Genomic DNA, 115343 nt, shown 5'->3' with positions numbered 1-115343 from the left:
GTCGATACCAACGGCAACGTCATCTTTTACCTCGCCCAAGTACAGAACGCCGCCAACACCGGCAATGCCGGCGCAGACGCGGCGTTAACGGTCGCCGACGTGACCGCGGCGCTTGCCGCGATTTCCGCCAACAGCCGATAGGGAGACCCCCGATGCGTTGGATATTCGTGCTCGCTGTGTTGACGCTGACTTTTACGGACGCGCCGCCGGCGATGGCGCAGGTTCCCGTCCTCGACAGCGCGAACCTCGCCAAAGCGCAGCAGATCGCGACCAGCACCCAGCAGATCCTCACCGCGGATCAACAGATCCTCCAGTTCACGCAAAAGACATTGCAAGCCGTCACCGGCGATCGCTCATCGCAGGCGCAGGGGACGCTGGCCCAGATGGCGCTCGGCGGCGGCTTCTCGATGGCGCAAGCACCGTCCCTCGGGTCGGTGATTTCGGGCGGGGCCTTGTCGTTCGCGGGCATGGGGTCGGCGTCTCAGAACATCGTCTCGACCCTCATTAACGGACTGCAGTTGGTGCAGACCATTACCGGCCTCGTCAGCGGTCAGACCCATCCCGCCGATACGGCCTACAAGAACTCCGTCAATGTTGCGGCAACGCTGTCCGGACTGATCAACTCGACACAGAGCGCCGTACAGCAGCGATCGTCAGCGTTCACGCAAGGCGGGCAACAAATCGGCAAGGCGCAAGACCTCAAAGGCAGCGTCGATCAGAACACCCAGGTGCAAATCCAGACCGGGCAAACCATCAACGAGCTCAACGGCGTCGTCAACAACGCCGCGGCCGCCGCCAATCAAGCAAACCTCGATCGCATTGCCGCGGAATCGTCCGCCGCCCGCGCGATGAAATTCACACAGCAGTAATCAATCTCTGATGGGGGCGGTATGTCCGTGCGTGCTTTGGTCCTTGTTGTCATTGTCGCCCTCATTGTCGGCGTCGCGGTCGGCCACTACGCACTTCCGCGAGGCGACGCACCTGCGATCAGAGGCGAGGCCGGAGCCGGCGTCGGACAAGATGACCCCGCTAAAGCCGCTTCGCGCGCCATGACATTCACGCAACCGAAGGCGCCGGCCCCGTGAAGATCATCGTGACATTCGCCGCACTCGCACTGATCGGCACCGCGCTCGCCGGCTGTGCGTACAAGCCTTTGAAGGCGCCATGCTCCCCCGACGACGGCGGGACCCCGCTCGCCTACTCGAACGTCACGCCGCCGGCCGTCCCGGAGGCTTTCCAGCGCCTCGACCGCTGCGGTCCGATGCGGCCGATCTGAGAGGGGCGATGGGAAACACCTTCAGTATTACGACGTTGCTGCAATCTGTCGACCAACTCGGTCAGAACTATGTCTCCACCGCCTACCAGGCGCTGGCGAGCGCGGCGACCTCGGGTGGCGGAACCGGCGTCGCCGGCTTGCTCCTGACGCTCTACGTGATTTTTTGGGGTGTCGGCATATGGCAGGGCACCGCGACAGGTGGCCCCGCCGACCATGCATTTCGCCTGTTTCGCGCGATGCTGATTTACACCATGGCCACGAAGTGGGGCGACTTCCAGACGCTCGCGTATAATTTCCTCAACGACGGTCCCTCCGCCATCGGCAACGCCCTGCTCAGCGCGGTCACCACTGCCAATAACACCGGAACGTCCGCAAATCTGAACTCCGTCAACGGCGTGCAGTCGGCGCTTCAGAATATGTGGAACACGACCAACAGCGCCACGGAGGCGTTTCTCCAAAACGCCGGCATCACCAATTGGGGGCCCTACATCTTTGCCGCCGTGTTTTACGTCGTGATGGCAGTGCTGATCGGCTTTGCAATCTTCCTCATCGTGCTGTCGAAGATGTTCATGTGGTTGCTGCTGGCATTGGCGCCGCTGTTCATCATTCTGCTGCTGTTCGGCGTGACGACGCGATTTTTCAGCGGCTGGCTCAGCGCACTCGTGCAATATTTTCTCGTCCAGGTGCTGGTCTATGCGTTTCTGGCCTTCTACGTCTCGCTGATCCAGCAGACGATCGATACGCTCAACGGCGTTGCCAATTCGAAGTCCGCGACCTGGGCCACCATCGGACCGGTGGTGCTGCTCGCGATCATCGGCATCCTGCTGCTCAGCCAGATCAACAATATGGCTGCGGCGATTGCCGGCGGCGTCCCGATCTTCGCGCCGCGCATCGGTGCGGTCCTCGCAACTGCAACCGGCTATCGCCTCGGCGCGGCCGCAAACCGAGCCCGCCTTGCCTTCCGCAATCCGCTCAATCCGGCCTCGATGTCGCGCCGCGAGGAGCTGGCGTCGCGCCAACGCGCGCGTGTCGGTCTCCGTGCCGCCTCATGGGCGCAATCGGCGGAATTCCGTCGCCTCGCCGAACAGTTGCGTAACCCGGGCGTGCCGCCGGCGTCGAGTGGCGGAGGGCGGCCATGACGGAAACCGTGACATCAGAGCCCGCGCGCGTCGATCCGCGCTACTATGCCGACGGCGCGACATGGGAGCGCGACATCGCGCGGCGGAATCGCAACTCCCGCGCGCTGGCCTGGATCGTCGCGACCGTGATGAGCGTGGTCGCAGTCGGGGCGCTCGGAACACTCGCCCTGCTCGTCCCGCTCAAGACCTACGAGCCTTATATGGTCGTTGTCGACAAGACGACCGGCTTCGTCGAGGTGAAGCGCCCGATGGCCGAAGGCCCGTTGACCCAGGACGAAGCGGTGACGACGTTCAACGTCGTCCGTTACATCAAGGCGCGGGAAACTTATGACCCCAAGGCGTTGAAGGACAACTTCGACCTCGCCCAGCTGCTGGCGACGGGAGACGCAGCGCGTGAGCTCACGGAAATCTACTCGCCCGCCAATCCGAACAATCCCGTCAAGGTCTACGGCACCAACACTGTTGTCGCGGTCACAATCAAATCCGTGACCTTCCCGAACAATCGAACCGCGCTGGCGCGGTTTTCGACCGAGGAGAAATCATCGACCAACGTCATTACGCGCAACTGGGTCTCGCTCGTGCGGTTCCGCTATACCTCCGCGCCGATGCGCAATGAGTGGCGCTTCGACAATCCGCTCGGCTTCCAGGTGCTGGAATATCGCCGCGATCAGGAAACGGCGCCGTCGCCCGGAACTGTGGGTGCGCAACAATGAAAACGCGTTGTATCGTCCTCGGTTTGAGCTTCTGCATTATGGCGAGCGCCGCGCATGCGGAAGCGCTGCCGCGTCCTGGCCGCACCGATTCCCGAGTCCGGGACGTCGTCTATAACAGGGACAACGTCACCGCGATCGACGCGAGTTACGGCACGTCGACGATGATCGAGCTGCAGCCGGACGAAAAAATCGAAACCTTAGCGCTCGGCGACTCGATTGCCTGGAAGGTCGAGCCGAACCGCAAGGGCGACATCATCTTTGTCAAGCCGGTCGACAAGAACGCGATCTCGAACCTCAACGTCGTCACCGATAAGCGTATCTATTCGTTCTTGCTGCGCTCGAACACGCGGCCGCCGTCCGGTCAGATCTACGCAGTGCGTTTCCGATTCCCCGACGACGAAGCGAGCGCGAAGCTTTTGGCCGAGGCGAAGGAGCGCGCCGCCAACCCCAATCTCAAGGACCTCAACATCGCGAACGCCAACAGCGACTATGGCTACAAGGGCTCCTCGGTGAACAAGCCGGTCGCGGTCTTCGACGACGGGACCAAGACCTGGTTCCGGTTCGAGGGCGAGACGCCGGCGATCTATATCGTCGACGCGGACCGCAACGAGAGCCTGGTCAATTTCCGGACCGAGGGCCCCTACATCATCGTCGACAAGGTCTCGCCGCAGTGGACGCTTCGCAATGGCCAGGAATCGACGTGCATCTTCAACCGCCGCCTCACCAACGTGCATGAACCGAACGGGCTGGAGCCCTATCAGCCGCAACGGGTGGGCGCGACGACGACCGTGGGAGGCTGATCATGCCCACGCCTGACGACTATCGCTCGTTCGAACTGGAAGCTGCGGCGGCAACCTCCGTCGCGCGCGGTCGAACCGCGCTCGGCAGTTTTTTGAAATTCGGGGTGCCGATCGGCGCGCTTCTTGTTGCTGCCTGGATGATCTATGGAACGGTCGCGCGGCGTTCGCCCACCCTAACGACGCCGGACAAAGAGGAGTTCAGGACGACGCAGTTTCCAGCGCCGTCGCTTTCGACCCCTCGCGTGCAAACCAACCAGGGTACCATCGTCATTCCGCAGGCCCCGGCCGAACCCGCCCCACCACCTCCCCCGGTCGCACCACCGCTTGCGTTGCCGGCGCCCCCTCCGCCGGAGCCGCCGCTGGCGGGTGCGCTGCCGAACGACGACGAAGCGCGCCGTCTCGCGGAGCTCGAACGGCAGCGGCAGGAGGAGGAGCGACGAAAATGGGAGCGCCTTCGGGCTCCGCAGGTCATTGCCGACAACGCCGCAGCGGCGGCAAACACTGCAAACCCAGACGATGGCAGCAAGGCCGCCGCAGGTCCGGAGGACGATCCCAATCGTCGCTTCCTGTCGTCGGTTTCCGCGGCCGGCGTCGAGGTTTCCCGAGCGATCAAGAACAACCGCATTGACGCGCTGGTGGCGCAGGGGACGATGATTCGTGGTGTGTTGGAGACGGCCGTCCAGAGCGATCTGCCAGGCATGGTGCGCGCCGTTGTCACCGAGAATGTCTGGTCGTTCGACGGTCGGCGCGTTCTCATTCCTGCTGGAAGCCGCCTTGTCGGCGAGTACAAGTCGGGGATCGCACAAGGTCAGACGCGCGTCTTCGTGGTGTGGACCCGCATGCTGCGCTCCGATGGCGTCTCGGTGCAGCTCGGATCGAACGGCACCGACGATCTGGGCCGCGCCGGCAATGCCGGCTTCGTCGACAATCATTATCTGGAGCGCTTCGGTTCGGCGATCATGCTGTCGGTCGTCGGCGGCGCAGCGCAGTTCTTGAGTGCTTATGGCCAGAACACCAACACGATCGGCAATGGCTCCATCATCATGACGACGGATCCGGTGACAGGAATCGTGACGCAGACGCAAACGGGGGTGAACCAAAATCAGTTGAGCCTGCAGGCTCGGGAGATCGCGGCGCAAAACGTGTCGCAGACGCTGACCAACATCGCGCAGCAGGCGCTCAGAAACTCAATCAATATCCCACCCACGATCTACCTCGACCAAGGAACGCGGATCATCGTCTTCGTTCGGCGCGATCTCGATTTTTCGGCGCTCTATCCGGATCCGGTCAAGGAAGCCTTGAGGGAGCTGAAGCGTGAACGTGCTGGCGCGAAGTCTGACGGTCTTCATTGACCGCGCACTCGATCCGATCCGCACCTGGCTCGATGACGACCATGTCGTCGAGATTTGCGTCAACGGTCCGGCCGAGGTCTGGGTCGAGCGCTTCGGGCAGGCCGCAATGGAGCGGCACGAGGTGCCGAGCCTAACGGAGCACGCCATCCGGCATCTTGCCGAGCGTGTCGCCGGACATTCGGGCCAGAGCGTCAACGAGGAGCATCCGTTGCTCTCCGCGGCGCTGCCGACCGGAGAGCGCTTTCAGGGCGTGATGCCGCCGGCGACGACGGCGGGAGGCGCGTTCGCCATCCGCAAGCAGGTCATCAAGGAAATGCGGCTCGACGATTACCGCAAGCTCGGTTCATTCGAGAAGGTGACGACGGCGGGGGAGGGCGCGTTGTCGGAAACCGACCGACAGCTCTGCGAGCATCTCGACGCCGGCCGCATCGAGGAGTTCATCCGGCTCGCCGTGGTCAGCCGCTACTCGATCTTGCTCTCGGGCGGGACGAGCTCCGGAAAAACAACGTTCCTCAATGCCATCCTCAAGGAGGTGCCGATTGAGGAGCGCATCATCACCATCGAGGATACCCGGGAAGTTAACCCGATCCAGAAAAACTACTTGCCGCTCGTCGCCTCCAAAGGCGATCAAGGGGAGGCCCGCATCACCGTTGAAACGCTGCTGCAGGCTTCGATGCGGTTACGGCCCGACCGCATCTTTCTCGGCGAAATCCGTGGCGCCGAGGCCTACTCATTCTTGCGCGCCATCAATACCGGGCATCCGGGCAGCATCACGACCGTGCACGCCGACAGCCCTGCCGGCGCCTTCGAGCAACTCGCCTTGATGGTGATGCAGGCCGGGCTCGGCCTGCGCCGCGACGAGATTGTCAGCTACATAAGGTCGGTACTGCCGATCGTCATTCAGCAGACAAAGGTCGGTGGATGGCGCGGCACATCGGCGGTGCATTTCTCGCGCATGGCAGAATGGCGGGAACAGCGGACCACTGGGAAAGGCCGTCATGGCGCGCGTCGTCGCCTATAGGATCGGCGTCGCGATCCTGCTGCTGCTCGCCTTCTGGCTGCTGTGGAGCATGGCCTATGAGATTGTCGTTGCCCTGCGCTGGGCGCCGGGCCGCTTCCCGAGTGAGGGCACCACCCGCTGGGCGCTGTTCCGGATGCAGAACGCCGATCGCTCCGCCGACTTCTTTGTGATCGCCTGGCGTCATTTCTACAACCGACTCCTGTTCCCAGGCACCCAACTCGAGGCACTGATCCGCGCCGGCTATGCGGCGGCCACTGTTGGCGCGATCGGACTCGCGGGGGCGCTGTTCGCGGTCATCAATCGCCGCCAGATGCCGTATGGCGCCGCCCGCTTCGGCACGCTGATGGAGGCGGCCAAGCAGGGCCTGACCGCCAAGCGCGGGATCGTGCTGGGAACGCTGAGCGGCGCCACGCTCCGCTCGGACGAGCCCGCACATATCCTGGTCGTCGGACCATCACGCTCCGGCAAGGGCACCGGCTTCGTCCTCCCGAATGGCTATCTTTGGCAGGGTTCGGCCGTGTTCTTCGATCCGAAGCGCGAAAACTTCGAAGCGCTTGCGGAACATCGCGCCGCGATGGGCAACAAGGTTTTTATGTTCTCGCCGGGATCCAACGACACGCATCGATACAATCCGCTCGATTTCGTACGGCGCGACGAGCGCATGGCGACCGACTGCCTGGTCGTCGCCTCCTTTGTGATTCCTGAAAAAGCCGACGACACCTGGGCCGGAGCCGGCCGTCTTCTGCTCTCGGCGTTAATCGGCTACGTGCTGGCTTCACCGTTGATCGCGGGCGCACAGCACATGCGCACGGTGGCCCGGATGACGACGACCGGCAAGGATATCTCCTCGGTGCTGCGTGCGATCGTGAAGACTGAACGACAGCACTTGCCGGCATGGGTGGTCGACAGCTTCAACCAGTACATCGCGTTGGAGCCCGAGACCCGCAACAGCGCCGTGTTCAACGTCAATATGGCGATGTCGCTGTGGAACAACGGCCTCATCTCGGCCGCGACCGAGACATCCGATTTCGACATTCGCGAGCTACGGCGCCGTCCGATGACGATTTTCATCGGCTGTACCATCGCCGAACTGTCGATCTTCCGGCCGCTAATCCGCATCCTGTTTCAGCAGATCCACGATCTGATGATGGTGAAGATTCCGGGTGACGACGAGCCGCATCAGGTGCTGCTCATGCTCGACGAATTCTACCATGTCGGCCGAATGGACTCTTTGATCTCGAAGATCACGATCAGCGCGGGATATGGCTTCCGGATGGCGATCGTGATGCAGGACATTGCGCAGCTCGACGAACTCTACGGCAGGAACACGCGCATCACCACGGTCTCGGGCTCGCAGATCAAGCTGTTCATCCAGATCAACGATCTCGAAACCTCGGACTTTGTGTCCGAGATGCTCGGCGAAACGACACAAGTCTATAAAACGCCGATCCAGCGTCCAGGACAGGGCATTTTCGCGCCGCGCGTCTGGGCACCTCACTATACACCGCGCCCGCTGCGCAGCCCGCTCGAACTCCGCGAGATGTCGGCCCGGCTGTCAATCCTGATGGTCAAGAACTCCCGCTCGTTCGAATTGACCAAAATCCGGCACTACTTAGATAAACCCTATCGCGCGTATTACGAACGGGCAAAGGGCTCTTCGCCGGCGCTGCCCAAACTGCGCACCTGGCAAGATGAGGCGCTGCGCGGGGCAATCAATCCGGCGCCTGACACGCCCCAAGAACCGGCCACGACCGCAAGCCCGTCGACAGCGCCACCGCCACCCACATCGGCGCCGGCTCGCAAGGTGACCACATCCCGTCGAAGCGCGAAAAGCACAACAACCAAAGCGAAGACCTCCGAACCGCTGCGAGAATTTGCCCCTCTCACTCTCTCTTCGCCGCGTCCAACACCGCCAACCCCGCCGCGCAAGGCGCTGTCGCTCGGCGCAACGCCTCCCGTTCCTCCGGGAGAAAGCTGCGACGTGCGGGACATTCTCGCATCTGCCGCTGCAGGACAGGACGAACATTTCACCGCAATGGTGAGTGTGTTGCGTTCAACACCAGACACGAAGGTCCAGCAAAGTATCGAGATGCTTAGGTCTTTACACCAAATCTTTGGCGACGACGAACAGTGACGCCGATAGGCGTACGCCCGTGCAACCCAGCGCGCACCTTTCGCCTTCACTGTTAAAACTGAGATTAGCGCTGGGCCGATAACCGGCCGCGCTATTCCAGCGGCGCTTACGACTAACCGATACGTCCATTGTGGATGCATGGTACAGCGCGAAAAAGTGCGGGTGTGTGTTCACCTTCACGTCAAACATACAAGCTGGCGCAAAACGATCAGTGCGTATGATCATGACGGTGATGCAGATCGGGATAGTGCGGATGCCGATGCACCAGCGGCGCGTGGCGATGCCAGTGGGTGTGCGGCTCGCCCGGCGGTGCATCCGGCCCGTGCTCGTGCTGATGATGTTCATCATGGTTGTGCCGATGCTCATGCTCCAGCACGTCATGGGTATGCTCGTGCTCGTGCCGCTCGGACAGATGCAGCCATAGCCCGAGCCCCATCAGGCATCCGGCGATCAGGAGCTTCACCGACAGCGGCTCGCCCAGCATAAATACGGCCAGGATAGCGCCTACGAAGGGTGCGAGAGAGAAATAGGCTCCCGTTCGCGCCGTCCCGAGGTGGCGCAAAGCGAGAACGAACAGGGCAAGGCTCACGCCATAGCCCAGAAATCCGACCACGCCGGCGGCCAGTAGAACACCAGCGGAAGGAAGAGCGGCGCCGTTGGCGATCGCGATGAAGAGATTGATCGCGCCGGCGGCCAGCCCCTTGAGCATGGCGACCTGCACCGGATCGGCCGACGAAAGCTTGCGCGTCAAGTTGTTATCGATCCCCCAGCACAGGCAGGCACCGGCGATGAGCAGGGTGCCCCATTGAAAGGATGCCTGTCCTTGCCAGGAGAGAAGGACTGCGCCGGCCAAGATCGCGAAGGCGCCGACGAGAAGTCGCCGGTCCACGTTTTCACGAAATACCACCCAGGCGATGCCCATGGTCGCGAGGCCTTCGAGGTTGAGAAGGAGCGACGTTGTCGCGGCGTCGGTGCGGGCCAGGCCAAACATCAGGAACAGGGGGCCGAGGATGCCGCCCGTTAGCACGACCAGGGCAAGCCAAGGAATGTCCGCGCGCCGGAGCGGCGCCTCGATTGTGGGGAGCCGCAACGCAGCCCGTGAGACATGGATCACCGCCAGCCCCAGCCCTGCGCCGAGATAGAGCAACCCCGCCATTGTCCATGGATCGACGGAGCCCAGAAGAAGCTTGGCGAAAGGTGTGCTTGCGCCGAACAGGAGGGCGGACAGGAGAGCGAGCAATATGCCAGTGCGCATCATTAGGTTCTCGGTGACATGGACGCGGCAGCTATCGGGTTGCTCGGATGTTTGCCACGCGCCCTCATCACAATGGCGACCACGGCCCCGGAATCAAATGTCAGCGCGGCGATCGAGATGATCGCCCACGACAATCCGAAACGGTCGGCGATCAGACCAGCGGAAAGCGCCCCGATCGCATAGCCGAGACTCCCGCCAAAACCGATAGACGCTGAGCGCGGGCGCTCATGGTCGTTCAACGATTTCGGTGACGATCAAGATAGCAGCGCGAGCCTACGTACGCATCCGGCAAGTATTTAAACAAGTGTTATGGAGAATTGATATACTATGTAGCAGAAATCTATGATGAAAATGAATTCGCATAATATATCTTATGGAATGTTTTGTTCGAGGGGGCACGGCGAGTCCGGCTCAGCCTTATCTCGAATGTCGCGCTCTTGTCGACGAGGTCGCTGGTGCCAATTTGGCGGACTGTTCGCAGACAAACCAAGAAGAGCCATTCGGCTGGATCAATCGTTGTTGCGATCATAATAGCTTTTCATCAGCCGATAGTGACCTCCGGTAGAAACGTATTCCTGGTGCAGGCAAATGTCTCCTCTGCAAAATATTGCCTGCCCGTCACAGTGCAGATGCTCGAAGTGCAGCTTCATCAAGCGCGAATTGTCGAAATAGGTTGCGAAGTAGTGTCCGGCGCGGAGTGGATCTCGGCACATGCGGACGACAGCATTCCGAACCTCGGGCGGCAGATGTTCGATATGCTCTGGATTCCAGGGATCGTCGTGACCAACCTGACTAGCGCGAGCAACCGCGCGCGGTTGATTGCAAAATAAAAGCAGGACAATCCCAACCGCGGTCGCCGAAAAATGCTTGTCAAAAGACCACATGCCGGCACCCTTCATGAGGAAGATCTGCCCGATGCGAACGCAAAGACTCCCAGAAATACGAACGACCGTCAGTCGCAAAGAAATTGCTCGAACTTGGGTGCGGCGCAGCGGACCTGTGTAAGGCGCTTTATTGCCGAGGCAGCAGCTTGGCTTCCGCAACCGCCGCGCCGTAGACGGGCTCCGCCGGTCCGCAGCCTAACGTCACCTCTCGCAAGGCGTCCCGTGCTTGCTGGGTCTGACCCTTGTGCAGAGCCAACTCGCCCATAAAAAAAATCGCTTCGCATTCGCGTTTGGACTTCTCGCGGTCTGTGCCCCGTTGGGCAGCCGCTTTGACCTCGTCCGCAGCAAGCAGCCCAAGATACATATCGAGCATTGCGCCCGGCCAGGCTTCGCCTTTCGCAGCCTTTACGTTCGCCTCAAATTCCTCGCGATCGGATTCTCCTCGATGGACCCGAGCAATGTGCAACCAAATGACAGGATAGGGATTCGACGGACGCAGCCGCACGGCGGTCTTGAAGTCCTCGATGCCATCGTCGACTGCTCCAGAGAACAGGTGCGCCCGCCCTCTCCCCAAGTATGTGGCCGCATTGCCTGGATCTACCGTCAACGCTCGATCGAAATCGCTCAAAGCTTCAGCATATTTTTCGATCGCCAGATTCACACTCGCGCGATTTGACAAAGCGGCAACGTCCCGCGGATTCAGCCTGATCGCGGTGTCGAGGTCTGCGAGAGCACTCTTGATGTCTCGACGGAAGAAATACAGGACCGCCCTGTTGACGTAGGCGTCTTCGTAGGTCGGCTGCAACGCGATCGCCTTGTCGTAGTCTGCGATGGCGCGCTCTTCATCCTGCTTCAGAACGTAGGTGCGAGCACGATTGTAATAGGCAGGAGCGTAGTCGGAACGCAAGCGGATCGCTAGACCATAGTTTTCGATGGCACGATCCAAATCTCCCAGTTTTTCGTAAACATTCCCAAGGTTGTTGAAAACGAGAGGATCGCCGGGATTTAATTTACTGGCCGTCAGAAAGTCCTGCAGGGCGCGCTGGTATTCGCGCTCATCGCCCCAGATGATCCCTCGATAGAGGTAGGCGCTGGGAAATTCCGGAAGCAGCGCGATGGCCGCATCGAAGTCTGACAGGGCGCGGTCGCGACGACCGAGTGCTTCGTTAGAAACGCCTCGACTGTAAAGGAGAAGGCCGCGTTGTTTGTCCGAGAACAAGCCGCGCTGAAGCGCTTCGTCAAACAAGCGTATCGCCAGCGTGAAATCGCCGCGATCTTTCGCAACGAAGCCGGCCTGTGCGAGATCGAGAGGGTCACGTTGAGCGAAGCTCGGGGAGATGAGGCACATCGCCAAGGCCGTCGCCGTGGTCAGGCCAAAAGCGACCGTTCTGACGAATTTCCTCGAAAAGCCAACCATCGACCCTACCTCAGTGAGGGGGCACCACCGTCGCAACCGCTTTTCGTGGTGGCCGGCGCGAACATTCGTAACCGCCGTAGACGCGTGCAACAGTTTCAGCCAGCGAGGAAGCCCTCTCATTGTCAAATCTCAGAATGCAACAGTATTACAACCCGGCTCGACGACAACCGGATTCGACAGAATTGTTGGTACTGGCCGAGCCCTTACCTGATATCGGCCGGGCCACGGCAACCATGTGTTTGATGATCGCGGAAGCGACCCCTACCGCAGCCACCAACGAGATCGCGTGCGGACGCATCGGGCAATCTGACGGTTGGGTGTGGAGGTGCAGCACCAGCCATCATGACCTTCGGAAACGCCGGTTTGGTCTGAAAGGACCCGATGGCCTGGCAAGTTGACCAAGTTGCGGCCGTGAACGCCATTACCAACATTGCGAAGCGGATGCGACACATTGGAGCCTCCGCAAGCAAACCAACGAATGGATTCATACTCCAAAGCAGACCGCTACGAAATTCAAATTAGCGCACAGGGGCTAAAACAGGCGAGCGAATGCGATCGGTTGATCGCAAGTTAAAGGCAGGATAATCCCAGCCGTGATCGCTGGAAAGCACTAGTGAGAAGCCACAAGCCTGTTCCCCCTGTGTGGGAAGTACCTGTCTGCCCAACCAATAGACCCACCAGAAATACCGACGATTTCGGTGAGGGAGCTGTCCGCCCCCGTGTGTGGCGCAACAATTTCACCGACTTCTTGAGCAGTTGGCGCTTGATCTACAAGGCCTATTGCGAACAACTCGCAGGAATGTCTAGGAATGAATGTCACATTTCTTTGGTCTAAGTTTCGTTCGGGTTGCAGGGCGCGGCATGAAGAGGATTTGCAAGATAGGGGGTGGGATCGGTGTAGCGCTTGCAACATACTCCTGCGCGATAGCGGCTGATCTGCCAGCGAACCCTCCGGTTAAGGCGCCCGTGCCGTACCTTGCGCTCTACGACTGGAATGGCTGGTACGCCGGCGTCCACGTAGGTGCGATCAGAGGCCTTTCAAACTGGTCCGCGATTCCACCAGGCGCTGGCGCTCCGGGTCTGAGCGGATCGTTCGACCTTCCCTTCAACTTCGACTTCATCGGCGGGACCGGCAACTACGTGGCCGGGCTTCAGGGCGGTTACAACCATGTCTTTCCGTCTCGCGCGATGCTGGGATTCGAATCCGATATCTCCTTTCCGAACTCGGACGTGCAGGTACCCTTTTCCGTGCGCGGCAGTCAGACGGTCTCCTCGCCCTTGACCGGCCAGGTGACCTACGGCGAGGCGGTCATTCACTACGGAAGCGCGCGTGCCCGCGCCGGCTATGCGTTCGATCATTTCCTTCTCTATGGAACGGGCGGGTTGGCCTGGAGCTACGATCAGGTGACGCGAACCCAGGTCGACGGCGTTTCCGTTGGCGGCGCTGCGACGCCGGGAACGGTGGACACCAGGCTGTTGTGGCGGTTGGGATGGGCGGCGGGAGCCGGTATCGAAATTCCACTCGCGGCAAACTGGACGGCAAAAGCCGAGTATTTGGCAACCGGATTTGGCCACAAGGGCATGAGGTTCACGGGTGCGTCGGAAGCGTTCAATTCCGACCTCACCATGCAAAGTATCCGGCTCGGCCTCAACTACAGGATCGGCGACGCGAGCCACATCCCGGATTTCCTCACCAAGGGGCCATCCGCGCTGGAGACGGACCGCTTCGCGCTCCACGCCCAAGCTACCTACGTCAGTCAATACGCTCCGCCGTTTCGGGCTCCCTATAGCGGTCGCAACAGTCTCGACCCCAACACCGGACGCGAGACCTTCGACACGACCTTGTATGCGGGCGTCCGGCTCTGGGACGGCGCCGAGGCGTGGGTCAATCCGGAGGTCGATCAGGGTTTTGGATTGAGCGCGTCGGTCGGCGCCGCGGGATTTCCAAGCGGGGAGGCCTACAAGGTCGGCGCGAGCTATCCGTATACACGCCTGCACCGGGCGTTCCTGCGCCAGACCATCGACCTCGGTGGAGAGATTCAGAAAGTCGACGCCGGGCTGAACCAGTTTTCGGGATCGCAAACCTCGGATCGACTAGTGCTCACGGTGGGAAAATTCAGTGTCGGCGATATTTTCGACACCAACAAATACGCTCATGATCCCCGGTCCGATTTCATGAACTGGGCCATCATCGACACCGGAACCTTTGACTACGCGGCCGACGCCTGGGCTTACACCGTCGGCGCGGCTGCGGAATGGTACCAAGGTCCCTGGACCTTCCGCGGCGGCCTGTTCGATCTGTCCATCGCGCCGAATGCCACCCACCTCGATCCACAGTTCGGACAGTTCCAATGGGTCGGCGAGATCGAGCGGCGATATGCCATTTGGGATCAACCCGGGAAAATCGCGATCAGCGGATTTCTGACGCGCGGCCGGATGGGAGGTTTCCAGGACGCCATCCAACTCGCCGCGCTAAACGGAGGCCCTGCCGACATCACCGCTGTGCGCCGCTACCAAAGCCGCGGCGGCATCAGCATGAATCTGGAGCAGCAACTCATCCCTAATGTTGGCTTCTTCGCCCGTGCTGGCATCGCAGATGGCAATAAAGAACCCTATGAATTCACAGACGTCGACCGGACCGTTGCAGCCGGCCTCTCGATTTCTGGAAAACAATGGGGGCGCGATAACGACACCGTCGGTATTGCTGGCGCCGTCAACGGCATCACCAATGTGCACCAGGCGTTTCTCAATGCCGGCGGGTTGGGAATTCTGGTCGGCGACGGGATGCTGTCTCGTCCCGGTAATGAGAAGATCGTCGAGACCTACTATAGCTTTCCGGTGTTAGCTGCGAAGGTCACGCTGGACTATCAGCTCATCGTGAACCCGGCCTACAACCGCGACCGTGGACCCGTCTCGGTGCTCGGTTTCCGCGTGCATTCGCAATACTAAGGCGTTGCTCACATCACGCTATCTGGCGCCAGCGCATGAAGATGAATTTCGCGCCAAGCTACCGCGGCTTGGACAAGCTCGAAGCCTCCGCCATCTCAACGTGATAATTCCCCGCGGCGCAGCTTCGTCAGGGCCTCTTTACAACCCGCTGCGTCGCCTTGCTCATCCAAGGTGCGGGCACGATTCAATAACGCGCGGTCGTACCGCTCGTCGGCAGCGGCCTGCTCTTTCCCTCGGACGACCGAGCCCGACGTCGGCTGGCGATGCAACGTGGCGTCGCGCGACTGATGTGCGGTACCGCCCTCCTGGTTCGCGGCTAACGCGTTCATTGCAGCTTCCAGCTGTGCAATCTCCTTGGCGCAGGGTCCAGCGAGGGCCGCATGGCATGAGAAGATTGATGCGCCGATCGCAACAAGAATTGGGGCGCTGAGGTGAGGCCGAATGAGGAATATTCCCGACAATCGTCTTGCTCCGGCAGAAGAAACCCAAGGATACCATGATCATAGCTTATGATCACCAATTTTCGAAAGCGCAATCGCCACGCCGCAACCTTCCGGGAAATCGGGGACGCGCACCAGGAAAGCACATCGCCGCTATTCTAAGCGCCGTCACGTTTACGACGCTGCGATACGCGCCGTTGAAGGAGACTGTCCGGGAAAATAGGACTTAAGGTCCTGGATTGTGCGCACCAATATTGCCGAATATGGAATTCAAGCCCGAGCAACCCAGGGTCGTATATGGAACAAGTGGAGAGGCTTACGTTGAGGGCTTAGCTGCGCGTCCGTGTATGTAGTTTTGCTCTTTCCGAGAGGTTTGATCATGTCAAAATCCGGCCTATGGCAGCGAGCGTACCGAACCGAACGACCGGATTGCTTGGCGCGGGTTGGGTTTTCGCCGTCGCGTTAGCGGGGTCGGCATCGCCGCTCCCTTTTTTGTGACATCACCTGCAGCTTTGCCCGACCAAAATGTCAAAGCCATTTCATCTGGTGTGCGACTATCGTGGCCGCTGCTATCGATCTGGCGATATGTTCGCCGCTACTACAGCTATGGTTACAATCCCTACTACGCGTACGGCTATGGTCCCGGCTACTACGGATATGGGCCCGGCATAGCGTTCGGTTTCGGCGGCGGCCATCATTTCAACCACGGCTTTGGCGGTCATGGCTTTGGCGGTCATCACTGATGGACTGGTAGGACCGTCGGGACCTATAGGCATGGCCCTCGAAATCATGCGGTAAGCTAGGGTCAGGACTCATTGATCAGAGCCAGAAGATAACAGTGGCTGCGATGCAGATGGCGGACATGAAGGTGTGTGCGCATCGGTCGTAACGGGTGTGGATGCGCCGCCAGTCCTTGAGCCTGCCGAACATGTTCTCGATCTTGTGCCGCTGACGATAGAGTTTGCGGTCATGTTCGATCGGGTTTTTGCGGTTCGACTTCGATGGGATGCAGGCCATGATCCCTCGTTCGGCGAGAGCTCGGCGAAACCAGTCGGCATCGTAGCCCTTGTCGGCAAGCAACTGGCTAGCGGGCGGCAACGCATCGAGCATCAACGCCGCCCCCTTGTAGTCGCTCATCTGGCCTTCGCTGAGCAGCATGACGACGGGGCGCCCCTGACCGTCGCAGACGGCATGCAGCTTTGAGTTCAGGCCGCCTTTCGTGCGCCCGATACGTCGGGGAACAGGCCCTTTTTTAAAAGGCTGGCAGCCGTGCGATGCGCCTTCAGATGCGTCGCATCGATCATCAGGCGAGATGGCTTACCAGCCTTGCGCGCCAGTTCGGCAAAGATCTTGTTGAACACGCCGAGACGGCTCCAGCGCACGAACCGGTTATAGATCGTCTTGTGCGGACCATAGCCGGGTGGCGCATCGCGCCAGCGCAAACCATTTCGGATGACGAAGACGATGCCGCTGATCACCCGCCGGTCATCAACCCGCGCAATCCCGTGCGACAATGGAAAATACGGTTCGATCCGGCGCATCTGCGCCTCCGATAGCAGCAAAAGATCAGTCATGGCGATGCCTCCCAGCATCACCATTGAATCAATCCGCCAACCATCGCGCAACAAATTTAATGGGTCCTGAGCCTAGTCGTCCGTGACGAATCTCCCAAGCTATTAAGCGGGAGTCTTTTTTGGAGGGGCGTAAGGTTTGAGATTGCAAGCCTATTGGGTTTGAAGGCCAGAAAGCTTGCAGTTTCATTTCGCGATTCCGTCGAATCGCGGATCGTGATTCCATGATCGCATCGGAGGGCACGATGCGAACGGCGGGACAGCGGACAGGCCGATCTTCTGCGCTCGCGGCTGGACGCGATCATCGACACGGTCATCCGCCGAAAAGGTGAGGCATCGGTGGCGACAGCAAAACTTCTCGGACTGTCGACCAATCATACAAAGAGCTTGCAACACGGTGACACTAGTGGTGTCCGTGATGTCCCCCATGACCTCCAAAGTGATGACCACCGAAATGATGCCCTCCGAAGTGATGGCCGAAATAGAACGGCGTATAAACAGGGTAGGAGTACAGGGCATAGGGATAAGGGCGGCTCGGGTAGCCCCGATAGCGGCGATGGGCATGGTGTCGGTGGCGGTATCGGCGCGAATGAACCTGCTGGACTAAGTCTTCTCCGATGAACACGCTTCCGACCTTGGATTGAGGAGCGATAGGCAGCGCATTTGCCGAATTGGCGTAGAAAAGCCACGCTGAGACCACGCTCGCACCGATGATGAGAAGTTTCCGCATTTGCACCTCCTGGCAGGTAATTCAATAGGCACCCTCGGGACGATGTCTCCGTGCCCGCTATGTCCCGCGAACACTGGCTACCAAACTGAGCTGTCTCTAATAAGAGAACGGCGTTCTCTCCGCCCGGTTCCCCTCCGTTCTCGGTTCATTGGAAACACTCAGTCGCCTAGACGGGACAGGTTAAAAGACAACTCGCAACTGAAATCATCTCAGCTATACAATCGGCGCTCAATGGCGGCCTCTTCTGTATGGTCCGCTTAGCATCGAGAGCAACTTTGGCAGCAAAACGATAGCGAGCGCACCAAGCATCCAAAACACAACAGCAGCAGGTTTTAGAATGATCCGCAGCAGAGAGACCCCCTGATCGACGATGCCGGTGGACTTCAAGGTGCCGATCGCCGGGCCAGCCTCCTTACCCATCCCCAATGTGCTCCCGGCATTTTTGCCGGCGTCCAGCACAGCGCCGCCGCTGGTGGCGAGCCACGACAAGGTCATGTCGACTACGACATATCCAACGTAAACAACGCCCCCAGATAAGAACGCCGGCGAGGATCAGGCCCCAGGGATCGCCACGCGCCCGCCGCGCGAGGGACCTTCCATAGTGCGAAATCGAGAATCCGGGCATCTGTCGGCTGGTCCTCGCCGCTGATGTCTGCTCACACCTACCCTCTCTCAAATGCGCCCAAGCGCGCATCCGGAATCAAAACCGCTGCTCACCTTCGGCCTTGCGCAGATCTTCGTTTTCGATCTGGATCGTCGCATGCGCAAGGCCAAAGCCGCTCTTCAGCGCCTCCTGAGCCGCCGCCAGCGTTACTGGCGCGGAAGCCATGTCGGTCACGACAAGATGGCCGCTCATCGCATCAACGCCGGAGGTGATCGTCCAGACGTGGAGATCGCGCACAGCGGCCACGCCGGGAATGTCGAGCAGCCGCTTCTCAAGCAGGGCCATGTCGATTTCCGGCGGCGTACCCTCCATCAGAATATGGATAGCCTGCTTGAGCAGAATCCAGGTGCGCGGGACTATGAACAGTCCAATGCCGGCGCCGATGATCGGATCGACCAGTTGCCAGCCGGTCAGAACGACGACGGCCGCAGCCACAATGACGCCGAGCGAACCGAGCATGTCCGCCAGCACCTCGAAATAGGCTCCCTTGACATTGAGGCTTTCCGACGAGCCGGCAGAGAGCAGCTTCATGCTAATCAGGTTGACGATGAGACCGACGACAGCGACGGCCAGCATCGGACCGCCGATGATCTCAGGAGGGTTCAAGAACCGCTGATAGGCCTCGTAGAGGATGTAAACCGTCAGAAGGAGGAGGACCACCGCATTGGTGAGCGCCGAGAGTACTTCCATCCGAACATAGCCGAAGGTGTTCTGGGGAGTCCGCGGCCGCTCCGCGAATCGGATGGCGATCAAAGCCAGCGCCAGACCGCCGGCATCGGTGAGCATATGCGCGGCGTCCGCAAGCAGTGCGAGGCTGCCGGTCCATAAGCCGCCTACGACCTCGACTGCCATGAATGTGGTCGTGAGAGTCAGCGCAATATAGAGTCTCTTCTTGTGTCGGCCGGCCGCGGTCGTCGTAGACATCAAATCGCTCGCCGAGATCCCTGCGGTCATATTGTCCTCCTGCGGCTGGAATTCAGTCGCGTCACATCATAGCACCACACACGACGCTCGCCGGTACAGGCCCCGCGAGCGTCTCATGATACGATCGGTCTTGGGCGCCCGCCAGCTTCGGTAACGCTGTCCACCCGCCTCACGTATCCAAATGTAGTGTTCTCGCGGCCACCGAAAGTGTTCAACGCAACCCAACTATCGATCGGAGTCGGCGGGAAGATAGAAATCACTTTTCCGCAGGATTTGTTGCAGCGACCGCCGTACTGCACGACGGACAAAACCTGGAGTTCGACGCGACCTGCGCGTTGCACTTAGCGCACGCCGCCTCGGCCGATCCGAAACGCTGGCCGCAATTGGCACAAAAGCGGCTGTCCGGCCAATCGCTGGCAGGGACCAGCGTAAATAGACCCCTGCGTCGGCACCACCATTCCGACGGTCCTTGGGGAATAGAGGAGACGACAATGAGATTTGCGGCGCTGAACTGGATAGAAATGGGCTCCCACTTGGTCGACTTAACAATTGCTTACCTTTTAGCGCTCCCAATCTGAACCTCCTCCGAATTGATGGACACCTGTAGTAGGCTCGGAGAGCCAAGAGGTGTCAGATGGAAACACGTCAACGTCGATCATTTACGGACGACTATAAGCGGCAAGCGGTCGATCTGGTGGCTTCGAGCGTCCGCTCGGTCGGGTCGGTGGCCAAGGAGCTTGGGCTGCGCGATTCTGTATTGCGCCGGTGGGTGGAACAACGTGGGGCCGGGCGGGAGCCGACGGCGGCGTCGCGGCGCCCGACAACGCAGGCGGCGCTGCCGTCGGCGGATCAAGCTGCGGAGATTTCGCGTTTGCAGCGGGAGAACGAGCGATTGCGCATGGAGCGCGACATTTTAAAAAAGTCGATCGCGATCTTTGCTGGAGTTCGGACATGAGATTTCGCTTCATCGAAGATCGCCGCGCCGACTACCCGGTGACGATCATGTGCAGCGTACTCGGTGTCTCGCCGGCCGGCTATTATGCCTGGCGCTCGCGCCCGGAGAGCCGGCGATCCGCCGCCAATCGTGACCTCCTGGACGACATCGAGCGGGTCCATCGCGACAACCACGGACGCTATGGCAGCCCGCGTATCCATGTCGAGCTGAAGGCTCAGGGCCGCGGGCAAGCCGCGGTCGGATCGAGCGCTTGATGCGCCGTCATGGCATTCGCGCCATCATGGCGCGGCCACGGCGGGTGCGTACCACCGACAGCCGGCACGACCTCCCGATCGCCCCGAACCTGCTTGGTCGGAACTTCATCGCCGCCGCGCCGAACCGGATCTGGCTCGCCGATATCACCTACATCGAGACCGATCAGGGATGGCTCTATTTGGCCACCGTCATGGACCTGTACAGCCGCAGGATCGTCGGCTGGGCGATGCGCGATCATCTGCGCGCCGAACTGCCGTTGGCGGCATTGACGATGGCAATCTCGGCGCAGCGGCCTGGCGCCAGTCTGATCCATCATTCCGATCGAGGCGTCCAATATGCCTCTGCGGACTACCGCAAGGTTGTGCAGTCCGCCGGCTTCCAGGCCTCGATGAGCCGCAAGGCCGATTGCTACGACAATGCTCCGATGGAGAGCTTCTTCCACACGCTCAAAACCGAACTCGTCCATCACCGTCAATATGCGACAAGAAAACAAGCCAAACGCGATATTTTTGCCTACATCGAAGGATACTACAACCGAACCCGTCGCCACTCCGCCATCGGCTATATCAGCCCGATCGAGATGGAGCTAAAAGCAGCTTAACCCTGTCCATTTTCTTGGGGGAAGATCAATCGGGTGGGACCGCGAAGGCCAGGAGCGCAGTGCTGGCCTGCGGACGTTTCCGCTTGTTGCGATTGCCGCCTGCGGATTCGTGTTGGTCGCCATCCGGGTTCTGGGAGAGACCTCAATCGGGCAAGCCCGCATTATCGAAGGACTGCTCACCGGCGTCGGATTCATCGGCGGAGGGGCCATTCTCAAGCGTGGGGACTATGCTTCCGGCACAGCGACTGCAGCAAGCTTGTGGGCAACAGGAGCGCTTGGGGGAGCGGTTGGCTATGGCCTTTATGATATTGCCGTGATCCTGAGCGTTGTGACCTTCGCGACCCTCCGCTCTCTGGCACCTCTAAAAAGCATGATCCAATCCTCCACGCCGAACAAAGGCAGCCGCTAAATTCAGACGTTCGCGTCGAGATCAAAAAACGTCGCTGGGATTAAGATATTCAGGACCCTGCGTGTTTGGAGCTGTCCTGCTTGTGATACAGGTCTGTCCGATCGGCAAGGAAGTACAACAGAATTGTCGCGAACTTGCATACGGCATCGAGAAAGAGCGCTCCCGCAGAAGAGAGAGCCCCGCCGAAGCGGGGTTCTGCGCTACTTAACGCTGATGGTCGCGGCGCGGCGCGTGCCTGCGGGGCGCACTATATCGAGGTGCATAATGGCGGCCGCGCGGAACGTAGGATCTGGGCGGAGTGTAGAACCTTGGGCGGTAATGGCGAGATCGGTACCGGTGATACTGAGCCTGCTCGACGAATGGAGCGGCATCTGCGGGCACTACAGCTGTACCGGTCATCAGCGGTGCGGCGGATGCCTTGCCACCAAGATAAACCGCCGCTCCGACCGTCAAAACAGCCACGGTAAGAATCCTCAGTCTCCAAACCTTCATCAACACCCTCTCCTTTCAATGTAAAATGCCAAGTTTTCCTCGGCATAAGGCGTATATAAGGGACAAAAAGTTCTTATTTGTGTCCTGGAGTGATTCGGCCCGATTTGCGAAATTGTCCCACCTCATGCGTCAGTCTTCGCCGGCAAGTTTGCGAAGTTCGTCCGGCGATTCAGACTTGAACACGACCTTCGTCAAGGTTTCATAGGCATTTGACGCTGCAATCAGCCGGCTCATCTCGTCCGCCTCTCTCACGTTCGACGTTTCGAGAACACCGATCGCCAGACGGCCCGCTCCGGATGGAACCTCAAGTGGAGAATGTGCTGCCGAGAACAGACCACCGCCTTCCGGCTTCACCTCTCTGCGATCCGCGAACCGAACCAGTCGCAGGCCAGCGATTCGGCCCTGCCGCGTCGAGATTGAGCCATCGCCAGCAATTGTAACGGGTCCGTCGCGCGGTTGAACCACCAGATGTCCAATTGACGTCAAGACGGGCTTGCCGTCTATCGTCGCAAGCTTTCCGTCCGCGTTGAGCGTGAAGGCTCCGGAGCGAGTATAGCGCGGGCCGCCCGGCGTATCGACGACGAAGAATGCATCATCATCAGTCAAAGCAACGTCGAGTGGATTCCCAGTGGTCCGCATGCCGCCCACACTGAAATCCGTGAAGTGGCTGGTCGATACCAAAGATCTCTTTGCCATTGCAGGGCTATCAGCTTCTTCTGCCTCAGTCAGATATTCCTTGAATTGAACGCGACCCGCCTTGAATGCCGGCGTCGTCAGGTTAGCAACGTTATTCGCGACTGAGTCGACGTGGCGGCGCAGCGCTATCAGCGCGGCTAATCCGATGATCTCCTTGTCGCTCATCGCAACCTTCGATCCAAGACTGAATCAATCTCAATTGTAATGGCTTCACTCCTGAAACAGGACCGGGGGTTTTCAGCCATTGAAAGCACGGATTTGCGCGCATCTGCCAAAGCTCGCCAAGGTAGAGCGATGCAGTCCCGATGAGACAGCAACGACGATGGCTCGCCAAAGCCAATGGGACAAAATGGCGCACCTTATCTCCGGGCTTTCGAGACGAGCATCCCATCGGCGCCGACTGCGCATCAGCACGAACGAGATTGAGCCAGGCGAGGAAGGTTGCACCGCCGACGATTCACCGGCTGTTTGCACCGGTAACAATTCAGCGCGCGACCAGGGCCGGCTTAATACGCGGCAATGTCCCGAGCGCTTGATTTCCGTCCATCCATCGCTCAATAGTTCAAATGTAGTAAAGCATAAGCCGTCACTGCGGAGCGGCGCAAACGAGGGCTCGGATGCATCGTGACCGGATCGCCACGCGCGGGCCAAGGAATGGCACCGCATCGTGGCTCACTGTATCGCTGCCAATTCTCGCCATGTTCATATGCCGCATTTCCGACCCCCGGCGGGTGTTCTTCGCGTTCGCGCGTGCAAGCCTCATTGTCCTTTGTATGGCGACGGTCGCGTCGGCGCAGACCGCGCCGGCGCAAACGATCTGGCGGTTACTCGACTATATCGCCGTCGATTATCCAGAGGCGGTCGAAAACGGCGAGATCGTCAACCAGAGCGAATACGACGAGATGAAGGAATTCTCGGGCACGGCGAGCAAGTTGATCGGAGAGCTTCCGACCTCCTCTGCGAAGACGGGGCTGCTGCGACAGGCGGAAGCGCTTGAGGGAGCCATCGCAACCAAGGCCTCGCCACAAGCCATTGCGGCCGCTGCGCGCGAGCTCGCCACGGATCTCATCAAGGCCTATCCTGTTCCACTGTCCCCAAGCATCGCGCCGGATAGCGGCCGGGGCAAAGCGCTCTACGCCCAGCACTGCGCGAGCTGTCATGGCGCAACCGGTCGCGGCGACGGACTGCAAGCCGTCGGGCTTGATCCACCCCCGATTGCCTTCACCGATGAAAAGCGCGCGCGCAATCGCAGTGTGTTTGCGCTCTATCAGGTGATCGAACAGGGACTTGAAGGTACCAGCATGGCGAGCTTTGCCGACCTCCCTTCGCAGGATCGCTGGGCACTCGCTTTCTATGCCGGCTCGCTCGCCTATCCCGACACCGAAGTCTCGAACGGGAAGACGCTGTGGGACAGCGACGCATATCTGCGCAAGCGCTTCGATCTCGAAAAACTCGTGGCTACCATGCCCGCAACCCTCGCCGCCGAGTTGGGTGAGGACAAGGCGCGGCAGGTCATGGCCTATCTACGACGGCATCCGGACGCAGCCGCTACACAGCCGGCCCCTGGAACTCTTACGCTGGCACGCAGCCGACTGAAAGAAGTCATCACAGTCTATGAGCGCGGTGAACGCAAGACAGCAACCGATCTCGCCCTCTCGGCTTACCTCGATGGATTCGAGCCGGCTGAACCAATACTGGCGGCACGCGACAACGCACTGATGGTCCGTATTGAACGCGCCATGTCTGATCTGCGCGCCGCCATCGCCAAAGGTGATCCGGTGGAAGCCGTCCAAAGTCGCGTAGCTACGCTCGACAGGTTGTTCGCGGAGGCGGAGACGATACTGGCACCGAATGAAGCCTCTGGAACGTCCGGCTTCATTGCGGCCTTCACGATTCTCGCACGCGAGGGACTCGAGGCGATTCTGATCGTCACTGCCATCATGTCCTTCCTCGTCAAGGCCGGTCGTCGTGACGTGCTGCCATATCTCCACGGCGGGTGGATTGCTGCGCTCATCGTCGGAGCAGGCACGTGGGCGGCGTCGACGTGGCTCATTACGATCAGCGGCGCCGGTCGCGAATTGACCGAAGGGGTCGGTGGGGTGTTCGCGGCTGCGGTGTTGCTTTGGGTCGGAATCTGGATGCACGGCAAGAGTCATGCCGATGCCTGGCAACGCTACATCCGCGATCGGTTGGGGCGCGCCCTCAGCCGGCGCTCGGCGTGGTTACTGTTCGCCCTGGCTTTCATTGTCGTCTATCGCGAGGTGTTCGAGACAATCCTCTTCTACGCAGCGATCTGGAGCCAGGGAAACAGCGGCGCGATCGTCTCGGGTGCATTTGCGGCATGCGTGGTGCTCGCGCTCATCGCCTTCGCCATGTTGCGCTACAGCCGTACGTTGCCGATCGGCAAGTTCTTCGCATACAGCTCGGCGCTGCTCGCGGTGCTTGCGATCGTGTTGATGGGCAAGGGAAGCGCGGCACTTCAGGAAGCGGGCTATCTGCCGGCCACACCTTCGCCTGGCCTGCCGCGGAGCGAATTGCTTGGAATCTATCCGACTTATGAAACCATCGGCGCTCAGCTCGTCATGGTTGCCTTGCTGGTGTTGGGCTTCCTGTGGAATCGCCGCGCCGCCGCATGACGGCGAGGGCTCTGCGCGATTGGCTCGAGAGCGGCCAGATCGCAATCTATTTCGGGGCAGGATTGATCGCGCTTATGCTGTTTGTCACCTTCCTCCAAGTATCGCTGGCCGAGCTCGGGCAGGCCTTTGCACGGCTGCGCTTTCTCGCGGCGCTGCTGGCGGTTAATTTCATCGCGGTGCCCCTGCTCGTCGCGGTCCTGATCCCGTTCGCGCCGGACGATGCATTGATCCGACTCGGCGTGTTGCTCGTCCTGTTATGCCCGTGCATCGATTATGTGGTCACGTTCGCTCATCTCGGACGCGCCGACGCCAGGTTGCTCCTCGCATCCACTCCGGCGCTGCTGATCGTCCAAATGCTACTTTTGCCGCTCTATCTGCATGTCTTTCTCGGCGCGGACGCATTGCGACTTGTTCAAGCAGGACCGTTCCTTCATGCCTTCCTGTGGCTTATCATCATCCTGCTCGCGTTTGCCATCATGGTCCAGTTTCGGACAAAGCGCTCAGTCATCGGACAGCGTGTTTCCGCCATGCTCGGCCTGCTGCCAATTCCAACGACAGCACTGGTCCTGTTCATTGTCATCGCTGCGGTGTTTCGCAGCTCGGTCCCGCGGCCAACGATGCGCTGCGTGTGACACCGGTTTACGTGGCGTTTGCCGTGGTCGCTCCGCTGCTCGGGTGGGCTGTATCGAGAGCCACTCGCTTGAACGCGGAAGAGGGCCGCACGCTGGCGTTCAGCGCCGCGACCCGCAATTCCCTTGTCGTTCTGCCACTCGCACTTGCGGTCCCAGGCGCGGCCCCGATCCTGCCCGCGATCATCGTCGCCCAAACACTGATCGAACTGATCGCGGAATTGATCTTCATTCGTATCATCCCGGGGCTGGGAGCAAAACTACCCGATCGACGCAATCGGTAGCCGATCTTTGCTCAAATATAACGGCTCGAAGACCGATCGTGACGGAGGTCTTCTGGTTGTTTAAGGACGCTCTGTAGCAACCTCCTCACGGCAGATAAAGTAAGACCGGCAAAATCTGCATTTGCTGCAACGTGTCTATTAAATCCCACGCCGGAAGGGCTAATAACATTAAAGCTGCGTCACAGAAGGTTCTTAGGACCCGCTTGGGAATAACGTCCACCGTTACAGCATCCCGCCACAATGAGAAACGGGGCCGAAGACGGGGCACTCGGGCAGCATATTCCGTAAAGGCAGGGCCGAACTGATCTAGAAGCGCCCTCTCCTCAAGACAAATCAAATGCCGGAATATCAACGCGGAAACTAATGCTATGATGCTCGTCAGGATAAAACTTCCTGTACCGAGACAAATCCCAACCACTCCAAAGAGAGAAAATACATAGAGCGGATTCCGAACGATCGAGTAAGGTCCGCATTGCACCAACTCTTTCAGCTTCCTACCACCTATGTAGAGCGCACACCATGTGCGGCCCACAATCGCCACCACGATAAGAAAAGCGCCGACCCCCTCGATAAATTCATGATAACTGGATGCAGGACTTATCTTGGCCTGAACGAAAGGTACAGAGACGAGAAGCACTATGCTGACCCCCCCACAGCATCTGCATGCGCTGGTGCTGATTTCGCCCAAGGCTAGAATTTTCAGCAGATACTCTGGTGAAGCATAGCTTCATTACCGTCTCCGAACTTCCCTTGTTAGCAATTGATGGTTCCGCTTCATGCCTTCGCGGAAGAGTCGTCAAGGTTCATCATTCACCTTATATAACCAGCGTTTATCTGCGCGCTTATACGTGCAGAATTCTCTATCAGCTCGTGAGGATCAAAGCGTTTGAGCTATAGACGACCAAGACAGAAGATTTCATTCAGCGCCACGGCTAAGATGTACATCAATAACATAAATGCACGAAGAACCATTGAGATAATCGTCCAGTGCCGGCGTGCTCTATCCTCTGCTGTCGCGATAGGCGAGCAGGCGCAGCGCGTTGAAAACGACCACGAGCGTCGAGCCTTCATGCATCGCGACCGCCGGGCCGATGCCAAGGCCGAAGACCGTCGCCGGCACCAGGAGCGCGACCACGCCGAGGCTGATGAACACATTTTGCAGGATGACGCCGCGCGTGTGACGGCTGAGGCCCACCGCGAATGGCAGATGGCTCAAATCGTCGGCCATCAGCGCAACGTCCGCCGTCTCCAGGGCGACATCGGAGCCGGCAGCGCCCATCGCGATGCCGACCGTCGCACTCGCCATCGCCGGCGCATCATTGACGCCATCGCCGACCATCGCGACCTTCTGTTCTGCGCGCAGCTTCTTGATCGCCTCGACCTTGTCTTCGGGCATCAGGTCACCCCACGCCTCGTCGAGGCCAACATCCTTGGCGATGGCCTCGGCGACTTTCTGATGATCCCCCGAGATCATGATCATCCGCTTGATGCCGAGCGCATGCAATTTGGCAAGCGCATCGCGCGCGGCGGCACGGGGCGTATCCATCAGCCCGATCGCGCCGAGTTCCTTGTCGCCCTGTCGAACGACCATCGTAGTCCGGCCGCCGTCGCGCAATTTCGCGATTGCTGCAGTAGACTCCTCGCCCAGCGGAGCGATGCCGTCGACACCGAACATCTCAGCCTTGCCGATCCAGACCGGCCTGCCGTCAAGCGTGGCGGTGACGCCGCGCCCAATAAGATTCTTGAGATTCTGTGCCTCTGCGACCGCCGTGCCGCCGAGACGCTCGCGGCCGTCACGCGCAATCGCCGCTGCGAGCGGATGGTCGCTAAGCTGCTCGACCGCAACCGCGACCCTGAGTAACTCCTCCTCCGAAACGCCCTCGGCCGGAACGACATCGGTGATGCGTGGGCGCCCCTCGGTCAGCGTGCCTGTCTTGTCGAAGGCGATGGCGCTCAGTGAACCAAGATTCTCAAGCGGTGCCCCACCCTTTACCAAGACCCCGCCGCGCGCCGCGCGCGCCACGCCCGAGAGCACCGCGCTCGGCGTGGCGATCGCCAGCGCGCAGGGGCTGGCCGCAACTAGCACCGCCATGGCGCGATAGAAGCTGGCTCTGAACGGCTCGTCGATCACCGCCCAAGCGAACAGCAGGACGAATGCAAGCGTCAGCACCGCAGGCACAAAATAGCGTTCGAATTTATCCGTGAATCGCTGGGTCGGCGATTTCTGTGTCTCGGCCTCGCTGACCATCTGCACGACCTTGGCCAGCGCGGTCTCAGTGGAAAGACGCGTCACTTCTACTTCGATCGCGCCGGCACCATTGATGGTTCCGGCGAAAACGCGCGAGGACGCGTCCACAGAATTGGGCTTGGCGCGCGCCATGGCGATGTCCTCGACCGGGTGCTTGTCGACCGGGATGCTCTCGCCGGTGACAGGCGCCTGGTTGACGCTCGTCTCGCCCTTGATCAGAAACCCGTCCGCCGGAAGCCGCTCGTTGGGACGCACAATGACCACATCGGCCACCACAAGTTCCTCAACCGGCACCTCGCGGGACTGCTCGTTGCGGCGCACGGTGGCCGTCCGCGGGGCGAGCTCGGCAAGCGCCTCAATGGCCTGCTTGGCTCGTCCCATCGCGTAATGCTCCAGCGCATGACCGAGGCTGAACAGGAAAAGCAGCAACGCCCCTTCCGCAAAGGCGCCCAGCGCCGCTGCGCCCGCCGCCGCGACCAGCATCAGCGTATCAATCTCGAATTTCCCAAGGCGCAGATTATCGATCGCCTCGCGCAACGTGTAGAAGCCGCCAAAGAAATAGGCGGCGATGTAGCAAGAGAGCGGCAACCAGCCGGGAGCCGTCGGCGCGAGCTTTTCGACTCCGAACCCGACCGCAAGGAGGGCGCCACATGCCAAAGCGAAGATCAACTCGGTGTTCGGCCCGAACAGGCCGCCATGGGTGTGAGCGTGGCCCCCGTCCTTCCGCACGTGAGCGTGGCCGTGTTCGTCGTGGTCATGACCGGCATGAGCATCGGCGACTTGATGTTTGTGAACGTGATCGGACTTGGCAGCTGGCCGGCCGACAGGCTCCGTTACTGTGAGGCCCATCCCGGCGAGCGTGTCACGGATAGCCTCTTCCGAGCCGCGCTCGACCCGATCAAACTCGACACGCAACAGTCCTGTTGCGCTGGCTTGTGCCTCCCGCACGCCCGGCAGCGCACGCACGCGATCCGCCACGGTGCGCGCCCGTCGTTGGTGAGAGATTCCCTCCACCTGCCAGAGGACGTGACCAAAACGTTCCGTGATCCTGGCTCCGGCGCTCGTTACGAACTGGCGGATTCGAGAAAGCGACATGATGTCTGGATCATAATGGACGCACAACTGCGCGGATTCAGCGGACACCGCGGCGACGTGGACGTCCTCGATGCCTTCGCGGTTGCGAACCTCTGATATTAATCTCGCCACGCAAGCATCATCGGCGTCAGGAACGCCCTGCAGCAGGAGTGGAATATCCAAGCGAAGCTTTTCGGTCATCGGTTCGGCCCTTCCATCTTAAAGCGCTCCGCAATAGAGGCCATCGTGCGCACGCACTTCGTTTCATCCGTCATAAGCATCCTTTCCACTCGCAGTACTTGCCGAACTGGCTTTCGGGGAGAAAGGCGGAAAGGTGGTAACGTCCATGCTAAGAGGGTTTCGCGGCTCCTTCTTTCGACCACCGCCGAAAATAGGCCACCATCACCATCAGAGCAATTCCAAGGATGCTGATCAGGAACTGAAAGGCGAAGGTATCCGATATCAGATGAACAAGAAAATAGGCAACGAAAGCGAGAAAAACACCCGTGCAAAATACTTCCAGCGACTGCTGCCCACAAACCATCACCGGTCGCAGGATCGGCCATTTCAAGGCCTTCGCGTCCTTCGATATGAGGCGCGCAACGATGACCGCCAGCGCAAGGAAATGCGCGATCCGATAAGGAGCCAAATTTGTCTTGTCATTCGGGGAAAATATCAACACCACCGCTTCCGGCAACGCCTCAGCATAGCCTTTTTGCAGAATGACAGTCACAATCGCCGAAAATACAAGAAACGCAACAGCAAGAGAGGTAATGACGCCCGAGCGGAGATTTCGCTCCAGGACGTCCCGATCAGTGATGGATGCCCATGCTCCGATCACGAAGAGAAGCTGCCATGCGAATGGATTGAAATACCATCCTCCTGATGGATAGGCTGGTAGGTTCCAGCCCAACTGCCTTGCAATAACGTACAACATCACAGAAGCCGCTAAGGTGCAGTTTGGTGATTTCACGAGCAACCACAGAACGGGCGGAAGCGGAGCCATCAAGGCGATATAAAGCGGCAGCACATCGAGGTTTAAGGGGCTGTACTGGAGAAGCAGGCCATGCTTCAGAAATTCGACGGGATCCGCAATAAGTCGCCGGATGTTGAACTCATCGAGAAGATGAGCATGGCCATAGCGCTGAACCACATATCCGATCGTCACTACGTAGAACACCAATAGAAGAATGTATGCGACATAGATCTTCCACACACTTCCGTAGATGCCGACGGTTGCAGCGAGGAAGTTCTTCTTTTGCATAACCTTCGTGTAGACAAACGCAACGGTGAATCCTGAAACGAACACAAAAAGCTCAGCTGCGTCGCTGAATCCATAGTTACGAACGGTAATCCAAGCGACGACGTTGTTCGGAACGTGATCCAAAAAGATCGCCCAATTGGCGAGCCCGCGGAACAAATCAAGCCGGAGATCGCGTCGAGGATTTTTGGGATCTGTTTCGTAGCTCATAATGTCTGGCAGGAGCATCACCGTTATGATGCCCCTGCCTCCAATTCAATCAATGCTTGAACTTGGCCTGTCCGGATTTGCCATCGGCCGCCTTTAGCGTAACACTGACCGTCGCACCCTTGGCGATCTCGTTTTTCGCTTCGGCCTTCAATGCATTATCGGTCGCGACGAGCGAGACGGCCTCCCGCGCACCTCCTGTCGTCAAAAGGACAGAACCCGAAAAGCCCTTTGTGGGGATCGGTTTGTTGGTTTCGTCAAAGACATTGAAGGTCAAGGTTCGACCGGACGTCACCATCTCGACATGCACACCCGCAACATCCTCCATCGGCCCGCCGTTAGGTCCTTTCTGATGCACGTGCTGGCCCATGGCAGGGCTGGCCAGAAGCAGCATCGAAGTAATAAGCAGCGTCGTCCTTGTCTTCATCGGTGAACTCCGTTGGTGTTGTGAACAGGTATAGCCCCGTCGGCAATCGGAGACGATTCCCGACGGAACAGGATGTAGAGTGCTGGCAAAACAAGGAGCGTCAGAATGGTCGACGACACAATGCCTCCAATGACCACCGTGGCCAGCGGTCGTTGAACCTCGGCGCCCGCTCCAGTGGCAAGGGCCATGGGAACGAAGCCGAGCGATGCGACAAGCGCGGTCATCAGTACCGGCCTTAGTCGGGTCAGCGCTCCCTGCCGGACGGCTTCAGCGATCGGCTTGCCTTCCTGGCGCAGACGTTCGATGAAGGTGATAATTACCAGACCGTTTAGAACCGCTACGCCCGAAAGTGCGATGAAGCCGATACCGGCACTGATCGACAATGGAATGCCGCGCAGAAGGAGTGCGAAGATGCCTCCCGTCAGCGCCAACGGAACGCCGCTGAAAACCAGCATCGCGTCCGCTGCCGATCCAAGACTGATAAACAGTAGCAGGAATATCAACAGCAGGGCAATTGGAACGACTATCATCAGACGCTGGGTCGCCGACACCAGTTGTTCGAACTGGCCACCCCAGCCGATCCAATAGCCGGCCGGAACCTTTACCTTCTGTCCGATCTGTTCCTGTGCGTCCGCGACGAAGGAGCCGAGATCCCTGCCGCGTACGTTGGCGGACACGACAATCCGCCGCTTCCCATCCTCACGGCTGATCTGGTTGGGTCCGGGGGCCACTGAAATCTCCGCGAGCTCCGACAATGGCGCATAGCGAATCTGGGCCAGCGGAGAATTTCCCAGCACCGCTGGTGTGACCTTCACTTGAGTTTCGACAGGCGGCAAAGGAATGGGAAGCGCACGGATGGCGTCAATATCGGATCTAACGTTATCAGGAAGCCTTACGACCAGGTCGAAGCGCCTATCTCCTTCGAAGACGAGACCGGCGCTCTTGCCACCAACAGCAATTTCGACCAGGCTCTGTACATCCGCGACACTGATGCCAAATCGGGATAATGCCTGACGAGCTAGCTTGACGGTTAAAACCGGCAGGCCTGCAACTTGCTCCGTTTTCACGTCAGCCGCGCCTTGCACATTCTGAAGAACCGCCTGCACCTGACTTGCAACCTGGGCCAGAATGTCCAGATCGTCGCCGAAGATCTTGACGCCGACATCGCTACGAACGCCGGAAATCAACTCGTTGAAGCGAAGCTGAATGGGTTGCGAGATTTCGTAGCTGCTTCCGGCGATCTCCTCGGCGGCAACTTCAATCTCCTTGACGACCTCTGACTTCGGCTTCTTCGGATTCGGCCACTCACTGCGCGGCTTCAGCATCACGTAGCCATCCGAAATCGATGGCGGCATGGGATCTGTCGCGACTTCGGCGGTCCCTGTCCGTGCGAATACCTCCTTCACCTCCGGAAGCTTCAGGAGCCGCCTCTCCAACGCCTGTTGCATTTCCAGCGACTGAGTGAGGCTGGTGCCTGGAATTCGCAAGGCCTGGATCGCAACGTCGCCCTCATCCAGGCTCGGAATGAATTCTCCGCCCATCCGCGATCCGACAACGCCGCTGCCGATGACAAGAACGGCAGCGGCGATCGCCAGGATGGCGCGGAAGCGGATCGCTAGATTTAGCATCGGTTCGTAGGCGCGGCGCGCCGCGCGCATAAACCAGTTTTCTTTCTCGGAGACCTTGCCGGTGACCAATAGCGCCACTGCGGCGGGAACGAAGGTCACCGACAACAGGCTGGCGCCCAGCAGCGCAAACAATACCGTCAACGCCATCGGCGTGAACATCTTGCCTTCGACACCGGTCAGTGTGAGAACCGGCAGATAGACGACGGCGATGATGAGCGTTCCGAACAGGCTCGGCTTGATGACTTCGCGCGCACCCTTGATGATGGTGTCGAACCGCTCGTCGCGGGTCAGCAATCGGCCCCGCCGCTGCTGTTCATGCGCCAGCAGACGCAGACAGTTCTCGACGATGATGACAGCGCCATCGATGATGATGCCGAAGTCGATGGCCCCAAGGCTCATCAGATTGGCGCTGACCTTGTTCTCGAACATGCCGGTGATGGTGAAGAGCATGGACAGCGGAATGACCAGTGCTGTCGCAAATGCCGCTTTCAGATTTCCGAGAATTAGAAAGAGCACCACGATCACCAGCAGAGCGCCTTCCACCAAATTCTTTTCAACGGTGGCAATAGTGGCATCGATCAGATGCGTGCGATCGTAGATCGCGCGAATCGACACCCCCTCCGGCAGCGAACGCTCGATCTGCTTCAGTTTTTCCGCGACGCGTTGCGCGACGGTACGGCCGTTCTCATCAATCAGCAGCATTGTCGTCCCGAGAACGACCTCCCTGCCATCGTGAGTGGCAGCACCTGTCCGCAAGTCCGTGCCCTCGCGAACGTCGGCAACGTCCGCTATCCTCACTGGAACACCATTCCGGGACCCGATGACGATCTGGCCGATCTCCTCGAGATTCACGACCTGACCTGGCGTGCGAACCAGGTATTGTTCGCCATTCTTCTCTATATAGCCTGCGCCGACATTCGCATTGTTCGCAGCCAGCGACGTCATTACGTCCCGGAAGCTGAGGCGGTATGCCATCAACTTGCCCGGGTCTGGCATGACATGAAACTGTTTCTCAAATCCGCCGATGGTGTTGACTTCATTCACACCGGGGACGTTGCGGAGTTGAGGCTTGATGATCCAGTCCTGAATGGTTCGCAGATCGCTCGGGGTGTAGGGCTTACCGCTTGCACCTTCGGCGTTGCCCTTCGCTTCAACGGTGTACATGTAGATCTCGCCAAGGCCAGTCGAAACCGGCCCCATGACCGTTTCGATTCCGGCGGGTAGCGCATCCTTGACCTGCTGCACTCGTTCGTTAACGAGCTGGCGTGCAAAGTAGATATCTGTGCCATCCTTGAACACCACCGTCACCTGACTGAGGCCATAGCGGGAGAGCGAGCGTGTATTCAGAAGATTGGGAAGGCCTCCCATCGCCGTCTCGATCGGAAACGTGATCCTCTGTTCTACCTCGAGCGGCGAGTAGCCCGGCGCGTTGGTATTGATCTGCACCTGAACATTTGTGATATCGGGCACCGCATCGATCGGAAGACGCGTGAAATTCCAAGCGCCGAGAGCAGCCATCAACAACGCGCCGACCATCACCAGCCAGCGCTGCCGGACCGAGAAGGAAAGAATCGCATCAATCATTGTTCAAACCCGACATTGTGCTCGATTGAGAACATTGCTGTGGCGCACCTGAGATCATGCGGGAGCGCATATTCGACAATTCAGTTCCAGACTTAGTGCTCATGGGTTGCCGAGCCCTTCGCAAGTTCGGCCTTCACCACAAAGCTGTTGCGTGCTGCATACTTGTCGCCGCCGAGAATACCGAAGACGATCTCGACGTTATCCGGGTCACGACCTCCCACTTCGACATCGCGAATTTCAAACTTGTCTCCGGTTCGGACAAAGACGACATTCCGATTCTCTATAGTCTGGACTGCCGCGGCCCTGACGGCGACCGGAACCTGCCTTGCCGTCAGGATCAGACGAGCGGAAACGAACAGCCCGGTGCGCAAACGTAACCCCTCGTTCTGAACCACCGCGCGCGCCAGTGCGGTCTGCGTATCGCTGGTGCCGACAGGCGAGATATAGGAGATGCTACTCTCGATCGGCTTTCCGCCATCGCCGACATCGATCAGAAGACGGTCGCCGACCCGAACACGCGGCAGGTCGCGGCGATAGACCGATAGATCGACCCAGACCGTGGATATGTCTGCAACGATGAAAGCCGGCTTCTGCTCCGTCGCATACTCGCCGAGTGAAATCTGACGATTGATCACGGTTCCCGAGATGGGGGCCCGCAGTTCGTACACCGTCAGGCTCTGATTGCTTTCGATCTTCGCGAGCAAATCGCCTTTCTCGACAGTATCGCCGATACGCTTCTTGATTTCGCGCACCACTCCGGGAAACCGCGGTGTGACCTGAACCAGTGTTTCCTGGTTCGGCTGAAAAATGCCATTGAGCGTTATCGCATCATGCAAGGTTTCTTGTTGAGCTGATAGGATTTCGATACCCGACGCCGCCACTTTGGCATCGCTCATCTCAACGGCGCCTTCGTCCTCATGTCCGGCTTCGCCATGACCTTTATCACTCGGCGACGTTCCCAGCGCAGCCTTGTCGCTGGAGGTAGCAGTTCTGCTTGGTACATTGGCGTACACACCAATTCCCATGGCAACGACAATTGCGGCGATAATTAACATCAAGCGGCTTTTCATCGTGTCCTTCCTCGCGCCAGTGCGAATGGATTGCCGACGAGTCCCTCAATGGTGGCGACGGCGACATGGAAATTCTGTTGCGCTTCCTGTTCACGCAATCGCGCCTGGGCGAGACTGTTCTGTGCATTCAGCACTTCAAGAAGGCTATAGCGCCCCTGTCCGTAGCCTTCGGAAATCGCGGCCGCGGCAGCGCTCGACTTCGGTATGCCGATCGAACGAAGAATCGAAAGCTCTCGTAGCGAGCCTTGCAGAGAGTCGTAGGCGCGCCCCGCGACAACAATCAGCGTGTTGCGATTGGCTTTCCGTTGTGCCTGGGTTTTGGCGAGACTCTCCTGCGCCGACAGGATATTGCCTTGGTTCTGATCGAACACCGGAATGGGAACGGACAGCGAGAAGCGCACCGCGCTATCGCCAGTTTCGTTATAGCGACGCCAGCCCACCGATGCCGTCACGTCGGGGTAAGGCTTGAGACGCGCCAGCAACAGTTCCGCATGTCGCTGCGCGTAGATCGCCTTCCAACGAACCAGCTGCGGGTTCGCATCGATGGCGGCAACTACGGACTGAAATCCCGGCGGCTTTCCAACGGCCTCGAGGCTACCAGCTACGGCCCTGAACTTTGGTGAGGGATCCCCTATCAAGACCGCCAGCTCACGACGCGCGCTGGCCAGGGCGGACTTGACGCGTTCCCGATCCGCCTTGACCAAAGCCGATGCCGCTTCCGCGCGCCCGGTCTCCGCCACCGACGACGCACCCGCCTCGACACGGCGCTGGAGCAACGGAGTAATCTTGTTGATCGCGTCGACCTGCTGATCAAGAATTTGGATTCGCCGCTGCAGCCCGAGCACATTCACGAAGGCGATAGCGGTTTCCGATAAGACCTCAAGCCGCACTGACCGGCGCTCGATTGTGGCGGCATCCAGCCCCGCCTGACCGGCCGCGATGCGCGCATCGCGCTTGCCCCAGAGTTCGAACATCTGGCTGATCTGAAGAGTCGATTCGGCAGACCGCGTACCGCGATAGGCGCCCGACCCAAACGAATTGTCTTGCTCATAGGAAATCTGAGGGTTGAGCAGCGCGCCCGACTGGACGCGCTGCCCCCGCGCGATGCCAATGTCGCGCTCCGCTGCTGTTAACCGCGGGCTTGCAGCGAGCGCGCGCTGCAACGCCGCTCCCATTGTGAGGGTTTGCGAATAAGCTGCGCTTGCCAGCGGACCACCCACGAGCAGCACAATCGCGCACGCGAACCGCGTGGCGCACTTGAATGACATGACAAAGACCTGACAAACGACGGATTCTGGGCGCAGCACGCCCGGTGGCTACGTTCAGGCCTGGAACTTCGGTGGAGGGAGATTGATGACGCTCAGCTGTCCGAGGCGATCCGCGTCGTGATGGAACGCGATCTGGACCGAGGTATCGACGGTCGAAGCCGCGGTCACCAGCGCGGGCATTGAAACCGAGAAACAACCATGGCAAGGGTGATCAGCCACAACGCCCTTATCGGAATGGCTGACATCGGATCGACCGGCATCAGTATCGGAATTACTGACTGCCTTCTCGTCCAGCGCCACCGCTACCGCTGACGATGGTTGCACAATGTTGAAATGGCCATGCAGCGCGCCAACGAAAAGATGCGTCATTACCACCAGCATAGCCACGGCCCTGCGCGAAACGCGCAAAAAGCTCCGATGGAATAAGCGGTGTACCAATGTCACTTCTCATCTCGATCAATTGATTAGATTAGTCAACCATATGTAGATAGCTCATGTCGATGCGACATAGTAGTACGCTCTTTATTGGGGGTAGTGACGTGATGCGTCAGATTTGCTTACCCGCTCTTCGTTGTTTGGAGCCAGCAAACGCTCTCGAGGATCGGTCGTGATCACGACCAGTGCGAATTTTCACGCATTCTGTCTCCTTAGAGCCCAACGTTATTGCACCCTCCCCACTTCGTTGCGGAAGCCGCATGGGAAGGTGGCGACAAGCCAGATATTTCTTTCGTCTTCCATGACCGCCGGGCGGTGGTCAGGGCATTCCCGAATGAAGACTCGTCAAAGCAGCATATTGAACGAAATCAGAGACATTGGCATTGTCAGTACTGACCTGTCCTCTCCTGTTTGCCCTCGTTTATAAGTAGAGACTGCGCTAACATTTCGAGGATTATGACGAACACTAAGGACGACGAGCCCGAACTATGGCAATGCGGCCGCCTATCACGGAAGCGGTGGTCATCCGACGTACACCGGTAAATCCTGCCTGTCTGATCAACTCTAACCAAGTGCCATCGAGGTGGCGCCTCGCCGTTTCAGGGCCTAACATGTGAGCCGTGCCCCGAAGCACGTGCATTTCCTGTGGCCGCAAAGGTTGATCGAAATCAGCGAGATACAACATACCGCCATGCCGCAATACTCGCCTCACCTCTCTGAGGAAAGCTAGTTTTTCGTTCTGAGACAAAGGATGCAACGCGAGTGAGCAGATCGCTTTGTCGAACGATGAAGCACGGCAGTCGATACAGTACTGATCCCCCTGCAAGAATTCTAGATTGCTCGGGCTTTTGAGTTTGGTCTCCTTTGATCCTACCCGCAGCAGGGAGAAAAAGCTTACTGTGGGATATGCACGTGCAAGTTTTGCATACGCTCTGCACCCTTGGACACTTACCTCCAGGATGCGTTCACCCGAGGCTGGCGAGGCCTCTTGAAGGAGCGGCTCCCACCAATCGCCCATACGAATCATCAGTCGGTATGCGCTTTGGAATACGAGCCTATACAAATGCCCAAACATGGAGCGGGCGAAAGATGAGCGGCTATTTGTAGGCATGTCAAACCGCTCTCATATGCGGGTCGTTTCCGCTGATTGTGCACCCTGGGGAGAGTTTCTTGGAATAAGGTAGTTCCATCTCTGTAGCCGTACGATCATTATACAGTGGGTCTGGGTCGCAGTCGCGCGTACAGAACATCGAGACGCACCGGCGACTTCCAGCCTTTTTCTTCCTCAGGCGAGTTTAACGTCCATAGTCCGTTTTACCCAGAGCTGCGTGGACCGACGGCGTCCTGTCACGCACAGCCGGAGATCGTCAAGTGTCCCATAGACAATCCTACTTGCCTCGCTGCTTTGCTTTGAAAACCTAGGAAGACAAAGCGTCCGTCGGCATCATCTCAAACCTCCAAGCTTGGATCAGGGTGAGCACTGTGTCCAATAGCTTCACGCAGCTTCGCCTCAAGTTCATCCAGCAGAAAGAAGCTCACGTCATCGACGGAGCCGTGCCCCTTCGCGAAGGGCTGTTCGAGCAAGCGAACCAGGTACAGCGCATAGACGAACATATAGGTGATGAAGCCGAACATGATCGCTGACGCTGGATCGCCCTCGGTTTTGAGGAACAGCAGCATTGCTACGATCGACAGCACCAGGGTCTGGACGAGTACGTGCACGGACGGAACGAATTCGACGCGCTGAATGTGGTAGATGCGCAACATAGCGCGCCGAACGACATCCTGCGTGGTGCGCAGCCGTACCACGAAATTAGCAGCCATCCCCATTCCTTCGAGGCGACCGAAGATCGGTGTCAATTTTGCGATCTCGTCCAACACCGGCGGGATATCCTTGTGATCTTTGGCATGATCCAGACCGCGACGCAGTCGGTCGATGATCCCGATGAGAATTCCGCGGCATTCGATGAGATTGAAATTCGGGTTTTGAGCGGCGAACGACTCGAGGTCGCCATCGATGGCCTCAATTGCGGTGCGGATATCGGCCGGAATCCGCTCGGCTTCCTTGTAGTCGGCGAGGATGCTCGAAAGCAGAAAACCGATGATGAAGATGGCGCCGCCGATGCCGCTGGTCAGCAATCGGTTCAGCTCGAGAATTTCAAAACCGTAGTAGTGGATCGCCGTCTTAATGCATCCAAGCAGTAGCACCACAACGCCGACGGTAAAGAACAGTCGGAACTTCTTCCGGAAGCTGATATCCGCCCGGTCGAAGTGAAGATGATTTATGATCGATACTGCCATCTGTTCGTCATTCTTTCCCTGTTATCAGAGCGAAACGCCCGCCGCTCCATCGGTATCGGCCCCGAAGGGTGCCCCCCGTCACTTCCAAGCCGATGGTGTCGTCATCGTCGACCATTTTCAAATCGCGCGCATGGGTACTGAAGACGAGCCGATGACCTGCCCGTGATTGAAGGTATACCTCGTGCAGACACAGATCCCCCTGGCAGATCGTGGTCCTGTTTTGGCAGGCGAAATCCTCGAAATGAAGCGAGATGAAATGCTGGCCTTTCGTTCCGATGGTGACCGAGAAGTAGTGGGCCGCGGCCGCCTTGTTCCCGCAGGCCCTGGCGCGTACCGACAGCTTTCGTCGAATCTCCGGCGGAAGCGCTTCGATGTGCTCGGCCGCCAGCGGATTCTCCGAAGCAAATCCGCCTCGCGCATAAGCCGCCGAGGTCGCGGACAGCGACCCAGCCAGCAACAGCGCGCTCATCGTCGGCATCAATCCGGGCATCACCGTGCCTTTCCCCCAAATGCCTCGCTCACGCGCGGACGCTCGAACCGGACTCCGAGGCGGCGCTCGGACTTCCAGATAACGCGGCATGGCCAGGATAATTGGTCCGTTGGCACCACCAGGAGAAACCGCTCCGGAATGCCGAGCGGACTTTCAACTTCCAAAAGGGCCCCGGTCGCGCTGATGTTGCGGACCATGCAGGAGATCGCGGCGCCTCCGAAGGAAATGCTGCCCGCCTTCAGAACCCGCGTGCGGCGCGCTTCCCTTTTTTCCTCCACGGCGTGCCTCCGTCAGTCGGCTTTTTTCTCGACCTGCTCGCCATGCGCGACGATGTCGCCGTCCCTAGAGAGGATGCCTTGAAGGGCAACCCGCCAGTCGGTCTTTCGCGGATACTGATCGACACCCATAATGATCTCCTTCATTGTCCCGTTCTTCCGTCAGGCCTTCGCCTGCGTGAGCAGGCGAAGCGCGTTTATGGTGACGAGGACGGTCGCACCGGTGTCGGCGAGAATCGCCGGCCACAATCCGGTCAGCCCGACGATCGTGGTGACCAGAAAGACGGCCTTGAGTCCCAGCGCGATCGCGATATTCTGCCGGATGTTGGCCATGGTCCGCTTCGACAGGTCGACCATCGCGGCGACGTCCGCGACGCGGCCGTGCAACACAGCGGCGTCTGCGGTTTCCAGCGCCACGTCGGTACCTCCTCCCATCGCGATGCCGATGTCGGCCGCCGCCAACGCCGGCGCATCGTTGATGCCGTCGCCGATCTTGGCGACCGAGCCACCGCCTTTCCGCAACTCACCGACGATCCGCTGCTTATCCTGCGGCAGCAATTCCGCTCTGACCTCGATTCCCAAGTCTTGACCGATCGCGTGCGCGGTGCGGCGGTTGTCACCGGTCAGCATCAGCGTCCGGATTCCCGTGTCCGTCAGACGCTTAAGCCCTGCCTTTGCGTCGGGACGGGGCTCGTCGCGCATCGCGATTGCGCCCGCGAGTTCATTTCCGATCGAGAGCAGCGAGACGGTCTTGCCTTCGTCATTGAGCGCCGCGATCCGCGCGGTCTGCTCGGAGGTCGGAGGCGACAATTCCGCGACGGCCGCAGGCGACCCAAGAAAGACGCTTTGCCCGTCGACCGTCGCCTGGACGCCCTTGCCTCCGATCGCCTTCGAATCTGTGACTGGCGGCAGCGAGATCTCCTGATCGGAAGCTTTGGCCAGAATCGCGGTCGCAAGCGGGTGGCTTGAGCCGGATTCTAACGCGGCGGCGAGGCGCAGGACATCCGCCTCGCTGCGCGCGAAGCCGATAACGTTCGTGACCTGAGGTTTCCCCGCCGTCAACGTTCCGGTCTTGTCGAAGCACGCCACCGTGATCTTGCCGACCTGTTCCAGGACGGCGCCGCCCTTCATGAGAAGACCCCGGCGCGCCCCGGCGGCCAGGCTGGCGGCGATCGCAGCGGGCGTCGAGATGACCAGCGCGCAAGGACAACCAATCAACAGGATGGCCAGACCCTTGTAGATCCAACCGCTCCAATCCCCGTCGAACGACAGAGGAGGAACGATGGCAACCAAGGCGGCAACCGCCACCACGCCCGGCGTGTAGAAGCGTGAGAAGCGGTCGATGAAGCGTTCCGTCGGCGCTTTCGACTCCTGCGCCTCCTCGACCAGGCGAATGACCCGCGCAATGGTGTTGTCAGCCGCGGCGGCGGTCACTCGCACCCGCAACAGGCTATCGCCATTTACGGTGCCGGCGAACACGAGTGCGTCCGGCCCTTTTCGGAGCGGCGTACTTTCCCCCGTCACCGGGGCCTCATCGATCGCGCTTTCGCCGGACAGAATGACGCCATCCGCCGGAATGCGGTCGCCCGGCCTGACCTGGATCGTCGTTCCCACCTCAAGACTGTCAGCCTGCACCTCCCGGACCTGCCCGCCGTCTTCGAGGCGCGCGGTCGTCGGAACGAGCTTGGTGAGGTCCCGGATGCTGGCGCGGGCGCGGCTGGCTGCGACGCCTTCCAAGAGTTCGCCGATCAGGAACAGGAATACGACGGTCGCCGCCTCTTCCGTCGCCCCGATGATAACCGCCCCCACGGCGGCGATCGACATCAACATTTCGATCGAGAACGGCGTTCCGGAGCGTGCGGCAGAGAGTGCGCGTCGCGCAATCGGAACGAGACCCACCAGCATCGCCAGCAGAAACGCCCAACGCTCGGTGACGGGGACAACTTTGCCGATCGCAAACGCGACGACTAATGCAATGCCGGACGCCAAGGTGAGCAAGCCCTTTTGGGTCCGCCACCAAGATCCGTCGACCGAGGCGTGACTGTGAGCGTGCGGATCGTCTTGCCGCGGCGAGACACCCTGATCGTCGTCATGGAGACCGTTGCGGGCCGTCTCCACGCGATAGCCGAGATCTGAAATGCTATTGCGGAGCTTGTCGTCATCGACGCGGTCATTGTCGCGACTGACGGTCACCGTGCCTCCGGTGACGGAGACGGCGACCTCGGTAACACCCGGTACCCGTCGCAGAGCAGTTTCGATCTTGGTGGCGCACGACGCGCAATCCATTCCCTCCACGCGGAAGCGGACTTTCGCAGCCCGTGCGGTGACGTTCATGTCAAATCCCTCCGGGATTGAATCCAACGTCGGATTCACGTCTTGCCCTCCAACCGAAGCCGTTTGTAAAGCGCTTCGACGGCGTCGGAGAAATCCGGCGCCGTATTGCGTGCACAATGATCTTCCAGAAAATGCAATTGGCTGATGAGGTCGAACGTTTTCGGAGCAAGGTCCAGGCCTTGATCGACCCCGGGTGGCCTGCTCAGGATGATGCCGCTCATGAACCCTTGCGCCCACGCCAGATAGTCTCGACGGAGCGCAGGATTGGACTTGATGTCGTCGTTGAATTGCTGGCACGAGGTCGCACCGAGACCGACGATTCTCGCCTTCGGGGCTTCCGCACCCGATGCCTTGATCGCGAGAAGGACGATCGAGGACAGCGTCATGGCGAAGAGCATGATACCAACGCCTGCTCCGGGGACGACGCGTGCATAGGTCTGGCTTGCAGGTGCGCGGTCGCTTTGCATTGCTTGCCGTTCTCTCGACATCCCTCACTCCCGCAACAAATCCGCATCTCACTTTTTGAACGTCGCCTGCCCGGATTTGCCTGCGTCCAGCATGAGACCGCCGTTGGGACCTTTTTCGTACTCTTCGGCCCAAGCAGGGACGGCGGACAACAAGGCGGCGATCATCAACAATGCGCATTTCATAGCGCTTCTCCGTTCGCGGCGTTCGCCGCGTGCGATTGCGCAGCAGCTCCGTTCTCCATGTCCTCGCGCCGGAACAGGACATAGAGGGCCGGCAGCACAAGCAGCGTCAAGATCGTTGACGAAATGATGCCGCCGATGACCACCGTCGCCAGCGGCCGCTGGACTTCCGCTCCGGCTCCGGTCGCGATCGCCATCGGGACGAAGCCAAGCGACGCGACAAGCGCAGTCATCAGCACTGGACGCAACCGGGTGAGCGCACCCTCGCGCACGGCATCGATCAATCGTTGACCTTCCTGGCGCAGCCGCTCGATGAAGGTGATGATCACCAACCCGTTGAGCACCGCAACGCCGGACAGTGCGATGAAACCGATCCCGGCGCTGATCGATAGCGGAATGCCGCGCAACAATAACGCAATAATGCCGCCGGTGAGGGCCAGCGGCACCCCGCTGAAGACTAGCAATGCATCCGCCATCGAGCCCAGGCTCATGAACAGCAGCAGGAAGATCAGCAAGAGGGCGATCGGCACCACGATGGTCAGCCGCTGCGTCGCCGAGACCAGCTGTTCGAACTGGCCGCCCCATCCAATCCAGTAGCCGGCCGGCAGCTTGACCTTGGCCTCGATCTGCTGCTCCGCGTCGGCCACGAACGAGCCGAGATCACGCCCGCGAACGTTGGCGGTGACCACGATGCGGCGTTTCCCTTGTTCGCGGCTGATCTGGTTCGGTCCGGGCGCCGCATCGATTTGCGCGAGTTCGGAGAGCGGCACGTAGCGGATCTGGGCGAGCGCAGAGTTGTTCCATACCGCGGGCGTCGCCTTGGTTTGATTGTCGAGCGGTGGCAACGGCACCGGGAGCGCCTTGATCGCCTCGATATCTAAGCGCAGATGTTCCGGGAGCCGGACCACGATGTCGAACCGGCGGTCGCCCTCGAAGACCTGGCCTGACTTCTTGCCGCCGACCGCAATCTCGACGAGGTTCTGGACGTCGCCGACGCTGATGCCGTAGCGCGACAACGCCTGGCGGTTGAGCTTGACCGTCAGCACCGGCAACCCGGACGCCTGCTCGGTCTTGACGTCAGCGGCGCCCTGAACGTTTTGCAACACGGCCTGCACCTTGGCGGCGGATTGGACGAGCAGATCGAGATCGTCTCCGAAAATCTTGACGCCGACATCGCTGCGGACGCCGGAAATCAGCTCATTGAACCGCATCTCGATCGGTTGCGAAATCTCGTAGACGTTCCCGGGGATCTCCTCGGCGGCTTCCTGGATCTCGGCGACAACCGCCGCCTTCGTTTTTTCCGGGTCGGGCCATTCCTTCCGCGGCTTTAGCATGACGTAGCCGTCCGAGGTGGAAGGCGGCATCAGATCGGTCGCGACTTCTGCAGTTCCGGTTCGCGCAAAGGCTTCTTTGACCTCCGGAATCTTGAGCAGCCGCTTCTCAAGCATCGCCTGCATTTCGAGCGATTGGGTCAGGCTCGTTCCCGGAATCCGGATGGCCTGCAGCGCGACATCGCCCTCGTCGAGGCTCGGGATGAACTCAAAGCCCATGCGCGTGGTCGCGAGGCCGCAGACCACGACGAACAACGCGGCAATCGCCGCCACGCCGACGCGATTGCGGATCGACGCGCTCAGGAGCGGCGTATAGATATGGCGCGCGCCTCGCATGAACCAGTTCTCGTGTTCCGATACCTTGCCCGTCACCAACAGCGCCACGGCGGCGGGCACGAACGTCATCGACAGGATGGCAGCGCCGGTCAGCGCCATCAGTACGGTCAGCGCCATCGGCGTGAACATCTTCCCTTCCACACCAGTCAGCGTCAGGATCGGCAGATAGACCACAGCGATGATCAGCGTTCCAAACAGGCTGGGCCCGATGACTTCGCGCGAGCCCGCAAGAATGGTCTCGAAGCGCTCCTGGCGGCTGAGCAGGCGGCCCAGACGATGCTGTTCGGCTGCCAGCAATCTCAGGCAGTTCTCGACGATGATGACGGCGCCGTCGATGATAATGCCGAAGTCGATCGCGCCAAGGCTCATCAGGTTGGCACTGACTTTGTTCTCCACCATGCCTGTGATTGTGAAGAGCATGGCGAGCGGTATGACGCAGGCCGTGGCGATCGCCGCTTTGAAATTGCCTAGGATCAGGAACAGGATCACGATCACCAGCAAAGCGCCTTCGACGAGGTTCTTTTCGACGGTCGCAACCGTCGCCTCGACGAGGTGCGTACGGTCGTAGACAGTATGCGCGATCACGCCGTCCGGCAGTGACTTGCCGATCTCCTTGAGCTTGGCAGCCACGCTTTGCGCCACGGTGCGGCTGTTTTCGCCGATCAACAGCATGGCGGTACCGAGCACCGTTTCCTTGCCGTTGATTGTCGCCGCGCCCGTGCGCAGGTCCTTGCCTTCGGTGACGTCGGCCACGTCGGAGATCCGGATGGGCACGCCATTGTGCGACCCAATGACGATTTCCTTGATTTCCTCGACGTTGGCCACCTGACCTGGCGTGCGGACCAAATACTGTTCGCCATTGCGCTCGATGTAGCCGGCGCCGACGTTGGCGTTGTTTGCGGCCAGCGCCGTCATCACGTCCCGAAAGTTGAGCTTGTAGGCCATCAACTGCGCTGGATCCGGCAGCACCTGGAACTGCCGCTCGAAACCGCCGATAGTGTTGACTTCGATGACGCCCGGCACGTTGCGTAATTGCGGTTTGATGATCCAGTCCTGGATGGTGCGCAGGTCGCTTGGGGTATATTCCCCTCCCCCGGCCTTGCGCGCGCCGGGCTTGGCCTCCACCGTGAACAGATAGATCTCGCCAAGACCGGTCGAGATCGGTCCCATCGCCGTCTCAACACCCGCGGGAAGCTGGTCCTTAGCCTGCTGAATCCGCTCGTTGACTAGCTGGCGAGCGAAATAGATATCGGTGCCGTCCTTGAAGATGATGGTTACCTGGCTCAGGCCGTAGCGGGATTGCGAACGCGTACTCTCGAGGTGCGGCAGACCGCCCATGGCGACCTCGATCGGAAACGTGATCCGCTGTTCGACTTCGAGCGGCGAATAGCCGGGGGCGCTGCTGTTGATCTGGACCTGAACATTGGTGATGTCCGGAACAGCATCGATTGGCAACCGGGTGAAATTCCACGCGCCGAAGGCGGCCATCAGCAGAACACCGATCATCACCAGCCACCGTTGCCGGATGGAGAACGAAAGAATTGCGTCAATCATGGCGGCGCTCCTTTGCTCCGGCTTCCCTGATCCGGGCGAAGCTGTTGACCGGCATCGTGTAGACCACGCCGTCGCCCTTTCGCCCGGTCCACGCCGCTGCTTCGATCCGGCGGCAAATCTCGTCGGCCTGATCCATCGGGCACACCAGTCTCAACTCGAGATATTGGTGATAGGTGATGTCCTCGTCGCTCACGACGTAAGCGCCGCCCTGCCCTCGCCCGCGGCCCTGGCCGCGAACCTCATCGAAGGTGAAGCCGGGGAAATCCGCTAGATCGTGAAGCGCGCGGACGACGTGGCCCTCCATATGCGGCCTGATCAATGCGGTGATCAAAATCATGCCGTTGTCAGTGCTCATCGCCACCCGCTCCCTTGGTCATTTCCGCCTTCACGATGAAGCTGTTCTGCGCCGCGTAAACGTCGCCCTCGAGGACGCCGGATGTGATCTCGACGAGATGTGGATCGCGTTGGCCTACTTCGACGTTCCGCGCCTCGAACTTGTCGCCGTTACGGACGAACACCACTGTCCTGTTTTCGACCGTCTGAAGGGCCGACGATTTCACCGCGACGCCGACCTTCTTCGCCGACAGCGCTAATCGTCCGGTGATGAAGAGGCCCGGACGCAGTCGCTGTTCGGTGTTCGGGACCACGGCCCTGGCGATGGCGCTCTGGGTGTCGCTGCTGCCGACCGGCGACAAATACGAGATCTTGGCGTCGATCTGCGATCCGCCGTCGGCCGGGTCGATCAACACCTGGTCGCCGACGCTGACCCGGTTCAGGTCGCGCCGATAAACCGAAAAGTCGACCCACACCGTCGACAGGTCCGCGACGACGAACGCAGGCTTCTGTTCCGAGGCGTACTCACCCAACGTGATCTGGCGGTGGATCACGGTCCCCGCCAGCGATGCCTTCAATTCATAGGGCGTCAGGCTTTGGTTGCTCTCGATCACCGCGAGCACATCGCCCTTCTGGACCCTATCGCCGATGCGCTTGCGCACATCGCGGACGATTCCGGGAAATCGCGGCGTCACCTGCACCAGCAATTCCTGGTTCGGTTGCACGATGCCGTTCAACAACATGCTGTCGCGCAGCACGCCGGAGGACGCCTTTGCAAGCTCGATTCCGGATGCATCGACCTTGGCGTCGCTGAGGACCACGCTGTCGGAGTGCGCGCTTTCCGACGCTTCGGTCGGCGTCGGCTTCGATGTGGCGGGATTCAACATCCGGTAGCCGCCGTAGACGAGCCCGGCGGCGACCAGGAGAAATATAAAGTAACGGGCGAATGCCTTGATCATCTTGAACTCTGATGGGTAAGCGAGAACGGGTTGCCGACGAGACCTTCGATGGTCGCGACGGCGATATGGAAGTTTTGCAGCGCTTCCTGCTCGCGCAGCAGCGCCTGGAGGACCGAGCCCTTCACGTCGAGCAACTCAAGCAGGGTGAAGCGGCCTTGCGCATAGCCGCTCTGGATGGTGGCGGCGGCGCTGCGGGCTTTCGGAATGACCGAGGAGCGCAACAGCTTGATTTCCGCCAGCGCCCCGTTGATCGAGTCGTAGGCGCGCCCAGCGATGCTGATGAGAACCAGCTTGTTGATGGAACGCTCGGCTGTGGTCTTGGCGAGGCTTTCCTGGGCCGCGATGATGTTGCCTCGGTTTTGGTCGAAAATTGGCAAGGGGATTGACACACCAAGCCGGACACCATTGTCGTTGGTATCTTGAAAATGTCGCCATCCGACAGAGAACCGAACGTCAGGCACAGCTTTCAGGCGCGCGATCAGCAGTTCGGCGTTGCGCTGCGCGGTCACCGCGGTCCAGCGCATCAACTGCGGGTTGGCTTCGATGGCCTGGACGACCGATCGGAACGAGGGCGGCTGCCCAATGAGGGCCAGTCGACCGATCGCTTTGCCAAAATGGGGGGTACTTTCACCCATCAGGATGGCAAGATCGCGCCGCGCTGTCGCCAATTGGGTCTTGGCGCGCTCCCGCTCGACCCGGAACAGATCGGCCGCGACTTGGGCACGTTCGGTTTCCGCAGGCGATGACGCGCCTTCCTCGACGCGTTTCTGCAGTTGGGGAATTAGCTGGTCGAAGCTCTTAATCTGTTCGTCGAAAATCTCGATCCGGCGTTGCGCGCTGATGACGGTGATGAAGGCGATCGCGGTCTCGGACAATACCTCCAGCCGTGTCGCCCGCCGCTGCCATACCGCGGAACCGACGCCAGCCTGGCCTGCGGCAATTCGTGCCTCGCGCTTGCCGCCGAGTTCGACCAACTGACTGAGTTGCAGATTGGTTTCGGCCGAACGTGTTCCCTTGTAAGGCCCTGACCCGAGTGCGTTGTCCAGTTCAAACGAGGCTTCCGGATTCGGCAGCGCCCCGGACTGAGTCCGCAACCCGCCGGCGATGCCGACGTCCCGCTCGGCAGCGGTGAGGCGCGGATTGGCCGTCAACGCCCCTTGCAGGGCTTGCGGCAATGAAATCGTACGCGACCGCTCCGCAGCCACAGCTGGAATTGTGAGAACAAGCCATGCGCATGCAATGCGCACTGCCCCATTGAATCGATGCATAAGCTCAACCTGAAACGCGTAAAGACAACGCGCGGCAAGCCGCGCGTGATGACGGTCTTCAGGTCAGGTGCTTGGGGGGCGGCGTATCGAGCTTGGGATGCTCCTCAAGCAAGCGTCGAGGCGCAACGAAAACGACCTTGACCGGATGCTCCAATTGCGACGCCACGGGCACGGGCGTCGGCATCACCGCTGGGGTACAAACAGGGCAATGCTCGGCAAGGACGGGGGCCTTCGTCGCACCGCCATTATCCGAGCCGTCGCTCGGGGCGGCGCCCAGTTCCGAAGCTAAACTTACGGAGATAGCTCCCTCTGTGCAAAAAGGAACATGGCCCAGACCGACGAACAGATACGTCAGGGCAAGCAAAACCAGCGTCGTCCTACGAAGGTAGGGCGCTTTCAGCCTCGACAAACCCTGGACCGTTCGGCGTTCCATGATTCCGAAATAGCAGATCGAATTTCCGAATACTATCACAAATACTATCACATCAGATCAATCCGTTGGGGAACCTGACGCGGACCTTAGTCTCCAGACGGTCATTTTGCCGGAGCATCGTCCATGACCAATTTGGCCGTAGGCATCGGCATGAACAGCAACGCGCCGAAAGCAACCAGGCTCAACATTGACGACGCCACCACGACGCCACCGCCAAACGAATCGATCAGAAGGCTAAATCCCAGTGGCGCTACGGCCTGACAGACACGGGATGGCGCGCCAAGCAACCCGAGACGATAGCCAAAGTTTTCGGGACCGAAGATCGCCAACGGCAACGTTCCTCGAGAGATCGTGAGCAGGCCGTTACCCGCCCCGTGAAGCAAGGCGAATGCCACAGCGGCAGGCCCTCCGAAGATCCCGATCACGCAGGCACCGATCGGATGCGTGATGCAGGCAAGCCGCGTCGAAAACAACGGATGAAACCTGCCGAGCGTGCTTGCTTCCAGGACGCGCGCCGCAACCTGGGCCGGACCGATCATCATCCCTGCGAACACGGCCTGTGCGGGGGTTGCCCCGAATGCCTCGACGATGCGCGGCAGATGCGCTGCCATCGCCGACGTGACGGTCCAAGCCGCCGCGAATGCCAGGGAAAGCAGGATCATGGGACGGTCAATCTGAATATGCGGTTTGACGGCCGATCCTTCGGCACGCTTTGCCACTGCCACCTTCGGCAGGAAAAGCAGGTTGAGAGGAAGCCCAATCAGAAGGTGCGCGGCGGCCCAAGCATAACATGTGTTTCGCCAGCCGATCGTTTCCAAACCCCAAGAACTGAGCGGCCAGCCGACCGTGCTGGCGAATCCGGCGATCAACGTAATTCCCGTGATCGCACGCCGAGCGTTATCACCGTAGATGCGCCCCAGTGCGCTGAACGCTGCATCATAAAGCCCCGTGGCCATCCCAATCCCAAGCAGGAACCAGGCAACACCAAGCATCCAGCCCGAAGTCGATGCGCCGAGCAACGCCAGCCCCGCCGCAAAGATCACGTTCGATCCGGACAGGACCGGCCGCCCTCCGAACAGATCGATTTGACGTCCGACACGCGGCCCGAGCAAACCGGAGATGACCATCGCGGCCGAGAACGCCGCGAAGAACCAGTTGCTTGAGATACCGAGATCGTACGCGATCGGATCGGCAAGGATCGCCGGAAGATAGTAACTCGACGCCCACGCGAGCGTCTGCGTGGTCCCGAGGGCGACAATGACCGGAAGCTGACGTTGACTCACGCGTGTACCCTCACGAGCAACCGCGTCCTGATTTCCCGGTGGACTTTGCGTTGGCATCCTCCGCACAACAAGCGTTCACGTCGGCGGGCACCGGGCCGCCGCAGCATCCGGACGACGCGATGCCGGACTCGACGCCACCCCGAGTACACACGCCCGTTTCCGGAAGCTCCAGTTCGACCCGAGCGGCCGCTTCGTGATCTCCGGCAATCTCGGCCGCGATGGAGCGGACCTGTTCGTATCCCGTGATCATCAGGAACGTGGGGGCCCGTCCATAGGACTTCATGCCAGCGAGATACAGACCCGGCTCATCCTGCCGAAGCTCGCGGGCGCCATGGGGGCGCACCGTCCCGCAACTGTGTTCGTTCGGATCGATCAAGGGCGCCAGATCGACGGGAGCCTCGATCGAGGAATCCAGACGCAATCGCATTTCGTTCAGGAACGAGAGATCGGGCCGAAATCCCGTCGCCACGATCAACTCATCGACGATGACATGGCGGCCGCAGCAGGCCGACCCGGCCCCGATGCGCAGCCGTTCCCCCGAAGCGGAAACGTGCGTGGCGCCGAAACCAGATTCCACCTTGATCTTGCCGTTGACAACGAGGCCAGCAAACGCCGTTCCCAATTCGCCGCGGGCGACCAGCTTGTCGTTGGCGCCTCCGCCGAATGCCTTCGATGGATCGGTACCGCGGAGGAGCCAGATGACCTCGGTGGACGGATCCGCGTCACGAAGACGCGCCAGATCGGCCAACGTACCGATCGCGGAATGGCCCGCGCCAAGGACGGCCACGGTCTTGCCCTTATACCGCTCCCGATCGTTTCCGGAGATGTCAGGCATTCCATAGGCGATCCGGCTTGCACAGTCCCGCTCCCCGATTGCAGAAAGCCCGTTCGCGCCCGCGGGATTGGGGGAGGACCACGTTCCGGACACGTCGATCACGGCGTCGGCCCGCACGACCTCCGGCCCTTTGCCATTTTGAAAACGGATTTCGAATGGCGCGCTCTCGCGTCCCTTCGTCTTTGCCTTGTCGAATCCGACACGGCTAATCGCGGTGACGCGGCTGGACGTCCTGATGACGTCCTTCAGCGGCGTCTTGGTCGCAAGGGGATCAAGATAATAGTCAAGCAACTCGCCGCCCGTTGCATACACCTCCGGATCGGGCGAATTCCATCCCGTTGAAGCCAGCAAGCGAGCCGCCGCGCCGTCGATGTTGTACTTCCATGGCGAGAACAGTTGCACGTGCCGCCACTGTCTGACCGCGTGTCCGGCACGCTCGCCTGCCTCCAGCACGATCGGCGTCATGCCTCGCTCCATCAGGTGAGCGGCGGCGGCAAGACCGACGGGACCTCCACCGATGACGGCTACGGTTTTCGACGTCATTTCTGCTCTCCGTATTTCTGGAATGATCGAACTATGAGACCCGAAAAACCTACGCAGCCGTCTTTCTCCCGTTGCATCCGGTAGTCGCCTCGTCGGCACAGCATTCAGCCACGAGGAAATCCACCAGGCCCCGCATGGTGTCGTACTCTGCATGACACACGAGCGTCGTCCCTTCCCGGACCTGACGGATCAGGCCCACACTGACCAGCGACTTGACGTGGTGGGACAAGGTGGACGGAGCGACCTTCAGTTTTTCCTGCAGGCGACCGACAGGCATGCCGGACTGCCCCGCCCGAACGAGCGTCCGATAAATCCGGAGCCTCGTCGGATTGCCGAGGGCTTCCAGGCGCGATGCGGCGTCGATGAGTTTCATACCGAAATACTGCGCCGGAATCTTTTTCGAAGTCAAACCATATTTCTAGAATATTCGAAATATCATGTCCTCCATTTCTCCGGCGCGGGTTGACAAATCTCGATATTTCCATAAGTCTGGATATATGGAAATCGAACAAGCCATTCTGGCGTTGGGCGCTCTCGCCCAGCAGACCCGCCTCCAGGCCTTCCAGGTCCTGGTACAACACGAGCCCGATGGATTGGCCGCCGGCGATCTCGCGCGATTGCTTGAGGTGCCGCAGAATACGCTCTCGGCTCACCTTTCCGTGCTGACCCGGTCCGATCTCGTGACGTCCGAGCGGCACAGCCGTTCGATCGTGTACCGGGTGAACCTCACAACCTTTCAGGCGATCACCGTCTTCCTGTTGCAGGACTGCTGCGGCGGCCGCCAGGAAATTTGTGCGCCCATTTTCGAAAGCCTCGTCCCTTGCTGTCCACCTCCGACGAAGAAGGAGAAGTCTCGTGCCTGACCGCGTCTACAACGTCCTGTTTCTCTGCACGGGCAATTCCGCCCGCTCAATTCTGGCCGAAGCCATTCTGCGCAAGGACGGAAGCGGCCGTTTCCGCGCATTCTCCGCAGGTAGCCAACCGAAGGGAGCCGTCAACCCGGTTGCATTGCGCGTGCTGGCCAGCCTCGACTATCCAACGGATTCTTTGCGTTCGAAGAGCTGGCAAGAATTCGCCGCTCCGGATGCACCGGTCATGGATTTCGTCTTTACGGTTTGCGACAGCGCCGCCGGGGAAAGTTGCCCTGTTTGGCCGGGACAGCCAATGACCGCGCATTGGGGGATCGAAGATCCCGCAGCCGTAGAAGGCACCGACATCCAGAAGGAAGCCGCCTTCGTTGCCGCCTTTCGCTACATGAAGAACCGGATTGCGCTGTTCACCGCCCTGCCCCTCGGCTCGATCGATGCGATGGCGCTCGGCACCAAACTTCGCGACATCGGAAACTCTGAGGGCTCGACGTCGGGCCGCCCGCGCGTGGCATGATCATGAGCACGTTCGAACGATATCTCTCTTTGTGGGTCGCACTCTGCATCGTGGTCGGTGTCGCCTTGGGCCATTTGATGCCGGGTTTCTTTGCGGCGGTTTCAGGTGCCGAAATCGCGAAAGTGAACCTGCCGATCGCCGTGTTGATCTGGCTCATGATCATCCCCATGCTGCTAAAGATCGACTTTGCCGCCATGGGAAAGGTCACGGCGCACGCGCGCGGCGTCGGCGTCACGCTTTTCATCAACTGGGCGGTCAAACCGTTCTCGATGGCGTTGCTGGGGACGCTGTTGATTGGCCATGTGTTCGCGCCGATGCTCCCGGCCGACCAGATCCAGTCTTACATCGCCGGATTGATCTTGCTGGCGGCGGCGCCCTGCACGGCGATGGTTTTCGTTTGGTCCAATCTCGTGGGCGGCGAACCCCATTATACCCTTGGCCAGGTCGCCTTGAATGACCTCCTGATGGTGTTCCTGTTCGCGCCGCTGGTCGGCCTGCTCCTCGGCGTGGCTTCCATCACCGTGCCATGGGAAACGTTGTTGCTGTCGGTAGTTCTCTATATCGTGGTTCCGGTCATCATCGCACAGGCTTGGCGACGCGCACTCCTCAACGTCGGCTCGGCCGCATTCACTCGGACCCTGAGCCGACTCCAGCCGCTGTCCCTGATCGCCCTCCTCGCCACCCTGATCCTGCTGTTTGCCTTCCAGGGCGAGCAGATCGTTGCACAACCGACCATCATCGCGATTCTCGCAATCCCGATCCTGATTCAGGTCTATTTCAACGCAGGTCTCGCCTATTTGCTCAGTCGGCACTTCGGCGTGGCGTGGTGCGTGGCCGCACCCGCGGCGCTCATCGGCGCCAGCAACTTCTTCGAACTCGCCGTGGCGGCGGCCATCAGCCTGTTCGGAGTCAATTCCGGAGCGGCCCTCGCCACGGTCGTCGGTGTCCTCGTGGAGGTGCCTGCCATGCTCTCCGTCGTGAAGATCGTACAGATGTCTCGCGGTTGGTACGAATCGCGCCTACCCGAAAAAGCCAAAAGCGCTGAGGTTCGCTCATGAGCGTCACCATCTACCACAATCCAGATTGCGGAACGTCCCGCAACACCTTGGCGATGATTCGCCAAAGCGGCGCCGAACCGGAAGTGATCGAATATCTGAAACAACCGCCATCGCGCGAGAAGCTGGTTGAACTGATCGCCCGCATGGGCATATGCCCTCGCGACCTGCTTCGGCAGAAAGGAACGCCTTACGACGCCCTCGGTCTGGCGGATTCCAAGTGGAGCGACGACGATTTGATCGACTTCATGATTGCTCATCCGATCCTGATCAACCGCCCCATCGTGGTGACATCCAAGGGCGTCAAGCTGTGCCGTCCTTCCGAAGAAGTGCTGTCCATTCTTCCGAACCCGCATATCGGACGGTTCGTGAAGGAAGACGGTGAAATCATCAATGCGGACTGAAATGCAAGATTTGCCAAACATCCACGACAACGCTTTCGCCATTCTCGATCCGGAATTGCTACATCGTCCGATGCCAACCCATCGGCCGAGAATTCTTCTGCTATACGGGTCGTTGCGCGAACGTTCGTTCAGTCGTTTCGCCACAGTGGAAGCCGCCCGTCTCCTGCAAACCTTCGGCGCGGAAACCAGGATATTCGATCCCTCCGGCCTTCCCCTCCCAGACGACGCCACGGCGACTCATGAGAAGGTCGAGGAGCTTCGCGAACTGTCGGCCTGGTCGGAAGGTCAGGTCTGGTGCAGTCCGGAGCGCCACGGTGCGATGACCGGCATCATGAAGGCCCAGATAGACTGGATTCCGTTATCGATCGGCGCAGTACGGCCAACGCAGGGCAAGACGCTGGCCGTCATGCAGGTCTGCGGCGGTTCTCAATCGTTCAACGCCGTCAACCAACTTCGCATTCTCGGCCGATGGATGCGCATGATCACGATCCCCAACCAGTCGTCGGTCGCCAAGGCCTATGAACAATTCGACGAGGCCGGTCGGATGAAGCCATCATCCTATTACGACCGGATCGTCGATGTCATGGAAGAGCTTGTAAAATTCACGCTATTGACGCGCGGCGTCTCCGGATATCTCACGGACCGCTACAGCGAGCGCAAAGAAGCGGTCGAAAAACTCGCGAAGCGATTGAACCTCGACCGGGCAGTGTAAGGACTGCGAACCGATGTGAAGACGGCATATCCCCGTCGCTACCCGGCGCAGCAGGAGAGTTTCTTCACGTCCCGGTCAAACGTCTGCGCCGCAAGCTTCAAACCCTCGACGGTGGTCAGGTAGGGGAAGATCATTTCCGACAGATCGTCGATCGAAAGCCCACAGCGGATGGCGAGCGCCGCCGTCTGGATGCTGTCGGCGCCTTCCGGCGCGAGAATATGCGCTCCCAGCAGCTTGCGGGTTGCCCCATCCGCGACAAGCTTGATCAGGCCCCGCGTATCGCGGGCCGCGAGCGCACGCGGCACGTTATCGAGCGAGAGCACTGAAGTTCGCACGGGGTGCCCGGCAGCACGCGCTTGCGCTTCGGTCAAACCGACGCTCGCCACCTGAGGGTCCGTGAAGACAACGGCGGGCATGGCGGTGTTGTCGTAACGCAAGCTGTTGCTGTTCAGCGCATTCTTGGCCGCGAGCTTTGCACCATAGGCCGCCATGTAGACGAACTGGTCCTTGCCCGTCACGTCGCCAACCGCATAGACGCCTGCCTTCGAGGTACGCATACGGTCGTCGACGACGATCGCGCCGGACGACGTCTGCACGACTCCCGCTTCAGAAAGCCCGAGGCCTTCGGTGTTCGGGGTGCGCCCCGTAGCGACAAGAATCCGCTCGGCGGTCAATATCTCAGGACTACCATTCCGGGTGATCGCGAGCGCGACGCCGTCGTCATCGGTCTTGCGGACAACATCGTAGGTCACGCCCCTCACGATCGTGATGCCCTCATCGGCCAGATAGCCCGCGAGCGCTTGCCCGATCTCCGGCTCGGCCTCGGGCAAAAGGCGGCTGCGGAAGACCAGCGTCACCGCGACACCGACGCGAGCAAAGGTCTGTGCAAGTTCGACCCCGACGTAGCCACCGCCCAGCACAATCATGGAGCGCGGTAGTTCCGTCAGCGACAACGCGGTCGTACTGTCGAGAGGCACAACCTCCGCGAGGCCTGGAATGGCGGGCAGTGCGGGCCGGGCGCCGGTCGCGATAATGATGCGATCCGATACGAGGCGCTGACCACCCACATCGATTCCTCCCGCGACCAGCCGCGCCTGGCCTTCACGATAGGCGACGTTGTTGTATTCTGGAAGAAGGTCGGCGTACTTCGTCTGACGGAGACTCGCGACCAGCGCATCCTTCTGGGCGATCTGTGCGGCCCAATCGACCATGCGCGCCCTGCTTTCAATGCCGTCAAACCGGGTTGATGCAATATTGGCGTGGTGCACGGTCTCAGCAGCGCGGATCAGCGTTTTCGAGGGCACACAGCCGATGTTGACGCAGGTGCCGCCGATCGTGCCGTTCCCGACGAGCGCGACCTGCGCACCCTGCCCCGCCGCGGTGATTGCGGCCGAGAAGCCCGCCGATCCGGCGCCGACGACGACAAGATCGTATTGGTCATTGCCGTTGCCCGCAGGCGAAGCGCAGCAGTCATTCATGGCTTCAACTTTCATGTGTTCGCGTCCATCCTGCAGCAGTCAGCCGCAGAAGGCCCGCGGGAAGCACACTCCCCGCGCCGATGACGAAGAGTTTCGCGACGGTCATACTGACGCGGCCCTATTGCACGATGCGCGAGGGATAGCCGGCATTGGTGGTCGCCGTGATGAGTGCGGGGACATTCGTGCGGCTGTCCTCGAAACGTACCTTTGCGATCGCGGCGCCATCCGCCTCCGATATCTGAACATCGAGCACGCCGGACACCTTGCTGAGCGAGCCTTTTACGATCGGGCCGCAGAGTTCACAGGTGGCGTTGGCGACATTCAGCGTCACGGTTTGCTCAGTAGCGAAAGCAGCGCCGGACGAGAACAGGGTTGCGGTCAGCGCAACGAAGGGCAAAATCTTCATGGATCATCTCCTTGTGGTCAGGCATCGAGGAAGAGGCGCGCGGCGTACGGGAACCCCACGGCGATCACGATCAGAACGGTCGCAACCCACAGCCCGATCTTGGCGTTCCGGTTCGACGATGGGCGAGCGCAGTAGGAGCCTTCGACGCAATCGGCCGCCTTCGGCTTGCGGTAGACGGCATAGTAGCCGCCGCCGAGGCAGACGACGGCAAGTCCGACGAACAAGGGTTGATACGGCTTGAGCGCAGTCAGGTTGCCGATCCAGGCGCCGCTGACGCCGGCGACGAACAGTGCAAACGGCACCACGCAACAGGTCGCCGCGCCAAGTGCCGCGAGGATGCCGCCAACCGACAGCACCGCCGCGCCGTCAAAGCCCTTTCGCGGCGGCGTCATGGCCGTGCTTGGCAGCACCGTTGTCTCGCGTCGCACTGTCATTGAGCACGCTCCCGGAATTGGTCTATGGTGAACCTAGGGTCTGTAGTGGCTACAGGGTCAAGCGCGAATTTCTCACGGGTGTGTGAGGGCAAGAATGAAGCAGACCGAAGCGTTTTCGATCGGGGCTCTGTCCAAGCACAGTGGCGTCCATATCGAGACGATCCGCTACTACGAGAAGATCGGTATCATGCCCGCACCAGCCCGAAGCCCAGGCGGCTACCGCATCTATGGGCTAGATCATGTCAGACGGTTGCACTTCATTCGTCGAGGTCGGGAGCTTGGCTTCAGCCTTGATGAGCTGCGCGGCTTGCTTCATCTGGTCGACGGACAAACCTACACCTGTCGGGAGGTGCATGCGCTCACCGTCGAGCATCTCGCTGCAATTCGCCAGAAGATTGCAGACCTGCGACGTCTGGAACAAGTGATGTCGGACATGGCGAAACAGTGCAAGGGCAATCAGGTGCCGGACTGCCCGATCATTGATGCACTGTTCGAAATGCGGCCGTCATCCACTTGATGCGCGGCCGCGACTCTCGCAGCGCGATGAAGCAAAGCGGCTTCAGAACTGATGTCGTCAACTCTCGCTCTTCCGGATGGGAAGCTCCGTTAGGCGGGAGCGGCTCGGTGAAGGCTGCATCGCAATCTTCGGGCGGGACACAACGCGTTGGCCCGCAATCCGCAACGCCGCGTCGTTCTGTCAATGGCGTGGAATGGAGTATGCATAAGATCTCTGCGGCAATCACCACACGCAAGAAGAATTGTTTGCGTTGTTTATGACGCGGACCCGAAGATCTCGGGCAATAGTTGTCGGATCGTTCGAACGATCGTAGCCGTCCGTACTAACACGGTCATTTGATGAAACCCCGTGATGTTGCGCGCGGACGCCAATCGATGTTCATTGATGGTTTATCTGCCCCGTGAAAGATTTTATGTGGGGGCGATATCTCTCATGATGGGAGAAACGTCATGACCTCCACACCTACAATTAGAAAGACAATTGCCGCGCTTGCTGCTGCGTTTGTCACTGCGGGCGTGATGACTTGGTCCGGCCCGGCCGAGGCGCGTTTCGGCGGCGGTGGCATGGGAGGCTTCTACGGCAGCATGAGTGGTGGCTTCCACGGTGGTGGCTTCCACGGTGGTGGCTTCCACGGTGGTGGCTTCCATGGTGGTGGCTTGCGGATGGGCGGATTCGCGGGACGTCCGTTCGTTCACTTTGGGTTCGCCACAAACCGGGCTTTCTTCGCGGACCACCGCTTCCACCATCGCCGCTTCTTCTTCGGCCCCACGTTCGCGCTGGCAGCCTTTGGCGCGCCCTATTACTACAACAACTACTATGACAATGATGGCTGCTATGTCGTGCGAAGGCGCCACATAAATCAATGGGGCCACGTCGTCGGCCGCCGCGAGCTCGTGTGCTATTGAGAAGCTGTTGCCGGAGAAGGGCGAGAGTCGCCTATGCCCCGACGTTCTCGCTGGGCTGGGGCATCTTCTGAATTGCTTCATGGCTGCTTTCGCAACGAATGCAGCGCGGAATCCCTTGATCGCCGACCGCAACCGACACCTGTGCCCTTCCAGCAGTCAAGCGGTCGGCGGCCTGCCGAGAACCGGCTTCGGCACGGCTCAGTCATCGCGATGTGTTAACGCAACGTTAGCGAACGAGCTGTCACAAAACCACGATGCCGGAGTGCTTGGCCTTGTTGTCTGGCTCCACGTGAATCGTGATCAGCGCATCGCCAATCTCCTGCTTGATCGCCCTTTCAAGCCGATCGCAAATATCGTGGGCTATGGAAACGGTGGTGCTGCCGTCAACCACCAGATGGAAATCAATGAATGTCATGCGTCCGGCATGACGGCTACGCAAATCATGCGCCTCGATCGCGCCTTCAGCCTTGGTTGAAATGATCTCCCGAATCCGCGCCAACGTCTTCGGAGCGATGGCTTCGTCCATCAACCCGCTGACCGATTCTCTCATGAGACCCCAGCCCGACCACAAAATGTTCAAAGCAACAGCGGCCGCCAGCGCGGGATCAAGAATGGCCCAACCTGAAATAGCCGCTACGCCAACGCCACCCACCACTCCGACCGAAGAGATCACGTCGGTGAAAAGATGACGTCCATCGGCGACTAGTGCCGGTGATTTCAGATGTCGGCCCCGACTGATCAAAAGCCACGCCCACCCCGCATTGATGAAGCCCGCCAACGCGTTTACGGCGAGCCCCTGCCATGGCGTCTCCAGTAGTTTTGGCGCAAGAAAACCAAAATATGCCTCTCGAAGAATCGAGAGTGCCGCGACGATGATCAGCACGCCTTCCACGACGGCGGAAAAATACTCGGCTTTGTGATGTCCATAGGGATGCTCGTCGTCTGCCGGCTTGGCACTCCAGCGGATAGCAAGCAGCGCCACCACGGCCGTCACCACGTTGACGATGCTCTCGATGGCATCGGAGAGAAGCGCTACGCTGCCCGTCAGATGATAGGCGAGATACTTCAGGCCGAGGACCACGAAACCGACGACGATGCTGCCGATGGCAAGCGTATGAATGTGGTTCATGGGTATCTTTCAACGATTCCGGCATCTCGTGCTGGTCCAGTGGCGCGTCGTTTATTACACCCCTTACAGGGACACAACCCGTCGGCATCACTTGCAATTGCGTCGCATTTGATGCGACGGCCAGTATCAAATTGCATGCCGTGCGACCTACTGTTTCTCCAAGCTGAGACGAGACTTTTCAGAGCCTGCCGTTTCCGTCATCGGATAAACGGTACGTTGATCGATGCAGCCAGCAAAACGCGACCAATCCACAAGGGACGCCGGGGCGAATGAAGTACACCATTCGATAGTTGCAAAAGCGTCCTGTCCGATGATGCTCATCGGTGTCTTTTCCTAGAAACAAGCACCAATCGCGATCGCGAAGAGCCATTGTGCCTCATCAGGTCACTCAGAGTCTGTCGGAACTCCACGCCGCGGTGATCAGGTAGTCCGCGCAATTTTTGCGCCTATGGCGGCGGCTCCGGCGAGCGTAAGCGTTGTGAAGCCGCGGTCCGCAAGGAACGTCACCTTCGGCCCGGCGATGTCCCAAAGTGCACTGACAATAACACCGGCCGCGGGCATCGCCATGCCGGTCAATGGATTGAAGAAGCCGTACGCAGTCCCCCACAACTCGAGGTGGCTACGCATCGGCCACCAGCGTGACAAACGAACGTCGCTCAAAGCCCATGTGCAGCCCCTAGGCTCAGGACCCATTAAATTTGTTGCGCGATGGTTGGCGGATTGATTCAATGGTGATGCTGGGAGGCATCGCCATGACTGATCTTTTGCTGCTATCGGAGGCGCAGATGCGCCGGATCGAACCGTATTTTCCATTGTCGCACGGGATTGCGCGGGTTGATGACCGGCGGGTGATCAGCGGCATCGTCTTCGTCATCCGAAATGGTTTGCGCTGGCGCGATGCGCCACCCGGCTATGGTCCGCACAAGACGATCTATAACCGGTTCGTGCGCTGGAGCCGTCTCGGCGTGTTCAACAAGATCTTTGCCGAACTGGCGCGCAAGGCTGGTAAGCCATCTCGCCTGATGATCGATGCGACGCATCTGAAGGCGCATCGCACGGCTGCCAGCCTTTTAAAAAAGGGCCTGTTCCCCGACGTATCGGGCGCACGAAAGGCGGCCTGAACTCAAAGCTGCATGCCGTCTGCGACGGTCAGGGGCGCCCCGTCGTCATGCTGCTCAGCGAAGGCCAGATGAGCGACTACAAGGGGGCGGCGTTGATGCTCGATGCGTTGCCGCCCGCTAGCCAGTTGCTTGCCGACAAGGGCTACGATGCCGACTGGTTTCGCCGAGCTCTCGCCGAACGAGGGATCATGGCCTGCATCCCATCGAAGTCGAACCGCAAAAACCCGATCGAACATGACCGCAAACTCTATCGTCAGCGGCACAAGATCGAGAACATGTTCGGCAGGCTCAAGGACTGGCGGCGCATCCACACCCGTTACGACCGATGCGCACACACCTTCATGTCCGCCATCTGCATCGCAGCCACTGTTATCTTCTGGCTCTGATCAATGAGTCCTGACCCTAGAAAACGACGCCTTTAGCCGATTGACCTAGGAGGTACCTCCAAGGGTTAGCATCGCTCCAATACCGCAATATCTCAAATTGGAGCATCGGATGAAAACGACGACATTCAAAATCGAAGGCATGAACTGCGACGCCTGCGCCAACACGATCAAAAAACTCGTGGAAAAGGAACCCGGGGTGCGAGTGGCCGAGGTGTCGTTCGACGAGGGGTCGGCACGCGTGCTCTACGATCCCCAATCCATCGAGGAGGAACGGCTCGTGGATACGATTCAAAAACCCGGCTTTCGGGTCGTGGCACGCGATTAATTTTCGTTACGGACCCATCTCGTTTTCCCGTTTCAACGCGTGCCCACGGAGACTCCGATGGCTCTTTCAACCGCAACCGCCTCCCAATCCGGGCTTTGGACAGAGGAGCCGTCGACGCGGCCAAATCGCAGAAAGATTCGCGCCCGGATCGGCGGCCTGCATTGCTCGCTTTGCACCGGCACCATCGAGAAAGCGCTCGCTCGCATGCCCGGCGTCGACAAGGTAGCCGTGAGCCTGACGCATGAACAGGCATTGGTTGAGTACGATCCAACAATTGCGCGTCCCGAACATCTGCTCCAAACGTTGCGCGACATCGGCTACACGATTTCCGATCCCCGCAAGCTCAGGGCCTTCGAAGACGAAGAGCGCGATCTGGTGCGCGAGGCCCGGCGTTTCGTTCTCGCGGTTGTTCTCAGTGTCGCGGCAATTCCCATCATTGCCGATCCGGCCGTGGGCTGGATCGGCTTTCTTCCGGCCATGGTGTGCCTCAGTCTTGGAGGGTTTGTCTTCCTGGTGTTGCGATCAAGCGGATTGTGGACCGCCATCGGTGCCGCGTTGGGCCTAACGGTCATGGCGCTGAGCCTGCTTTACCTCAATCTGCAGGGATATCTGACGGACGCGGCACCTTGGCTTGCGGGTGCCTTGGCTCTGATGCTGGTCTTCGGAGTGGGGCGGCACATTCTCTACATGGCGGTTCAGGCGCTGCGCCGTGGCATCCTCAATCAGCACGTGCTGCTGGAGATCGGCGCGTTCGCCGGGATAGCCGGCGGTGTCATCGGGCTGATCCTCGATCGGCCCGGCTATCCCACCGCGGCCTTCTTCGCCGTTTCGGTGATGGTCGGCACCTATCATATTTTCTCGGAGTGGCTTTCGCTCATCGTGAAGACGCGAAGTTCGCAGGCGGTGAAGCGCCTGCTGGACCTGCAACCGGAGACCGCCCGCGTCGTGCGCGGCACCGAGGAACTGGAACTGCCGATTGATGAGGTGAGGATCGGCGATCTTGCGCGGATTCGCCCCGGCGAGCGCATCCCCGCAGATGGTACGGTGGTCGACGGTCATTCCGGCGTTGACCAATCATTGGTGACCGGCGAGGCCGTCCCGATCGAGAAGACCGCGGGAGACTCCGTCATCGGCGGCTCGGTCAACAGCACGGGCACCCTCCTGCTGAGGATCACGGCGGTCGGAGAAGGCAGCTTCCTGCATCAAGTGATCCGTCATGTCGAGGACGCGCGGGCGCTGAAGCCCGGTCTTCTTCATCTGGTTGATCGCGTGCTACGGGTCTACACGCCGACCGTTCTGTTGATCGCCGCCCTTGCCTTCATTGGCTGGCTCATCGGCTCCTGGCTCGGCACGGGTTCTGTGGACGTCGAACGTGCGGTGTTCGCTGGTCTGAGCGTCCTGGTGATGGGTTACCCATGTGCCATTGGCATCTCAGCGCCGCTCTCCATCGTACGCGGTGCCGGTCAGGCCGCCGAACACGGCATCCTGATGCGGACTGGCGAAGCCTTCCAGGGCTTCCGGACGGTGACGCAAATCATCCTCGACAAGACAGGCACGCTCACCGAGGGTCGTCCAACGGTGCGGGAGATCAGAGCCGTGGATGTAGGTGAACAAGAACTGCTCGCTATTGCCGCCGCCGCCGAGGCATCGTCGGAGCACCCGCTGGCACGGGCGGTGATCAAGGCGGCTTTCGATCACGGCGCAACGCCTCGCGACGTTGAATCATTCGAGGCGTTCCCCGGAAAGGGCATCGTCGCACGCATCGACGCCCGCGAGGTCCACGTCGGCAGTCCGCGTTTCCTCGCCGACCGGGATATCGACCTCACGCCTCTTCAAGACGACATCGAGAGCCTGGAGACCTCAGGACGCACCGTGATCGCCGTCGCTCGCGATGGGCGCACGTTGGGTATTGTTGCCTTGGGCGATGCACTCCGACCGGACGCCGTCTCGGCCGTCGCTGCATTGCGTAAGGCAGGTCTCGGGACGATCCTCGTCACCGGTGACAACGAGCGCGCGGCACAGCGGGTCGGTCGGGACGTTGGCATCGACGAGATCCACGCCGGAGTCTTGCCCCAGGACAAGGCCAGAATGGTCCGGGAGCTTCAGATCAACAGTCGGGTCGCGATGGTCGGCGATGGCATCAACGACGCCCCCGCCCTCATGCAGGCCAATATCGGCATCGCCATGGGCAGCGGCACCGATATCGCGATCGAATCGGCGGACATCATCATCCTGTCCAATCGTCTCGATGCGCTTCCGGTCGCCCGCGATATCAGCCGCCGGAGCTACAGCAAGATGGTTCAGAACTTCGCCCTCGCCTTTCTCTTCAACGGCCTCGGTATTCCACTGGCCGCCACCGGCCTGATCCATCCAGTGTGGGCGATGGTGGCGATGGCCGTCAGCGTCACTGCGATTTTCATCAACTCGCTATGGGGAACGCCGCGGCTCTTTTTTGATGCGATCCGGAGTGTCGGGCGTCCGATTGCTGGCGCAACATCGCCGGCGGCGTAACATGGCACAGGATGATCCCGTGAAAGTGCAGCGAGTGGCGGCGGACGCGATCGACGCTCGGCGGCGCGAGCGTCTCCTCCGGACGCTTGCCGCGGCGACCTTCGTCATCTTCTTTCAGGCCTACATGGTGGCGCCGATCATACCGGCCCTGTCGAACGCCTTCGGAACCTCGGTCCAAACCGTCGGTTTCATCGTGCCGGCATACCTGATCCCCTATGGGATCGCGACCCTCGCATACGGCATTCTGGCGGATCGGCTCGGAATCCACCGCGTGATGTTCGTGTCCTTGGCGGCTTTCTCGGCGCTCACCATGCTGACGGCAACCGCGCAGTCCATCGAACAGCTCGCACTGTGGCGGATCGTGACGGGAATCGGCGCAAGCGGCGTCGTTCCGCTCGCGTTGGCGCTGGTTGGACGACTGTATCCCTACGAACAGCGGGGCCGACCGCTCGGTTGGCTGTTCGGCGCGATGGCAGGCGGCATGGCCTTCGGTTCGCCGCTGGGCGCGATGATTGTGCCGTTCGTCGGCTGGCAAGGTTTGTTCGTCGTGGTCGGGGCTGTCGGCGCGGCGCTCCTGCTTGTCCTTCTGCCCTATCGATCCGTCATTGCCGCCACGGCTCAATCGGTGACCGCCACGCTCCGGGATCTGGTCCGCGGCTACAAGGATCTGCTCGGGACGCCGCGTGGGCGGCGCACCTATGGTTATGTCCTCGTCAACTCGATGTTCCATTCCGGCGTCTTCACCTGGCTTGGCGTGTACTTCGAACAGCGATACGGCGTCGGGCCCATCGGAATTGGCCTCGCGCTCCTCGGTTATGGCGTGCCCGGCCTCCTCATGGGGCCGCTGATCGGTCGGGCGGCGGATCGCTTCGGCCGTGCCAGATTGATACCCGTTGGCCTTTTGTTGAGTGCTGTTGCCGCGGCGGCACTGATGCTCGGCTTCCCGATGGTCCTCGCCCCCGTCGTCGCGATGGTGCTGTCCCTGGGCTACGACATGACCCAACCGCTTTTCGCAGGGATAGTTACCTCGCTCGGCGGCAAACGTGCCGGACAGGCGATGGGGTTGAACGTCTTCATGCTCTTCGTCGGGTTCGGTCTCGGTAGCCTCATCTTCGGCGAACTGCTCCGTTATAGCTTCGCGGCCGCGTTGGGCGTGTTCGCAGTCGTCGAGATGACCCTCGCCTTGTTGTCCTTGGTGTTGTTCCGTTCCGAGGTCCCGTCCGCGCGCCCAACGAAGTCCACCCAAGGGTGATGCAGGCTGGCCAGGATACCATATCCAGACCTTCGTGCGGCAGGGTCGATACCCCGACGATGCGCTTGACCCTGGAGTATACTCCGCAGTCTACAATACATGCTGGAGAAACTGCATGTTCACAATCGGCAAATTGGCTTCCCTCACAAGCGTCAGCAACGACACCTTGCGCTATTACGAACAGGAAGGCCTGGTCGAGCCTGCAGGGAAGAGTCCTGCAGGCTATCGGCTGTACGACAAGGACTCGGCACGGCGCATCCGCTTCATCAAGCATGCCCAGAACTGCGGCTTCACGCTCGCCGAGATACGCGACCTCCTTGTCTTGCGGGGACGCGACAAGGCTTGTTGCGGCGACGTCCGCACCCGGGCCGTCGAGAAGAAATTGCAGATCGAAAGCAAGATTCGCGCGATGAAGGCGATGTCCAAGGCGCTCGATCAACTGATTGCCGACTGTGCGAACGAAACCCAGCCAGTGAACGAGTGCACGATTATCGCCGCTTTGGAACGAGCCAAGGTCAAGACACCGGTGCATTGATCCATGAAAGTCGAGATGTTCTATACCCCCGGCTGCCCCGAATGCATCGCCGCGCACGCCAGGCTCCGCACGACCGCCCAGAAAACGGTGAAAAATCTGGAGTGGCGAGAACTGAATGTTCTCGATGAACTCGATTATGCGGTCGAACTCGGCGTGCTGACGCTCCCGTCCATCGCGGTCGACGGAAAACTCGTTTTCACGTCAATGCCGACTGTAGCGCAACTGCGCACGGCGCTGATCGAGCGAAGTAAAGGGCGCGAATGATGAATGCGGAATCGCTACGGCTGGCAGTGGAGCATGTGGGCGTCGCCGCCGCGGGCGTCGCGTTTCTGACCGGGCTTGTGTTCAGCTTCAATCCGGTTGCTTTGGCTTCGATCCCGGTTTCGCTGGCCTACGTCACCAAGGGACGGGACAAGGGCCAGGCATTCCTATTCGGCGCCATGTTCATCCTGGCCATGGTTCTCACCCATGTGGTTCTTGGCCTGATCGCTGGATTGGGCGGGAAATGGGCCGCGGATATCGCTGGACGAGGCTGGGGGCTTTTTCTCGGGCCGTTGTTGATCATCCTGGGCCTGATGTGGGTCGGCTGGCTTCGAATACCGCTGCCGTCGTTCGGTTTTCGAGCAAGCCGCCCAGCCGCCGCGTGGGGAGCATTCCTTCTCGGGATTCCGTTCGCCATCGCGGTGTGCCCTATCTGCACGCCGACCTTGGTGGTGTTGCTCGGTGTCACGGCGGGAATCGGGTCGGTCTGGCTTGGCGTGGTGTTGCTTCTTGCGTTCGCTCTCGGCCGCGCCGTGCCGATCGCCATCGGTGCATTCGCCGTCAGTTGGCTTGAAAACCTCAGCCGCCTTGCCCGATACCGGCGAGGTTTCGAGATTGCTGGTGGCGTGCTGCTGATCGCGATGGGCTTCTACATGTTGAACGCGGTGTACATCTGGATCCCCGAACTGGCGGTTTGACAGGCTGGCATCATGACGAGCAGAGAAGCCGATGGTCCTCGCGACGTGACGCGCCTGCAAAATGCCGCGGCGGCGGGTGGTCTACTGGGCACTGCTGCGGTGTCGTCGTGCTGCATGCTGCCGCTGCCTCTTTTTACCTTAGGAGCCAGCGCTTCATGGATAGGCACGCTGGTTCGGCTCGCCCCTTATCAGCCTTACTTCATTGCCGTAGCTGTTGCCTGTCTTGGGTGTGGATATTGGCTGTGGTATCGCTCATCGAACCAAAAAAGAGATGCAGCATGCTCAATTCGATCGGCGAGTAAATTCGTAAATCCCGCGCTCGTCGTCGCGACGATATTGGTTGTCGCTGCGATCGCGTTCAACGTCCTTTGGCCCTTGCTGACATCATGATGGAGAGATCAATGACAAAGTTCCCCACCTCGCTGGCGCTCGGGTTGCTTATCGTTTCCTCCGGCGGGGCAATGGCGGAGCAACGAACCGTCACCCTGGTGGTGGACAACATGTACTGCGAAGCCTGTCCTTACATGGTCAAAAAGACCATCGAGAAGGTTTCCGGCGTCTCAAAAGTCACCGTTTCGTTCAAGGAAAAAACGGCAGTCGTTGTGTTCGATGATGCGCGGGTAGAGGTCAAGGATCTGACGAATGCGACGACTGGCGCTGGCTTTCCTTCGGTGCCGAAACGCTGAACGTCATATGGGTGGCATAATCCAGCTTTGGCCCCTTTGTGCCTCTTGAGGCGCTCACGATCGTCTCGCAACGAAATCGCTGCCTCTTTACTGATGTCGGCAATCGGTCTTGTGACGCGTCGTGCGCGACGTCTCTATTAATTCGCAGGACAATCCGGCTCGATTGCAAACGGCGATGCCTTGCGGACAAAAATCTGGGCATCGACGGGGGCCCGACCGACCTCACCCTCTCGCAATGCTGCTCGATAAGCTTGTCCGTCCCGGCTCGGCGAAGATCGCCGCGACACAATCACCCATCATTCCCGCAGGCATGATCGCGGGCGCATCCTCCTCCGGTCCGTCCTTGCTTGTGCCCGTCATGAAGCGGAGGTTGCGTGCCCAAAACGCACGCGTCCTGCCGTCGGCAGTGGCGGGATAGGTATCGCGACAGTGATTTGACCTGTCCGGCAGGCTCCAGACTTTCAGATTCGGACCGCGACCGCTCCCACCCATCATAGCCTTCATCTGGGTCTGAGCGGTCCGTTCGGATGTAGCTCCGGGCTTAGTAGTCAGTCTGAAGAACGCCAGCAGGTCTGCGTGAGTACCGGCATCCTTGATGCTGTCGAACGGCATTTCATTACCTGGTACGCGATGCCGCGGATCGGTTACCCGCTGATCGAGTGTCCCGTCATTCGTGACAATTCCGGACGACATCAAACTATCACCATCATTTATCGCTGCGAGGTCGCCCGGCCGCTCACATCAGCGTGAACTTGTAACCAACAAAGCGGTCTCTTCGAACTCCCTTGTGACGATTACCAAGCAGACTGCGTCGCGTGACAATCGTGAAGGCAATCTTCATAGCGGGTGAGTGCGTCCGAGTCCCACGTCGCGTGCTCCAAGCGCGCTCCGCCTCTTCGAATAATCCTTCGAGCGCGAACAGGGCTACCGCACGCAAGCGGTCGGAAAAGGAAAAACGATACCCATGCCTGCCAATGCCACTCTTCCAATCAGCGGCCGCGATCATCGTCTTGATCTTTTTCGTGGCATCGCCAACTGGGCAATCTTTCTTGACCATATTCCAAACAACGTTGTCGCGTGGATCACGATCAGAAACTATGGCTTCAGTGATGCGGCCGAGCTTTTCATTTTTATATCAGGATACATGACATCGCTGGTTTGCGCGAATATTATGCTTCGCCGCGGCTTTGTTGCGGGAACGTCCTGGTTGATGAAGCGCGTCTGGCAGCTTTACGTCGCGCATATTTTCTTGTTTGTGTTGTATGTGGCCGTGATCGGCCATATCGCACAGAGTTACGATAATCCTGATCTGATAAATGAATTCAATATTGCCGGTTTGCTGGCCAACCCCTTCGACCTCCTTACCCAGGGCTTGCTCCTCCGTTTCAAGCCCCTCAACATGGACGTGCTCCCCCTCTACATTGTCCTTTTGACAATTATGCCGTCAATTATGTGGCTCATGCTGCGGTTGCCTGATGCTACGATGTTGGGATCATTGTGCATCTACCTCGCTGCGCGACATTTCGGCTGGAATTTGTCCGCCTACCCCAGAGGAGCATGGTATTTTAATCCCTTTACGTGGCAGTTGCTATTCATCCTTGGCGCATGGTTTGCTGTGAGCGGCGCAAAGCGGTTTCGCCATCTCATTAGCTCACCAAGTCTTCTGTATATTGGAGTCGTCTATCTGCTGTTTTCATTCGCGATGACGATGGCTGGTCATATCCCGAATCTGGCGAATGAATTCCCAAAATGGCTCTTTGACGCATTCAATCCAAATGACAAAACCGATCTAGCCCCTTACCGCGTGATCCATTTTGCGTTCATTGCACTGTTCGCGACACGGCTTCTGCGCGTGAACTGGAGCGGCTTGCAATGCCGTATTCTTCAACCTCTGATCAAATGCGGAGAACAGTCTCTCCACGTCTTCTGTTCAGGAATTATCCTGTCATTCTTGGCCCATTTCGTATTGGAGTCAGGCTCGCGGACCGTGTGGGCACAAATCCTCGTTAGCGTAGCTGGACTTTCGCTGATGACGGCAATTGCATACTTCGCTTCTTGGTCTAAGACGTTCGATAAGCCACGATCACTTGTCTTCTCGCGGCACGCTCGGAGCGATGTGATCAACACCACTAACAGCGATGATGCTGAAATGCCGTTCAAAAATCAGGCTTGGACGGAGCGACCCGGCTTCTCTTACGAAAGATAAGAACGGTGGTACGTGACACGCCGCCTTCTCTCCGGACCGACAGCCACAATCTACTACCCGGCAAATTTCTTTCCTGAGCCTCAGGGTCAACGTCCGTCGTCAGAACCGGTTTTGTGAATACTAGTTTTGATATTCGAACTGCCCGCGTCATTCTGATTGCCATCCATATTTTTCATGCACATGAACATCATGATTGCACACGGCAGCAAGAATAGCAGAGGCAGTAACTTTCCAAAGCTCTGCGTACCACCGAGCATAAGGATGGCACCGCCGAAGGCGACTACGCAGGCCGCAAGGCCGCCCCATCCACTGAGCCAGCCGCGCTCACTGCCAACCACCGGAGAGTCCGAGGTCGCGTTCGTCAGATTCTTATTCGATTCCATTGCTTCAACTCCTTCTATAAACAGATAGTCCTTCCAGCGATCGACGGGTCAAGGGAGCTAATCTGGCTTCAACCGCTATTGGATTGTAGAATTCTGGCGATCGATTGCCGACAATATTCTCGCTCGCGGCTTTTCCTATCATCGCCATCGCGTATTCGCTCCTGGCTCGAAATGAGGAAGTGCGGATGATCAAACTCTTCGCCAGTCAGATTATGTTTGCATGCATCGGCCGGCCTCCATGGTCGATACTCAGGTGCCCGCAACAGACGGATGGCGGAATAGAGGCACTCGCCGCCTCTGGCGGCAGCCTCTAACAGCGCGAGCCGCAGCTGGCCTTTGAGGGGCCGTTTTGGCCGTTTTATCGCGCGTCGATATCCTGCGCGATACATTTGCTGTTCTTCTATGCAATTCGGAAGAAACACCCGCCCGGTTACACAAAATATAATTCCCCGCGGGATTTCTGCTGACCCACCGCCATCTCGCTGGCATGAGGCAAGCCCTCTGAGGCCGCGGCGGCGTCCGGACCTCGTGAGGATCACACAGCCAACGCCCCGCAACCCCCGAAGTCACAAGTCGGAAATCGCTGGAACATTCCAAGCGAACGGGACTATACTATTATTGTAAGTTGCGTTGTGTGGCCTTCATGAAGTGAGGTCGCCATGTTCAAGCGAAACTGGAAAACGGAAGCTTTCGTCGACGCTATCAACCTCGCATTGGGCGGGTTCCTGTTTCTGTCACCTTGGTTACTTGGATTCAGATCGCCCCTCGGATGGCATACATCCTGGATGGCAGGGGCCACTATCATCACAGTCGCGATCTTTTCGCTTGCCGACCTTCTCGACTCGGTTTCAATTCCTGCGTTTTTCGAGTCGGAAGAATGGATCAATCTGACGATCGGCTCATGGTTGGCAGTGTGCCCCTGGGTCCTCAGCTTCAACGACGATACCATGGCGATGCAGGTGCATCTCGTGGTGGGGATCGTCATCGCAACCATTGCTGCGGTCGAACTCTGGGTGCTGCGTCACAGCCCCGCGTGAAAGGGCGTGATACGATTTTGACGAATTCGAATGTGAGACGGAAATTATAGGTTGACGTCGCGCTGGGGGGCTACAATGCGGAAGGGTGTGCTGCTCGGACTGGTCGTTTTGATTTTATCAGTCGGCGGCGCGACGGCTGCAGATTTGACGATTAAAGCGCGCAATCCCGCGCCTGCGTTGCCGTCCTGGTGGGATACCGTCACGATAACCGGCCATGTGCAAGCGGGGACCACCTTCAACGAGGGGCCTTCCGGCGGCATCAATTTTGGCCACCTCTTCACCGATAAAGCCAATTCCCTGTTGATGAACCAGGCGTTGCTAACGGTTCAGCGCCCGCTTGATCCCAAAGCAACCGGATATGATTTCGGCTTCAAGTTCCAGGCGATGTACGGCTCGGATGCGCGGTACACGCATTTTCTGGGAGAATTGGATCAGTCAATCAGCGGCCGCAATCAGTTTGACATCGTCGAAGCGCACGCTCTGTTTCATTTGCCGTGGCTCACGTCGGGCGGCGTGGATGTCAAGGTCGGACAATACGTCACCCTGGAAGGCGCCGAAGTTATTTACGCGCCGGATAATGCACTCTACTCGCATTCCTACATCTTTAATTTCGGCATTCCTTTCAAGCACACCGGAGTGATGACGACCACACATGTGAGCCCAATCCTTGACGTTTATGCTGGCATCGACACCGGCGTGAATACGACCTTCGGCAATAGGTTCGATAACTTCAATAGTGGCGACAACAACGCGGCCGCGGCGTTCCACGGCGGTATCGGTCTGAATTTGTTGGATGGTGCACTGACCGTTTTGGCAACGACCCATATCGGCCCGGAAAATCCCAATGTCTCGTCGGTCGTGCTTGCCGGTGTCAATCCGAATAGCGCTCTGCGTTATCTCAATGATGTGACGATCGTCTGGAAGGCAACCGACAAGCTTACCCTGACGACCGACCTCAACTACATTCGTGATGATGGCTTCAACGCGACAGGCGGCGGTGTGGCACAATACGTCACCTATGCTCTCAACGACTGGCTCAAGATCACTGGCCGCGGAGAGGTCTGGCGAGACAACAATGGTTTCTTCGTTGCCGCTTTCCCCGGCAACCTGGATTTCGTCAGAATCGAGCACGGCAACCCGTTGGGCACAGCGATCAGCGGCGGAGCGATGACGTACGGTGCGCTGACGGTCGGACTTGCGATCAAGCCCCCCGTACCCAAAGAACTCGACGGCCTGGTTGTCAGGCCCGAAATTCGTTACGATACCTCGCTGAACGGAACGACGCCATTCGGCGCCGGAACGAAGCGTTCGCAATTCACGTTCGGCGGCGACATCATCATCCCGTTCAAAATCAGATGATTGCGGCCCGAGGCGTTGCGCGAAAGAGCGGATGTTGGATCGGGCTCTCGATCGTTAAGACCCGAGTGCGATGACCCCATCGCATTGGTTTGATCCCCCGCGCGGCAGTGTCGCACATTCTCAAAGAAGGGCGCGGGTCTCTTCGTCTGGGATCGGACCGATCGATCGCTGCTCCCGGAACAGTCAGGCAGCCTGCTCGTGCTGCGAGTGGCGTTGCCCTGTGAGTCCTGCAAGATTATTCGCACGACCAGATGCCCGTTTTGGGTCCTCCGCGATAGTTGCAAGTTTTCGGGCGCGGACGTGGAGCAACGGCCCGATCGGTGCGGGGCACCGCAGGTGCCATTCGCTCCGCGGTCATGGTTTTGTGGGGACCCGGACGGGTCTCCGTCCCGGTCACGCGCGCAAAGCTTGGCGATGCGGACGCGACCAGCACCAACGATAGTACTGCAACCAAGCTCGATTTGCGCATTTTTACCTCCCGGATATCTCGGTGGTCCGATCCTGAATGGACCGCACACAGAAATGAGTTCGGAAAGGAGGCCCTGTTGGTTACAAATCACGGCGATGTGAGTGCTGTTGGACTCTCCCGCCGGGCCGTCCCGCAGCTGACCCCTGTGTGGGCTGGTCATTTGTGCTGCACATCGGTAGCCTTATTGCAAAGCGGTAAGAAAACGATACCGTGCGGCTATCGTGATCAGAAAATGCACCTCTCAATGGGTCAGGCGGCTGCTGGCGGCAGCCGTTGTTTTGACCATTGCAATACATGGTCCGGGAGTACCATCCGCGGTCGCTCAATCGATAGCCTCGGTATGGCCGTCGCCGACGCACAATTGCTGTGACGATTGTGCCCCGACGAACAAGGCAGCATCTGTCTGCCAGTTATCATGCGCCACGACGCAGGCCGTGCTACCAATTTCGTCTATTGATTTGCAGTTCGTCCCCTTCGCGATTGAATATCCCCGTTTTGTTTTGGGGATTGACGATTATTGGTCCGCGCCGGACCCATTTCCTCCGAAATACCAGTCCTGATCTAAAGCGCTCCTACGCGAGCACGTCGTTGGCTTCCCGTGGCAAACGCCACACGCCGAGGCGTCGCGTCTGATTGGCCTTAACTCAGGACCACAACCCATGCCTCTGGATAGTTACGAGATTTGCCCTACGGATGCAGGACGGAAGTGTTTCAACCCCTCGCAGCCCGATTGTAGCGCGTTGGAATCCTTCTGGTTGGAGAGAGACGGTTTTAGATGCATTCAATGCGCAGTTAAACACGAGCCATATTCTCGGCTGAATTTGCGAAATTCGGAACGGCATGATCGGTGGAGGGATCTCCAATTGTCCCGACTTGGCCAGCATCCCGCGAATGACGATGATCGAGGGACAAGCCAGCGGCGCTGTCCCTCATCCAATGCATGCGGTTCACGATCTCGTGAGCGTGTAACCCCGTGGCTCTCTCATACGAATCCAAAGAGGGAGAGATGACAAAGGAGTCTGACCTCAAGGAACTGATGGCGGCCAGTCTCCTGGGAGATTCTATCGCACATCGATCGTTGCTGACGGTGTTGAGCGGATACTTGCGAAGCTATTACAAGAGCAAGCTCGTACGAGCCGGACGCACGGCCGAAGAAGCTGAGGATCTCATGCAGGAGGCCTTAATTGTCATCCACACGCAGCGTCATACCTACGACCCTGAGCAGCCGCTAACGCCGTGGCTGTATGCCATTGCACGCTACAAGCTTATCGATCATTTGCGGCGCACCCGGGCGTCGACGGCGAGCGTCCCTCTGGAAAACGCCGAAAATATTTTGGCATCTGACGACAGCGTCGCCACCGAAAGCCAGTTCGATCTTACCAGGCTCCTTGAAAGGCTTCCGGAAAGAATGCGACTTTCGGTCCAATACGTGAAGCTCGACGGCTTAAGCGTAGCCGAAGCAGCTGATCGTTGCGGAATATCGAAATCCGCCGTCAAAGTTAATGTGCACCGCGGGCTTAAAATCCTCGCCGCTTCGATTGCACGGGAGACAAAAGCGTGAAGACCAACGAATTGATTTCCATGCTTAGCTCGCAGGTTGATCCGGTCGACACACGGGAGGTTGTCCGGAACGTCCGGATTGCCATTTTGGTTGGGGCCGCGGTATCCCTGTTAGCGGTCGTTTTTGTTCTTGGCGTTCGTACCGACCTTAATGAGATACACGCCCAGAATTTCGTGTTCGCGAAACTCGCCTTCAGCTTGTCGGTCGTGATCCTGGCCTCACATTATCTTGTCAAATACATCCGGCCTGGTGGCGAGTTTCGGGCGCGGTTTGCCCTCACGGTCCTGCCGTTTCTTGCAGCGATGGTTGTTGCTGCAATCAACCTGGCCGCGGCACCGCGGTCGCATTGGGAGACCATGGTGTTTGGCAGTTATTGGCTCGAGTGTCTGATTGCCATTCCAACGGTCGCCATCTTGCCGTTCGTTGCGATCATGTGGGCAGTCCGCCTCGCTGCGCCCACGGACTTACTGCGCACCGGCGCGCTGGCGGGTCTCGTCGCGGGCGGCGTAAGCGCGACGGCCTACGCTTTGCATTGCATGGATGACCTGCTTCCTTTTGTTGCGCTCTGGTACGGTGGAACGATCGTTTTATGTACAATCGCCGGCGCCGCGCTTGGACCCCGACTGCTGCGCTGGTAGGCGCGGAACGCTTTTCTGCAATCCCCCGAGCCGTCTCGGCCAAGACGACCGCTCCTGCAGTCTTTCCAGAGTCTGCTTTGACACCCGATCCGCTCAAGTCTCACGAGATCGTGAGCTTGTAACCGAACGCGCCTGTTTTGCGAACTAACTGATGTCACTCACCACACCTTGGAGTGAGCGACACGATATCAGGGGTTGGCAGGATTTATGAGCGGACCGGGGAGAAGACAACAATGGCTCTGTTGACGCCCGTTTCCGGTCGGCAAGACGTGCGACGCTGGGCGACCGGCACACGGGTTCGTGGCCGCACGTTATGGCTGATGTTGGCTGCGTTGACGTTATTCGCTGGAGCCGCGCTCAACTGGAAGTGGCTCACCGCATCAGGCGCTTTGCCGCTTCTGCTACCTGCTCTCCCCTGTCTGGCGATGTGCGCGCTTCACTTATGTTCTCGCGAGAATAGCGCCGGATGCGATCGCAGCGAGGCACCGAAACACTTCGCGAGAGCCCGCATGGAAGATCGAAACCCCTGACACAAAAGTCATCCCTTCAGAAAGGCACCAGAAATGAAAAAGACAACGCTCACCTCACTCGCATTGGTCGTCGGTTTCCTTGCGCTTGCATCAGCGGTCCGAGCGGAAGACGCGCCGGCTGCGACGAAGACGCCGGCGGAAACTAATCAACCCATGATGGGCAACGGCTCACAAGGCATGCAGGGAATGATGGGTATGAAGAACATGATCAGCCAAATGCAGCAGATGATGGAAAGCTGCAATCAGATGATGAAGGCCAGCAACGATCACCATGACAAGCAAGACTCGCCGAAGCAGCAAGACCGGCGCGGGTGAAACGGCCACGGCGCGGTCATAACGCGAACCGGCAGACTTCGCTCATTCGGAAGGCGGTCCAGGAACTCGACCGCTTCCGGGTCGTAAACTGCATGTACTCGGCTTGGCCGAAAGCGCTGCGGCACCCCACTGTTTTTCGCGGCACCGAGCGCTCACTAAGTGGACCTTTCACGTCGGCGTGAGCTTGTAACCGGTCGAGCGTCTTGTGCGAATTAACCGGGGGTTCCGCTTGCAAATCCGGTCTTCACCCGGCGGGCGGGCGCACGCCGGGACAACGTCTTTGTCGCGAACTGAGGATCAATTGGGTGACCATGCAAACGGCGACCATAAGGGATCACACCTCTACGGTAGGTTCCTCTCATCTTAACATGCGCTTAGAACGGCTGCCGTTACTCGCTCCGCCGGAGGCCGGAGGTAGTTTGCAATCGCTTTTCGGATCCACGTCGTTTCTGCCAAAAAGCAGCGCCCAGTTTCAATTGCGTTCTTTCGTTACGGTAACGCAAGGGGCAAATTGCTGATGGACAAGTTGACAGATGACCGCCCGTTCGACGATAGCTATGCGAAACGGCGCGCCCCGGCCAAGAGAACAACCGTGAAACGGATCGTGCTCATTGCGCTTCTGACAAGCGCGCTCGCGGCGACACTGGGAATCGGCTATCGGCTCGGCCACACCAGTCAGGCGCTGCCCGATTGGGTGCCACTCCGTTTCGCAGCGGCCCTCGGTGTCCAGCCAGTCGAGTCCACAGCCACCGGTCCGGTGATTTATTACCGCGATCCCGATGGCAAACCGCGTTACTCAGCGGACCCAAAGACGACGCCCGAAGGGCGTGCGTATGTCGCTGTACACGCGAGCGAAGACCTGAGCTTCGACGATCCTGCGAAAGCGGCTGCGCCGACGCATGCAGATCCCGGAACCAAACGTATTCTCTTCTATCGTAACCCGATGGGCCTTCCCGACACCTCTCCCGTCCCGAAGAAGGACTCGATGGGGATGGACTATATCGCCGTCTACGAAGGCAACGACGATGCATCCACGATCCAGATTTCCCCCGGCAAATTGCAGCGCACCGGCGTGCGCTCCGCGCCAGCCACGCTTCGCACCGTGACGCGACCCATTCGCGCGCCCGGAACGGTCAAGCTCGACGAACGGCGTGTGGCTGTCATCTCGTTGCGGGCGCAATCGTTCATCGAAAGCGTCGAGAACGTCACGACAGGGGATCACGTCACTAAGGGGCAGCCATTGCTGAGGCTTTATTCGCCGGACGTGGCAGCGGCAGGTGCCCAGTATCTGTCCATCATCGGCGACGGCGGTGGAACGGCCAACCTTGCCGGGCGCAAACTACTCATTGAGGGCGCGCGGCGGCGGCTTGAAAACCTGGCGGTGCCCGCCGACGTGATCGCCGAGATCGATCGCACCAAAACGGTGCCACTAACCATAACCTGGACGGCCCCCCGCGACGGCGTGATTCTGGAGCGAACGGCGATCGAGGGCATGCGGGCGATGCCGGGCGACGTGTTGTTTCGGTTGGCCGACACCTCCGTGATCTGGGTGATCGCCGACGTCGCCGAACAGGATATCGACGCGGTGAAGATCGGAGCTGCTGCGACGATTAAGGTCCGGAGCCTCTCGGGTCGGGAGTTCAAGGGATCCGTCGCCTTGATCTATCCCCAGGTCAACACCGAAACGCGTACCACCAAGGTGCGTATCGAACTTCCCAATCCGGACGGCGCACTTCTTCCCGACATGTTCGCCAACGTCGAAATCGCGTCGGGCGCGGAAAAGCCCGTGGTCGCGGTACCTAACGGCGCGGTGATCGATACCGGGGCGCGACAGATCGTTTTCATCGACAAGGGCGAAGGCCGTTTCGAGCCGCGTGAAGTCAAGGTCGGCACGCGCGGGGAGGATTATACTGAAATCCGCGAGGGCGTCGGCGAAGGCGATCGCGTCGTCGTTGCCGCCAACTTCCTGATCGATGCCGAAAGCAACCTGAAATCGGCTCTACAGGCGTTCACAGGTGGGGAGACAGCGAAATGATCGCCCGCCTGATCGCATGGTCGGCGCGGAATCTTATGCTCGTCCTAATCGGAACGGTATTCGCGGTGACGGCGGGCATTTATGCATTGCGCACCCTGCCGCTCGACGCCATCCCTGATCTCTCCGACGTGCAGGTCATCGTCTACACCGAATATCCGGGGCAAGCGCCGCAGGTCGTCGAGGATCAAGTGACCTATCCGTTGACTACGGCGATGCTGACGGTTCCGAAATCGAAGGTGGTGCGCGGCTTCTCGTTCTTCGGCGTATCCTTCGTCTACGTCATCTTCGAGGACGGCACCGATCCCTACTGGGCACGCTCGCGCGTGCTGGAATATCTCAACACGGCAGCGCGCCGGCTCCCCACGGGCGTGGCCCCAACCCTTGGGCCCGACGCAACGGGCGTCGGATGGGTCTACCAATACGCCGTCGTGGCCAAGAACATGACCCTCGCCGAACTACGGTCGGTCCAGGACTGGATCGTTCGGTACGGCATCTCCAAAGCCGAAGGCGTCGCGGAAGTGGCCAGCGTCGGCGGCTTCGTCAAGCAATACAACATCGTCGTCGATCCGCAGAAATTGCGCGCCCAGGGCATTTCCCTGGACAAGCTTCGCAGCGCCGTCCGGGCCAGCAACATGGATGTCGGCGGGCGCACCGTGGAGCTGTCCGAGTTTGAATTCGTCGTCCGCGGCCGCGGCTATCTCAGGGGCATCGAGGACATCGAGAACATCGTATTGAAGACCGACGCGGGGGCTCCGCTTCGATTGCGGGACGTCGCGCGCGTCGAACTCGGACCGGACGAGCGGCGCGGAATCACCGAACTCAACGGCGACGGCGAGGTCGTCAGCGGCATTGCGCTGCAGCGATTTGGCGCCAACGCCCTCACCGTCATCGACAACGTCAAGGCGCGTCTTTCCGAGATCGCATCGAGTCTACCCAAAGGTGTCGAGATCGTCACGGTTTATGATCGCTCCGAACTGATCAAGGCGGCCATTGAGACGCTCAAGGGGACCCTGCTTGAAGAGAGCATCATCGTTGCGTTGGTTTGCTTTGTCTTCCTGCTTCACCTGCGCAGCGCCCTCGTCGCCATCCTGATGCTTCCCGTTGGTATTCTGATGGCCTTCGCCGCCATGAAATTCATGGGGCTCGGCGCCAACATTATGAGCCTCGGCGGCATCGCCATCGCGGTCGGCGCCATGATCGACGCGGCGATCGTTATGATCGAAAATGCGCACAAGCACCTGGAGCGCGCGGAGCCGGGAACGCCGCGGACTCAAATCCTCATTGATGCGGCGAGCGAGGTCGGGCCAGCGCTGTTCTTCAGTTTGCTGGTGATCACCGTCTCGTTCCTGCCGATCTTTACCCTGGAGGCGCAGGAAGGACGCATGTTCGGGCCGCTGGCCTACACCAAGACATTTTCGATGGCCGCGGCCGCCCTGCTCTCGATCACATTGGTGCCTGCCTTGATGGTCGTCTTCGTCCGCGGACGGATCATCCCGGAGCACAAGAATCCGGTGAATCGGTTCCTGATCTGGGTGTATCGACCGGTAATCCGGTGGGTTCTCAACGCCAAGACATTGACGATCATGCTTGCGCTGGTTGCGCTTGCGATCACGGTCTGGCCCGCCCGCCAACTCGGCAGCGAGTTCATGCCGAACCTCAATGAAGGCACCTTGATGTACATGCCGACGACGCTGCCCGGGCTGTCCATCACCAAGGCTGCTGAGCTGTTGCAGACCCAGGATCGCATCATCAAGTCGTTTCCCGAAGTTGCATCGGTCTATGGCAAAGCGGGCCGTGCCTCGACCGCCACCGATCCGGCGCCAACCGAAATGTTCGAGACCATCATCAATCTAAAACCGAAGTCGGAATGGCGGCCCGGCGTCACGATCGACAGCCTCAAGGCCGAGATGGACAAGGCGCTGCAGTTTCCGGGGGTCTCGAACGCCTGGACGATGCCGATCCGCGCCCGCATCGACATGCTGTCGACCGGCATCCGCACGCCCGTCGGGATCAAGATTTTCGGCAAGGATCTTGCGGAAATGGAGAAGATTGCCCGCGAAGTCGAAGGGGTGGTCAGATCGGTGCCCGGTACCTCGAGCGCTTACGCCGAGCGCGTGATCGGCGGATACTATTTGGAGATCATCCCTGATCGGATAGCGCTTGGACGCTATGGATTGACGATCAGCGATGTCCAGGACGTGATCTCGACGGCACTCGGCGGCGAAACCGTTACCACGACGGTCGAAGGCCGGGAACGTTATTCCGTCAATATCCGGTACCCCCGCGCGTTGCGCTCCAACCCGCAGACGATCAGCACCGATGTCCAGGTGCCGCTGGCGTCGGGCGGGAGCGTCCCGCTCGGCCAGGTCGCCAACGTGAAATTGACCCGCGGCGCCACGTCGATCCGTACCGAGAACGGCCAACTCGCAGTTTATATCTACGTCGACATTACCGGTCGCGATCTGGGCGGCTACGTCGCCGAGGCGCAGCAGGCGGTCGCGGAAAAAGTCAAGTTCCCGCCGGGATATTACGTGTCTTGGAGCGGACAGTTCGAGTACCTGCAACGCGCCGAAGCGCGGCTCAAGATCGTCGTGCCGGTGACGTTGCTGATCATCTTTCTGCTGCTTTACCTGAATTTCCGAAAGCTGACCGAAACCCTGATCGTGATGCTGTCGTTGCCGTTCTCGCTGGTCGGCGGCATCTGGTTGATGTGGTGGCTGGGATTCAACATGTCGGTCGCGGTCGCCGTCGGCTTCATCGCGCTGGCCGGCGTCGCGGCCGAGACCGGCGTCGTCATGCTGATCTACCTCGAACAGGCCATGGCCGAATTGAAGGCGGAAGGCGCGGCCACTGGGGAACCATTCACGCGCGCCGATCTTTACGACGCGATCATGCTCGGCGCGGTGGACCGGGTGCGGCCCAAGATGATGACCGTCGTCGCAATCATGGCAGGCCTGGTGCCGATTCTCTGGAGCACGGGGACCGGCTCGGAGGTCATGCAGCGAATTGCCGTACCGATGATCGGCGGCATGGTTTCGTCGACCGTGCTGACCCTGGTGGTCATTCCCGCCATCTTTGCGGTCGTCAAGGGGTTCGGGTTGCCCGCCTCGCCGTGGGACGGCGAAGGGAAAAGCGGCGGGCATCGCGGTTTGACGCCAACGCTCGACCTGCATCGTGCGGAGAACGTATCGTGACGGCGAAGCATATTCACAAGCATTGTGCGCCGGAAACGGCGGCAATAGGCGCCAGGACTATCCTAGTGGATACGGTTCATTCGCTCCGAACCCTGCGCTCAACAATCATCAAACCAAACAGGAGAATATCTATGTACTTCGTCGATAACCATCGCCGGGCCCAGCGTGCCGGAGTTCTCGCTGCCACGCTGCTCGGCGCGGCACTGACGCTGCAGGCCGGCGCCGCGTTCGCTCAGGGAGGCACGGGCATGTCGGACATGAATAGCATGAAGAACATGCAGAAGATGTCGCCGATGAGCGGTACGAAGGAGGTAAAGACCGCGACCGCCACCGGCACGGTCACGGCGCTCAACGCCGCGGACCACAAAATCACCTTCGATCACGGTCCGATTCCCGCCATCAACTGGCCAGCCATGAAGATGGAGTTCGCCGTTGCACCGTCCGTCGACCTCGCGAAGGTGAAGACGGGCGACAAGGTCAATTTCACCCTGAGCGGCTCCGGCGGCACCTATACTGTCCAGTCGATCATGCCGGCGCACTGACGGATTCGGCTGCGGTCGGGACGGATTGCGACCTGGCCGCTGCCAAGCGGGAGGTGCTTAACAAGGCACCTCCTTCACCACCACGCGGGACGTCCGCACTGATGAAAAGCCGATGTGCATGTCTTCACTCTGCCACTCAATGGTCGATCGACGAACGCTTTTACAGGCGGGTGCGGGCCTCGCCGCGGCCGGGATGTTTCCAGGCGCGGTGCGCGCGCAAACACCACGCGCCGAGTACAACCTCGTCGCGGCAATTGCGCGGTCACCAATCCTTGGCGAGAGGCGTCCCGGGACAGAGGTCTGGAGCTACAATGGCAGTCTTCCGGGACCGGAAATCCGCGTTCGGCAAGGAAAGCCTGTTCGCATCGCCGTGCGCAACGGCCTGTCGGAAGACACCACGGTCCATTGGCATGGCATACGGCTTCCCAACAACATGGATGGCGTACCGGGCTTGACGCAGCGTCCGATCGCTCCTGGCGAGACCTTCGCATACGAATTCACGCCGCCGGACGCCGGAACATTCTGGTATCATTCACACAGCAACAGCTTGCAGCAACTCGGGCGCGGATTGGCCGGGCCCCTCATTGTCGAAGAAGCGGAACCTTATCCGGTCGATCGCGATATCATCTGGATGCTTGCCGACTGGCGGCTCACCCCCGATGGGCAGATTGCACCCGGATTTGGCAACGCCATGGAGGCGGCCATGTCCGGTCGTGTCGGCAACACCGTTACGGTCAACGGCGCTATTTCGAACGGCGAACAAGTCCACGCCGGGGAGCGGATCCGCCTGCGGCTGATCAACGGTGCCCTTGCGCGCATCATGGCACTGCGATTCGAAGGCCATCAGCCGGTGATCATCGCCGTCGATGGCCAGCCGTGCGAACCGCATCAGCCCGCCGACGGCCGCGTCTTGCTGGGGCCGGCGATGCGCATCGACATCGTGCTTGATTTGCAGGGTGAGCCTGGACGTCGTTATGTCGTCCGCGACGATTTCTACGAGGATCTCGCCTATACGGTCACCCATCTCAACTACAACGCAACGTCGCCTACGCGCGCAATACGCGACGATAGTTTCGCCCCGCTTCCTGGCAATCCTTTACAAGAACCCGATCTTACCCGCGCCGAACGGCATCAGATCAACTTGCAAGGCGGGATGATGGGCGGCGGCATGATGAGTGGAATGGGTGGGATGTCTGATATGGCTCATGATGCCAGCTGGAGCATCAACGGTCATTCCATGACCGGGGACGGCCACGCCAACATGCCCCCGCTCCTGACCTTGCCCCGGGGTAGTAACATCATGTTGACGATGCATAACCAGACCGCGTGGTGGCATCCGATGCACCTGCACGGTTACAGCTTCAAACTGCTGAGCCGGAATGGCGTTTCTGTTCCATATAACCAACGGGGAGATACCGTTCTCCTCGCCCCAAAAGACGCCGTTGACGTCGCCTTTGTCGCCGACAATCCCGGCGAGTGGATGCTGCATTGTCACATCACGGATCATCAGGTGTCGGGAATGTCGTCCGTCCTGCAGGTGAGATGAAGTACCGAAGAAGGAGAACGACCATGAACAGACGCACTTTCTGCCTAGCAACTGCCGTAGCGCTGGTCGGGTTGCCGCTCGCAGCGCATGCCGAGACACTCCACGCCACCTTGTACAAAAATCCCCAATGCAGTTGTTGCGAGGGCTACGCCGCTTACCTCCGTAACAATGGATTTGAGGTCGACGTCAAGGCCACCAACGACCTGGCGCAAATCAGCCTCAAAACCGGAGTGCCGGCGAACCTGCAGGGGTGTCATACCATGTTCATCGATGGCTACGTCGTTGACGGACATGTACCGGTCAAGACGCTTCGGAAACTGCTGACCGAAAAGCCCGCCATCGCCGGCATCACGCTGCCGGGGATGCCGACAGGATCTCCCGGCATGGTGGGCAAGAAGAAAGGACCGTTTACGATATATGCGATCACCAAAGACCGGACGGCGCCAACGGTTTATGCAACCGAATGAGCAAAGGGAGTTACAATCAACACTTCTGGACTGTCTGTCGTCAGATAATTTGAGACTGATCTGGGGTTCGAGAAGGAAGGCTCTGGCTCATCAGGGTTAGAGTTTAGGCGGTCTGCGGCCGATCCTGCAAGCGACGGTTTGCGATTTGCTACGCTTGATCCGTTGACGCTCGGCGCAGATCATCTCCGCTCTGCCGAAGTACACCTCCGCTGACGTGAGATTGTCGATGCTCTCGTGATAGCGATACGGAGCGCCGCGGACATGCTCCATACCTTTGTCTTCGAGGCAACAGCCAGATCGTCCGCCAGGTAACTCGATTCACTGTCGTTTAGAAGCCTCGCCGGTGCGCGACGGTGATCCGACCAAGACCGGAAGCCGCGAGTGTCTGGTCGAGCGTGGAGGTGATGTCGGAGGCGTAGATCGTGGGACTGAGCCTCCAGGTCACGATGTAGCGCGAGAATTCGTACAGCACGGAGGAGAGAGTACCACCCCCAGCTGGTGATCTTGAGGTAGGTGAAGTTTGTCTCATCGACTGGCCTGCCATGGAGAATTCGCCGCAGCTCCGTCGATCGATCACGCCGACACCCTGACGCATGCGGCGGAGGGAATCGAATCGCAACGGATCCTGGCCACCCCACCAAGCGGGGGTAGCGACAATTGCACGAGTTCAAGAGCGACGCTCGGAGCTGGAAAGCCTAAAAGGTGAATATTTGGCAAATGACTACCTGAACAGGCGTGCCTTCAATTCAACCTTTCAGAAATGCCTGTCGGTTAAGGTTTCAGCGGCGCTCGGTCATCGCCTTTCCGACGAGAAAGGTCGGAGACCCGCTTCCGATCCGGTCTCCTAGCCTCGCTCGGTCCCCGTAGATTCATACCGTTGGCGCGTACCTTGCTGATGATTGAAGCGGCAGTTCATGTCGTAACGATCCGGCACATCACGCCGCTCAAATAGGTGGGAAGATGGCACTAACCCGTGTCGGAGACATTCTTGACCCGAAACAGAACAACTTTACCCTCCTACGTCTCCTGGCCGCCTCGGCCGTGGTCATTTCTCATGCAGTCTTCTTACACTCTGGTCACAAGGCCGACGAAATCCTTTCCAGCATCACCTACTTCAATCTGGGTGATCACGCCGTAAATGTGTTTTTCGTTCTGTCCGGCCTAACGGTTGCCGGAAGCCTCGCCAAATCGCCCTCCATCACTGAGTTTATGGTTGCGCGCGGCCTCAGAATATTTCCTGCACTCGCGGCCTGCGCACTGCTCCTGGTCCTCGTAGGAGCGATTGTTACGACTTGCACACCGACGCAATTTCTTTCGGACACCCGTGTTTGGCGATACGGCATGAGCACCCTGCTTCTAGGTTCCGCGGCCACAGGTTTGCCCGGCGTATTCGGCGAAAACCCTCATCCTTCCGTCATGAATGCGTCGATCTGGACACTGAAGTATGAAGCCGCGTGCTATGTGTTGCTCGCATTTGTTGGATGGCTTGGGTTTGTAACCGAACGTCGGTTTGCTTGGCTGCTCGGCCTCTCGTGGATCATTGCGGGGGGAATTCTGTTCGTTCATTTCGGACACGACACAACCCCACTCGATCAGGCGGCGCGCTTCTGGTTGTGTTTTTCTCTCGGCGTCGGGTTTTACGTTTTCCGGCGCCAGATCGTTTTGTCTTCCTTCGGCGTGGCCGTAGTATCCGTTTTATTTTGGTTCACGATTGGATCTCCTCTCGAGCGCATCGTTTCCCTTTTTGCGACAGGGTACGCAATTGTCTGGCTTGGCAAGCTGCCCACCGGTCACCTGCGCGGTCTCGCCAATCGCATCGATCTTTCCTATGGCATTTACATATTCGGCTGGCCAATCACACAAACATTGATGTTAGTGCAACCAAGCATCAGCATTTGGTCTCTAACACTGCTTTCGCTTATGTTGGCCGTGGCTGTCGCACTTCCATCGTGGCTGTTAATTGAGCGGCCTGCCATTCGCGCGCGCAAAGTCATCTCGAACTTGATTGAAGCGCGCATTGACCGTCTGCGTCAGCGATTGAAATCAAAACCCACGCATGAGATGGCACAACATACAAGATCGATGCAGCCAATTACTGACAAGTAGCTCAGCTTAGTTTTTGAAAGCTCGCACCACTTCACCCGACGGTGCGCACGCCTTCGAATTCCATGTAGGCACGTCGACCGTCCGGCCCGAACAGAATGACAGCATATCGTTCGGGCGTGCCACCCTCCATGCCGGGCGACCCCATGGGCATTCCCGGAACCGCCACGCCTGTGGCAATGGGACGCTCCTTCAGCAAGCGCTGAATGGCCGGCGCCGGAACGTGTCCCTCAATGACGTACCCGCCCGCCTCGGCCGTATGACAGGCCACCAGATCGGCCGGGACGCCGAGACGTTTCCGGACATCCTGAAGATTTCTCTCTTCCCGAACCGTGACGTTAAATCCCGCCGCTTCCAGATGGCGCACCCAGCTCGAGCAGCAACCGCAACTCGGATCCTTGTGAACACGAATGACGGGGGTCTGATCAGCCTCGGAAACCGTTGGAGCGATCACCGCCGCCGCGACAATTCCGAGTGCGCTCCGCCGCGATACGTTACCAGCGTTCATCTTGAGCCTCCTTCCAAGCCGATCATCCCTTTGCGTGATTCCATTGTCGCTACCCGACGGCCGGCTGCATCGTGCCGAGGATGCTGACCGCCAGGAGAACCATCCATCCCAAGACCTGCTCTCCAAGCACATGATTGCGCAGCCTTGCGGACGACCTCGCCGATCCCTCGGCCGCATCCGCTCGAATCCTGCCCATCGACGGAACGAGCCAGAACCGATTCGCGAGCGCGAGCGCGAGCATTCCACCGAACAGGGCAAGCTTTCCGAGAAGGATTTGGCCGTACGGCGTGTTCAATAACCCGGACAGCGATCCGACGAGGAACCAGCCGTTGACGAGGCCCGATCCGATCAACGCGGCGACCGCGAGATATCCCATGCCGGAGAACCGGATCAGAATTCGATCGATGTCCTTCGATCCGACGTTCAGGTCCGTTCCGAGATAGCGATGCAGGATCAATGCCAATGGAATGAGGCCGCCGAGCCAGGCTCCGGCGGCAAGAAGATGTACGGCATCGGCAACGACGTGCATGACGCCGACCCAGCCTTCCTCAATCTGGGCGTGACCCGTTCCGGCCAACGACGCTAAAAGGATTGCGGCCATGAGCGGCGTCATCCAATTCTGGTGATGCGCCGCCACCTTTGAACGGAGACCCCATGCCGCCACGCCAACCGTGAGGACCGCAAGGAGCATGCGCAGCGTCCAAACGGTACCGAAATCCGTGTCATGGACGACCGCCCACGTCGTCTCCGCATCGACGAGATCGGTCATGCTGCCGCTCATGTTCGCGGCCGCAAACGCAAACCAGCATAGGCCGCTGAACAGCACCGCAACGGCGGTCCAGAAAAGCCAACGTTGCCGCCAGCGGCCCAAGACGTCCGGTTCGGCTCCCGCGTATGCATAGAGCGGAAACAACGATATCCCCGCGAGGGCCGTTGTCGCCAGATAGTGCAGGAACCGCGCGACGATCAGTCCAAACTCGATCATCAGCGGGTCACGCTGAACGAATAGGTCCCCTTGACGCGATGGGTATCGTCCGAGACGGCGTGCCAATCGACCTTGTACTCGCCGGGAGACAATTCCTCCTTCACTGGAACTAACAATCGCTTCTTGTCGGCCGGATCAACGGAAGACTTTCCGGTCGCAATCGCCCGACCCGCCTGGTCCTTGATTTCGATTCCCGAGAATTTCGGTATCACCGCTTCATTGAAGGTGATCCTGATTTGCTTGGGCGAAGACGTCGCCGCGCCTGCGGCAGGTTCGGAGGTCTTGAGTTGCGGATGAGCGAGGGCTGCTCCGCTTGAAAAGATTGCTGCGGTCAATGCAATGACGATCGTTGAAGTCTTGGACATTTGTTTTCCTGTTTGCGGTGAAGCGGAAGCTCATTTCACGTCGAGGACGAGCATTAGGCCTCCGCCGCCCTGCTGCTCGACATTGTTGTTCGCCGTGTGATGCGGGATGTGGCAATGCACCAGCCATTTTCCCGGCTTGCGGGCGGTCCAGACGACGTCGTAACGCTGGCCCGGACCGAGGTTGACGGTGTCCGCCTGATACCGAGCGCTTTGGTTCAACGTCACGCCATCGACGGCCACGACTTCGAAAGGCCCACCATGGACATGCATCGGGTGCACGAAATTGTTGTTGGTGCCGATGAATCGCAGTTTGATCGTCTGGCCGACCTTCATGGCGACGGTGTCGGTGGACGGATATGCCTTGCCGTTGATGGTGAAGTAGTTGGGCAAGGCTCCCTCCATCAGCATGGCCGGATAGGTCAGCCACTCGCGTTTCAACCATTCCTGCAGCTGGATCGTATAGTCGAAGTCGGCCTTGACTTCCGCGCCGGGATCCTTGGGCGCGATCAACAGCGCACCGTAGAGTCCAAGCGCCTGCTGGCGATCCGGATGGTCGTGGCTGTGATAGAAATACGTACCGCTCTGCCCGACGGTGAATTCGTAAGTGTACGATCCGCCTGGCGGCACCGGCTTCTGGGTGATTTTCGCCGGGCCGTCCATTTCGTTCGGAAGGATCAGCCCGTGCCAATGAACGGTCGTGGTTTCCGGAAGCGCGTTATGGAAGTTGATGCGGACGTGATCACCCTCGGTCATTTGAAGTCGCGGTCCGGGCACCTGGCGATTGTAGGCATAAGCCTCGACCGCGACGTCTGGCAGAATGTTCCATTGGATGATGGAAGCTTCGATATCGAATACCTTGACCCCGTCTTCGATGCGCGGTTCGAGCACACGATCGCCCCTTGCATCGGGCGGCGCTTTGTAGAGGACCTGTCTCGGCTTGACCGCCGCCATGTCCTTCATGGCCTCTCCCGGAAGATCGAAAGTGTTGATCATGCCCGGAGGCATGATGGCACCGTCGACGTCGCGGGCGCTCAGACTCAAGTTCACCGAAAATCCCGGCACCACCATTCCGGAGATCAGAAGAAACGAAGTCACCCCGGCCAACGCGACCAACTGCGGGACGGTGGCCTCGCCGCCCATCCGGTGATCGCTCCCACGCTGGATTCCGCCGCCATGATGTCCCGTATCACCGTGTCCATGCTGATGCGATTGCGAGGCCCCGGCGGCCTTGCCTCCGGTCCGCTCGGTCATTAGGCCGTGCTTGATCTTCTTCTTCACCATCCAGACGTTGAAGGGGTATGCCGTTGCAAACCCGACCATGACGCCGAGCGACATCACGCCCCAGAAGACCAATTCGAGCGGGTCCATGGCGCGCATGTCGCGGCCCATCATCAGAAAGCTCATCGTCGGCGCCATGCCCGCCATCATGGCGTTCATGCTGATGAATTCGGGCATGAAACTCTTGCGCACGTTCTCCCAATACGTTCCGCCCATCATCTTCTTCATAAACAAAGACTGGAAGATGAACAGACCGAACGAGAATCCGGCAACATACTCCACGATCAGGTCGATCCACATCGGAAGGCCCATGAGCGCCGTCACCGCCGCCGCGAGGATGATCCCCGTGGCGTCGCCGGCGACGCAATGGATGGTACTTCCGATCCCCTGCTTCCACAGCGGCGACGTGAATTGCTCGTGCTCACCGGGACGCGGCTCCTTGTCCGCCAGCACGTAGAGCAGCAGACCGAACGGCCCCATATAAAGCGTGACGAGGATGAATCCCCATTTCATCACTGTTGGTTCGGGATTCCCGTTGAATTGGTCGAACGCAACGTAAGCCGTGGAGGCAGTCGCGAGCACGAACCAGACGATCAGGAAGTAGTCATAAGGAAGGGCAATCATGAAGACCTCGTTCAAGCCCGGTCGCCGTGCATACTAATCCGCATCGATCGCAGGCTTATTACCGGTTGCCCTTTAAACGACTGAGACGTCGCATCGTTCTTCCCGACAACGGCGCCGACGCCGAAAAACGCGATAGTCCGTCGGTTCGTCATTCATTCTCCCCTTTCGACCCGATTGCGACGGGCGTGACCGATGCCTTGGGGGCGCGGGCATCAAGCGTGCGGGACCATGTCCGATAGAGCGCGACGGCCGTCATCAGCACCACGCCGCCAACGCTCACCCCGATCTGGGTGATCAGGCGGTCTGAATACATCTCCAGAATGAAATGCCCAACGAACGACAGGAAAATCCCTATGCAGAACACCTCCAGCGATCTCTGACCGCAAACGATGACTGGACGAGCCAGTTTTGAATCGAGACCTTTCCAGTCTCGCGGAACGAGGTGAACAACGAACACAGCAAGCGCCAGAAAATGAACGATCCTGTAGGGTGCAAGATTGGTTTTCTCACTGAGAACATCGAACACGGGCGACAATGCGGTCGATAGACCAAAGCGAGCACCGATCGTTACGACGAATGCGAAAACCACGAATGCCACGCTCGCAATCAGGACCGTTCGGGACCGGGCCAACGCCTGTGCCCGGGCGGCGCCTCCCAACGCCGCCCATGCCCCCATCGTGAACAGAAGCTGCCATGCCAGCGGATTGAAATACCACCCGCCGGACGGATGTGCAGGGAAATTCGAGCCAAAATGACGCGCCAGCACGTAGACCATGATCGACGCGGCCAGCGCCGCATCCGGAGCTCTCATCATCAGGATTAGAAACGGGGCAAAACCCGCCATCAGCACGATGTACAAGGGCAGGACATCCAGATTGAGCGGCTTGAACTTGAGAAGGAGCCCTTGCGCGAGCGTTGCCACCGGTTGTTCGATCAGTCCGGCAACGTTGAACTCGTCCAGGAGGTGAGAATGTCCGTAGTTTTGCGCCACGTACCCGATGGCTACGGCGTAGAACACGAACAACAGAATATGCGCCACATAAAGTTGCCAGACCCGGCGGATCAGCAGGGCCGTCCCCGCGAGATATCCCTGTGCGACCATCTTGCGTGCGTAGATGAACGCGGCGGTGTAACCGGAAATAAACACGAAAACGTCCGCGGCATCGCTGAATCCGTAGTTTCGCGTGGTCACCCAGGCGACCGCATTGTTCGGGATGTGGTCCAGGAAGATCGCCCAGTTCGCCAGGCCGCGGAAAAAATCAAGCCGGAGGTCGCGCCTGGCGGGTGATGTTTCCTTTGCCATTGCTCTCTCCGTTACCGTCAGCACGGGCGGGTGGATTTGCATTGAACGATCATCCGGCATGGGAAGGCTCAATCGTGGCTCTTAGGACCTGCCGCGATTTCATTCTGTTTCGGCTCCGCTCCGGCGGAGCGAACGAACCGAACGATGCCGTCTCAAGGCTCATCACAAATTCAATCTGAAAAGGAGACTTCCGCCGACATGAGGAAGTTCCGGATGCCACGGTATCTTTGCTCTGCGGACGCTTCGGAAGCCGAGCGCGCGGTAGAAGGCGATGGCGCGCGCGTTGTCGGCCCAGACGTGAAGCGTGATCGACCGAAAACCTTGTAGCTTCGCCTCCGCGATGACGGCTTCGACCAGACGAATGCCGACGCCTTTCCGGCGCCAGGCCGGATCCACAGCGATATTGTTGAGCAAATAGCTTCGCGGATCGTTCAATCGGGTCCGCGCTTCCAAATATTCCTCGCGCGCCGTCGGTTTGGTGTGGCGCTGTTCATTCTCAATGGCACGCGCCGGAAATGCATTCGCAAGGCCAACTAGTTTGCCATTGGATTCGGCCGCGAAACAGTTTTGGTATGAAAAGAGACCGGTCGCGGTTGCGATCATCTCGCGATAGATCGCCCGGGCATCCGCCGTTGGATCGATCCCCCTCGCAATGAACGCCAGCGTCTCTCCTCCGGCGATATCCGCCAGGATGGCAAGTGCTTCGCTATCGGCCGCTTGCGCCTTCCGGACCACGAAACTGGAAACGTCCCCTGCCCCGCAACCTTCGACGGTGCCTTCGTTGAACGAACCTGCATTCAGTTCGCGCCGGATGTCGCCCTCAATCATCGGCAAATCCATCGCGCGGACTGCAATCGGTCTTCCCAGATTGGGCTTCGCGTGCCGAAAACGTTGTAGCCGACCCAACGATATCGCTTCACCCGATCCAATACCGCCGGGCCGTCGATCCGAACGAAACGCCAAGCGGCGGGGTCGAAGATGTAGAGGCTCAACGCCGCGTCTTTCATCAAATGACGAGAGACACCGTGGGTCGGATCCGATCCGTGATCCTCACAGATCAAAAGCGAATTGCCGGACAAACAGGCCTTGGCGCCTTCGATGGCTTCAATCTCGACGCCTTCGACATCCAGTTTGATGACCATCGGTGCTTGTGCATCGAGGTCGTCCTTAAGAAGACCGTCGAGCGAAACGCGTCTCACCGCTCCAGAATCGTCATCCTTGACCGCATAAGTCGAGAACGCCTCGTGTCGTCGTCCCGCGACACGCACGAAACCGCCGGTTCGGCCGCCGATGGCTGCGTTCATGCAGCGATACCGGTTGCCGTTCAATCCGGCGTTCAACGCGAGCCGCGCGGCGTTGCCGGGCGAGGCTTCGATCGCCAGGGCGGTCTGGCGGCCGAACGGCGCGCTCGATGCGAGAACCGACCAGTAGCCGAAATTGGCCCCGCAATCGACGAAGGTGTATTTGATGTCGGCGACGCTTCTCAGAAACGTCTCGATCTCTTCTTCGTAGTCATAGCGGCTGTTGAGGATTCGGCTCCAGTACCGATCACAAAACGGTATCGCAAATTGAGCGTCGGGATTCAATCGAACGACGATATCGCGTTGCGCGACGGCGCAGGAGACCATGTCGCAGCCCCATCCGTAGCCACGGTGTCCGAAGGGCTGCGTCACGACGGAGCCGACCTGCAGTGCGTAGACCGCCATTTGGTCGACCAGGCCCGCCCCGCTCAGCCTACCGCTCTGACGGTCGTAGAAAAACTCGGCATCGGCCGCATCGTTACGACGCAACGATCCCTCCATCCGAAACTCCTGCGCGCTACCTTTCTCGACGCCATCGAACGAGAATGTCCGACGGCGTCGAAAATCCGGGTGCTATTTCTGCTTTTCGATCTTGGTGACGGTGATGCCAGCCGTTGCCCGTTCGGCCTGGAATTGCACCTTGTCGCCGACCTTGACCTGTTTGAGCATCGCCGGATCCTGGACGCGGAACACCATCGTCATGCCCTCGTCCATGTCGAGGTTCTTGATCGGGCCGTGCTTCAAGGTGATCTTGCCAGCGGCCTCGTCGATCTTCTTGACCTCGCCCTTCGCCATATCGGCCTGCGCAATGGCAGCGGCAGACCACAAGGCGAAGGCGATTGCGAAAATTCCCGCCATAAAGTTGCGTGTCTTCATTTTCACTCCTCTTCAGTTACTGCGCCTTCCCTCGGAAGGCCTTCTTTCACGCTGCCAGCGCTGGATTCTGTTGCGCGCGTCGCGGAGGGCAAACAGTCCTCCCACAACCACGCGCGCGGTCACATCGGGGCAGTAGTGAAATTCCCGGACCGCAAGCAGAACGCCTCGTTTGCCCGCGAGTCCCTTTTTGAATTGCCGAATTCCCGGATCACCGGGACCGCCGAGTTCGTACCAACGCACCTTCGCGTTCTCCCGCAGCCAGCGCATAACGTGCCATTGCAGGACGTATCCGGCGTTCAGCGCCGTCGCCTCGTCGCTCGTCGCTCCGAAAACGTAATAGGCGAGATCGCCCACCACGCTGAAGGCGATGCCGCCGATCGGCCTTCCCTCATGATGTGCCAAGGCGATGCGCATCTTCATTCGTTCCGGAAGCTCCATCAGGTTCGGAATAGATGCAGGCAGATCGACGCCAGGATAGTTCAGGTTTTTGCGCCGAACCATCTCGGCATAGATGTCCTGAAACGTCTTGACGTCGGCCGGAGCGTCGCCGATGCGAACGTCGAGACCATGCGCAAGACCTTTGCGGAGATTGTAGCGCCATCGCTGATCCAGGCTCTTCTGCTGCTCAGCCTCGGCGAGCGATGCGTCGACGAAGTAGCGGTCAAGCATCGAGGACGCGGAGCCCGCGAGGCCCATCTCGGTCAGGATTTTCGCTTCGATCGGATAGAAGTCCGGATGCGGTCGCGGACGAAGGACGAGGTAAAGCTTTCGTCGTCGGCAGTATTCATCCACCAGCGCCGTCACCGCTGCCCGATAACGATCCGGGTCGGGAGTAACGTCGATGGGGCGCCAGAACGGCGCGAAGCGCACGAGCGCCATGCCGCGGCCGAGATAAGGCACGAGATAGAGACCGATCCGGGCGCCTGCGACGGGAGCGCTCTCGCGTCCCAGCAGAATATGGCTTGATCGCTCGCCCCGTTGTCCGGAGCCGTAGATCGCCGTCTGTTCGTAGTGGACATCGGCAAACGCGCCCATCGCTGTGTGCCAGCCGTCGTCCGGCACGCAGTCGATCTGGCGGTCGTCCATGGCACCAACTTGCATGGTAAATGTCATGAGTTCACTTGACGATGACCGTGCCGATCATTCCGGCTTCGCGGTGGCCGGGGATCAGACAGGAATATTCAAACGTGCCGCGCTTCGTGAACTTCCACACGATCTCGCCGGTCTTCTTCGGCGCCAGGCGCGTGCCGTTCGGATCATCGTGTTCCATGTCCGGGTTTTTCTTCATCGCTTCGGCGTGCTTGACGTTGTCGGCCGTGGTCGCGAGGATGAATTCGTGATCGAGTTCGCCGTTGTTGCGCAGGACAAACTTGATCTGCTCGTCCTTCCTGACCTCGACCTTGTCCGGCGTGAACGTCATCTTGCCGTCGGATTCACCCATCGTGACCTGCACGATCCGCGCAGGCTTCTTCGCATCGCCGGGTTCACCGGCGGAGAATGACTCGTCGTGGCTGTGCTCGGTCGGACCTGCGCCCGCCCATGCCGATGTGCAAATAGCGGTTGCGCTGATCACTGCGATTCCTACTTCGCGCCATTTCTTCATGTTTCGTCTCCTCGGGTTTGTTCGGACCAAATTTGAGGCTGATGCCTCGGGACCTTCGGCGGGGCTACATGCCCTTCATTCCCTTCATGTTCATTGGTTTCTTGGATTTCTTGTCTTCCGGCTTGTCCGTCGGCCTCGCGTCGCCTTGCCGGGGCGCTTGGCCGTTCGGGGCATCGACCTCGTAGGCGACGGTACCCGCGGGAAACTTGTACGGACCGGGATCGCTGTAGTCGTCGCGCGCCATGCCTTCGCGGATCTTCATCACCGTGAACATTCCGCCCATTTCGATCGGCCCGAATTGTCCGGTACCAGTCATCATCGGCAGCGTGTTGTCCGGCGCGGGCATTTCCATTTCGCCCATCGCCATGCCGGTCGAACCCATCACCATCGCGTCCGGAGCGAGTTTGCCGACCGCTTTCGCCAAATCCTTTTTCGACACACCGATCAAATTGCGCACGTCGTGCCCCATGGCATTCATGGTGTGGTGCGATTTATGGCAATGGAACGCCCAGTCGCCGGGATTGTCGGCGATGACGTCGAAGGCGCGGATGGCCCCGACCGGGACATCAATCGTCGTTTCGGGCCACTGCGCGCTCTCCGGCACCCAGCCGCCGTCGGTGCAACTCACCCCGAAATGGTGCCCGTGCAGGTGGATCGGATGATTGGTCATGGTGAGATTGCCGATCCGCACCCGGACCTTGTCTCCGAGCCGCACGGGCAACGGGTCGATTCCCGGAAACACCCGGCTGTTCCAGGTCCACATGTTGAAGTCGGTCATCTCGTTGACCTTCGGCAGATAGGTACCGGGGTCGATCAGGTACGTGCTCATGACGAAGACGAAGTCGCGATCGACCGGACGGAAGGATGGGTCGCGCGGATGCACCACGAACATCCCCATCATCCCCATCGCCATCTGCACCATTTCGTCGGAGTGCGGGTGGTACATGAATGTACCGCTGTGCTTCAGCTCGAACTCGTAGACGAAGGTCTTGCCCGGCGGGATGTGCGGCTGCGTGAGGCCGCCGACCCCGTCCATGCCACTGGGCAGGATCATGCCGTGCCAATGCACCGTCGTATGCTCAGGCAACTTGTTGGTGACGAAGATGCGGACCTTGTCGCCTTCAACCGCTTCGATCGTCGGTCCCGGGGATTGTCCGTTGTAGCCCCACAGGTTTGCCTTCATGCCTTCGGCGAACTCCCGCACCACGGGCTCGGCGACGAGATGAAATTCCTTCCAGTCGCCGTTCATCCGCCAAGGCAGCGACCAGCCGTTGAGGGTGACGACCGGGCGATAGTCCGGACCGCTGGTCGGATGCAGCGGCGGCTGCATCGTCACCTTGTCCATCATCGGCGCTTCCGGAATGTTCGCCGCCTGCACACGGCCGCTGACGGCGCTGGCGCCGACCAGCGCGGCCGTTCCCAGAAATCCTCTTCGCGATAGCATGTTGGTCTCCATCAATGGCCTCCGCCGCCGCCAGCTTGGGCGGTCGTCGTCGGACGGGACTCCGTTGGCGTTTCTCCCGAGCCGCCGCCGTTGACGGCGGTCTGCAGATCGGATTGGGCGAGCCAGAAGCTGCGTTTGGCGTCGATTCCGGCGCGCATCGACACGATGCGCTGTCGTGCTTCGGTCAACAGTGCGAAGACGTCGACCTGCATGCTCGAGAAGCGCAGTTGCATTTCCTCAGTGATGATCTTCCGGAGCGGCAGCACCTCGCGCTCGTACTGCCGGGCGATCTCGTAGCTCGATCGATACGTCCGGTACGCGTCGCGTGCTTCCGAGCGTACGTTGATCGCCTTCTCGGTCAGGCGATTGAAGGCCTGGTTGTAGGTCTCGGCCGCTTGCCGCACCCGGACCTCGCCGCCATCGAAGATCGGGATCTGGAACTGGATGTCGAAGCCGCGTTCGCGAAACCGGGAGCCATCGGGGTCCTTCGTGGTCTTCGCAATGCCCGCGATATCGAGCAGCGTGACGAAACGGCTCGCTTCCGTGAGGTTGAGCGCCTTCGCCAGCGCCTCGAGTTCGATGCGAGCGATCTGAAGATCGATCCGGTGCGTCACCGCATCCACTTCGATCGACGGCAACGCAGAGGGCCGCCGTGGCAACTGCGGGAGCATGTTCGGAAGACGGAACGTGAGGTCGCCATCCCAAAGCCCCATCAATCGCGCGAGCCGTTCACGCGAACTGGTCGCCTCCTGACGCGCCGAAGCGAGGTCAGCCGTCATCTCCGCGTAGAACACTTGCTCGCGGGCCTGATCAAGCTTGTTGAGCGAACCGGTTTCACCCAGTTTCGAAGCCAGCTTGGCGGTCGCTTCCGCCGTGGACTTGGCGTCGGTCAGAAGGCCAACCATCTCGTTGGCGGCAACAGTACGGTAGTAGGATCGCCGCACATCGGACGCGAGCCTCAAGGTCTCCAATGCGGCCCGCAATTGCGCCTGATGGAATCGTTTTCGCGCGATCTCGGAGCGGAACGGCAACGTCGCCAACGCAAGAATGTCGCCGACGACCTGACGCTCGATTTCGACCGCGCCACCGCCCGCAATTCTCGAAATCGAAAAGGTCGGATTGGGCGGGAGGCTTTCCTGGACAAGGTCGGTTTCCGCCAACGCCAATTCATTGTAGGCGGCCTGCAAGCCACGATTGTTGAGCAGCGCGACCTGGACGGCGGTATCGACGTTGAGAGCCCGGCGCAGCAGTCGCTTGACGGCATCGTCCGCATGCTGGGCTTCATCCACGGAGCGGATCGCGACCACGTCCTTCTTGATCGTATGGCCGGCGATATCGGACACGACTCCCATTCCTCGATCCGGCGAGAACGTCGCACAACCGGAAAGAAGAAGGGAAACGGCGAGCGTCAGCGCCGGCCGATGACGTCGGAGGGGACTCTGATGTGACGGCACGCCATTGATGATTTTCATGACGTGCTCCTAATGCTCATGTCCGGATTTTGGTGACGGCGTGACGCTCTGGTTCTGCTCCTTCCAGCTGGAGGGCGTCGTCGGGCGAAGGCTGGCATAAGGGGCGATGGTCGACCGATAGCCGACGCCCGCAACCTTGGCCCCGGGATCAGCGGGGTCCGTGCCGACGAGCGGCGCAAGCGGGACCGCGCAGCCGCCCAAGGTCATGACCGCCAAAGCCACCCCTGCGAATGTCCCAAGTTTTTTTCTGAATATTCCGCGCACCACCCAACCAACGGTGGCGACAGTCGCCCCAATTTGCGCTGACATAAAAATCCCCTGAACTGACGATGGACCACGGGCGCACGTGCCCGGCACGGGCACGGCACCGCGTCATGCTGTGGTCAGGTCAGGAATTGGGGGGACGATAAAGCCGAGAGGGCGCGTTGTCCGCCAGCTTCCGATGGTTGTCGGATACGCGGACGGCGTTCGGCACGGGCGGCTTTGCCACCGTGACGAGGGTTGCGGGAAGCGCGGTGACGCACATCAGGCCACAGCACTTTCCATCCGCCGCATGCGGCGCTTTTACCGGACCGGCGTCGCTCTTCAGCGCAACCGGCTTCGCATCATGGTCCGCGGAGGAATCCGCGTGGACCTGGACGCCGGAATGATGATGGGCATGTCCATCCTTGTGGACGTGCATGGCGCCTTCATGATGGTCGTGGGCCATGCCCGGCACGTGATCCTCGTCGGTCAGGCAATAAGGCGTAGCCTGACTGCCGGGCAAGGCGAAGGACAGCGTCGGCGCCAACACGCAAAACAGATAAGCCAGGGCGACGAACCACCCTGCTCTCCGTCGTTGCGTTCTGGTAAGTCCGACCAACATCAATGCGTCAATGCTTTCGATTTGCCGCCCGAATTCGGAATCATAGTCGCGAATCTTCGTATCGCCAAGACGGAACCGGGACATTCATCGTTCCGCACGTCCCACCACTGCCATCAATTCCGCGATTTTGCGGCGCTGATCCGCCTTGTCGCCGCTCGCGATCGCGTGCTCGACGCAGTGGGCGACATGATCCTTCAAGACCTCCTCCTCGACGCGGCGCAGTGCGGCGCGAACGGCGGAGATCTGCGTTACGATATCGATGCAATAGCGGTCTTCCTCCACCATCCTGGCGAGGCCGCGCACCTGTCCCTCAATTCTGCTGAGGCGCTTCTGGCACGACGTCTTGATGTCTTTTCGCATCTGTCCTATATACCCCTACTGGGTATCGGTTACAAGCCTATGAGGAGACCTAGATGACCGGGGCGCGAAACGCAAGTTCCATGGGCCAGCCCATCCGTTCCTCGACGGCAACTCCGGGACATGAAACCGGATCGGCTTGCTGCGGCGGTCATGGCGGCCAGGCCCACGGCGATCATGAACATGATCAACCTCCTGCGGAAAGCGGTAAGGTTCTTGACCCGGTTTGCGGGATGACCGTCGACCCGGCAACGAGCAAGCACCGGTTCGATTACCAAGGTCGCACCTATCATTTCTGTTCGGCAAACTGTCGCACGAAGTTCGCGGCCGCCCCGGAAACCTACCTCGACAAGTCCAAGGCCGCGCCGAAAGAACCTGTTCCGGAAGGCACCGTTTACATATGCCCGATGCATCCGGAAATCAGGCAGATCGGTCCCGGCAGTTGCCCTATCTGCGGAATGGCTCTTGAGCCCGAAGTGGCAACGCTGGACGCCGCGCCGAATCCCGAACTGGCGGACATGACCCGGCGGTTCTGGATCGGCCTCGTACTCGCGCTGCCTGCGGTCGTCCTCGAGATGGGCGGCCATCTGGTCGGCAGCCACGGCTGGGTCGCCCCAACATTGTCGAACTGGATTCAACTCGTCTCGGCGACACCCGTCGTGATCTGGGCGGGTTGGCCGTTCTTCGTGCGCGGCTGGCAGTCGCTGGTGACCCGCAACCTCAACATGTTCACCCTGATTGCGATGGGGACCGGCGTCGCTTACGCCTACAGCGTCGTCGCGACCGTCGCCCCGCAGGTCTTTCCGCCCGCGTTTCGCAGCCATGATGGCGCCGTCGCCGTCTATTTCGAAGCGGCGGCGGTGATCACCGTCCTGGTGCTGTTGGGCCAGGTGCTCGAATTGCGTGCCCGCGAGGCAACGTCGGGCGCGATCAAGGCTCTGCTCGACCTCGCTCCGAAGACGGCGCGCCTCGTTGCGGAGGACGGCACCGACCACGAAGTCCCGCTCGACGGCCTGAACGTCGGCGACAGGCTGCGCGTCCGTCCCGGCGAAAAAGTCCCGGTCGACGGCGTCATTCTCGAAGGACGTTCATCGGTCGATGAATCCCTGGTGACCGGAGAGTCGATGCCCGTGACCAAGGAAACCGGTGCCAAGGTGATCGCCGGAACGCTCAATCAATCCGGAAGTTTCGTGATGCAGGCCGAAAAGGTCGGCCGCGATACGGTGTTGTCGCAGATCGTGCAGATGGTTGCGCAGGCCCAACGGTCGCGGGCGCCGATCCAGCGCCTCGCCGATCAGGTCGCGGGCTGGTTCGTGCCCGCGGTGATCGTGGCCGCGCTCGTCGCCTTCGTGGTCTGGGCCATGGTCGGCCCCGAACCTCGTCTGGCGTTTGGTCTCGTCGCGGCCGTCAGCGTTCTGATCATCGCCTGTCCCTGCGCCCTCGGTCTGGCGACCCCGATGTCGATCATGGTCGGCGTCGGGCGTGGCGCGCAGGTCGGTGTCCTGATCAAGAACGCCGAAGCGCTCGAACGCATGGAAAAGATCGATACGCTCGTCGTCGACAAGACGGGCACCCTGACCGAAGGCAAGCCAAAGGTCGTCTCCATCGTGACTTCTCCCGAATTCGGGGAGGACGATCTGTTGCGTTTCGCCGCGAGCGTCGAGCGCGCCAGCGAGCATCCGCTGGCCGACGCCATGGTTCGTGCCGCCAAGGAGCGCAATCTGGTGCTGGCGAACGTGGAGGAGTTCGACTCGCCGACGGGTAAGGGCGTGACGGGCAAGGTCGACAGCAACAATGTGCTGCTCGGCAATGTCGGCTACCTGCAGTCGCTCGGCGTCGAAACCCGATCGATGGAAGCGCAGGCCGAAGCGCTCCGCGGCGACGGTGCCACCGTGATCAATATCGCGGTCGACGGAAAGCTGGCGGGGCTCTTCGCCATCGCCGATCCCATCAAACCATCGACGCCCGATGCCTTGAGGGCGCTGGCCGCGGACGGCATCAAGGTCATCATGCTGACCGGAGACAACAGGACGACTGCCAATGCTGTCGCGAAGCGGCTCGGCATTTCGGAGGTCGAGGCGGAAGTTCTGCCCGACCAGAAGAGCGCGGTTGTAAGCAAGCTACAGAAGGCTGGCCGAATCGTCGCCATGGCGGGGGACGGCGTAAACGACGCCCCTGCCCTCGCTGCGGCCGAAGTCGGAATCGCAATGGGCACAGGGACCGACGTCGCGATGGAAAGTGCCGGGGTAACCCTGTTGAAGGGCGACCTCGGCGGCATCGTCCGCGCGCGCCTCCTGTCGGAAGCGACCATGGCCAACATCCGTCAGAACCTGTTCTTTGCCTTCATCTACAACGCCGCCGGAATACCGATCGCAGCGGGCGTGTTGTATCCGGTGTTCGGTCTACTACTGTCGCCGATCATTGCTGCAGCGGCGATGGCGCTGTCGTCGGTAAGCGTGGTCGGAAACGCGCTGCGCTTACGGGTGGTCAGATTCTGAACGTTTCAGACATTGCAAACATTGCAAAAACGTCTGACTCGACCGAGCCAGGTTCGCCTATTTCAAGGCAATCGAGCATACTGCGCCTCCCTCGCGCCGAAGCCGCTCGATGCTCCTGTCGAATGGCGACTCTTGAACGGATTAGCAAGGGATCAACATGCTTTGCATTAATGCAGCTGCGCAAAGGCCTAGCCAGGACTCATTGCGCATGAGTGCACGCGAGAACAAACACCTATGAAGGAGCGCGAGCGGAGAACATTACTCTCTCATCTTGATTGCACGCGCGCAAGATTTTTTTGGTTTGTTGGCTCGCTGCTCGACCGCTATATCGAGCAACGTCCTCCCTTCCTTACTCGCGCCTCCGCGCGAGAATTTTTCACTGACGATAATTTCTGAGTTTTTGTACGCGCCGAGACAGTAGGGACTGCAATCAGTCGTAAAATGGCTTGAGAATGACAGACTTATTTTGGAGCACTTGGGAAATTATCTCGCTGATAGAGCAAGCAGTCGATGAGGGCGCTCTTAAAAATTGTCTTATAGACATCGCCAAAAGTTACGGATTTGCATCGGTATTTGGCGGAATCGTACCACCGGGTGGCATGCGAAATTCAAAGGCCGAAATTCAAGCTCGCGCGGTCGTGCAATATTTCCCTGATGGCTGGGCAGCCAGATACCTCGATCAAAACTATCTTCCGCGCGATCCGATTGTTGGTCGTCTTCAAAAAGATCGAAATGCATTTTCCTGGTCGGAAAGTTATAAATCCTGTCCCGAACCAGACAACGTGCGGGCTGTCGGAGGTGAGGCTGCCGACTTTGGGTTGGTTGAAGGTTTCGTGATCCCCATCACGACGCTAGACCAGCGGATTGCGGCATTATCATTCGGCGGAGCAAGGGACGACCTCAGCAATCGTGACCGATCAGCCCTTATTTTTCTCGCAAATTTCGCCATCGGTCATTGGTTGTATTTGCGCCGCCCGAGACCAACGTGCAATAAAACGCTCTCGCCCCGGGAGCTTGACTGTCTTCTTTGGGCCGGGGAAGGAAAAACAGATTGGGAAATATCCGTCATTCTCGGCATTTCTCGGTCAACAGTAACAAAGCACATCACTTCAGCACGCGAGAAACTTAACGCCGTCAATAAGCCCCACGCAATTGCAATCGCGATGCGTCTGAAGATTTTGGGCTAAGATCTTCGTCGCAGACTCCAGGGAGCATTCTCACATTCTGTGAGCGCCTCCATTGTCGTCGATACTCTCAAATGCGGCAGCAGTCACTGCTCGGCGAGCCTTCAGAAATCGCTCGCGGTGGTTAGCGCTCAACTGCGCCTTTGGCCCTTGATTGCTTGCAAGCTAGGCTTTTCCGCTTCGAGCTCTCGCACAACTTTTTCCTGTTCCGCGCGGAGTTTTGCCAAGGCATCGTTCTTGATCAAGGACGTTGGCAGCGGCTGCGCCGGGTGTTCTGCGATCGCCCGCGCAGCCTCGACAGCCGCGGCCGCCTCCCGAGCTTCACGTGCCGCCGATTGTTGCGATCCGACAACGATGGCCCTTTCCGCGCGCAGTTCCTCTTGGGAGGTGGGATCAATGCCGCCACTCGCCTCTTGCCGGCGCGCCGCATCGATTGCACGACTTGCGACATGTTCAGCGGACGCCGCTTCACGTTCTTCCTTGATGCGAATCTCCCGGGCACGCTCGATAAGCCGTTCGGCTTTCGCACCAACGACGGCTTCGACCTCCGACCGGCTGAGTTGCTGTACGCCACGTTCCTGCATGCGCTGGAGATCAACGCGATTGGCGAGCGTTTCCAGGTAGCGCGCAGATATCTCGCGGAATTGTTGCTTCGTCGTCCCATCTAAGAGGTCGCTGGTCCGCGAAACCGCCTCGTTCATGAGACGTAGATCCTGAGCCATTCGCTCCGATGTAATTGGCACCTCACCCTCCTTGGTCAAAAACTCCACGCGCTGGCCAATCGTATGAAGGATGGCCCCAACGGTCTGCGCCATCAACAGCCGTTCCAGCATATTTTTTGCCGTCCTGTTTGATGGCTGCTCTACAGCAACCGCCTTCCAGGCGACGATGCTCTCGTTGACGACTTTGCGATCGGGCGCGGACATCGGCAGGCGGATCGGGTTTATTTTCGCCACCCTGATCCGCTGCCGGGCATTGTCGATGAGGCGTTGGTTGGTGGGATCGGCGGCATAGGCGCGGTCGCGCGCTTCTCGCCCGGGGCGCGGACGATCCGCCGCCTGGACGATGGCCTTATCCGTCGCGCCATAGCTTTGGGAAGAGACTCGCTCCTTCGCTGAGGTCGCTACGATTTTCAGGCCCTGTGCCTGGGCGTGCATGGCATAAACCTCACGCCACTCCCGAAAGGTCTCCGGACCTGGATGGATTTTCTGACCGGACTCGTTCTTCACAGTGACGACTGCGTGAGCGTGGATGTGCCCGGCCGATTCCTTGTCAGTGTGGACCCCGAATATGAACTTATGATCGCCAAAGCGATCGTGCAGGAACGCGCGCGCCGCATCCGTAAATGCGACAATGTCGGTTCCAGTCTTCGCCGACATGATCAGGTGCATCGTATCGCGCGCCGATTGCGACCGAAGCGACGGTCCCCACTCCCGCGCGGCCATGCGCGCATCGGCGACGTTGGACAGGATTTTGCCGTGGTCGTCGATGGCGGCGCCCTTCTCGATCAGCTTGTTGAGCCTGTAGGTGACGCCGTCGCGACCATGGCTGGTCGCGCCCGGCCGGATCATCACAGCGTCGCCGCCAATACCGGTGGCAGCTTCGACCCTCATGCGAACGGCGAGATTGGACACCGAGTCGAGACGGCGCGGTCGGGCTTCATGTGCCTGATCGGCCGCCTGGCCGTCTCGAATTCGGAAGCGCTCCTTGCCGCTCCCGGCCATCACAGCGACAATGTGCGCTTCCAGGCCGCCAGATCCATCGGCGTCTATGCGAGCGGCGTGACGATGTCCGCAGAAGGCGGACTCAATCGCCTTCTCGTACGTCGCCCGCCCCTCCAGCGTATCGAGCACACCCTCAACCTTGAGACGGAATGCGCCGACGTCCTGGCTTTCCGCACGCTTAGAAAAGTCCGGCGACCAAGCCTTGATCTCGGCGGCCACGGCTTCCCGGTCCGTCAACATCCGCCCATCATGAGTCTCGAGCGGAACGTCCTCACGTTGGACATACTGACCGGTCGCCGTGGCGCGTGCCACGCCGCGAGCATAGGACACCACCTTGATGACCGCGGGCTGATAGCCGGCTGCCAATTGTCGGGCGCGGCCAGCCGCTCCCTGCCCCGCCCCGCCGAAGCCGCCGGCAACAGGTGCCAGCGCGCTCGGACGAGATGGTGCCGCGCGGCCGCCGCCTCCACCTGTCGACGTGGCGGGCAGCGCTCGCGATCGCTCCTCATCCCGACCGCCGGTGATCGTTTCGCCACGGATGATCTCATCGGCCGGCCGCGTCTTCGGAAGCTGCGCGACTCGGCCGCTGCGTGGCTTCCGATCATCATCAAGCCCGGCGCCTGGCTGTGGCCGGCGGCGCGCACGACTGGCGTCTTGAACGGATCGTCGAGCGGCCTCAACTTGTTCGAGCCACCAGTCAATTTGCGCCGCGCGGTTCATGCGATATCCTCGCCCAAAACCTCTGCCGGTAGCGCCAGCCCCGCCCTGCGCCGAAGTTTCGAACCGTACGCGACCGTGATTTCGGTCAGTTCGTCGTTGATGGCGGCGATGACCTCATGCAGACCGCGCCACACGGGTTCGGTGTCCTCGATCCGCACGGCTTGGCCGCGATGGATGGCCCTCAAAACCTGGGACAGGTTGCGGCCAACCATACGCACCTGCTGGGAGAGCTCGACGATGGCGCGAGTGTTCTCGGCCGACAAGGCTGGCCCCGCCTGAATGGACGCCCGGATCAGCCGGCGCACAACCTCTGCCTTCGGCAAACCGAACAATACGACGGCCGCCTGCAGACGCTGTTCGTCTGCTTCAGACAGCTCGGTCCGGAGTCTCGGCTTTCGCTTCGGTGCTGCGGCGGAGCGAGTCATCGGCGCGCCCTTCCCCTTCCCGGTCGCACGGCTCGCGGCCACCTGGCCGGAGCCGAACCCACCGGCATCGACGAGATGCCGGCCCTGGCGCGTGAGCGCCTTCTTCGGCTGCGCCCAGCAGCCGCCCCCGAGTTTGTGGCCCACAAACCGGTATCTTGTCAACCAACATCTAATATACTGACTATACGCCCTCAGCTCATCACGAACGTCAGCGACTCAGAAAAACGTGAGTACGGACGACCCCACACCACAATGACGCGGCACCTCAAAGGTCCCGACCGATTGCGGCAATAACGCAATTGGGTAATGCCGCGTTTCGCTCTATCGCGATTGCCGCATCAACGAAACACTGGAATCATGCAAGTAGGAAAGGCCTTAGCACCGCAAAACCATTATCCCGCAAAGCCGTAACATCGCAATCCGCTACCGCGGCAATGCGCCATAACCGCACTGCCGTTACCACGCATCTTCGCAACAACGCATTGCTTCAAGAACGCGATCACAAACTACCGGAAAGACACATTCCGCAATTGTCGCATGTTCATTATGTTGTATGTTACTCATTCGTTTGGGTTGCCAAGGGAGGAACCAGTTGCCCAGCATCTTCGCCGTGGCGAATCCGAAAGGCGGAAGCGGCAAGACGACCGTCGCGATCATCCTCGCGGGGGAGTTCGCCAAACACGGCTATTCAGCCGTCATCGTCGACGCTGATCCGCAAGGGTCGTCCTACCAATGGCATGCGTCGTCGGTTGCGCGCGACTTGAGCCCGCAGGGCGTCGACCTCGTGCGTGCGCCCGATGAGAAAACCCTCGCCCAGGCGATCGATCGACTCGATGGCTATGACGTCGTCGTCATCGACACCCCGGGCTATTACGGCAAGGTATTGATCCAGTCGGCGCTTCGCGCCGACCTCGTCGTCTTGCCCTGCAAGGTGCACACTTTCGACGCTTCCCAGGTCGTCCGCACAATCCGCAATCTCGAACAGCATGCCGTTGCCTCAAAGCTGCCAATGAGCCCACATCGCGTTCTGTTCAACGAATACGATAGCTTCGACCGCAATACGCGCCCCCTCAGGGAAGTCGTCGCTTACCTCGATGCCGAGAAGGTGCCGGTCTGCGCCACCGCGCTGTACCGGCGCGTCACCTACCGCACCATGACGGTTGGGCATGGCACGCTGTACCAAATGAACGACAAGGATGAGTCGATCAGGAAGGCTCGTTACAATGCCGACCAAGTTGTTCGCGAATTACTCGCGGCAAGCCAGGGCGCCGGCCAGGACGATAGTGACACATGACGGATCCCGCCGCCTCTGCACAAAAGCCAGATCGCCCTCCGCTGCCCCGCGACGCGTTTCGCGCCCATCGGGTCAATTCGTCCACGACAGATGCACCCGCGGCCAAGCCGGTTGTCGTGACGCCGGCATATGAAGATCTGGTCGTCACACCCTCCCCGCACTCCGCCCCGACAGATACTGCATTCCCGCGAAAGCAGCCGCGCCCTCAGAAAGCCCGGGATCGAAACCCTTTCGACGCCTACGGCGAGCGGTCGTCGTCTCGGCCTTATGCGTTGCGGTTGCCCGACGCGATCGACCTTGTCGTCCGTCAAATCGCCGCGGAGGAACGGACACATCCGCTTCGGATCATCGATCGCATTCTGTACGACCACCTCAAACGAACCGGGCGTCTTCCGCCGACGCGAGAAACTTGACGAATACGTCCTCACCGGCGCCGGGTTCCAGCAAGACGTTGTCACAACGCGACGCCCCGAAATTATGGGAGTTGGACAAACAGGATCACTCTTACGAGCAATCTTCCGGGAGGGAAGACGGGAGGTACTCCCGATCACGGGCCGCATGCCCTTGTCGGCGGAGCGCCAGCAGCATCGGCCAGACCGAGAATTCTCCAGTTGTGGCGCGGCGGGCCAGGATCCTGAGATAGCCTCCAGGGCTCTTGATGGCCGCGCCACGTTGTAGAATAGCGGCCAACACCACGCTCGCCTGTCCGTCGCCCATGGCATTGCAGGCCTCTTCCCATGCGCTGGGACTAATGCCGAGCATGGGACGCACGGTTGATGCTGTGGAGATGAGATCCTGTGAGGTGCGAATGCCGCCGCGCGCGTAGTCGACGATATCGGGACAGACTTCGACCACCATGCGAATCGGAATTGCACCGGCCGAACCGGACCGCTCGGCGTTGCCTGCATGCGGCGCATGTGGGTTTAGGTCAGGATCAGATGGTCTCGGACCTTGAGCGGGTGAAGTCTGAATCTGATCGACGCACGGATTTGGCGGGCCGGCCTTGATCGGATCAAGGTGTCGTTCCAGGACGTCGACAATCGTCGCTGCCAGGCAGGTCAGGTCGACGAGGATTGGTTCAAGGATTTCGTATGTCGGGACGCGCGGAAGGCGTGCCATGAGGTCACGGAAGGTCCGGTGATAGGATACCCAGTCGCAGGCGACTTCTTGCTCCACGCCAGTGGCGATCATCTTGGCGATGTCACGCCGCACCAAGGTGATCCGCTCTCGAAGCATGACGAGCGCGTGCCGTTTGGCGATAGCAGCCTCGGCCAAAGCGGCAAATTCCTCGGCCCGCGTCACGATCGGCCCGAGATCAAAACCGAAGGCCTGCTCAATGTCGCCGGAAGTCGACTTGCGCGCGTAGCGTTTGCCGTTCGGGCTGTCGCGCCGCAGCACGAGTCCTGCGTCGACAAGCGTTGCTAGATGGCGCCGCAAAGTCGAGCCCGCCATCCCGTGAGCGCGCAGCGCTAGGAAGCGATTCGACGGGAATACGACCAGATCGGCCGCGCCGGCGGTCAACACCGTGTCAGGATGAAACGAGAGCAACGCATTCAAGACCACGAGCGTGCGGTCAGAAATGGCGAATGATGCGCGCGCTTCGCAGATATGCCGGAACACCTGCCATTTGTGGACGGGTTTCCCGCTGGGACATTCTCGAACGTCGCGCTGCGCCTTTATCGAGCCGAGCGATAGTGGTCGCCGTCCAAACGGCGTCATGGGATTCTGGCCGAGCATCTGCTTTCGCGTCCTCTCCTTGCGAATGCGCGGGGCAAACAAAGACCGTGGCGTGAAAACGCAGGCCTCTTGAACTGTCGGATGGCGCGGGCTAAAATGCCTCCATGCATTCGGGGCATTGTTGGCGATTGGCGTCGCCCGCCCGCTCATCCTCTCGAGAGACCCGGCTCTGCCGGGTTTTTCTTTGTCCGAACGCACCTCTTCTGGTTGAATCGAATCCATCTATTATATTGAATGTTGATCGGACGTCCAACGTGTAGGCTTGATTGCGCGACGGACGGCCTGATCTGCGTGGGAAGTGCGGGGATGAGCGATGGACGAAAAGCAATGCCGCCGAAAGGCAGCTCACGCGGCGGAAGGCAGTACTTTACGGCACGCGTTTCAGGCGGGGCTGGAAGAGCTCCGAGTGGGTTCCGGCCTCAGCCGGCGAGAATTCGCGGAGCGGCTTGGGATTCCGCGATCGAGCTATTTCCACTTGATGACGTCGGCGGCCAATCCCAGCCTCGACTACATCGAACTCATAGCCGAGCGGGCGGGTATCGATCCGCTGAGATTGCTGTACCGGCAGGGTAGTTCCACGGCTGGACGCCGCGCGGACATCAGGGATAGTCGGGCGGCAAGATGAGTCGTTTCAGGACTTGCCTGTAAAATTCTCCAACATCCAATATACTGGACCTCGGGCTTGGTGTATGTTCCCCGGCGTTTCTCCCGGTGGACCTGAAAGCCAACCTACCATGTCACCAGTCCGCAAACCCCAGGCGATCGATCATTCTGTTCTGAGTGAAATGCTTGCAGCCCGGCTCCAACAACTCGAAATCGAGAACGGTGGGACGGAACGCTTCCAGCGAAAGCTAGGCCTTGCGCGTGGCACCTACTACACGATAGTGCGTGGCAGGGGGAATCCGACGTTCCGAACCATCGAACGCATCGCATCGAGCCTCAATATGAGTGTATTCGAATTGCTTGGCTTCAACGATACCGATGCCCGTCGTGCGCTGAATAAAAGCGGTATCGATTACGATGAGCTGGTGTCCGCAATCGAAAAGAAAAATCAAGCCGAGCGTGGCCTTGCGCGTCAGACGCGATCACGCAAATTGCCATACTGAGATTAGCGCAACCGGGAAGGCGGGAATCGGCGGGGAGGCCGAAACCTCCCCGCCGATTCACTATGCGGCGGCGCGCTCGCTGGCCTGCGCCAGCCGGCCGACCTCCAGAGCGATAAGATCAACGGTGTAAACCCGCTGGCCGTCGCGCTCATAGCTGTTCTGCCGAAGCCGTCCGCGGACGTGGACGAGGTCACCCTTGCTGACGTGCTCGCTCACGTAGGACTGGATCGCCTTCGTGAAGATCGTGACTTCGTTCCAGTGCGCGTCGTCCTTCCACTGACCTTTGTCGTCCTTGAAGGGATAGTTGGCGCAGACGCTGACGCGAACGGTCTTGCCGACTTGCTTGATGGTTCCGACCCGACCGATGAGGGTGAATTCGGCGATGTTGCGCATTGTCTTTCTCCATCTTGTGGGGCTGTGCCCCGTTGCGATGGCGATCCGTTCATGGCCGGGAAGACGAAACAGAGCCGGAGCACGCCAGAGGCGAGCGGAGGGCAAGCGCAGCGCTGCGCCCCGGCTGGAGCCACGAATTTTGGCGCCGCAGGCGCATGCGCGAGGAATGCCGGTCGGGGTCCCGCTTGCAGGGGAAACCGGCAGGGGAAAATTCTTGGCTCCAGGGGCCGACGTGCCGTCGACGGCCATAGGAATCCAGCCATGTAACCGAGAGCAACAGCCCAGACGGAGAGAGATCTGCAATCGCGGCGCGCACCCGGCTCTTGGTCGGCGCGAGAAACACGCACGGCGAGCCCATTGTCGCGGCTTTTTGTGCACCTCCCGATCGGGGACATTTCGGAAGCCCCGACGCGGGCTGATGGATACGATCGACCCGGCGATCCCCAGGCAGCGTGCGATTCGACGGCGGCGAAACTGCACACCGTCGGACGGCCGCGCAGTTTCAGTTTTCGACGGCTCTCGGGTCGCTCGATCAACCGTTCGTGGTTAGTCGCCAGCATGCGGCGAGTTCGAGAACGCAGGGCAAAACGACGATGTGGAGGTGAGGTCGCCATCGCGTCACGCCCGCCGCTTTTCGTGGAGACGCGAATTGATTTGCGACATGAGGATCGGTCCGAGCGAGAACTCCCCGGCCTCGGCTTTCCGCGTCAAACCGCGCAGATAGCCACCGGCGGAGCGGATCGCCGCGCCGCGCTGGAGGATGCAGGCGACGACAACCGCGGCCTGGGTTTCGCCCAGGACTGTTTGCGCCTCCTCCCAGGCGCTCGGACTGATCCCCAGCATCGATCGAACCACGGCGGCGGTGGCGAGGAAATCCCGCCAGTTCGAGATGCCGCCCTTGGCGTAATCGACAATGTCGGGGCACGCGGTCAGCACCATTCCCAACGGATACGTTCCTTCCGCCATCCTCGCCGCTTGAGGTTTTGGCTCGATCCTCGCCGCCCTGCCTTCTGGAAGGCTAGGTTCAAGATCAATAAAGGGATCTGTATTTGAATTCTGTATGTGGCGCTCAGAATGGGACTCATTGGCGCTAGGATTTGTAGTTTTAACGTGTGTTTCCAGAAGATTGAGGACGTCATCTGCAAGCTGTGACAGCTCTTCGGCGATCGGCTCGAGTTCTTGCCGCGTCGCGGTGCGTGGAATCTGGTCAACGATCGAGCGAAAGACCACGTGGATTTCCTGCCAGTCAGCCGGCCCCTGCCCTCCCCGACGCGTCGGAACACCTTCCTCAATGCCCGTGGCGATCATCTTGGCAAGATCGCGCCGGCAAAGCGTGATCCGCTCCCGGACAAGCTTGAGCGCCCTGGCTTCGGCCTCAATGTCGGCCGCCAGACTCTCAAACTCCTCCGATCGGACAACCAGCGGCGACAAATCAAAGCCGAAGGCGAGCTCGATCTCGCCGGCGCTGCCCTTCCGGGCGTAGCGCTTGCCGTTCGGACTATCCCTCCGCACCACCAGGCCCGCGTCAACGAGAACGGCCAGGTGACGCCGCAGCGTCGACGCCGGCATTCCATGCGTCCGCAGCGACAACTGATGGTTCGACGGAAAGACGATCAGATCGTCTTCACCCGTAAGTGCCGTCTCCGGATGAAAGGTCAGGAGCGCGTTCAAAACCGACAAGGAACGCTCGGAAACGGCAAGCCGCGGCCGCGCCGTGCAGATGGCGTGAAAGATCTTCCATTTATGTACGACCTTTTCGGGTGGCCGCGCGGTGGCCACCATCTGGCTTGCCACGTGGGCAAGTGTCAATGATCGCCGCCCAAAGGGCGTCGTTGGAGAGTGTGACTGCATGTCTTTGCCTCTTCAGGGCAAAGGAATTCGGCTCGCCAAAACGACGCCGTCTCTCACGAGACACTTGACTGCGATTCGCGGAAGTGATTCTCTGTCAGTCGCCAAACAGACAAGAGAGGGCTTCCGGACGGAAACGTTTGGGGGCCTTTTCTTTTGCCGCTATGAATCCTTCTTCGTATTGCGGGAACGCGGTTTACGCATCGGCGCGACGTCGAAACGCCGCGTAGATTTCGGGTAGCTGTTCAATCAAGTAAGACCCGAAAGCTGGCGCTGATTTCTCTTCGATCGTGAATTGAAGGCGATCTTTTCCCTGCACGATCTGCGCGAGGGGAGCGCCAGTATCTGACTTAATGAGCTGCTTGGTCTTTTTGGGCTGACGTGGTGACAGCCCCTTCAGAACCCGGGCGAACCGCGTGTCGCTCTCAAGTGCATCGAACCCAGTCGACGCGATCGCCTGGCGCCATCTGTCTCCAGTCTTTGTGAGGAGTTCAGCCAATTGTTCCCACCGGGGCCGACCAACCTTTGGGGCCGGACCGATGGCGATAATGAGCTCTTCGGGGACGCTGCGTGCGACCGTGATCATCGTGGATAGATTGCCCTTGTGAACTGCCAAGGCTGCCGTCAACGCTGACCGAGCGAACCCGTGATCCTCAAGCCGCGCTGCGAAAAGCGCGCGCTCGATGAAAGAGAGATCGCGCCTTTCGAGGTTTTCCCGGCCCTGGGCCACTACGAGTTGTTCGTCGCTCAGGTGTTTGACAATTGCCTTAACCGGTCGGCCAAGGCGCTGCAGCGCTTCTAGCCGCCGATGCCCATATGCGACTTGATATCGCCCCTCGGTTTGAGAGCTCGGTCTGACGAGAATCGGGACTTGTTGCCCATGTTCGGCAATGCTGGCCTGGAAGGCTTCAAACTCCGCAGCCTTCGCATCGTCCAACCGGTCGCGAATAAAGGACGGATCGATCAGTGTGGGATCGAGCTCCACCACGTGATCTCCGCCAGCGAGTTGCTCACGGAGTGCTCTCGCTTCGTCGGCATCCTGCGATAGGCTCTGCAGAGAGAGCCCCATAGCCTTAAGCGATCCCGATTTGACCGGCGTGCGAGTTTGCCGATCATCAGATGATGGCTGCGCGGTAATTGGGGCCATCATGGCCTTGAGCGCGTCACGTCGCTTGTTCACACCGCCCTCCCCCATGCCTCTTTGACAAGATTCTCGATCTCGGCATGCGCACCATCGAGCGATTCAAGAGCGCGGTCGTAAGTGCTCCGGACAAAGTTCTCGCGGCCGACTTCGTACAGCGTTTGTTTGGTCAACCCTGCGTCAGAGATCGCAGTCGACTTCAAAATTGCGGTCGTAAGGACACGCTCGCCGAACAGACTACGCATGAGCCCAACGATTTGGCCTTGGGGACCGTCCGTGGGTTCAAAACGCGTAATCACGTAACGAAAGAAATCGTAATCAGCGTCGCCGCCGGCTTGCTCGACAACATCGAGAAGACTCGCGGTCATGTGCAAGAACTGCGACATCGATGCGACATCGAGCATCTGAGGATGGATCGTCACCAAAACACTGCGAGCGGCACACAGCGCGGAGAGCGTGAGAAAACCAAGAGAAGGCGGGCAGTCGAGAATGACGACGTCATAGTTGTCTTCGACTGACGCGAGCGCACTTGCGATGCGCGAAAAAAACATGCGCTCGGAGCCGCGGTTCCGTTCGGCCAGGACCTTGGGTGTATCGTGCTCGAACTCCTGGAGCTCCAGATTGCCCGGAACGATATCGAGGCCCGAGAAATAGGTTTTTCGGATGATCTCGGACAATGGCCGGCGCGCATCGTCGTAGCGGATTGCGCCATACAACGTTTCGTTCTCTTGGAGATCAAATTCCGGCTGGAGGCCGAATAGGGCAGAAAGCGATGCTTGAGGATCCAGATCAATCGCGAGAGTGCGATAACCCCTCATCGCGAAGTGTTGAGCCACATGGGCGGCGGTAGTGGTTTTGCCGGAGCCGCCCTTGAAGTTCGTGACGGCGATGACCTGGAGATGCTCCCCTTCCCGCCGGTTCGGGACGTAGCTCTGTTTGGTCTTCGCAAGGGTGCGTCGGATCTCGTGCACCTGCTCAAGGGAAAACAGGCGGCGCCCACGGGCCGTCTTCTCTGCCTCAGGGGCGTCGCCGGCAAGTGAGAGATGGCGAATGTAGGCGTCAGTAACGCCGATCAGCTTTGCTGCTTCGCCGGAGGTGAATTTGCGAAGCTCTTTCAGGGACGACGGCGGAAACGCGCGCAGCCGCAACTCCTTGAGCTGGGCGCTCAGAAGATCGGCATCCGACTCCACAAGCCGCGTTAGAGAGCGGACTTTCTTGCCGGTCCGGTGGCTAGCGTCATTTGCTGCTAGAGCCGTCATATACGCTCGGTATCCAAATTTTCCACATTGAGCGTAAATTCGGCGACTTCTCCGAGTCGGTCAAGCAAATAAGGGTTAACGACAATTAACCACTTGGCCC

General features: G+C 59.8%; 108 protein-coding genes and 5 pseudogenes (1 of these 113 running past the window's edge). 49 read left to right on the top strand and 64 right to left on the bottom strand.

The window, feature by feature from the left end; all coding sequences use genetic code 11:
- The 9 genes from OCA5_RS18270 to OCA5_RS18225 all read left to right on the top strand — a co-directional run.
- Nucleotides 1-141, top strand: the 3' portion of a protein-coding gene (locus tag OCA5_RS18270; protein WP_012564818.1) for a hypothetical protein. Its footprint begins 756 nt before the window's first position; the window shows 141 of its 897 coding nt (coding positions 757-897); its start codon lies beyond the left edge, outside the window; it ends in the stop codon at nucleotides 139-141.
- Between the two features lie 11 nt (nucleotides 142-152).
- Complete coding sequence (locus tag OCA5_RS18265; RefSeq protein ID WP_012564819.1) at nucleotides 153-869, top strand: type IV secretion system protein; 717 nt, start codon at nucleotides 153-155, stop codon at nucleotides 867-869.
- A 212-nt stretch (nucleotides 870-1081) separates the two neighbouring features.
- The gene (locus tag OCA5_RS18255; RefSeq protein ID WP_012564821.1) at nucleotides 1082-1276 is read left to right on the top strand and encodes a hypothetical protein; all 195 of its coding nucleotides are present in this window, start codon (nucleotides 1082-1084) and stop codon (nucleotides 1274-1276) included.
- Between the two features lie 8 nt (nucleotides 1277-1284).
- The gene (locus OCA5_RS18250; protein WP_012564822.1) at nucleotides 1285-2415 is read left to right on the top strand and encodes a TrbL/VirB6 family protein; all 1131 of its coding nucleotides are present in this window, start codon (nucleotides 1285-1287) and stop codon (nucleotides 2413-2415) included.
- Entirely contained in the window at nucleotides 2412-3128 is a 717-nt protein-coding gene (locus OCA5_RS18245; RefSeq protein WP_012564823.1) for a VirB8 family type IV secretion system protein, read from the top strand. The genes OCA5_RS18250 and OCA5_RS18245 overlap by 4 nt, the downstream gene beginning before the upstream one ends.
- Complete coding sequence (gene virB9, locus OCA5_RS18240) at nucleotides 3125-3928, top strand: P-type conjugative transfer protein VirB9 (RefSeq protein WP_012564824.1); 804 nt, start codon at nucleotides 3125-3127, stop codon at nucleotides 3926-3928. Before OCA5_RS18245 ends, virB9 begins: the two co-directional genes overlap by 4 nt.
- Nucleotides 3929-3930: 2 nt before the next feature.
- The gene (virB10, locus tag OCA5_RS18235; RefSeq protein WP_012564825.1) at nucleotides 3931-5280 is read left to right on the top strand and encodes a type IV secretion system protein VirB10; all 1350 of its coding nucleotides are present in this window, start codon (nucleotides 3931-3933) and stop codon (nucleotides 5278-5280) included.
- The gene (gene virB11, locus OCA5_RS18230) at nucleotides 5243-6301 is read left to right on the top strand and encodes a P-type DNA transfer ATPase VirB11 (RefSeq protein WP_012564826.1); all 1059 of its coding nucleotides are present in this window, start codon (nucleotides 5243-5245) and stop codon (nucleotides 6299-6301) included. Before virB10 ends, virB11 begins: the two co-directional genes overlap by 38 nt.
- Nucleotides 6198-8435 (top strand): type IV secretory system conjugative DNA transfer family protein, encoded by a 2238-nt coding sequence (locus OCA5_RS18225; protein ID WP_244396105.1) that lies wholly within the window; start codon nucleotides 6198-6200, stop codon nucleotides 8433-8435. The genes virB11 and OCA5_RS18225 overlap by 104 nt, the downstream gene beginning before the upstream one ends.
- 208 nt (nucleotides 8436-8643) lie before the next feature.
- Here OCA5_RS18225 and OCA5_RS18220 read toward each other — a convergent pair whose 3' ends face one another.
- The 4 genes and pseudogenes from OCA5_RS18220 to OCA5_RS18205 all read right to left on the bottom strand — a co-directional run bounded on the left by OCA5_RS18220 (nucleotide 8644) and on the right by OCA5_RS18205 (nucleotide 11991).
- Nucleotides 8644-9693, bottom strand: a complete 1050-nt coding sequence (locus OCA5_RS18220; protein ID WP_012564828.1) for a DMT family transporter — start codon at nucleotides 9691-9693, stop codon at nucleotides 8644-8646.
- Nucleotides 9693-9915, bottom strand: a pseudogene (locus OCA5_RS18215) (hypothetical protein); the annotation flags it as partial. The pseudogene OCA5_RS18215 and the gene OCA5_RS18220, both read right to left, overlap by 1 nt.
- A 284-nt stretch (nucleotides 9916-10199) precedes the next feature.
- The gene (locus OCA5_RS19065; RefSeq protein ID WP_244396106.1) at nucleotides 10200-10589 is read right to left on the bottom strand and encodes a hypothetical protein; all 390 of its coding nucleotides are present in this window, start codon (nucleotides 10587-10589) and stop codon (nucleotides 10200-10202) included.
- Nucleotides 10590-10701: 112 nt separating this feature from the next.
- Nucleotides 10702-11991: a tetratricopeptide repeat protein gene (locus OCA5_RS18205; protein WP_012564832.1), complete on the bottom strand. Its 1290-nt coding sequence runs from the start codon at nucleotides 11989-11991 to the stop codon at nucleotides 10702-10704.
- Nucleotides 11992-12804: 813 nt separating this feature from the next.
- Here OCA5_RS18205 and OCA5_RS18200 point away from each other — a divergent pair.
- Complete coding sequence (locus OCA5_RS18200; RefSeq protein WP_013913481.1) at nucleotides 12805-14940, top strand: carbohydrate porin; 2136 nt, start codon at nucleotides 12805-12807, stop codon at nucleotides 14938-14940.
- A gap of 95 nt (nucleotides 14941-15035) precedes the next feature.
- On the opposite strand, the gene OCA5_RS19570 is transcribed toward OCA5_RS18200, so the two are convergent.
- Nucleotides 15036-15269, bottom strand: a complete 234-nt coding sequence (locus OCA5_RS19570) for a hypothetical protein (protein ID WP_244396107.1) — start codon at nucleotides 15267-15269, stop codon at nucleotides 15036-15038.
- Nucleotides 15270-15928: 659 nt separating this feature from the next.
- Between OCA5_RS19570 and OCA5_RS18190 the strand changes: the two genes are divergently transcribed.
- Complete coding sequence (locus OCA5_RS18190) at nucleotides 15929-16123, top strand: hypothetical protein (protein WP_012564835.1); 195 nt, start codon at nucleotides 15929-15931, stop codon at nucleotides 16121-16123.
- 76 nt (nucleotides 16124-16199) lie between these two features.
- Here the strand turns inward: OCA5_RS18190 and OCA5_RS19055 are convergent.
- From OCA5_RS19055 to OCA5_RS19650, 5 genes are all read right to left on the bottom strand, one after another.
- Nucleotides 16200-16954, bottom strand: a protein-coding gene (locus tag OCA5_RS19055) for an IS5 family transposase (protein ID WP_148261434.1) whose coding sequence is annotated in 2 segments (ribosomal slippage) — nucleotides 16200-16621 and nucleotides 16621-16954 — 756 coding nt in all. Because the reading frame shifts where the segments join, the coding sequence is not laid out codon by codon here.
- A 400-nt stretch (nucleotides 16955-17354) separates the two neighbouring features.
- Entirely contained in the window at nucleotides 17355-17681 is a 327-nt protein-coding gene (locus OCA5_RS19050; protein WP_013913479.1) for a hypothetical protein, read from the bottom strand.
- A 228-nt stretch (nucleotides 17682-17909) separates the two neighbouring features.
- Nucleotides 17910-18176: a hypothetical protein gene (locus OCA5_RS18170; RefSeq protein WP_012564838.1), complete on the bottom strand. Its 267-nt coding sequence runs from the start codon at nucleotides 18174-18176 to the stop codon at nucleotides 17910-17912.
- Between the two features lie 205 nt (nucleotides 18177-18381).
- Nucleotides 18382-19299 carry a cation diffusion facilitator family transporter gene (locus OCA5_RS18165; RefSeq protein WP_012564839.1) on the bottom strand — a complete coding sequence of 306 codons (918 nt, stop codon included), beginning with the start codon at nucleotides 19297-19299 and terminating at the stop codon, nucleotides 18382-18384.
- Between the two features lie 226 nt (nucleotides 19300-19525).
- A complete protein-coding gene (locus OCA5_RS19650; RefSeq protein ID WP_422836375.1) occupies nucleotides 19526-19696 on the bottom strand; it encodes a double zinc ribbon domain-containing protein in 171 nt (56 codons plus the stop codon).
- 207 nt (nucleotides 19697-19903) lie between these two features.
- On the opposite strand from OCA5_RS19650, the pseudogene OCA5_RS18155 reads away from it, so the two are divergent.
- Together OCA5_RS18155 and OCA5_RS18150 are read left to right on the top strand one after the other, a co-directional pair.
- A pseudogene (locus OCA5_RS18155) lies at nucleotides 19904-21080 on the top strand (IS3 family transposase).
- A gap of 22 nt (nucleotides 21081-21102) precedes the next feature.
- Nucleotides 21103-21489 (top strand): annotated as a pseudogene (locus OCA5_RS18150) (MgtC/SapB family protein); the annotation flags it as partial.
- 621 nt (nucleotides 21490-22110) lie between these two features.
- Here the strand turns inward: OCA5_RS18150 and OCA5_RS18145 are convergent.
- Nucleotides 22111-22842, bottom strand: a complete 732-nt coding sequence (locus tag OCA5_RS18145) for a flagellar hook-basal body complex protein (RefSeq protein WP_012564840.1) — start codon at nucleotides 22840-22842, stop codon at nucleotides 22111-22113.
- A 452-nt stretch (nucleotides 22843-23294) separates the two neighbouring features.
- Between OCA5_RS18145 and OCA5_RS18140 the strand changes: the two genes are divergently transcribed.
- Both OCA5_RS18140 and OCA5_RS18135 read left to right on the top strand, forming a co-directional pair.
- Nucleotides 23295-25313 carry a cytochrome c/FTR1 family iron permease gene (locus OCA5_RS18140; protein ID WP_012564841.1) on the top strand — a complete coding sequence of 673 codons (2019 nt, stop codon included), beginning with the start codon at nucleotides 23295-23297 and terminating at the stop codon, nucleotides 25311-25313.
- Nucleotides 25310-26226 (top strand): annotated as a pseudogene (locus OCA5_RS18135) (arsenic resistance protein). Before OCA5_RS18140 ends, OCA5_RS18135 begins: the two are co-directional and overlap by 4 nt.
- Before the next feature lie 85 nt (nucleotides 26227-26311).
- Here OCA5_RS18135 and OCA5_RS18130 read toward each other — a convergent pair.
- The 23 genes from OCA5_RS18130 to OCA5_RS18025 form a co-directional block, all read right to left on the bottom strand.
- Nucleotides 26312-26863 (bottom strand): methyltransferase family protein, encoded by a 552-nt coding sequence (locus OCA5_RS18130; protein ID WP_244396110.1) that lies wholly within the window; start codon nucleotides 26861-26863, stop codon nucleotides 26312-26314.
- Between the two features lie 363 nt (nucleotides 26864-27226).
- A complete protein-coding gene (locus tag OCA5_RS18125; protein WP_012564844.1) occupies nucleotides 27227-29749 on the bottom strand; it encodes a heavy metal translocating P-type ATPase in 2523 nt (840 codons plus the stop codon).
- A gap of 148 nt (nucleotides 29750-29897) precedes the next feature.
- A complete protein-coding gene (locus tag OCA5_RS18120; protein ID WP_012564845.1) occupies nucleotides 29898-31019 on the bottom strand; it encodes an OpgC family protein in 1122 nt (373 codons plus the stop codon).
- Nucleotides 31020-31068: 49 nt separating this feature from the next.
- The gene (locus OCA5_RS18115) at nucleotides 31069-31443 is read right to left on the bottom strand and encodes a hypothetical protein (protein ID WP_013913475.1); all 375 of its coding nucleotides are present in this window, start codon (nucleotides 31441-31443) and stop codon (nucleotides 31069-31071) included.
- The gene (locus tag OCA5_RS18110) at nucleotides 31440-34655 is read right to left on the bottom strand and encodes an efflux RND transporter permease subunit (RefSeq protein WP_012564847.1); all 3216 of its coding nucleotides are present in this window, start codon (nucleotides 34653-34655) and stop codon (nucleotides 31440-31442) included. Before OCA5_RS18110 ends, OCA5_RS18115 begins: the two co-directional genes overlap by 4 nt.
- 92 nt (nucleotides 34656-34747) lie before the next feature.
- Nucleotides 34748-35725, bottom strand: coding sequence for a divalent metal ion exporter adaptor subunit IhpB (ihpB, locus tag OCA5_RS18105; protein WP_012564848.1), 978 nt, complete (start codon nucleotides 35723-35725; stop codon nucleotides 34748-34750).
- Nucleotides 35722-36993, bottom strand: a complete 1272-nt coding sequence (ihpA, locus tag OCA5_RS18100; protein WP_013913474.1) for a divalent metal ion exporter subunit IhpA — start codon at nucleotides 36991-36993, stop codon at nucleotides 35722-35724. Before ihpA (OCA5_RS18100) ends, ihpB (OCA5_RS18105) begins: the two co-directional genes overlap by 4 nt.
- Nucleotides 36994-37047: 54 nt before the next feature.
- Nucleotides 37048-37374, bottom strand: a complete 327-nt coding sequence (locus OCA5_RS18095) for a hypothetical protein (protein WP_244396111.1) — start codon at nucleotides 37372-37374, stop codon at nucleotides 37048-37050.
- A 520-nt stretch (nucleotides 37375-37894) separates the two neighbouring features.
- Complete coding sequence (locus tag OCA5_RS18090) at nucleotides 37895-38446, bottom strand: class I SAM-dependent methyltransferase (RefSeq protein ID WP_244396207.1); 552 nt, start codon at nucleotides 38444-38446, stop codon at nucleotides 37895-37897.
- A gap of 431 nt (nucleotides 38447-38877) precedes the next feature.
- Nucleotides 38878-39729, bottom strand: a complete 852-nt coding sequence (locus OCA5_RS18085) for a hypothetical protein (RefSeq protein ID WP_012564852.1) — start codon at nucleotides 39727-39729, stop codon at nucleotides 38878-38880.
- A 7-nt stretch (nucleotides 39730-39736) separates the two neighbouring features.
- Nucleotides 39737-40198: a hypothetical protein gene (locus tag OCA5_RS18080; protein WP_244420554.1), complete on the bottom strand. Its 462-nt coding sequence runs from the start codon at nucleotides 40196-40198 to the stop codon at nucleotides 39737-39739.
- A gap of 20 nt (nucleotides 40199-40218) precedes the next feature.
- The gene (locus tag OCA5_RS18075; RefSeq protein WP_012564854.1) at nucleotides 40219-40497 is read right to left on the bottom strand and encodes a PilZ domain-containing protein; all 279 of its coding nucleotides are present in this window, start codon (nucleotides 40495-40497) and stop codon (nucleotides 40219-40221) included.
- 12 nt (nucleotides 40498-40509) lie between these two features.
- On the bottom strand, nucleotides 40510-40641 hold the full coding sequence (locus OCA5_RS19610) for a hypothetical protein (RefSeq protein ID WP_012564855.1): 132 nt from the start codon (nucleotides 40639-40641) through the stop codon (nucleotides 40510-40512).
- Nucleotides 40642-40656: 15 nt separating this feature from the next.
- A complete protein-coding gene (locus OCA5_RS18070) occupies nucleotides 40657-42828 on the bottom strand; it encodes a heavy metal translocating P-type ATPase (RefSeq protein ID WP_013913471.1) in 2172 nt (723 codons plus the stop codon).
- 35 nt (nucleotides 42829-42863) lie between these two features.
- Nucleotides 42864-43295, bottom strand: coding sequence for a hypothetical protein (locus tag OCA5_RS18065; protein WP_012564856.1), 432 nt, complete (start codon nucleotides 43293-43295; stop codon nucleotides 42864-42866).
- A gap of 48 nt (nucleotides 43296-43343) precedes the next feature.
- Nucleotides 43344-43478 carry a hypothetical protein gene (locus tag OCA5_RS19605; RefSeq protein WP_012564857.1) on the bottom strand — a complete coding sequence of 45 codons (135 nt, stop codon included), beginning with the start codon at nucleotides 43476-43478 and terminating at the stop codon, nucleotides 43344-43346.
- A complete protein-coding gene (locus OCA5_RS18060; RefSeq protein ID WP_012564858.1) occupies nucleotides 43475-46696 on the bottom strand; it encodes an efflux RND transporter permease subunit in 3222 nt (1073 codons plus the stop codon). The genes OCA5_RS19605 and OCA5_RS18060 overlap by 4 nt, the downstream gene beginning before the upstream one ends.
- On the bottom strand, nucleotides 46689-47051 hold the full coding sequence (locus OCA5_RS18055) for a P-II family nitrogen regulator (RefSeq protein ID WP_012564859.1): 363 nt from the start codon (nucleotides 47049-47051) through the stop codon (nucleotides 46689-46691). Before OCA5_RS18055 ends, OCA5_RS18060 begins: the two co-directional genes overlap by 8 nt.
- Nucleotides 47041-47988, bottom strand: a complete 948-nt coding sequence (gene ihpB, locus OCA5_RS18050) for a divalent metal ion exporter adaptor subunit IhpB (RefSeq protein WP_012564860.1) — start codon at nucleotides 47986-47988, stop codon at nucleotides 47041-47043. The genes OCA5_RS18055 and ihpB (OCA5_RS18050) overlap by 11 nt, the downstream gene beginning before the upstream one ends.
- Nucleotides 47985-49256, bottom strand: coding sequence for a divalent metal ion exporter subunit IhpA (gene ihpA, locus OCA5_RS18045; protein ID WP_012564861.1), 1272 nt, complete (start codon nucleotides 49254-49256; stop codon nucleotides 47985-47987). Before ihpA (OCA5_RS18045) ends, ihpB (OCA5_RS18050) begins: the two co-directional genes overlap by 4 nt.
- 534 nt (nucleotides 49257-49790) lie before the next feature.
- On the bottom strand, nucleotides 49791-50972 hold the full coding sequence (locus OCA5_RS18035) for an MFS transporter (RefSeq protein WP_012564863.1): 1182 nt from the start codon (nucleotides 50970-50972) through the stop codon (nucleotides 49791-49793).
- A 10-nt stretch (nucleotides 50973-50982) separates the two neighbouring features.
- Nucleotides 50983-52350, bottom strand: a complete 1368-nt coding sequence (locus OCA5_RS18030) for an FAD-dependent oxidoreductase (RefSeq protein WP_012564864.1) — start codon at nucleotides 52348-52350, stop codon at nucleotides 50983-50985.
- A 49-nt stretch (nucleotides 52351-52399) separates the two neighbouring features.
- Nucleotides 52400-52723, bottom strand: a complete 324-nt coding sequence (locus tag OCA5_RS18025; RefSeq protein WP_013913468.1) for an ArsR/SmtB family transcription factor — start codon at nucleotides 52721-52723, stop codon at nucleotides 52400-52402.
- 124 nt (nucleotides 52724-52847) lie between these two features.
- Here OCA5_RS18025 and OCA5_RS18020 point away from each other — a divergent pair, with 124 nt between their 5' ends.
- From OCA5_RS18020 to arsH, 5 genes are read left to right on the top strand one after another with little or no spacing between them, the layout of a single operon-like run.
- The gene (locus OCA5_RS18020) at nucleotides 52848-53213 is read left to right on the top strand and encodes an ArsR/SmtB family transcription factor (RefSeq protein ID WP_012564866.1); all 366 of its coding nucleotides are present in this window, start codon (nucleotides 52848-52850) and stop codon (nucleotides 53211-53213) included.
- On the top strand, nucleotides 53206-53733 hold the full coding sequence (locus tag OCA5_RS18015) for an arsenate reductase ArsC (RefSeq protein ID WP_012564867.1): 528 nt from the start codon (nucleotides 53206-53208) through the stop codon (nucleotides 53731-53733). Before OCA5_RS18020 ends, OCA5_RS18015 begins: the two co-directional genes overlap by 8 nt.
- 2 nt (nucleotides 53734-53735) lie before the next feature.
- Nucleotides 53736-54791 (top strand): ACR3 family arsenite efflux transporter, encoded by a 1056-nt coding sequence (gene arsB / locus OCA5_RS18010; protein WP_041559679.1) that lies wholly within the window; start codon nucleotides 53736-53738, stop codon nucleotides 54789-54791.
- A complete protein-coding gene (gene arsC, locus OCA5_RS18005) occupies nucleotides 54788-55192 on the top strand; it encodes an arsenate reductase (glutaredoxin) (RefSeq protein WP_012564869.1) in 405 nt (134 codons plus the stop codon). The genes arsB and arsC overlap by 4 nt, the downstream gene beginning before the upstream one ends.
- 1 nt (nucleotide 55193) lies before the next feature.
- Complete coding sequence (arsH, locus tag OCA5_RS18000; RefSeq protein WP_012564870.1) at nucleotides 55194-55904, top strand: arsenical resistance protein ArsH; 711 nt, start codon at nucleotides 55194-55196, stop codon at nucleotides 55902-55904.
- Between the two features lie 38 nt (nucleotides 55905-55942).
- Here arsH and merA read toward each other — a convergent pair whose 3' ends face one another.
- The 3 genes from merA to OCA5_RS17985 form a co-directional block, all read right to left on the bottom strand.
- A complete protein-coding gene (gene merA, locus OCA5_RS17995; protein WP_012564871.1) occupies nucleotides 55943-57397 on the bottom strand; it encodes a mercury(II) reductase in 1455 nt (484 codons plus the stop codon).
- 103 nt (nucleotides 57398-57500) lie between these two features.
- Complete coding sequence (locus OCA5_RS17990) at nucleotides 57501-57788, bottom strand: heavy-metal-associated domain-containing protein (protein WP_012564872.1); 288 nt, start codon at nucleotides 57786-57788, stop codon at nucleotides 57501-57503.
- Between the two features lie 17 nt (nucleotides 57789-57805).
- Nucleotides 57806-58180, bottom strand: coding sequence for a mercuric transporter MerT family protein (locus tag OCA5_RS17985; RefSeq protein WP_013913466.1), 375 nt, complete (start codon nucleotides 58178-58180; stop codon nucleotides 57806-57808).
- A 136-nt stretch (nucleotides 58181-58316) separates the two neighbouring features.
- On the opposite strand from OCA5_RS17985, the gene OCA5_RS17980 reads away from it, so the two are divergent.
- On the top strand, nucleotides 58317-58739 hold the full coding sequence (locus OCA5_RS17980; RefSeq protein WP_012564874.1) for a MerR family transcriptional regulator: 423 nt from the start codon (nucleotides 58317-58319) through the stop codon (nucleotides 58737-58739).
- A gap of 449 nt (nucleotides 58740-59188) precedes the next feature.
- Entirely contained in the window at nucleotides 59189-59644 is a 456-nt protein-coding gene (locus OCA5_RS17975; RefSeq protein WP_012564875.1) for a hypothetical protein, read from the top strand.
- A gap of 241 nt (nucleotides 59645-59885) precedes the next feature.
- On the opposite strand, the gene OCA5_RS17970 is transcribed toward OCA5_RS17975, so the two are convergent.
- Nucleotides 59886-60773, bottom strand: coding sequence for a cation diffusion facilitator family transporter (locus OCA5_RS17970; protein ID WP_012564876.1), 888 nt, complete (start codon nucleotides 60771-60773; stop codon nucleotides 59886-59888).
- Between the two features lie 420 nt (nucleotides 60774-61193).
- Nucleotides 61194-61400: a hypothetical protein gene (locus OCA5_RS17965; RefSeq protein ID WP_013913463.1), complete on the bottom strand. Its 207-nt coding sequence runs from the start codon at nucleotides 61398-61400 to the stop codon at nucleotides 61194-61196.
- Between the two features lie 125 nt (nucleotides 61401-61525).
- Between OCA5_RS17965 and OCA5_RS19035 the strand changes: the two genes are divergently transcribed.
- The 9 genes from OCA5_RS19035 to merP all read left to right on the top strand — a co-directional run bounded on the left by OCA5_RS19035 (nucleotide 61526) and on the right by merP (nucleotide 68548).
- Nucleotides 61526-62280 (top strand): IS5 family transposase gene (locus tag OCA5_RS19035; protein ID WP_148261434.1). Its coding sequence is split into 2 segments (ribosomal slippage): nucleotides 61526-61859 and nucleotides 61859-62280, totalling 756 coding nucleotides; the frame shifts between segments, so codons are not numbered across the junction.
- Nucleotides 62281-62389: 109 nt separating this feature from the next.
- Complete coding sequence (locus OCA5_RS17950; RefSeq protein WP_012564879.1) at nucleotides 62390-62605, top strand: heavy-metal-associated domain-containing protein; 216 nt, start codon at nucleotides 62390-62392, stop codon at nucleotides 62603-62605.
- 57 nt (nucleotides 62606-62662) lie between these two features.
- Nucleotides 62663-65116, top strand: a complete 2454-nt coding sequence (locus OCA5_RS17945) for a heavy metal translocating P-type ATPase (protein ID WP_013913461.1) — start codon at nucleotides 62663-62665, stop codon at nucleotides 65114-65116.
- Nucleotide 65117: 1 nt separating this feature from the next.
- Nucleotides 65118-66368 (top strand): MFS transporter, encoded by a 1251-nt coding sequence (locus tag OCA5_RS17940; protein WP_244396112.1) that lies wholly within the window; start codon nucleotides 65118-65120, stop codon nucleotides 66366-66368.
- A 115-nt stretch (nucleotides 66369-66483) separates the two neighbouring features.
- On the top strand, nucleotides 66484-66903 hold the full coding sequence (locus tag OCA5_RS17935) for a heavy metal-responsive transcriptional regulator (RefSeq protein ID WP_012564882.1): 420 nt from the start codon (nucleotides 66484-66486) through the stop codon (nucleotides 66901-66903).
- Nucleotides 66904-66906: 3 nt separating this feature from the next.
- Nucleotides 66907-67167, top strand: a complete 261-nt coding sequence (locus OCA5_RS17930; RefSeq protein ID WP_013913459.1) for a glutaredoxin family protein — start codon at nucleotides 66907-66909, stop codon at nucleotides 67165-67167.
- Nucleotides 67164-67862 carry a cytochrome c biogenesis CcdA family protein gene (locus OCA5_RS17925; RefSeq protein ID WP_012564884.1) on the top strand — a complete coding sequence of 233 codons (699 nt, stop codon included), beginning with the start codon at nucleotides 67164-67166 and terminating at the stop codon, nucleotides 67860-67862. Before OCA5_RS17930 ends, OCA5_RS17925 begins: the two co-directional genes overlap by 4 nt.
- Nucleotides 67863-67874: 12 nt before the next feature.
- The gene (locus OCA5_RS19030; protein ID WP_013913458.1) at nucleotides 67875-68252 is read left to right on the top strand and encodes a mercuric transporter MerT family protein; all 378 of its coding nucleotides are present in this window, start codon (nucleotides 67875-67877) and stop codon (nucleotides 68250-68252) included.
- A gap of 11 nt (nucleotides 68253-68263) precedes the next feature.
- Nucleotides 68264-68548 carry a mercury resistance system periplasmic binding protein MerP gene (gene merP, locus OCA5_RS17920; RefSeq protein ID WP_012564885.1) on the top strand — a complete coding sequence of 95 codons (285 nt, stop codon included), beginning with the start codon at nucleotides 68264-68266 and terminating at the stop codon, nucleotides 68546-68548.
- Between the two features lie 222 nt (nucleotides 68549-68770).
- Here the strand turns inward: merP and OCA5_RS17915 are convergent, their stop codons facing one another.
- A complete protein-coding gene (locus OCA5_RS17915; protein ID WP_013913457.1) occupies nucleotides 68771-69241 on the bottom strand; it encodes a c-type cytochrome in 471 nt (156 codons plus the stop codon).
- A gap of 271 nt (nucleotides 69242-69512) precedes the next feature.
- Between OCA5_RS17915 and OCA5_RS17910 the strand changes: the two genes are divergently transcribed.
- The gene (locus OCA5_RS17910; RefSeq protein ID WP_012564888.1) at nucleotides 69513-70754 is read left to right on the top strand and encodes an OpgC domain-containing protein; all 1242 of its coding nucleotides are present in this window, start codon (nucleotides 69513-69515) and stop codon (nucleotides 70752-70754) included.
- Between the two features lie 86 nt (nucleotides 70755-70840).
- On the opposite strand, the gene OCA5_RS17905 is transcribed toward OCA5_RS17910, so the two are convergent.
- Complete coding sequence (locus OCA5_RS17905) at nucleotides 70841-71137, bottom strand: DUF2933 domain-containing protein (RefSeq protein ID WP_013913456.1); 297 nt, start codon at nucleotides 71135-71137, stop codon at nucleotides 70841-70843.
- Between the two features lie 659 nt (nucleotides 71138-71796).
- On the opposite strand from OCA5_RS17905, the gene OCA5_RS17895 reads away from it, so the two are divergent.
- The 10 genes from OCA5_RS17895 to OCA5_RS17850 all read left to right on the top strand — a co-directional run bounded on the left by OCA5_RS17895 (nucleotide 71797) and on the right by OCA5_RS17850 (nucleotide 84830).
- Nucleotides 71797-72174 (top strand): SPW repeat protein, encoded by a 378-nt coding sequence (locus OCA5_RS17895; RefSeq protein ID WP_013913454.1) that lies wholly within the window; start codon nucleotides 71797-71799, stop codon nucleotides 72172-72174.
- Between the two features lie 75 nt (nucleotides 72175-72249).
- Nucleotides 72250-73533 carry a porin gene (locus OCA5_RS17890; protein ID WP_244396114.1) on the top strand — a complete coding sequence of 428 codons (1284 nt, stop codon included), beginning with the start codon at nucleotides 72250-72252 and terminating at the stop codon, nucleotides 73531-73533.
- A gap of 1475 nt (nucleotides 73534-75008) precedes the next feature.
- Nucleotides 75009-75563, top strand: a complete 555-nt coding sequence (locus tag OCA5_RS17885) for a sigma-70 family RNA polymerase sigma factor (RefSeq protein ID WP_013913453.1) — start codon at nucleotides 75009-75011, stop codon at nucleotides 75561-75563.
- Nucleotides 75560-76201 carry an NrsF family protein gene (locus OCA5_RS17880; RefSeq protein ID WP_012564892.1) on the top strand — a complete coding sequence of 214 codons (642 nt, stop codon included), beginning with the start codon at nucleotides 75560-75562 and terminating at the stop codon, nucleotides 76199-76201. Before OCA5_RS17885 ends, OCA5_RS17880 begins: the two co-directional genes overlap by 4 nt.
- A 563-nt stretch (nucleotides 76202-76764) precedes the next feature.
- Nucleotides 76765-77046: a hypothetical protein gene (locus tag OCA5_RS17875; RefSeq protein WP_013913451.1), complete on the top strand. Its 282-nt coding sequence runs from the start codon at nucleotides 76765-76767 to the stop codon at nucleotides 77044-77046.
- A gap of 517 nt (nucleotides 77047-77563) precedes the next feature.
- Nucleotides 77564-79081, top strand: a complete 1518-nt coding sequence (locus OCA5_RS17870) for an efflux RND transporter periplasmic adaptor subunit (protein WP_012564894.1) — start codon at nucleotides 77564-77566, stop codon at nucleotides 79079-79081.
- Nucleotides 79078-82275, top strand: a complete 3198-nt coding sequence (locus OCA5_RS17865; RefSeq protein ID WP_013913450.1) for an efflux RND transporter permease subunit — start codon at nucleotides 79078-79080, stop codon at nucleotides 82273-82275. Before OCA5_RS17870 ends, OCA5_RS17865 begins: the two co-directional genes overlap by 4 nt.
- A 131-nt stretch (nucleotides 82276-82406) precedes the next feature.
- On the top strand, nucleotides 82407-82817 hold the full coding sequence (locus tag OCA5_RS17860) for a copper-binding protein (RefSeq protein ID WP_013913449.1): 411 nt from the start codon (nucleotides 82407-82409) through the stop codon (nucleotides 82815-82817).
- A 118-nt stretch (nucleotides 82818-82935) separates the two neighbouring features.
- Nucleotides 82936-84363 carry a multicopper oxidase family protein gene (locus OCA5_RS17855; protein WP_012564896.1) on the top strand — a complete coding sequence of 476 codons (1428 nt, stop codon included), beginning with the start codon at nucleotides 82936-82938 and terminating at the stop codon, nucleotides 84361-84363.
- 23 nt (nucleotides 84364-84386) lie between these two features.
- Complete coding sequence (locus OCA5_RS17850) at nucleotides 84387-84830, top strand: DUF411 domain-containing protein (protein ID WP_013913448.1); 444 nt, start codon at nucleotides 84387-84389, stop codon at nucleotides 84828-84830.
- Between the two features lie 103 nt (nucleotides 84831-84933).
- On the opposite strand, the pseudogene OCA5_RS19565 reads toward OCA5_RS17850, so the two are convergent.
- A pseudogene (locus tag OCA5_RS19565) lies at nucleotides 84934-85357 on the bottom strand (DDE-type integrase/transposase/recombinase); the annotation flags it as partial.
- A 433-nt stretch (nucleotides 85358-85790) separates the two neighbouring features.
- Here OCA5_RS19565 and OCA5_RS17840 point away from each other — a divergent pair.
- Nucleotides 85791-86936: an acyltransferase family protein gene (locus OCA5_RS17840; RefSeq protein ID WP_013913446.1), complete on the top strand. Its 1146-nt coding sequence runs from the start codon at nucleotides 85791-85793 to the stop codon at nucleotides 86934-86936.
- Between the two features lie 31 nt (nucleotides 86937-86967).
- Here OCA5_RS17840 and OCA5_RS17835 read toward each other — a convergent pair whose 3' ends face one another.
- The 15 genes from OCA5_RS17835 to OCA5_RS17765 all read right to left on the bottom strand — a co-directional run bounded on the left by OCA5_RS17835 (nucleotide 86968) and on the right by OCA5_RS17765 (nucleotide 99917).
- Nucleotides 86968-87441, bottom strand: a complete 474-nt coding sequence (locus tag OCA5_RS17835; protein WP_013913445.1) for a DUF411 domain-containing protein — start codon at nucleotides 87439-87441, stop codon at nucleotides 86968-86970.
- A gap of 49 nt (nucleotides 87442-87490) precedes the next feature.
- Nucleotides 87491-88426 carry a copper homeostasis membrane protein CopD gene (gene copD / locus OCA5_RS17830; protein ID WP_013913444.1) on the bottom strand — a complete coding sequence of 312 codons (936 nt, stop codon included), beginning with the start codon at nucleotides 88424-88426 and terminating at the stop codon, nucleotides 87491-87493.
- On the bottom strand, nucleotides 88426-88791 hold the full coding sequence (gene copC, locus OCA5_RS17825; protein WP_013913443.1) for a copper homeostasis periplasmic binding protein CopC: 366 nt from the start codon (nucleotides 88789-88791) through the stop codon (nucleotides 88426-88428). The genes copD and copC overlap by 1 nt, the downstream gene beginning before the upstream one ends.
- Nucleotides 88792-88821: 30 nt before the next feature.
- A complete protein-coding gene (locus tag OCA5_RS17820; RefSeq protein WP_012564747.1) occupies nucleotides 88822-90693 on the bottom strand; it encodes a multicopper oxidase domain-containing protein in 1872 nt (623 codons plus the stop codon).
- Between the two features lie 148 nt (nucleotides 90694-90841).
- Nucleotides 90842-91996 (bottom strand): OpgC family protein, encoded by a 1155-nt coding sequence (locus OCA5_RS17815; RefSeq protein ID WP_012564748.1) that lies wholly within the window; start codon nucleotides 91994-91996, stop codon nucleotides 90842-90844.
- 162 nt (nucleotides 91997-92158) lie between these two features.
- Nucleotides 92159-92836, bottom strand: coding sequence for a GNAT family N-acetyltransferase (locus OCA5_RS17810; RefSeq protein WP_244420553.1), 678 nt, complete (start codon nucleotides 92834-92836; stop codon nucleotides 92159-92161).
- Nucleotides 92821-93798, bottom strand: a complete 978-nt coding sequence (locus OCA5_RS17805) for an FkbM family methyltransferase (RefSeq protein WP_013913441.1) — start codon at nucleotides 93796-93798, stop codon at nucleotides 92821-92823. The genes OCA5_RS17810 and OCA5_RS17805 overlap by 16 nt, the downstream gene beginning before the upstream one ends.
- A gap of 72 nt (nucleotides 93799-93870) precedes the next feature.
- Nucleotides 93871-94173 carry a copper-binding protein gene (locus tag OCA5_RS17800; protein WP_013913440.1) on the bottom strand — a complete coding sequence of 101 codons (303 nt, stop codon included), beginning with the start codon at nucleotides 94171-94173 and terminating at the stop codon, nucleotides 93871-93873.
- A 12-nt stretch (nucleotides 94174-94185) separates the two neighbouring features.
- Nucleotides 94186-95274: a lipid II:glycine glycyltransferase FemX gene (locus OCA5_RS17795; protein WP_244420552.1), complete on the bottom strand. Its 1089-nt coding sequence runs from the start codon at nucleotides 95272-95274 to the stop codon at nucleotides 94186-94188.
- Between the two features lie 16 nt (nucleotides 95275-95290).
- Complete coding sequence (locus OCA5_RS17790; RefSeq protein ID WP_013913438.1) at nucleotides 95291-95776, bottom strand: cupredoxin domain-containing protein; 486 nt, start codon at nucleotides 95774-95776, stop codon at nucleotides 95291-95293.
- A gap of 64 nt (nucleotides 95777-95840) precedes the next feature.
- Nucleotides 95841-97220 (bottom strand): multicopper oxidase family protein, encoded by a 1380-nt coding sequence (locus OCA5_RS17785; protein WP_013912803.1) that lies wholly within the window; start codon nucleotides 97218-97220, stop codon nucleotides 95841-95843.
- Between the two features lie 11 nt (nucleotides 97221-97231).
- Nucleotides 97232-98692 carry a TolC family protein gene (locus OCA5_RS17780; RefSeq protein WP_013913437.1) on the bottom strand — a complete coding sequence of 487 codons (1461 nt, stop codon included), beginning with the start codon at nucleotides 98690-98692 and terminating at the stop codon, nucleotides 97232-97234.
- Between the two features lie 9 nt (nucleotides 98693-98701).
- A complete protein-coding gene (locus OCA5_RS17775; protein WP_041559715.1) occupies nucleotides 98702-99001 on the bottom strand; it encodes a hypothetical protein in 300 nt (99 codons plus the stop codon).
- A gap of 79 nt (nucleotides 99002-99080) precedes the next feature.
- Entirely contained in the window at nucleotides 99081-99557 is a 477-nt protein-coding gene (locus OCA5_RS17770; protein WP_013913435.1) for a hypothetical protein, read from the bottom strand.
- Nucleotides 99558-99641: 84 nt separating this feature from the next.
- Nucleotides 99642-99917: a metal-sensitive transcriptional regulator gene (locus OCA5_RS17765; RefSeq protein ID WP_012564758.1), complete on the bottom strand. Its 276-nt coding sequence runs from the start codon at nucleotides 99915-99917 to the stop codon at nucleotides 99642-99644.
- Nucleotides 99918-99970: 53 nt separating this feature from the next.
- Between OCA5_RS17765 and OCA5_RS17760 the strand changes: the two genes are divergently transcribed.
- Both OCA5_RS17760 and OCA5_RS19020 read left to right on the top strand, forming a co-directional pair.
- On the top strand, nucleotides 99971-102412 hold the full coding sequence (locus OCA5_RS17760) for a heavy metal translocating P-type ATPase (RefSeq protein ID WP_013913434.1): 2442 nt from the start codon (nucleotides 99971-99973) through the stop codon (nucleotides 102410-102412).
- 452 nt (nucleotides 102413-102864) lie between these two features.
- A complete protein-coding gene (locus OCA5_RS19020; RefSeq protein ID WP_013913433.1) occupies nucleotides 102865-103599 on the top strand; it encodes a helix-turn-helix transcriptional regulator in 735 nt (244 codons plus the stop codon).
- Between the two features lie 128 nt (nucleotides 103600-103727).
- On the opposite strand, the gene OCA5_RS17750 is transcribed toward OCA5_RS19020, so the two are convergent.
- Both OCA5_RS17750 and OCA5_RS17745 read right to left on the bottom strand, forming a co-directional pair.
- A complete protein-coding gene (locus tag OCA5_RS17750; protein ID WP_012564762.1) occupies nucleotides 103728-106040 on the bottom strand; it encodes a relaxase/mobilization nuclease domain-containing protein in 2313 nt (770 codons plus the stop codon).
- Nucleotides 106037-106609 carry a hypothetical protein gene (locus OCA5_RS17745; protein WP_012564763.1) on the bottom strand — a complete coding sequence of 191 codons (573 nt, stop codon included), beginning with the start codon at nucleotides 106607-106609 and terminating at the stop codon, nucleotides 106037-106039. The genes OCA5_RS17750 and OCA5_RS17745 overlap by 4 nt, the downstream gene beginning before the upstream one ends.
- 448 nt (nucleotides 106610-107057) lie before the next feature.
- Between OCA5_RS17745 and OCA5_RS17740 the strand changes: the two genes are divergently transcribed.
- Nucleotides 107058-107759 (top strand): ParA family protein, encoded by a 702-nt coding sequence (locus tag OCA5_RS17740; RefSeq protein WP_012564764.1) that lies wholly within the window; start codon nucleotides 107058-107060, stop codon nucleotides 107757-107759.
- On the top strand, nucleotides 107756-108172 hold the full coding sequence (locus OCA5_RS19560; RefSeq protein ID WP_013913431.1) for a hypothetical protein: 417 nt from the start codon (nucleotides 107756-107758) through the stop codon (nucleotides 108170-108172). Before OCA5_RS17740 ends, OCA5_RS19560 begins: the two co-directional genes overlap by 4 nt.
- Before the next feature lie 91 nt (nucleotides 108173-108263).
- Here the strand turns inward: OCA5_RS19560 and repC (OCA5_RS17735) are convergent, their stop codons facing one another.
- The gene (repC, locus tag OCA5_RS17735) at nucleotides 108264-109496 is read right to left on the bottom strand and encodes a plasmid replication protein RepC (RefSeq protein WP_013913430.1); all 1233 of its coding nucleotides are present in this window, start codon (nucleotides 109494-109496) and stop codon (nucleotides 108264-108266) included.
- Between the two features lie 313 nt (nucleotides 109497-109809).
- On the opposite strand from repC (OCA5_RS17735), the gene OCA5_RS17730 reads away from it, so the two are divergent.
- On the top strand, nucleotides 109810-110121 hold the full coding sequence (locus OCA5_RS17730) for a helix-turn-helix domain-containing protein (protein WP_013913429.1): 312 nt from the start codon (nucleotides 109810-109812) through the stop codon (nucleotides 110119-110121).
- Between the two features lie 64 nt (nucleotides 110122-110185).
- Nucleotides 110186-110602 carry a helix-turn-helix domain-containing protein gene (locus OCA5_RS17725; RefSeq protein ID WP_244396100.1) on the top strand — a complete coding sequence of 139 codons (417 nt, stop codon included), beginning with the start codon at nucleotides 110186-110188 and terminating at the stop codon, nucleotides 110600-110602.
- A 60-nt stretch (nucleotides 110603-110662) separates the two neighbouring features.
- Here OCA5_RS17725 and OCA5_RS17720 read toward each other — a convergent pair whose 3' ends face one another.
- The 4 genes from OCA5_RS17720 to repA all read right to left on the bottom strand — a co-directional run bounded on the left by OCA5_RS17720 (nucleotide 110663) and on the right by repA (nucleotide 115243).
- A complete protein-coding gene (locus OCA5_RS17720) occupies nucleotides 110663-110995 on the bottom strand; it encodes a single-stranded DNA-binding protein (protein WP_012564767.1) in 333 nt (110 codons plus the stop codon).
- 618 nt (nucleotides 110996-111613) lie between these two features.
- Nucleotides 111614-112846, bottom strand: coding sequence for a plasmid replication protein RepC (gene repC, locus OCA5_RS17715; RefSeq protein ID WP_012564768.1), 1233 nt, complete (start codon nucleotides 112844-112846; stop codon nucleotides 111614-111616).
- Between the two features lie 193 nt (nucleotides 112847-113039).
- On the bottom strand, nucleotides 113040-114023 hold the full coding sequence (gene repB, locus OCA5_RS17710; RefSeq protein WP_013913427.1) for a plasmid partitioning protein RepB: 984 nt from the start codon (nucleotides 114021-114023) through the stop codon (nucleotides 113040-113042).
- Nucleotides 114020-115243: a plasmid partitioning protein RepA gene (gene repA / locus OCA5_RS17705; protein WP_012564770.1), complete on the bottom strand. Its 1224-nt coding sequence runs from the start codon at nucleotides 115241-115243 to the stop codon at nucleotides 114020-114022. The genes repB and repA overlap by 4 nt, the downstream gene beginning before the upstream one ends.
- Between the last annotated feature and the right edge of the window lie 100 nt (nucleotides 115244-115343).

The organism is Afipia carboxidovorans OM5 (assembly GCF_000218565.1).
GTDB lineage: Bacteria > Pseudomonadota > Alphaproteobacteria > Rhizobiales > Xanthobacteraceae > Afipia > Afipia carboxidovorans.
Note: the sequence above shows the minus strand (reverse complement) of the source record. Positions and strands in the feature narration are given on the sequence as shown.

Coding starts and splice junctions, on each gene's coding strand:
- OCA5_RS18265 (WP_012564819.1), top strand. CDS start 153: ATGCGTTGGATATTCGTGCTCGCTGTGTTGACGCTGACTTTTACGGAC.
- OCA5_RS18250 (WP_012564822.1), top strand. CDS start 1,285: ATGGGAAACACCTTCAGTATTACGACGTTGCTGCAATCTGTCGACCAA.
- OCA5_RS18245 (WP_012564823.1), top strand. CDS start 2,412: ATGACGGAAACCGTGACATCAGAGCCCGCGCGCGTCGATCCGCGCTAC.
- virB9 (WP_012564824.1), top strand. CDS start 3,125: ATGAAAACGCGTTGTATCGTCCTCGGTTTGAGCTTCTGCATTATGGCG.
- virB10 (WP_012564825.1), top strand. CDS start 3,931: ATGCCCACGCCTGACGACTATCGCTCGTTCGAACTGGAAGCTGCGGCG.
- OCA5_RS18220 (WP_012564828.1), bottom strand. CDS start 9,693: ATGATGCGCACTGGCATATTGCTCGCTCTCCTGTCCGCCCTCCTGTTC.
- OCA5_RS19065 (WP_244396106.1), bottom strand. CDS start 10,589: ATGAAGGGTGCCGGCATGTGGTCTTTTGACAAGCATTTTTCGGCGACC.
- OCA5_RS18205 (WP_012564832.1), bottom strand. CDS start 11,991: ATGGTTGGCTTTTCGAGGAAATTCGTCAGAACGGTCGCTTTTGGCCTG.
- OCA5_RS18200 (WP_013913481.1), top strand. CDS start 12,805: ATGTCACATTTCTTTGGTCTAAGTTTCGTTCGGGTTGCAGGGCGCGGC.
- OCA5_RS19570 (WP_244396107.1), bottom strand. CDS start 15,269: ATGAACGCGTTAGCCGCGAACCAGGAGGGCGGTACCGCACATCAGTCG.
- OCA5_RS19050 (WP_013913479.1), bottom strand. CDS start 17,681: ATGCGGAAACTTCTCATCATCGGTGCGAGCGTGGTCTCAGCGTGGCTT.
- OCA5_RS18170 (WP_012564838.1), bottom strand. CDS start 18,176: ATGACCTTGTCGTGGCTCGCCACCAGCGGCGGCGCTGTGCTGGACGCC.
- OCA5_RS18165 (WP_012564839.1), bottom strand. CDS start 19,299: ATGACCGCAGGGATCTCGGCGAGCGATTTGATGTCTACGACGACCGCG.
- OCA5_RS18145 (WP_012564840.1), bottom strand. CDS start 22,842: ATGAGCGACAAGGAGATCATCGGATTAGCCGCGCTGATAGCGCTGCGC.
- OCA5_RS18140 (WP_012564841.1), top strand. CDS start 23,295: ATGCATCGTGACCGGATCGCCACGCGCGGGCCAAGGAATGGCACCGCA.
- OCA5_RS18125 (WP_012564844.1), bottom strand. CDS start 29,749: ATGACCGAAAAGCTTCGCTTGGATATTCCACTCCTGCTGCAGGGCGTT.
- OCA5_RS18120 (WP_012564845.1), bottom strand. CDS start 31,019: ATGAGCTACGAAACAGATCCCAAAAATCCTCGACGCGATCTCCGGCTT.
- OCA5_RS18115 (WP_013913475.1), bottom strand. CDS start 31,443: ATGAAGACAAGGACGACGCTGCTTATTACTTCGATGCTGCTTCTGGCC.
- OCA5_RS18110 (WP_012564847.1), bottom strand. CDS start 34,655: ATGATTGATGCGATTCTTTCCTTCTCGGTCCGGCAGCGCTGGCTGGTG.
- ihpB (WP_012564848.1), bottom strand. CDS start 35,725: ATGAAAAGCCGCTTGATGTTAATTATCGCCGCAATTGTCGTTGCCATG.
- ihpA (WP_013913474.1), bottom strand. CDS start 36,993: ATGTCATTCAAGTGCGCCACGCGGTTCGCGTGCGCGATTGTGCTGCTC.
- OCA5_RS18095 (WP_244396111.1), bottom strand. CDS start 37,374: ATGCTGGTGGTAATGACGCATCTTTTCGTTGGCGCGCTGCATGGCCAT.
- OCA5_RS18090 (WP_244396207.1), bottom strand. CDS start 38,446: ATGGGCGATTGGTGGGAGCCGCTCCTTCAAGAGGCCTCGCCAGCCTCG.
- OCA5_RS18085 (WP_012564852.1), bottom strand. CDS start 39,729: ATGGCAGTATCGATCATAAATCATCTTCACTTCGACCGGGCGGATATC.
- OCA5_RS18080 (WP_244420554.1), bottom strand. CDS start 40,198: ATGAGCGCGCTGTTGCTGGCTGGGTCGCTGTCCGCGACCTCGGCGGCT.
- OCA5_RS19610 (WP_012564855.1), bottom strand. CDS start 40,641: ATGAAGGAGATCATTATGGGTGTCGATCAGTATCCGCGAAAGACCGAC.
- OCA5_RS18070 (WP_013913471.1), bottom strand. CDS start 42,828: ATGAACGTCACCGCACGGGCTGCGAAAGTCCGCTTCCGCGTGGAGGGA.
- OCA5_RS18065 (WP_012564856.1), bottom strand. CDS start 43,295: ATGCAAAGCGACCGCGCACCTGCAAGCCAGACCTATGCACGCGTCGTC.
- OCA5_RS19605 (WP_012564857.1), bottom strand. CDS start 43,478: ATGAAATGCGCATTGTTGATGATCGCCGCCTTGTTGTCCGCCGTCCCT.
- OCA5_RS18060 (WP_012564858.1), bottom strand. CDS start 46,696: ATGATTGACGCAATTCTTTCGTTCTCCATCCGGCAACGGTGGCTGGTG.
- OCA5_RS18055 (WP_012564859.1), bottom strand. CDS start 47,051: ATGAGCACTGACAACGGCATGATTTTGATCACCGCATTGATCAGGCCG.
- ihpB (WP_012564860.1), bottom strand. CDS start 47,988: ATGATCAAGGCATTCGCCCGTTACTTTATATTTCTCCTGGTCGCCGCC.
- ihpA (WP_012564861.1), bottom strand. CDS start 49,256: ATGCATCGATTCAATGGGGCAGTGCGCATTGCATGCGCATGGCTTGTT.
- OCA5_RS18030 (WP_012564864.1), bottom strand. CDS start 52,350: ATGACGTCGAAAACCGTAGCCGTCATCGGTGGAGGTCCCGTCGGTCTT.
- OCA5_RS18025 (WP_013913468.1), bottom strand. CDS start 52,723: ATGAAACTCATCGACGCCGCATCGCGCCTGGAAGCCCTCGGCAATCCG.
- OCA5_RS18020 (WP_012564866.1), top strand. CDS start 52,848: ATGGAAATCGAACAAGCCATTCTGGCGTTGGGCGCTCTCGCCCAGCAG.
- arsB (WP_041559679.1), top strand. CDS start 53,736: ATGAGCACGTTCGAACGATATCTCTCTTTGTGGGTCGCACTCTGCATC.
- arsC (WP_012564869.1), top strand. CDS start 54,788: ATGAGCGTCACCATCTACCACAATCCAGATTGCGGAACGTCCCGCAAC.
- arsH (WP_012564870.1), top strand. CDS start 55,194: ATGCAAGATTTGCCAAACATCCACGACAACGCTTTCGCCATTCTCGAT.
- merA (WP_012564871.1), bottom strand. CDS start 57,397: ATGAAAGTTGAAGCCATGAATGACTGCTGCGCTTCGCCTGCGGGCAAC.
- OCA5_RS17990 (WP_012564872.1), bottom strand. CDS start 57,788: ATGAAGATTTTGCCCTTCGTTGCGCTGACCGCAACCCTGTTCTCGTCC.
- OCA5_RS17985 (WP_013913466.1), bottom strand. CDS start 58,180: ATGACGCCGCCGCGAAAGGGCTTTGACGGCGCGGCGGTGCTGTCGGTT.
- OCA5_RS17980 (WP_012564874.1), top strand. CDS start 58,317: ATGAAGCAGACCGAAGCGTTTTCGATCGGGGCTCTGTCCAAGCACAGT.
- OCA5_RS17975 (WP_012564875.1), top strand. CDS start 59,189: ATGACCTCCACACCTACAATTAGAAAGACAATTGCCGCGCTTGCTGCT.
- OCA5_RS17970 (WP_012564876.1), bottom strand. CDS start 60,773: ATGAACCACATTCATACGCTTGCCATCGGCAGCATCGTCGTCGGTTTC.
- OCA5_RS17965 (WP_013913463.1), bottom strand. CDS start 61,400: ATGCGTAGCCACCTCGAGTTGTGGGGGACTGCGTACGGCTTCTTCAAT.
- OCA5_RS17950 (WP_012564879.1), top strand. CDS start 62,390: ATGAAAACGACGACATTCAAAATCGAAGGCATGAACTGCGACGCCTGC.
- OCA5_RS17945 (WP_013913461.1), top strand. CDS start 62,663: ATGGCTCTTTCAACCGCAACCGCCTCCCAATCCGGGCTTTGGACAGAG.
- OCA5_RS17940 (WP_244396112.1), top strand. CDS start 65,118: ATGGCACAGGATGATCCCGTGAAAGTGCAGCGAGTGGCGGCGGACGCG.
- OCA5_RS17935 (WP_012564882.1), top strand. CDS start 66,484: ATGTTCACAATCGGCAAATTGGCTTCCCTCACAAGCGTCAGCAACGAC.
- OCA5_RS17930 (WP_013913459.1), top strand. CDS start 66,907: ATGAAAGTCGAGATGTTCTATACCCCCGGCTGCCCCGAATGCATCGCC.
- OCA5_RS17925 (WP_012564884.1), top strand. CDS start 67,164: ATGATGAATGCGGAATCGCTACGGCTGGCAGTGGAGCATGTGGGCGTC.
- OCA5_RS19030 (WP_013913458.1), top strand. CDS start 67,875: ATGACGAGCAGAGAAGCCGATGGTCCTCGCGACGTGACGCGCCTGCAA.
- merP (WP_012564885.1), top strand. CDS start 68,264: ATGACAAAGTTCCCCACCTCGCTGGCGCTCGGGTTGCTTATCGTTTCC.
- OCA5_RS17915 (WP_013913457.1), bottom strand. CDS start 69,241: ATGTCGTCCGGAATTGTCACGAATGACGGGACACTCGATCAGCGGGTA.
- OCA5_RS17910 (WP_012564888.1), top strand. CDS start 69,513: ATGCCTGCCAATGCCACTCTTCCAATCAGCGGCCGCGATCATCGTCTT.
- OCA5_RS17905 (WP_013913456.1), bottom strand. CDS start 71,137: ATGGAATCGAATAAGAATCTGACGAACGCGACCTCGGACTCTCCGGTG.
- OCA5_RS17895 (WP_013913454.1), top strand. CDS start 71,797: ATGTTCAAGCGAAACTGGAAAACGGAAGCTTTCGTCGACGCTATCAAC.
- OCA5_RS17890 (WP_244396114.1), top strand. CDS start 72,250: ATGCGGAAGGGTGTGCTGCTCGGACTGGTCGTTTTGATTTTATCAGTC.
- OCA5_RS17885 (WP_013913453.1), top strand. CDS start 75,009: ATGACAAAGGAGTCTGACCTCAAGGAACTGATGGCGGCCAGTCTCCTG.
- OCA5_RS17875 (WP_013913451.1), top strand. CDS start 76,765: ATGAAAAAGACAACGCTCACCTCACTCGCATTGGTCGTCGGTTTCCTT.
- OCA5_RS17870 (WP_012564894.1), top strand. CDS start 77,564: ATGGACAAGTTGACAGATGACCGCCCGTTCGACGATAGCTATGCGAAA.
- OCA5_RS17865 (WP_013913450.1), top strand. CDS start 79,078: ATGATCGCCCGCCTGATCGCATGGTCGGCGCGGAATCTTATGCTCGTC.
- OCA5_RS17860 (WP_013913449.1), top strand. CDS start 82,407: ATGTACTTCGTCGATAACCATCGCCGGGCCCAGCGTGCCGGAGTTCTC.
- OCA5_RS17855 (WP_012564896.1), top strand. CDS start 82,936: ATGTCTTCACTCTGCCACTCAATGGTCGATCGACGAACGCTTTTACAG.
- OCA5_RS17850 (WP_013913448.1), top strand. CDS start 84,387: ATGAACAGACGCACTTTCTGCCTAGCAACTGCCGTAGCGCTGGTCGGG.
- OCA5_RS17840 (WP_013913446.1), top strand. CDS start 85,791: ATGGCACTAACCCGTGTCGGAGACATTCTTGACCCGAAACAGAACAAC.
- OCA5_RS17835 (WP_013913445.1), bottom strand. CDS start 87,441: ATGAACGCTGGTAACGTATCGCGGCGGAGCGCACTCGGAATTGTCGCG.
- copD (WP_013913444.1), bottom strand. CDS start 88,426: ATGATCGAGTTTGGACTGATCGTCGCGCGGTTCCTGCACTATCTGGCG.
- copC (WP_013913443.1), bottom strand. CDS start 88,791: ATGTCCAAGACTTCAACGATCGTCATTGCATTGACCGCAGCAATCTTT.
- OCA5_RS17820 (WP_012564747.1), bottom strand. CDS start 90,693: ATGATTGCCCTTCCTTATGACTACTTCCTGATCGTCTGGTTCGTGCTC.
- OCA5_RS17815 (WP_012564748.1), bottom strand. CDS start 91,996: ATGGCAAAGGAAACATCACCCGCCAGGCGCGACCTCCGGCTTGATTTT.
- OCA5_RS17810 (WP_244420553.1), bottom strand. CDS start 92,836: ATGGATTTGCCGATGATTGAGGGCGACATCCGGCGCGAACTGAATGCA.
- OCA5_RS17805 (WP_013913441.1), bottom strand. CDS start 93,798: ATGGAGGGATCGTTGCGTCGTAACGATGCGGCCGATGCCGAGTTTTTC.
- OCA5_RS17800 (WP_013913440.1), bottom strand. CDS start 94,173: ATGAAGACACGCAACTTTATGGCGGGAATTTTCGCAATCGCCTTCGCC.
- OCA5_RS17795 (WP_244420552.1), bottom strand. CDS start 95,274: ATGCAAGTTGGTGCCATGGACGACCGCCAGATCGACTGCGTGCCGGAC.
- OCA5_RS17790 (WP_013913438.1), bottom strand. CDS start 95,776: ATGAAGAAATGGCGCGAAGTAGGAATCGCAGTGATCAGCGCAACCGCT.
- OCA5_RS17785 (WP_013912803.1), bottom strand. CDS start 97,220: ATGCTATCGCGAAGAGGATTTCTGGGAACGGCCGCGCTGGTCGGCGCC.
- OCA5_RS17780 (WP_013913437.1), bottom strand. CDS start 98,692: ATGAAAATCATCAATGGCGTGCCGTCACATCAGAGTCCCCTCCGACGT.
- OCA5_RS17775 (WP_041559715.1), bottom strand. CDS start 99,001: ATGTCAGCGCAAATTGGGGCGACTGTCGCCACCGTTGGTTGGGTGGTG.
- OCA5_RS17770 (WP_013913435.1), bottom strand. CDS start 99,557: ATGTTGGTCGGACTTACCAGAACGCAACGACGGAGAGCAGGGTGGTTC.
- OCA5_RS17765 (WP_012564758.1), bottom strand. CDS start 99,917: ATGCGAAAAGACATCAAGACGTCGTGCCAGAAGCGCCTCAGCAGAATT.
- OCA5_RS17760 (WP_013913434.1), top strand. CDS start 99,971: ATGACCGGGGCGCGAAACGCAAGTTCCATGGGCCAGCCCATCCGTTCC.
- OCA5_RS19020 (WP_013913433.1), top strand. CDS start 102,865: ATGACAGACTTATTTTGGAGCACTTGGGAAATTATCTCGCTGATAGAG.
- OCA5_RS17750 (WP_012564762.1), bottom strand. CDS start 106,040: ATGAACCGCGCGGCGCAAATTGACTGGTGGCTCGAACAAGTTGAGGCC.
- OCA5_RS19560 (WP_013913431.1), top strand. CDS start 107,756: ATGACGGATCCCGCCGCCTCTGCACAAAAGCCAGATCGCCCTCCGCTG.
- repC (WP_013913430.1), bottom strand. CDS start 109,496: ATGCTCGGCCAGAATCCCATGACGCCGTTTGGACGGCGACCACTATCG.
- OCA5_RS17730 (WP_013913429.1), top strand. CDS start 109,810: ATGGACGAAAAGCAATGCCGCCGAAAGGCAGCTCACGCGGCGGAAGGC.
- OCA5_RS17725 (WP_244396100.1), top strand. CDS start 110,186: ATGTTCCCCGGCGTTTCTCCCGGTGGACCTGAAAGCCAACCTACCATG.
- OCA5_RS17720 (WP_012564767.1), bottom strand. CDS start 110,995: ATGCGCAACATCGCCGAATTCACCCTCATCGGTCGGGTCGGAACCATC.
- repC (WP_012564768.1), bottom strand. CDS start 112,846: ATGCAGTCACACTCTCCAACGACGCCCTTTGGGCGGCGATCATTGACA.
- repA (WP_012564770.1), bottom strand. CDS start 115,243: ATGACGGCTCTAGCAGCAAATGACGCTAGCCACCGGACCGGCAAGAAA.